The 115343-nt window shown below is 63.6% G+C and carries 102 protein-coding genes, 2 tRNA genes and 1 pseudogene (2 of these 105 cut by a window edge); 56 read left to right on the top strand and 49 right to left on the bottom strand.

Annotated features, from left to right (window positions below; genetic code table 11):
* From DGI_RS16795 to DGI_RS02695, 4 genes are all read left to right on the top strand, one after another.
* Positions 1-72: the 3' portion of a GGDEF domain-containing protein gene (locus DGI_RS16795; RefSeq protein WP_081696647.1), read on the top strand. Its footprint begins 1278 nt before the window's first position; 72 of the gene's 1350 nt are visible here — the last part of the coding sequence; its start codon lies off the left edge, out of view; it ends in the stop codon at positions 70-72.
* 351 nt (positions 73-423) lie between these two features.
* Positions 424-921 carry a hypothetical protein gene (locus DGI_RS02705; RefSeq protein WP_021759127.1) on the top strand — a complete coding sequence of 166 codons (498 nt, stop codon included), beginning with the start codon at positions 424-426 and terminating at the stop codon, positions 919-921.
* Positions 922-927: 6 nt separating this feature from the next.
* Positions 928-1602, top strand: coding sequence for a hypothetical protein (locus tag DGI_RS02700; RefSeq protein WP_021759126.1), 675 nt, complete (start codon positions 928-930; stop codon positions 1600-1602).
* Between the two features lie 198 nt (positions 1603-1800).
* Positions 1801-2811 carry a DUF6677 family protein gene (locus DGI_RS02695; RefSeq protein WP_021759125.1) on the top strand — a complete coding sequence of 337 codons (1011 nt, stop codon included), beginning with the start codon at positions 1801-1803 and terminating at the stop codon, positions 2809-2811.
* Between the two features lie 10 nt (positions 2812-2821).
* On the opposite strand, the gene DGI_RS02690 is transcribed toward DGI_RS02695, so the two are convergent.
* From DGI_RS02690 to DGI_RS02650, 9 genes are all read right to left on the bottom strand, one after another.
* Positions 2822-3217, bottom strand: a complete 396-nt coding sequence (locus tag DGI_RS02690; protein WP_021759124.1) for a secondary thiamine-phosphate synthase enzyme YjbQ — start codon at positions 3215-3217, stop codon at positions 2822-2824.
* A complete protein-coding gene (gene cobM / locus DGI_RS02685) occupies positions 3217-4005 on the bottom strand; it encodes a precorrin-4 C(11)-methyltransferase (RefSeq protein WP_021759123.1) in 789 nt (262 codons plus the stop codon). Before cobM ends, DGI_RS02690 begins: the two co-directional genes overlap by 1 nt.
* Positions 4002-5213, bottom strand: coding sequence for a bifunctional cobalt-precorrin-7 (C(5))-methyltransferase/cobalt-precorrin-6B (C(15))-methyltransferase (locus DGI_RS02680; RefSeq protein WP_021759122.1), 1212 nt, complete (start codon positions 5211-5213; stop codon positions 4002-4004). Before DGI_RS02680 ends, cobM begins: the two co-directional genes overlap by 4 nt.
* Positions 5214-6368, bottom strand: coding sequence for a cobalt-precorrin-5B (C(1))-methyltransferase CbiD (cbiD, locus tag DGI_RS02675; RefSeq protein ID WP_021759121.1), 1155 nt, complete (start codon positions 6366-6368; stop codon positions 5214-5216).
* A complete protein-coding gene (locus DGI_RS02670) occupies positions 6365-7453 on the bottom strand; it encodes an FUSC family protein (protein ID WP_021759120.1) in 1089 nt (362 codons plus the stop codon). Before DGI_RS02670 ends, cbiD begins: the two co-directional genes overlap by 4 nt.
* Before the next feature lie 32 nt (positions 7454-7485).
* Entirely contained in the window at positions 7486-8136 is a 651-nt protein-coding gene (locus DGI_RS02665) for a precorrin-8X methylmutase (RefSeq protein WP_021759119.1), read from the bottom strand.
* An 18-nt stretch (positions 8137-8154) separates the two neighbouring features.
* Positions 8155-9558, bottom strand: a complete 1404-nt coding sequence (locus DGI_RS02660; RefSeq protein WP_021759118.1) for a cobyrinate a,c-diamide synthase — start codon at positions 9556-9558, stop codon at positions 8155-8157.
* Between the two features lie 81 nt (positions 9559-9639).
* Positions 9640-9906 (bottom strand): DUF493 family protein, encoded by a 267-nt coding sequence (locus tag DGI_RS02655; protein ID WP_051286157.1) that lies wholly within the window; start codon positions 9904-9906, stop codon positions 9640-9642.
* Entirely contained in the window at positions 9903-10169 is a 267-nt protein-coding gene (locus tag DGI_RS02650) for a hypothetical protein (protein WP_027192741.1), read from the bottom strand. The genes DGI_RS02655 and DGI_RS02650 overlap by 4 nt, the downstream gene beginning before the upstream one ends.
* Before the next feature lie 66 nt (positions 10170-10235).
* Here DGI_RS02650 and DGI_RS02645 point away from each other — a divergent pair, with 66 nt between their 5' ends.
* Positions 10236-10844, top strand: coding sequence for a DUF445 domain-containing protein (locus DGI_RS02645; protein WP_021759117.1), 609 nt, complete (start codon positions 10236-10238; stop codon positions 10842-10844).
* 117 nt (positions 10845-10961) lie between these two features.
* Here DGI_RS02645 and DGI_RS02640 read toward each other — a convergent pair whose 3' ends face one another.
* Entirely contained in the window at positions 10962-12587 is a 1626-nt protein-coding gene (locus DGI_RS02640; protein WP_021759116.1) for a substrate-binding domain-containing protein, read from the bottom strand.
* Positions 12584-12988, bottom strand: a complete 405-nt coding sequence (locus DGI_RS02635) for a hypothetical protein (protein WP_021759115.1) — start codon at positions 12986-12988, stop codon at positions 12584-12586. The genes DGI_RS02640 and DGI_RS02635 overlap by 4 nt, the downstream gene beginning before the upstream one ends.
* Positions 12989-13146: 158 nt before the next feature.
* Here DGI_RS02635 and DGI_RS18655 point away from each other — a divergent pair, with 158 nt between their 5' ends.
* The 3 genes from DGI_RS18655 to DGI_RS02620 are packed head-to-tail and all read left to right on the top strand — an operon-like array spanning position 13147 to position 16777.
* Positions 13147-13623 (top strand): SH3 domain-containing protein, encoded by a 477-nt coding sequence (locus DGI_RS18655; protein ID WP_021759114.1) that lies wholly within the window; start codon positions 13147-13149, stop codon positions 13621-13623.
* Positions 13623-14600 carry a M48 family metalloprotease gene (locus DGI_RS18650; RefSeq protein WP_021759113.1) on the top strand — a complete coding sequence of 326 codons (978 nt, stop codon included), beginning with the start codon at positions 13623-13625 and terminating at the stop codon, positions 14598-14600. The genes DGI_RS18655 and DGI_RS18650 overlap by 1 nt, the downstream gene beginning before the upstream one ends.
* Entirely contained in the window at positions 14597-16777 is a 2181-nt protein-coding gene (locus DGI_RS02620; RefSeq protein WP_027192744.1) for a CHASE2 domain-containing protein, read from the top strand. The genes DGI_RS18650 and DGI_RS02620 overlap by 4 nt, the downstream gene beginning before the upstream one ends.
* A 4-nt stretch (positions 16778-16781) precedes the next feature.
* Here the strand turns inward: DGI_RS02620 and DGI_RS02615 are convergent, their stop codons facing one another.
* On the bottom strand, positions 16782-19517 hold the full coding sequence (locus DGI_RS02615; protein ID WP_021759111.1) for a hybrid sensor histidine kinase/response regulator: 2736 nt from the start codon (positions 19515-19517) through the stop codon (positions 16782-16784).
* 192 nt (positions 19518-19709) lie between these two features.
* Here DGI_RS02615 and DGI_RS02610 point away from each other — a divergent pair, with 192 nt between their 5' ends.
* Positions 19710-20972 (top strand): efflux RND transporter periplasmic adaptor subunit, encoded by a 1263-nt coding sequence (locus DGI_RS02610; protein WP_158407280.1) that lies wholly within the window; start codon positions 19710-19712, stop codon positions 20970-20972.
* A gap of 161 nt (positions 20973-21133) precedes the next feature.
* Positions 21134-24292, top strand: coding sequence for an efflux RND transporter permease subunit (locus DGI_RS02605; protein WP_021759109.1), 3159 nt, complete (start codon positions 21134-21136; stop codon positions 24290-24292).
* A gap of 137 nt (positions 24293-24429) precedes the next feature.
* Here DGI_RS02605 and DGI_RS02600 read toward each other — a convergent pair whose 3' ends face one another.
* Positions 24430-25458 carry a sigma-54 interaction domain-containing protein gene (locus DGI_RS02600; protein WP_021759108.1) on the bottom strand — a complete coding sequence of 343 codons (1029 nt, stop codon included), beginning with the start codon at positions 25456-25458 and terminating at the stop codon, positions 24430-24432.
* 422 nt (positions 25459-25880) lie between these two features.
* Between DGI_RS02600 and DGI_RS02595 the strand changes: the two genes are divergently transcribed.
* The 8 genes from DGI_RS02595 to DGI_RS02560 all read left to right on the top strand — a co-directional run bounded on the left by DGI_RS02595 (position 25881) and on the right by DGI_RS02560 (position 32279).
* Positions 25881-26780, top strand: a complete 900-nt coding sequence (locus DGI_RS02595) for a sulfite exporter TauE/SafE family protein (protein WP_235619960.1) — start codon at positions 25881-25883, stop codon at positions 26778-26780.
* A 36-nt stretch (positions 26781-26816) separates the two neighbouring features.
* Positions 26817-27230, top strand: a complete 414-nt coding sequence (locus DGI_RS02590; RefSeq protein ID WP_021759106.1) for a hypothetical protein — start codon at positions 26817-26819, stop codon at positions 27228-27230.
* A 77-nt stretch (positions 27231-27307) separates the two neighbouring features.
* Entirely contained in the window at positions 27308-28549 is a 1242-nt protein-coding gene (locus tag DGI_RS02585; RefSeq protein ID WP_021759104.1) for a sigma 54-interacting transcriptional regulator, read from the top strand.
* The gene (locus DGI_RS02580; protein WP_021759102.1) at positions 28542-28946 is read left to right on the top strand and encodes a NifB/NifX family molybdenum-iron cluster-binding protein; all 405 of its coding nucleotides are present in this window, start codon (positions 28542-28544) and stop codon (positions 28944-28946) included. Before DGI_RS02585 ends, DGI_RS02580 begins: the two co-directional genes overlap by 8 nt.
* Positions 28943-30718 (top strand): sensor histidine kinase, encoded by a 1776-nt coding sequence (locus DGI_RS02575; protein ID WP_021759101.1) that lies wholly within the window; start codon positions 28943-28945, stop codon positions 30716-30718. The genes DGI_RS02580 and DGI_RS02575 overlap by 4 nt, the downstream gene beginning before the upstream one ends.
* Entirely contained in the window at positions 30715-31107 is a 393-nt protein-coding gene (locus DGI_RS02570) for a response regulator (protein WP_021759099.1), read from the top strand. Before DGI_RS02575 ends, DGI_RS02570 begins: the two co-directional genes overlap by 4 nt.
* Positions 31085-31780 carry a hypothetical protein gene (locus DGI_RS02565; RefSeq protein WP_021759097.1) on the top strand — a complete coding sequence of 232 codons (696 nt, stop codon included), beginning with the start codon at positions 31085-31087 and terminating at the stop codon, positions 31778-31780. The genes DGI_RS02570 and DGI_RS02565 overlap by 23 nt, the downstream gene beginning before the upstream one ends.
* 22 nt (positions 31781-31802) lie before the next feature.
* Positions 31803-32279: a response regulator gene (locus DGI_RS02560; RefSeq protein WP_021759095.1), complete on the top strand. Its 477-nt coding sequence runs from the start codon at positions 31803-31805 to the stop codon at positions 32277-32279.
* A gap of 151 nt (positions 32280-32430) precedes the next feature.
* Here DGI_RS02560 and DGI_RS02555 read toward each other — a convergent pair whose 3' ends face one another.
* A complete protein-coding gene (locus DGI_RS02555) occupies positions 32431-35019 on the bottom strand; it encodes an ABC transporter permease (RefSeq protein ID WP_021759093.1) in 2589 nt (862 codons plus the stop codon).
* Positions 35016-35753 (bottom strand): ABC transporter ATP-binding protein, encoded by a 738-nt coding sequence (locus DGI_RS02550; RefSeq protein WP_021759091.1) that lies wholly within the window; start codon positions 35751-35753, stop codon positions 35016-35018. Before DGI_RS02550 ends, DGI_RS02555 begins: the two co-directional genes overlap by 4 nt.
* A gap of 85 nt (positions 35754-35838) precedes the next feature.
* Here DGI_RS02550 and DGI_RS02545 point away from each other — a divergent pair, with 85 nt between their 5' ends.
* Positions 35839-36423, top strand: a complete 585-nt coding sequence (locus DGI_RS02545) for an arylesterase (protein WP_034607780.1) — start codon at positions 35839-35841, stop codon at positions 36421-36423.
* Positions 36424-36429: 6 nt separating this feature from the next.
* Here the strand turns inward: DGI_RS02545 and DGI_RS17725 are convergent, their stop codons facing one another.
* The 4 genes from DGI_RS17725 to DGI_RS02530 form a co-directional block, all read right to left on the bottom strand.
* Positions 36430-37518, bottom strand: a complete 1089-nt coding sequence (locus DGI_RS17725; RefSeq protein WP_144284093.1) for a DUF4238 domain-containing protein — start codon at positions 37516-37518, stop codon at positions 36430-36432.
* Between the two features lie 46 nt (positions 37519-37564).
* A complete protein-coding gene (locus DGI_RS02540) occupies positions 37565-38743 on the bottom strand; it encodes a two-component system sensor histidine kinase NtrB (protein ID WP_021759087.1) in 1179 nt (392 codons plus the stop codon).
* A 22-nt stretch (positions 38744-38765) separates the two neighbouring features.
* Complete coding sequence (locus DGI_RS18645; protein ID WP_021759086.1) at positions 38766-39236, bottom strand: hypothetical protein; 471 nt, start codon at positions 39234-39236, stop codon at positions 38766-38768.
* Positions 39237-39436: 200 nt separating this feature from the next.
* Positions 39437-41641, bottom strand: a complete 2205-nt coding sequence (locus tag DGI_RS02530; protein ID WP_021759085.1) for an ATP-dependent helicase — start codon at positions 41639-41641, stop codon at positions 39437-39439.
* Between the two features lie 448 nt (positions 41642-42089).
* Between DGI_RS02530 and ehuB the strand changes: the two genes are divergently transcribed.
* Complete coding sequence (gene ehuB / locus DGI_RS18230) at positions 42090-43007, top strand: ectoine/hydroxyectoine ABC transporter substrate-binding protein EhuB (protein WP_158407278.1); 918 nt, start codon at positions 42090-42092, stop codon at positions 43005-43007.
* Complete coding sequence (locus DGI_RS16790; protein WP_021759083.1) at positions 43004-45970, top strand: PAS domain-containing hybrid sensor histidine kinase/response regulator; 2967 nt, start codon at positions 43004-43006, stop codon at positions 45968-45970. Before ehuB ends, DGI_RS16790 begins: the two co-directional genes overlap by 4 nt.
* Here the strand turns inward: DGI_RS16790 and DGI_RS02515 are convergent.
* Positions 45963-47312 (bottom strand): alkaline phosphatase family protein, encoded by a 1350-nt coding sequence (locus DGI_RS02515; RefSeq protein WP_034607775.1) that lies wholly within the window; start codon positions 47310-47312, stop codon positions 45963-45965. The genes DGI_RS16790 and DGI_RS02515 overlap by 8 nt on opposite strands.
* A 165-nt stretch (positions 47313-47477) precedes the next feature.
* Between DGI_RS02515 and DGI_RS02510 the strand changes: the two genes are divergently transcribed.
* A complete protein-coding gene (locus DGI_RS02510; RefSeq protein WP_027193207.1) occupies positions 47478-47807 on the top strand; it encodes a hypothetical protein in 330 nt (109 codons plus the stop codon).
* Between the two features lie 35 nt (positions 47808-47842).
* A tRNA-Leu gene (locus tag DGI_RS02505) sits at positions 47843-47928 on the top strand.
* A gap of 77 nt (positions 47929-48005) precedes the next feature.
* On the opposite strand, the gene DGI_RS02500 is transcribed toward DGI_RS02505, so the two are convergent.
* From DGI_RS02500 to DGI_RS02475, 6 genes are all read right to left on the bottom strand, one after another.
* Positions 48006-49763 carry an SMP-30/gluconolactonase/LRE family protein gene (locus DGI_RS02500; RefSeq protein WP_158407277.1) on the bottom strand — a complete coding sequence of 586 codons (1758 nt, stop codon included), beginning with the start codon at positions 49761-49763 and terminating at the stop codon, positions 48006-48008.
* Between the two features lie 420 nt (positions 49764-50183).
* Positions 50184-50990 (bottom strand): ethanolamine ammonia-lyase subunit EutC, encoded by an 807-nt coding sequence (gene eutC / locus DGI_RS02495; protein ID WP_021759079.1) that lies wholly within the window; start codon positions 50988-50990, stop codon positions 50184-50186.
* Between the two features lie 17 nt (positions 50991-51007).
* Positions 51008-52369, bottom strand: coding sequence for an ethanolamine ammonia-lyase subunit EutB (locus DGI_RS02490; protein ID WP_021759078.1), 1362 nt, complete (start codon positions 52367-52369; stop codon positions 51008-51010).
* Positions 52370-52499: 130 nt separating this feature from the next.
* Positions 52500-53822, bottom strand: a complete 1323-nt coding sequence (locus DGI_RS02485) for a TRAP transporter large permease (protein WP_021759077.1) — start codon at positions 53820-53822, stop codon at positions 52500-52502.
* Complete coding sequence (locus DGI_RS02480; RefSeq protein WP_021759076.1) at positions 53822-54331, bottom strand: TRAP transporter small permease subunit; 510 nt, start codon at positions 54329-54331, stop codon at positions 53822-53824. The genes DGI_RS02485 and DGI_RS02480 overlap by 1 nt, the downstream gene beginning before the upstream one ends.
* 269 nt (positions 54332-54600) lie before the next feature.
* The gene (locus tag DGI_RS02475; RefSeq protein WP_021759075.1) at positions 54601-55653 is read right to left on the bottom strand and encodes a TRAP transporter substrate-binding protein; all 1053 of its coding nucleotides are present in this window, start codon (positions 55651-55653) and stop codon (positions 54601-54603) included.
* 405 nt (positions 55654-56058) lie between these two features.
* Between DGI_RS02475 and DGI_RS02470 the strand changes: the two genes are divergently transcribed.
* From DGI_RS02470 to fliW, 11 genes are all read left to right on the top strand, one after another.
* Positions 56059-56844, top strand: coding sequence for a flagellar hook-basal body protein (locus tag DGI_RS02470; RefSeq protein WP_021759074.1), 786 nt, complete (start codon positions 56059-56061; stop codon positions 56842-56844).
* Between the two features lie 34 nt (positions 56845-56878).
* Positions 56879-57661, top strand: coding sequence for a flagellar basal-body rod protein FlgG (gene flgG, locus DGI_RS02465; RefSeq protein ID WP_021759073.1), 783 nt, complete (start codon positions 56879-56881; stop codon positions 57659-57661).
* Positions 57662-57673: 12 nt separating this feature from the next.
* On the top strand, positions 57674-58657 hold the full coding sequence (flgA, locus tag DGI_RS02460) for a flagellar basal body P-ring formation chaperone FlgA (RefSeq protein WP_021759072.1): 984 nt from the start codon (positions 57674-57676) through the stop codon (positions 58655-58657).
* A gap of 19 nt (positions 58658-58676) precedes the next feature.
* On the top strand, positions 58677-59399 hold the full coding sequence (locus tag DGI_RS02455; RefSeq protein ID WP_021759071.1) for a flagellar basal body L-ring protein FlgH: 723 nt from the start codon (positions 58677-58679) through the stop codon (positions 59397-59399).
* 58 nt (positions 59400-59457) lie between these two features.
* Entirely contained in the window at positions 59458-60564 is a 1107-nt protein-coding gene (locus tag DGI_RS02450; RefSeq protein WP_021759070.1) for a flagellar basal body P-ring protein FlgI, read from the top strand.
* Between the two features lies 1 nt (position 60565).
* Entirely contained in the window at positions 60566-62014 is a 1449-nt protein-coding gene (locus DGI_RS19170; RefSeq protein WP_021759069.1) for a peptidoglycan DD-metalloendopeptidase family protein, read from the top strand.
* Between the two features lie 37 nt (positions 62015-62051).
* Positions 62052-62588, top strand: a complete 537-nt coding sequence (gene flgN, locus DGI_RS02435; protein ID WP_021759068.1) for a flagellar export chaperone FlgN — start codon at positions 62052-62054, stop codon at positions 62586-62588.
* A gap of 39 nt (positions 62589-62627) precedes the next feature.
* A complete protein-coding gene (gene flgK, locus DGI_RS02430) occupies positions 62628-64778 on the top strand; it encodes a flagellar hook-associated protein FlgK (protein WP_021759067.1) in 2151 nt (716 codons plus the stop codon).
* Between the two features lie 12 nt (positions 64779-64790).
* A complete protein-coding gene (flgL, locus tag DGI_RS02425; RefSeq protein ID WP_021759066.1) occupies positions 64791-66332 on the top strand; it encodes a flagellar hook-associated protein FlgL in 1542 nt (513 codons plus the stop codon).
* A gap of 166 nt (positions 66333-66498) precedes the next feature.
* Positions 66499-66738: a carbon storage regulator CsrA gene (gene csrA / locus DGI_RS02420; RefSeq protein ID WP_021759065.1), complete on the top strand. Its 240-nt coding sequence runs from the start codon at positions 66499-66501 to the stop codon at positions 66736-66738.
* Positions 66714-67178 (top strand): flagellar assembly protein FliW, encoded by a 465-nt coding sequence (gene fliW / locus DGI_RS02415; protein ID WP_027193204.1) that lies wholly within the window; start codon positions 66714-66716, stop codon positions 67176-67178. Before csrA ends, fliW begins: the two co-directional genes overlap by 25 nt.
* Before the next feature lie 198 nt (positions 67179-67376).
* Here fliW and asnS read toward each other — a convergent pair whose 3' ends face one another.
* The 4 genes from asnS to DGI_RS02395 all read right to left on the bottom strand — a co-directional run bounded on the left by asnS (position 67377) and on the right by DGI_RS02395 (position 71995).
* On the bottom strand, positions 67377-68750 hold the full coding sequence (asnS, locus tag DGI_RS02410) for an asparagine--tRNA ligase (RefSeq protein WP_021759063.1): 1374 nt from the start codon (positions 68748-68750) through the stop codon (positions 67377-67379).
* A 20-nt stretch (positions 68751-68770) separates the two neighbouring features.
* On the bottom strand, positions 68771-70603 hold the full coding sequence (hflX, locus tag DGI_RS02405) for a GTPase HflX (RefSeq protein ID WP_021759062.1): 1833 nt from the start codon (positions 70601-70603) through the stop codon (positions 68771-68773).
* 52 nt (positions 70604-70655) lie between these two features.
* Positions 70656-71258 (bottom strand): phosphoribosylaminoimidazolecarboxamide formyltransferase, encoded by a 603-nt coding sequence (locus DGI_RS02400; RefSeq protein WP_021759061.1) that lies wholly within the window; start codon positions 71256-71258, stop codon positions 70656-70658.
* A 167-nt stretch (positions 71259-71425) separates the two neighbouring features.
* Positions 71426-71995, bottom strand: coding sequence for a tetratricopeptide repeat protein (locus tag DGI_RS02395; protein WP_021759060.1), 570 nt, complete (start codon positions 71993-71995; stop codon positions 71426-71428).
* Positions 71996-72398: 403 nt separating this feature from the next.
* Between DGI_RS02395 and flgB the strand changes: the two genes are divergently transcribed.
* Genes flgB through DGI_RS02360 form a run of 7 tightly spaced genes read left to right on the top strand, consistent with a single transcriptional unit; the run spans position 72399 to position 78392 of the window.
* The gene (gene flgB, locus DGI_RS02390; RefSeq protein WP_021759059.1) at positions 72399-72809 is read left to right on the top strand and encodes a flagellar basal body rod protein FlgB; all 411 of its coding nucleotides are present in this window, start codon (positions 72399-72401) and stop codon (positions 72807-72809) included.
* Positions 72810-73247, top strand: coding sequence for a flagellar basal body rod protein FlgC (gene flgC / locus DGI_RS02385; RefSeq protein ID WP_021759058.1), 438 nt, complete (start codon positions 72810-72812; stop codon positions 73245-73247).
* Between the two features lie 25 nt (positions 73248-73272).
* The gene (gene fliE / locus DGI_RS02380) at positions 73273-73614 is read left to right on the top strand and encodes a flagellar hook-basal body complex protein FliE (protein ID WP_021759057.1); all 342 of its coding nucleotides are present in this window, start codon (positions 73273-73275) and stop codon (positions 73612-73614) included.
* Between the two features lie 31 nt (positions 73615-73645).
* Positions 73646-75259: a flagellar basal-body MS-ring/collar protein FliF gene (gene fliF, locus DGI_RS02375; RefSeq protein WP_021759056.1), complete on the top strand. Its 1614-nt coding sequence runs from the start codon at positions 73646-73648 to the stop codon at positions 75257-75259.
* Between the two features lie 42 nt (positions 75260-75301).
* Positions 75302-76303: a flagellar motor switch protein FliG gene (fliG, locus tag DGI_RS02370; protein ID WP_021759055.1), complete on the top strand. Its 1002-nt coding sequence runs from the start codon at positions 75302-75304 to the stop codon at positions 76301-76303.
* Entirely contained in the window at positions 76290-77042 is a 753-nt protein-coding gene (locus tag DGI_RS02365) for a FliH/SctL family protein (RefSeq protein WP_021759054.1), read from the top strand. The genes fliG and DGI_RS02365 overlap by 14 nt, the downstream gene beginning before the upstream one ends.
* A gap of 3 nt (positions 77043-77045) precedes the next feature.
* On the top strand, positions 77046-78392 hold the full coding sequence (locus tag DGI_RS02360; protein WP_021759053.1) for a FliI/YscN family ATPase: 1347 nt from the start codon (positions 77046-77048) through the stop codon (positions 78390-78392).
* Between the two features lie 188 nt (positions 78393-78580).
* On the opposite strand, the gene DGI_RS02355 is transcribed toward DGI_RS02360, so the two are convergent.
* From DGI_RS02355 to DGI_RS18225, 5 genes are all read right to left on the bottom strand, one after another.
* A complete protein-coding gene (locus tag DGI_RS02355) occupies positions 78581-79594 on the bottom strand; it encodes a hypothetical protein (protein ID WP_021759052.1) in 1014 nt (337 codons plus the stop codon).
* 225 nt (positions 79595-79819) lie between these two features.
* Positions 79820-80353: a rhodanese-like domain-containing protein gene (locus DGI_RS02350; protein WP_021759050.1), complete on the bottom strand. Its 534-nt coding sequence runs from the start codon at positions 80351-80353 to the stop codon at positions 79820-79822.
* A gap of 123 nt (positions 80354-80476) precedes the next feature.
* Positions 80477-81037 (bottom strand): MauE/DoxX family redox-associated membrane protein, encoded by a 561-nt coding sequence (locus DGI_RS02345; RefSeq protein ID WP_235619959.1) that lies wholly within the window; start codon positions 81035-81037, stop codon positions 80477-80479.
* 54 nt (positions 81038-81091) lie between these two features.
* Positions 81092-83224, bottom strand: coding sequence for a methyl-accepting chemotaxis protein (locus DGI_RS19165; protein ID WP_021759046.1), 2133 nt, complete (start codon positions 83222-83224; stop codon positions 81092-81094).
* A gap of 376 nt (positions 83225-83600) precedes the next feature.
* Complete coding sequence (locus DGI_RS18225) at positions 83601-83789, bottom strand: hypothetical protein (RefSeq protein WP_144284090.1); 189 nt, start codon at positions 83787-83789, stop codon at positions 83601-83603.
* Positions 83790-83827: 38 nt separating this feature from the next.
* Between DGI_RS18225 and DGI_RS02335 the strand changes: the two genes are divergently transcribed.
* The 5 genes and pseudogenes from DGI_RS02335 to DGI_RS02315 all read left to right on the top strand — a co-directional run bounded on the left by DGI_RS02335 (position 83828) and on the right by DGI_RS02315 (position 86397).
* On the top strand, positions 83828-84181 hold the full coding sequence (locus tag DGI_RS02335) for a DUF3024 domain-containing protein (protein WP_021759042.1): 354 nt from the start codon (positions 83828-83830) through the stop codon (positions 84179-84181).
* A gap of 105 nt (positions 84182-84286) precedes the next feature.
* Positions 84287-84805 carry a zeta toxin family protein gene (locus tag DGI_RS17720; protein ID WP_021759040.1) on the top strand — a complete coding sequence of 173 codons (519 nt, stop codon included), beginning with the start codon at positions 84287-84289 and terminating at the stop codon, positions 84803-84805.
* A 1-nt stretch (position 84806) separates the two neighbouring features.
* Positions 84807-85001 carry a hypothetical protein gene (locus DGI_RS02330; protein ID WP_021759038.1) on the top strand — a complete coding sequence of 65 codons (195 nt, stop codon included), beginning with the start codon at positions 84807-84809 and terminating at the stop codon, positions 84999-85001.
* Between the two features lie 122 nt (positions 85002-85123).
* Positions 85124-85878, top strand: a pseudogene (locus DGI_RS17715) (IS5 family transposase).
* A 54-nt stretch (positions 85879-85932) separates the two neighbouring features.
* Positions 85933-86397: a TrbI/VirB10 family protein gene (locus DGI_RS02315; protein ID WP_081696766.1), complete on the top strand. Its 465-nt coding sequence runs from the start codon at positions 85933-85935 to the stop codon at positions 86395-86397.
* On the opposite strand, the gene DGI_RS17710 is transcribed toward DGI_RS02315, so the two are convergent.
* Positions 86351-86572 carry a hypothetical protein gene (locus tag DGI_RS17710; RefSeq protein ID WP_021759034.1) on the bottom strand — a complete coding sequence of 74 codons (222 nt, stop codon included), beginning with the start codon at positions 86570-86572 and terminating at the stop codon, positions 86351-86353. The two genes, DGI_RS02315 and DGI_RS17710, sit on opposite strands and share 47 nt — an antisense overlap.
* 80 nt (positions 86573-86652) lie before the next feature.
* Between DGI_RS17710 and DGI_RS02305 the strand changes: the two genes are divergently transcribed.
* The 8 genes from DGI_RS02305 to DGI_RS02270 all read left to right on the top strand — a co-directional run bounded on the left by DGI_RS02305 (position 86653) and on the right by DGI_RS02270 (position 96978).
* The gene (locus DGI_RS02305; RefSeq protein ID WP_021759032.1) at positions 86653-88524 is read left to right on the top strand and encodes a type IV secretory system conjugative DNA transfer family protein; all 1872 of its coding nucleotides are present in this window, start codon (positions 86653-86655) and stop codon (positions 88522-88524) included.
* The gene (gene traF / locus DGI_RS02300; protein ID WP_158407276.1) at positions 88499-89008 is read left to right on the top strand and encodes a conjugative transfer signal peptidase TraF; all 510 of its coding nucleotides are present in this window, start codon (positions 88499-88501) and stop codon (positions 89006-89008) included. The genes DGI_RS02305 and traF overlap by 26 nt, the downstream gene beginning before the upstream one ends.
* A gap of 8 nt (positions 89009-89016) precedes the next feature.
* Positions 89017-89235 (top strand): hypothetical protein, encoded by a 219-nt coding sequence (locus DGI_RS02295; RefSeq protein ID WP_021759029.1) that lies wholly within the window; start codon positions 89017-89019, stop codon positions 89233-89235.
* On the top strand, positions 89222-91348 hold the full coding sequence (locus tag DGI_RS02290; protein ID WP_021759028.1) for a zincin-like metallopeptidase domain-containing protein: 2127 nt from the start codon (positions 89222-89224) through the stop codon (positions 91346-91348). Before DGI_RS02295 ends, DGI_RS02290 begins: the two co-directional genes overlap by 14 nt.
* Before the next feature lie 27 nt (positions 91349-91375).
* Positions 91376-91696: a hypothetical protein gene (locus DGI_RS02285; RefSeq protein ID WP_021759027.1), complete on the top strand. Its 321-nt coding sequence runs from the start codon at positions 91376-91378 to the stop codon at positions 91694-91696.
* A gap of 108 nt (positions 91697-91804) precedes the next feature.
* Positions 91805-92974: a Fic family protein gene (locus DGI_RS02280; protein WP_021759026.1), complete on the top strand. Its 1170-nt coding sequence runs from the start codon at positions 91805-91807 to the stop codon at positions 92972-92974.
* Between the two features lie 178 nt (positions 92975-93152).
* Positions 93153-95126 (top strand): ATP-dependent nuclease, encoded by a 1974-nt coding sequence (locus DGI_RS02275; protein WP_021759025.1) that lies wholly within the window; start codon positions 93153-93155, stop codon positions 95124-95126.
* Positions 95127-95130: 4 nt separating this feature from the next.
* Positions 95131-96978, top strand: a complete 1848-nt coding sequence (locus DGI_RS02270; RefSeq protein ID WP_021759024.1) for a UvrD-helicase domain-containing protein — start codon at positions 95131-95133, stop codon at positions 96976-96978.
* Positions 96979-97018: 40 nt separating this feature from the next.
* Here the strand turns inward: DGI_RS02270 and DGI_RS02265 are convergent, their stop codons facing one another.
* Genes DGI_RS02265 through DGI_RS02250 form a run of 4 tightly spaced genes read right to left on the bottom strand, consistent with a single transcriptional unit; the run spans position 97019 to position 103974 of the window.
* On the bottom strand, positions 97019-98008 hold the full coding sequence (locus DGI_RS02265; protein ID WP_021759023.1) for a PD-(D/E)XK motif protein: 990 nt from the start codon (positions 98006-98008) through the stop codon (positions 97019-97021).
* Entirely contained in the window at positions 98001-100385 is a 2385-nt protein-coding gene (locus tag DGI_RS02260; RefSeq protein WP_021759022.1) for a Z1 domain-containing protein, read from the bottom strand. Before DGI_RS02260 ends, DGI_RS02265 begins: the two co-directional genes overlap by 8 nt.
* Complete coding sequence (locus DGI_RS02255; RefSeq protein WP_202961830.1) at positions 100385-102406, bottom strand: ATP-binding protein; 2022 nt, start codon at positions 102404-102406, stop codon at positions 100385-100387. The genes DGI_RS02260 and DGI_RS02255 overlap by 1 nt, the downstream gene beginning before the upstream one ends.
* Positions 102403-103974 carry a DNA cytosine methyltransferase gene (locus DGI_RS02250; protein ID WP_021759020.1) on the bottom strand — a complete coding sequence of 524 codons (1572 nt, stop codon included), beginning with the start codon at positions 103972-103974 and terminating at the stop codon, positions 102403-102405. Before DGI_RS02250 ends, DGI_RS02255 begins: the two co-directional genes overlap by 4 nt.
* Positions 103975-104457: 483 nt before the next feature.
* Between DGI_RS02250 and DGI_RS18220 the strand changes: the two genes are divergently transcribed.
* Positions 104458-105585, top strand: coding sequence for a TIR domain-containing protein (locus DGI_RS18220; protein ID WP_144284089.1), 1128 nt, complete (start codon positions 104458-104460; stop codon positions 105583-105585).
* A gap of 288 nt (positions 105586-105873) precedes the next feature.
* Here DGI_RS18220 and DGI_RS02240 read toward each other — a convergent pair whose 3' ends face one another.
* The 3 genes from DGI_RS02240 to DGI_RS02230 all read right to left on the bottom strand — a co-directional run bounded on the left by DGI_RS02240 (position 105874) and on the right by DGI_RS02230 (position 108162).
* The gene (locus DGI_RS02240) at positions 105874-106305 is read right to left on the bottom strand and encodes a very short patch repair endonuclease (protein ID WP_027192932.1); all 432 of its coding nucleotides are present in this window, start codon (positions 106303-106305) and stop codon (positions 105874-105876) included.
* A gap of 111 nt (positions 106306-106416) precedes the next feature.
* Positions 106417-107694 carry a Y-family DNA polymerase gene (locus DGI_RS02235; protein ID WP_021759017.1) on the bottom strand — a complete coding sequence of 426 codons (1278 nt, stop codon included), beginning with the start codon at positions 107692-107694 and terminating at the stop codon, positions 106417-106419.
* 3 nt (positions 107695-107697) lie between these two features.
* Positions 107698-108162, bottom strand: a complete 465-nt coding sequence (locus DGI_RS02230) for a LexA family protein (RefSeq protein ID WP_021759016.1) — start codon at positions 108160-108162, stop codon at positions 107698-107700.
* A gap of 48 nt (positions 108163-108210) precedes the next feature.
* Here DGI_RS02230 and DGI_RS02225 point away from each other — a divergent pair, with 48 nt between their 5' ends.
* A complete protein-coding gene (locus tag DGI_RS02225; protein ID WP_021759015.1) occupies positions 108211-108855 on the top strand; it encodes an SOS response-associated peptidase in 645 nt (214 codons plus the stop codon).
* 15 nt (positions 108856-108870) lie between these two features.
* Here DGI_RS02225 and traI read toward each other — a convergent pair whose 3' ends face one another.
* The 6 genes from traI to DGI_RS02195 all read right to left on the bottom strand — a co-directional run.
* Entirely contained in the window at positions 108871-110100 is a 1230-nt protein-coding gene (traI, locus tag DGI_RS17705) for a TraI/MobA(P) family conjugative relaxase (protein ID WP_021759014.1), read from the bottom strand.
* Complete coding sequence (locus DGI_RS02215; RefSeq protein ID WP_021759013.1) at positions 110100-110432, bottom strand: plasmid mobilization protein; 333 nt, start codon at positions 110430-110432, stop codon at positions 110100-110102. The genes traI and DGI_RS02215 overlap by 1 nt, the downstream gene beginning before the upstream one ends.
* 577 nt (positions 110433-111009) lie before the next feature.
* The gene (locus DGI_RS19160) at positions 111010-111471 is read right to left on the bottom strand and encodes a hypothetical protein (protein ID WP_235619913.1); all 462 of its coding nucleotides are present in this window, start codon (positions 111469-111471) and stop codon (positions 111010-111012) included.
* Positions 111472-111881: 410 nt separating this feature from the next.
* Positions 111882-111958 (bottom strand) — tRNA-Arg (locus tag DGI_RS02205).
* Between the two features lie 113 nt (positions 111959-112071).
* Positions 112072-115233, bottom strand: a complete 3162-nt coding sequence (locus DGI_RS02200; protein WP_021759011.1) for an efflux RND transporter permease subunit — start codon at positions 115231-115233, stop codon at positions 112072-112074.
* Between the two features lie 21 nt (positions 115234-115254).
* On the bottom strand, positions 115255-115343 hold the 3' portion of the coding sequence (locus DGI_RS02195; protein ID WP_081696768.1) for an efflux RND transporter periplasmic adaptor subunit. 1186 nt of this gene lie beyond the right edge of the window; only the last 89 of its 1275 coding nucleotides appear in the window; the start codon falls outside the window, past its right edge; the stop codon is at positions 115255-115257.

Below are 115343 nucleotides of genomic sequence, written 5' to 3'. Positions count from 1 at the left end.
GCTGCAGACGGCGCCATGTACGCCGTCAAGCAGGACGGCCGGGAGCCGCGCGGAACCCCGACGCCCTCATGACGACCTGTTGCGTCAGGCCTCCTGAGGGGCTGTTCCATGTGCAACCGGCTGACGCCAGACAGCGCCATGCTGCGCCGCCGGCTGCTGCAATGGCGCGTTGTTGGCATTGCAGTGCGTTGTATTGCCAATTGCGCGCACGCCTGCGCGCACGGTGGCCCGTTGCAGCCCGATGACCGGCCGTTGCACTGCGAGATGTTGCGACCCGCTGGCGCACATCACGGAACGGCTTGCCAGCCGCAGTGAATTGAAGTACACGCAGGATGAGCGATAGAATGCGCATTGCATCGGCAATGCACCGTGCCATCACCTGCAGGCCCTGCCAGGGTGCTGCAGCCTGCCGAGGAGGAGTGCATGAAGATGGGTGTTTCCCTGGCGCGCCTGGCCCTGGCCCACATGGTTGTGCTTGCCTGTCTGTTGGGCGTGGCCGCCCAGGGGCTGTGCGCAGAAAAAATCTGGGTGGACGCCGCGGGCTACGTGCTCTTCAAGAATGACCGGGGGGATGTGGTCCGCAAGGATTTTGTCCGCTACGCCGACGTTCTCTTTGACGACATGCCCAAAAAAACAGGGTACTTCTTCTGCACCCTGGACGGGCTGGAGACGCAGGTGCCCGTGCGCGACATCCTTACGGTCAAGCGCGATCCCAACACGGATTTCGGCACGGTGACCACGACGAACACGCCGAGTCATGCCGTCAAGATCCCCCAGGATCTTGCAGGCAGCCTGACGGGCATGGATCACTTCGAAATGGAGTACTTCAATGCCCTGACCGGCAAGAACGAGGTCGGGTTCATCCTGGGCACGGATGTTCTGGAAATCCATTTCACGGACACCAGCCGCGTCAGCAAGTAGCCAGCCATGCTCCCAGGTGACCGGTTCCGGAGCGTGCGCGCACTGGTGGTGATGCTGTGCTGCCTGCTGGCTGCTGCGGGCGATGCCTTGGCGCAGGACGCTCCCGGCCTGCCCGTGGAACTGCTGCTGGCTGCGGCCCTGCAGGAATCCGCCCGTGCGCCCCAGCCCTTCAACGCCACCCTGCACCTGGCCCGCGACGGCGTCGTCCGGACCATGGCGCTGCATGTGGACGGCCCCAAGGTTCGCGTGCAGCACGGCGCAACAGCGCAGGTGGAGCGGCAGGATCTGGGCCGGCTCTGGCTGTTTGATGTAAAAAAGCAGACCTTTCTGGATCTGCCCCTGAGCCGGGACACCCTGGCGTCGCCGGCGCTGCTGCGCCAGGAATGCACCATCACGCCCCAGGGCGAGGAGATGGTGGACGGCCGGCGCAGTCTCAAATACCACGTGCGCATGCCGAACCGCTTTTACGAGCCGGAGCTGCTGCGCCCCGCAGACGAAGCCCGGCAGGTGGAGATGACCGTCTGGCACTCCCCGGAACTGGGCGTGCTGCTCAGGCGCGAGGGGCCGGGCAATGCCACCATGACCCTTGCCGACATCATCCCTGGTCCACAATCCATGGAGCTGTTCCAGGTTCCCGAAGGCTACCGCCGGGCCAGCCTGCCCGCGAACTTTGCCAAATAGCGAGAGACCGTTTGGGGGGTGTCCCGACAGCGCTGTTTCGAGGCGCACTGCGCTGCGTTGCACCTTCGGCATACGTCCCCATAACAACGCAGCCTGCCTTGCAGGCGGTCCCGACGCCGAAGGCTCCGTGAGTCCCCAGCGCTTCACGTATTTTCGTAACACTACATTCGGCGACGGTGTTGCGCCGTCGGAGGTCCTGTGCGCTGTCCTGTGAGCATCCATCGTGCCGGCGTGCTGGCCGTGCTCCTGCCCGGTTGGGGCGACTGGCATGCCGGCCGGCGCGGACGGGGCACGCTGCTGGCCCTGGCCTGCATGGCGTGCCTCTCCTGGCTGGCAGTGGTGGGCGGCGTGCTGCTGCTGGATCAGCTGTTGGTGATGCCGTTGCCGGAGCCGCCGTCCCCTCGTCAGTGGACCGTGGACCCGCTGCTGCAACTGGCCGCCGCCTTCCTGGGACTGGTGTGGATCTGGCATCTGGGCATCGCCACGGCCATCCTGGCGGCCCGGGAGCGCTGCCGGGAGGAGGATGGCGCATCGACTCCAGGCGTGCAGGCTCCACAGGTGCCGCAGGCTCCATGGTTCGCCGTGCTGGTCAGCTGGTGCGCCCCGGGAACAGGGCAGATCTATGCCGGCCGCGTGCGCTTTGGGCTGGGGCTGCTGGCGGCGTACCTGCTGGGCTACCTGACGATCATCCCCGTGCTGCAGCACACCCTGGCCTCGGCGGCCGGGGCGGCCTCGGCCCTGGGTGCCTGGCACGGCGATCCGCCGCTGGTGCTGGCGTCCAAGATCCAGCATCTGGTCATGGCCCTGCGGCTGGAGGCCGTCTTCAGCCTGCCCTGGAAACTGCACGAGCTGCTCCGGGCCTTCGCCATGGCCGACGCCTGCGCCCTCCTGGCCGTGCCGGGCCTTTCCCGTTCGGCGCAGTCGGGGTGGGAGTCCGCCTCCCTGGCCCGGCTCTTCGGGCATCTGCTGCTGGGCTGGCTGTGCCCTGGGGCCGGCCAGTTCCTCCAGGGGCGCGAACGGGCCGGGTGGCGCTTCTTTGGGATGTTCTGGGGACTGCAGCTTGCCGGGGCCATCCTGTTTGCGGCGGATGCCATCTCCCTGGAGCGGCTGTCCCTGCTGCAGGACGTGGGCACGGCCCTGGCGGCGGCGGCAGGCGTGGAGGCCTGCTGGCGCATGGAGGACGGAATCAATCCTCCTCCCTCATCCTGAGTGCCGACGGCTATGCCCCCAGCCACTGCGCCCAGAGGGTGCGTTGTCGCGGGCCGTCGAACTCGCACAGGAAAATTCCCTGCCATGTGCCGAGCTGCACGCGACCGCCGGCCACAATGAGGCTGAGGGACGGGCCCACCAGGGCCGTCTTGATGTGCGCGTCCGAATTGCCTTCGGCGTGCCGGTAGTCGCCGCGGTGGGGGATGGCTGCGGCCAGATGAGTGAGGATGTCCCGCGTCACCGTGGGGTCGGCGTCTTCGTTCACGGTCAGGGCGGCGGTGGTGTGCGGGCAGAACAGCACCAGGACGCCATCCCGCCAGCCCTGGTCCGTCACCAGGGCCTGCACGCGGTCGGTGATGGAGAGCATCTGTTGCCGGGAACCGGTAGCCAGGGCGAGGGTGTGCATCAGCCGTCCTCCTGGGTGCGAAAACCGTGGGAAAAGTCGGGGGCATACAGCCTGGAGCGCGTGGCCGGGGCGTCCTCGTGTCCTGGCAGAATCAGGAACAGCGTCTGCCGTGTCAGGCCCTCGGCGCGCACACACTCGGCCATGCCGGCCACGCTGGTGCGCAGGACACGTTCTCCCTTCCAGCCCAGGCGATGCGCCATCACCACGGGCGTGTGCTCCGGCAGGCCACCGGCGCGGCAGGCCTCGGCCACGGCCTCGGGATTGTCGCCAGACAGATACACCGCCATGGCGCACCGGTGCGCGGCAAAGGCGGCCAGGGACTGCGCCTCGGGCACCGGGGTGCGGCCGGACAGGCGCGTCAGGACAAGGGATTGGGAGACTTCGGGAATGGTGACGGAAACTCCCGCCGCCGCCGCCGCGGCCGAGGCGGACGTCACCCCCGGGCACACGGCCCAGGGGATGCCGTCGGCGTCCAGCAGGCGGGATTGTTCCCGGATGGTGCCATAGAGACAGGGATCCCCGGCCTGCAGGCGCACCACATGCTGCCCGCGCTGCACGGCGTCGAGGATGGCGGCGTGGGTCTGCTCCAGGGTCATGGGAGCGGTGTCCCGGGTGTGGGCGTCTCGCCGCGCCAGGGCGACGATGGCCGGCGGCGTGAGGGAGCCGGGATACAGCAGCAGGTCCGCGTGCTGGATGAGGCGCAGGGCCTTGACCGTGAGCAGATCCGGATCCCCTGGTCCGGCGCCGACAAACCAGACGGTGGGTGCGGTGGCGGAAGCATCGCTCATGCCCGCTTGACTCCGTGCACCACAAACACCGGATTCAATGCCTCGAAGTGCAGATCCTTGCCGAGTACCTTGGCCTGGGACACCTGCACCAGCTGGATTTCCGGCCGCATGCGCAGGGCATCCAGGCGGCGGCGCAGCTCTTCCAGGGTGTTCAGCAGCACGCAATGCACGGCCAGCCTGCCACCGGGTCTGAGCCGGGCGCACACGGCGTCCAGCAGGCCGGGGTCCTCGCTCAGGCCGCCGCCGATGAACACGGCGTCCGGGTCTGGCAGCTCGCCGAAGCAGGCCGGGGCCGAGGCATGCACCGGCTCCACGATGAGCGCGCCAAAGTCCCGGGCATTGGTGCGGATGGCGGCCAGGCGGTCGCCGCGTTTCTCGATGGCATAGACCCGGCCCTGCCGCATCACCGCCGCCGCCTCGATGGCCACGGAGCCGCAGCCCGCGCCCACGTCCCAGATCACGTCCCCCGGCCGGGGGGAGAGGGCGGCCACGCCGGTGGCCCGCACGGGCTGCTTGGTGAGCACATTATCCACGCAGGCAAAGTCGTCATCGGCCGTGCCCAGGGCCAGCGGTTTTTTGGATGTGCCCACGCGCTCCAGGAGCACGAAATTGGGCTGGGGAAAGCGGGTCCCGCTGGCCTGGACCAGGGAAAGGCGGGCGATTTCCTCCTTGTCCGTCTCCAGGGCGGCCAGCACCCACATGACGAACCAGTCTGCCCCGCGATCCAGCAGGGCCTGGGCGATGCCGGCCGGGATGTGTCGCGGGTCCGTATGCACGGCCACCCAGCGGTGCTGCATGCAGGCGGTCAGCAGGGGCGAAAGGTCGTCGCGACCGTGCAGGGACACGCTGGCGATGTCCTGCCAGGGAATCTTGAGCCGGTTGGCGGCCGTCTGCAGGGTGGTCACGTTGGGCAGGCACACCAGATCTTCGCCGGAAAAGGCCTCGGCCAGGCGCGGGCCGATGCCGTAGAAAAACGGATCGCCGCTGGCCAGGACCACCACTTCCAGATGCGCCTTGAGGGCGTCGCGGATGGCGGCGAAGGCGGCGTCCAGATCCGCCGTCAGTTCGATCTTTTGGGCCGGATGGCTGGCGTGCAGGGCCAGGTGGCGCTTGCCGGCCACCAGGACCTGGGCCATGTCGATGGCGTCTTCATGCTGTTCGGACAGGGCGTCCGGGGAAAGGCCGAGGCCAACGAGGGTGATGGGCATCTAACCGTCCTGACTGGAACGCTGCAGCCGCAGCGCGTTGGTGGTGTCGAACAACAGCAGGGTCACGGGTACGGGGCGGCCCTGCGGGGTGCAGCCGGCCATGCGCTCGGCCCAGGCCAGGGCGCGGCGGGCTGTCAGATGCAGTGCCGCCTCCCCCTGGGACGGCGAACCGCCGGCGTCCCCATGGGTCAGCAATTCCACAGCATGCCGGGCCGTGCGTGCCTGGGCCAGGGCGGCGGCGGCGCGGTCCAAACCGGCTGTCTGCGCCCAGCGGACCAGCGGCGTCAGATCCAGCGCTCCGGCCCGGGCATGGGTGAAGCCGATGCCCTGGGCCAGTTTGCAGCATTTGCCGAAGTACAGGCCAAGCGTCACTCCCTGCATGCCATGGCGGGCGGCTTGCCGCAAGGCGAATGCCGCAAAATCCCCGGCCTGCACAAAGGCCGTCGCCGGCAGCGCCGGCAGCGCCAGGCGGCAGAGGTGTTCGCTCTGTCCGCCGGTGCTCAGGACCACATGCCCGCCGCCGGCATTGGCCAGCACGTCCAGTTGACGGCGGATGGTCTCCTTCCATGATCCATGACTGAACGGCTTGACCGTGCCGCGGGTGCCAAGGATGGAAATGCCGCCGACCACACCCAGACGGGGATTCAGGGTGCGTTCGGCCAGCCGGCGTCCCTCGGGCGCCTCGATGCGCACCTGCAGGCCCGGCGGCGCGGGCAGGCGCGCCAGCACCTCCTGCACTGCGGCGTGGATCTGGGCCAGGGGCGCGGGATTGATGGCTGCCCGGCCCACGGGTACGGGCAGGCCCGGCAGGGTGACGCGGCCCACGCCTTCGCCGCCGTCGAGGATCACATCGCCAGGGGGCAGGGCAGGGTCGATCCACACCACCGCCTGGATGGCGCAGCCGTGGGTGATGTCGGGATCGTCGCCGGCGTTTTTGAGCACCTCGGCGCGCACGGCCTGGCCTTCCTGCCGGATGCAGGCCAGGGGGATGGACAGACGCCCGGGATGGGCGTGGGGCGTGGGCGGACAGGAGATGGACACCACGTCCGGCCGCTCCCCCAGGCACAGGGCCAGGGCGGCGGCCTTGGCGGCGGCGGCGGCGCAGGAGCCGGTGGTCACGCCTTCGCGGCCGCCGGAGCCGGGACGCCTGCTCACCGCCTGACCTCGTGCAGGGCGGCCAGCATCTCCATCAGCTCCAGGGCTGCCTCACGCATGCTGAAGACCAGGGAAAAGAAGTGCGTGACCTCGGAGAGGGGATGCTGCCGGGCGATCTGCCGGGCGCGGATGCCCTCCATGCCGCGATCCACGGAATGCAGGGTGTTTTCCAGGGCCTCGATGAGCAACCGCATGTCCGTGCGCTTGACGCCGTGCTCGCCCAGGCAGGCGGCGGCGGCTTCTAGACCGGCTTGCATGGCCCGGGCCAGGGCGGCCAGATCCGGCCGCAGCTCCAGGTGTAGGGCTTCCTCGGCCAGCTCGCGGGCGGCGTGGTCCATGGACTGGAAATCTTCCATCAACCGGTCCAGGGAGGTGGCCAGACTGCCCAGCACCTGGCCGCCTTCGCCCAGGCCGCCGGGCTCGCGGGAGGCATCGGCCAGGGCCGGCCGCAGTTGCATCACATGGCGGATGCAGGCGTTTTTCAGGGCGACGATGGCGGATTCGTCATAGCGGTTCTCCAGACATTGCCCCACCAGCACGGCGACGAACTGCCCCGAGGCTTCCAGGGCGGCCCGGATGCCCAGCCGCAACGACGTGCGGGCGTGGAAAGGCAGCACGAATATGGACACGGCCATGGCCACCCCCACGCCCAGGGAGATTTCCAGAAAGCGATCCAGCCCAAGCAGGAAGGGTTGTTCCGTGCCCCGGCCCAGTAGGATGACGATGGACGCCGTGACCGCCGCCAGACGGAAGCTCTCGTGCAGGCCCATGAAATAGGCGCAGACAAAGATGGTCAGGAACACGCCCAGCCCCAGGGAGACGGTGCCCGTGCCCATGACCGAAAGCGTCAGGGACCCGAGCAGCGCGCCGACGAATGTTCCCTGTATCCGGGACAGCCCGGCCAGGAGCGCCCGGCCCAGGTTGGCCTGCATGACGATGATGGTCGAGATGACCGCCCAGTATCCCTGGGCCAGGGAGAGCACATCCACCAGCACCAGGGTGACGACGCTGGCCAGGGCCGTGCGCAGGGCATGGCGGGCCATGATGGGATCCAGACGCGGCAGCAGCCGCAACAGCGTGTGCATGGGTAACGTACTGTACTTTTGAAAAAAAGACGCTAATGCGACTCGGCAAACGCAAGTTCCAGCAGGGCGTTCACCGTGGCCGCTGCCAGGGCCGAGCCGCCCTTGCGGCCGGCGATGGCGATCCATGGCGCAGTCGAACGCGTCATCACCAGATCCTTGGATTCTGCGGCGTTCACAAAGCCCACGGGCATGGCCACCACCAGCCCCGGGGCCGCCTCGCCGCGGTCCATGGCCTCCTGCAGGGCCAGCAGGGCAGTGGGGGCGTTGCCCACGGCCATCACCGCGCCGGCCAGGCCGTTGAATCGTCGGCAGGCCACGGCCACGGCGGCCCGGGCCCGGGTGCCGCCAGTCTGCCGGACCACGTCCGCCACCTCCGGATCATCCATGAGGCAGTGCACGGTGTTGCCGAAGCGCCCCAGCCGCCGGACTGGCACGCCGGCGCGGCACATCTGGGTGTCGGTGATGATGGGCGCGCCCTGCCGCAGCAGGGTCACCCCGGCTTCGATGGCCTGGGGATGCATGCGGACGAGGTCGAGCATGTCGAAATCCGCGGACGTATGGATGAGCCGGCGCACCACGGCCCAGGCCGGGCCGGTCCAGGGGTGGACGCCGGCTTCCTGGTCGATGATGGCCATGGACGCGGTCTCGATGGCCGCGGGATCTGCAATGGGCAGGATGTTCATGCGATGGGGCACCACTGGTCAGGCATGGGCGCAGGCCGCCACCAGGGCGGGGGCGAGCCGGGGATTGCTGCCGAAATGGATATGGATGTAACTGCCGAGGACGTTGCCGCGTTGCCAGCCGCCGGATGTGGTGGCGGCGGCGTTTCGATCTGCCGCATGATAGATCTGTCGGGCGGCGACGTCCAGTGCCTGCGGGGCCGTCAGAAAGGAATAGTGGAACTCGTGGCCGCGACAGCGGGTGCCGGCCGGTCCCAGGAGCGTGGCCGCGGTGGTGGTCACCTCCCGGTAGCCCAGGGCTGCGAAGCGCTCCCCCATGCGGGCCGCGCCGGGGAACACGCCGGCCATGGGAAAGGCCTCCTCTCCTGTCTCCAGTCGCTCCAGCAGGTACATGAAGCCGCCGCACTCGGCATACACCGGGCGGCCGCTTTGGGCGAACGCCTGTACCGCCGCGCGCATGGCCGCGTTGGCCGCCAGGGTCCGGGCGTGCAGTTCGGGATAGCCGCCGGGGAGGTAGAGGCCATGGATTCCCTCGGGCAGGCGCTGGTCCCGCAGGGGGGAGAAGAAGACCAGCGTTGCCCCGGCCTGCTCCAGGCGGCGGAGATTTTCCGCATAGACGAAGCAGAAGGCGGCGTCCCGGGCCACGGCCAGACGGATGCCGGGAGCAGGCGGCACCTCCCGTGACAGGGCAACGCCACCGGGCCGGCGCGGCAGCCGGGCCAGCAGGTCGTCCAGATCCAGGCCCAGTTCCACCCAGTCCGCCAGCCGGTCCAGGGTGGCGGCAAAGGCGTCGGCATCGGCATCCAAATGGAGGCCCAGGTGGCGGGAGGGCAGTTCGATGGCGGCGTCCCGGCCGAGCATGCCGGCCACGGGCAGGCCCGGGCAATACGTCGCCAGGACCTCGGCCAGCAGGGTGCGATGCCTGGCGGATCCGACACGGTTCAGGACCACGCCGGCCACGTCCAGCCCCGGTTCGAACTGCACATAGCCCTGGATGAGGGCGGCGGCGGATCGCGCCATGGCCCGCACGTCCGCCACCAGGAGCACGCGCCCGTCCAGCAGGCGGGCCAGCTCGGCCGTGCTGCCGCGGGCGCTGCGGGGGGACGCGCCGTCGTGCAGGCCCATCACGCCTTCCAGCAGACACAGATCGGCATTGCCGCTGGCCATGGCCTGGGCCCGAAACAGGGCGTCCGGCGGGCACATCCAGCTGTCCAGGTTCCAGGAGGGACGGCCCGCAGCCAGGGCATGCAGGGCGGGATCGATGAAATCCGGCCCGGCCTTGAAGGGCTGCACCGTGAGGCCGCGGCGGGTCAGGGCGCGCAACAGGCCCAGGGCGACGGAGGTCTTGCCGCAGCCGGAATGCGTGCCCGCCACCACCAGCAGGGGAGGGAGGGACGCCGGGGCACCGGGAGAGTCTGGTGGCATCCCTCCCGCTCCTGACTTTTTTGACAGCATGCTGGTGTAACGCTAAGAATCGTTGCAGGGGAGATGCGCTCCCGAGACATGCTAGAGCGCGATAACGCCTTCCACCTGGGACGCCTTCTGGTAGAGCATGCAGACTTCCTCGCTGCAGCGCATTTCCATTTCCATGGTCAGGGCCAGGTATTTGCCGCCGCGGGAGGCGCGGCTGCTGTGGCGTTCCGGGGCCAGCAGGGCCAGCAACCGGGAGACCTGCTCTTGCGGGACAATGAATTTGAACATAAACAGGCAGGGCCAGCGATGCGCGGCGTCCAGCTGTGTTTTGAGGCCGGCCAGGGCGGCGTCGTCGATCATCGGCATTCGCCTCCGGCGTCCGCGCCGTTTTCCGCGGTGAAGGACCGCAACAGGACGGCGGCATCCTCGGCGCGCGCGGCCACGCCCAGCTCCACGGCCTTGCCGTGGCAGCGGAACAACGCCTCGCCCTCCACGTCCACATAGCCTGCGGAGAGCACCGTGGCGTACGGCATTTGTTCGCGCATCTCCAGGTGATCGATGCGGTCCGGGAAAATGATGGGCAGGGGACGGCCCTGGAAATCCTCGAAAAGGATGTATTTCATCTGACGCTCCTTGGTTCTGAAGCGTCCAAACTGTACGGTCTTTGCCGGCAAAGGTCCAGAAGTGGCATGAACGATCTCGCGATATATGCTTCCCCGATTTTGTGCGGGGCCATCGGCTGGGGCACCAACTGGCTTGCGGTGAAGATGCTGTTTCGGCCGCGCCAACCCGTCCGCGTGCTCGGATTCACCATCCAGGGCGTGTTCCCCAAGCGGCACAAGGCCCTGGCCGAACGGCTGGCGCACCTGGTGGAAACACAGCTCTTCTCCCACAAGGACGTGCAGGCCTACCTGCAGCAGCCGGCCTTTCAGGCCCGGATGCATGCGCTCATGGATGAGTACCTGGATTCCCTGATCAAGGACGTCCTGCCCACGCGCATCCCCATGCTGGCCATGTTTCTCAATGAGAATCTGGCTCCCAAGGTCAAGGAATTGTTGGCCGAGCAGTTCGAGCGGCTTACTCCCCGGCTCATCGAATCCCTGGCCCAGGAGCTGGAGGAGAGCATGAGCGTCAAGGAGACGGTGCGGGCCAAGATCGAGGCCTTCTCCATGGAACAGCTGGAGGGCGTGCTGGTGACGCTCATGAAGAAGGAGTTCAAGTTCATTGAAATCAGCGGCGGCGTGCTGGGCGTGCTGGTGGGTCTGGCCCAGGCCGGCCTGCTGCTGGCCACGCGGTAAAAGTTAGCGCAATGTACTTTTGAAAAGAACTGTCGGGGGAAAACCTTTCTGAAGAAAGGNAACCTTTTTCAAAAGGTTCTCCCCTCTCGCAACGTCCTTTTTCAAAAGTAAAACGCCCTAATTGCCGGCCGTGGCCAGCCGCAGCGCCGCCGTGGGGCCCAGGAGCCGGCCATCCAGCAGGCGGCCGCCGGTCTGGGTAGTCAGGGTGCCCAGGGCGGTGAACTGGTTCGGCTCGGCGTCGCCCGTGCCCGTGATCACCACATACACTGGCGGCAGGGGCGAATTGTCCCAGGCCCGGCGCTGGATTTCGGGAAGCGGCTCCTCCAGGCGGATATTGCCGCCGGTGAGCAGGATGACGGCCGGCAGCCGGGCCCCGTCTGCATCGCGCAGCAACTCCAGGGCGTTTCGGAGTGGCGGGGCCAGATCTGCGCTGGCGGTGTCTCCGGTCTGGTCCGGGGTCTCCATGGCGTTCAGGGAGTCCAGGCGCTGCTGCAGGGCGAGCAGGGATTGCGGGTCGTTGCCGTGGACGATCCAGGGGGTGGTCTCGGTGGGATGCCCGAAGGGCAGGATTATGGTGATGTCCCCGGCCGAGGGCTGCAGCATCACGCGTTCGGCGCGGATCGGGTCCAGCATGGCAGCCAGGGCATCCTTGCGCTGCTGCAGGGAGGAGGCGCGGGCATCCAGCAGGTAGACGGTGCAGGAGGGCTTGCGCAGGGTGGTCTGGTACAGGGTCAGGGCGTCCCGCAGGGTGTCGGGGGCAGGCCAGCGGATGAAGGCGAGGGAGCGGGCAAGATCCACGCCCCATTCCGACCGGAACAGGGTGGCGTCGGCCAGCTTCGGGTTCATGCCCAGCAGCGAGGTGCGCCCGCCCGCCGCGGCCAGTGCCTGCTGGGAGTCCGGCTCCAGCAGACGATTGCGCAATTCGATGAAGCGTTCGAGTTTGTGCTTGTTGTCCGGCTTTTCCACGAATCCCAGCGTGAAATCAGCCACGGCCAGCCCGTCCGCAAAGTAGACGATGTGCAACGGCTCGCCGCCCTGGGCGGTGAGGGCCTGATTGATGGCCAGGAGCTGGAGTTCGTCGTTGATGATGGCCTGGGGCGGCGACGGACTGCCAAGGAAGAGGTCCGAGAGCAGCTGGGAGCCGCCGGCGGTGCGGCTGACGCCGGCCAGGAGCTGGCGCACCTGGTCCTGCAGGGCGGGATCCTGCAGGTGCTGCGGCGTCAGCATCTCCGGTCGTCCGGCCAGGGCGAACAGCATGCCCATGTACGCCGCTGCCCCGGAACTGGATTGCGTGGCCGAGGCCATGGCGATGGTGAAGGTGCCGGCGCGTATGGCGCCCAGCAGTTCGGCCATGTGCACCTCGCGGCCCGTCCAGCCCAGGGACTCGGCCAGGCTGCGCCGCAGGCCCAGGGCCACGGGCGAATGCATGATGGAGGCGCCCTCCCGCACGCGGCGGGCGGTGTCTCCCAGGGCCAGCCAGGGGGTGTTGCCCGTCAGCACGGCGTCGCAGGGAAAGCCCGGAGACTGGAGATCGAGCAGGATGTCCACGGGCGTTTTGTACCACACCTGGATATCCAGGTGCTGGGCCTGGGCAGCCTGCATGATGACGGGCTCGATGCGCTTGACTTCGGGACAGGCGAGGATGGTCAGCGATTCCAGCGGGGCAGCCTGGTTGCTGCATCCGCCGGTCAATCCGGCCAGAAGCAGGAAGGTGAGCAGGGGCGAGAGCAGGGCGTGTCTCATGTCAACCGTCCGGGGTCCCTGGCTTTCAGGGAGCTGAGGAACAGGCCGAGACCGCCGAAGAGCAGGGCCAGGATGGTCAGCAGTTCAAAGGAGCTCATGGATTTGAGCCGGAATTCGATGGAAGCGATGACGCCCACCCCCAGCATGATCAACGAGGCCGCAGCCAGCAGCCAGCCCAGGATCTTGTCGGCATTGTAGAAAATAAGGCCGATGCCGAACAGGAACGGGATGAGGACCATGCCGCCCGTGAGGCCGTAGCCGCCCACACGCAACAGCGGCCGGCCCCAGCCGAAGCCGGTGTGCACGGAAATGGCGTCGAAAAACAAATACCCCCCGGCCACCATCATGGCCAACCCGATGAAAAAGCGGCCCACGCCGCCGCTGGTGCCTCCCGCGCCCATGGTCGTGCCTCCTGTTTTGCGCACCATGCCACAGAGCGCCAGAAAGCGGAACCGAAAGAGTGCGCGGAATTCATTGCTATTCTTTCATGATGGGCGGCAGCCACTATTCAGTAGCGGCCGGCTGGTGTATAGACGGACGCATGCAAGGAGCCGTTGTCATGAAACGCATTGTTGTCGCCTTGATCGCGATGGTTGGCGCTGCTGCTGTGGCCATGGCCGCCGCCGAAATGGCCGTGCAGGTGAAGGTGGGCCAGTTGCGGGAGAAGCCGTCCTTTCTGAGTCTGGTGCTGGCCGAAGCCCCCTACGGGCAGGCGGTGACCGTGCTCGAATCGCAGGGGGACTGGCGTCGCGTGGCCTGCGCCGCCGGCCAGGGCTGGATGCACAAGACGGCCATTGCCGCTCCGGAAAGCGCCCTGCTTGCCCGGGCCCAGCAGCAGGCCACAGGAGCCAGCACGGGCGAACTGGCCCTGGCCGGCAAGGGCTTTTCCAAGAGCGTGGAAGACAAATTTCGCGAGCAGCGCGGCAATCTGGACTATTCCTGGCTGGACAAGATGGAGGCCCTCGCCGTGGCGCCCCAGCAGCTCCAGGCCTTTGTGACGGAGGGCGACCTGTCCCTGCCCGGGAGGGACAGCTAATGCGCGTGCGAGTGCTCGCGGTGTGCGCCGCCGTGGCGGCCACCATGCTTGTGGCAGGCCTTGCACCGGCCCAGGTGCCAAGCATGGATCAGATGCTGCAACAAATGCAAAAAGACCAGGGGCTTTCGGGAAACATGGGCCTGCCGGCCGGCGATCCCGTCACCGGGGTCCCGGCGCTGCCGAATCTCAACGCCACCCGGGAGGTGATGGCCAATTACAAGGCCCTTTCTCCCGAGCAGGAATACTGGCTGGGCCGCTCCGTCGGGGCGCTCATCCTGGGCAACTACCGGCCCTATCCTGACGAGAAGGCCAATGCATATATCAACCTGCTGGGCCGGTCCCTGGCCACGGCCTCCGGCATGCCCGAGACCTTCACCGGCTATCGGTTTCTGATTCTCGATTCCGACGACATCAACGCCCTGGCCGCGCCCGGCGGCTTCATCTTTGTCACCAAGGGCCTTATCCGCTGCTGCCCGCATGAAGAAGCCCTGGCCGCGGTGCTGGCTCACGAGATCGGCCACATCGAAAAGCGCCACGGCCTGCAGGCCATCAAGCAGGCCCGCATCCAGAGCGCCCTGACCGGTCTGGCCATGCAGGGCCTCAAGGAGCAGGGCGGCCAGGAACTGGCCCAGCTGGTGTCCAACTTTGAAGGCTCCATCACCGATGTGTTCAACGCCTTGGTGGTGGCTGGCTATTCCCGTCAGGCCGAGGCCGAGGCGGATCTGGCGGCCATGGAGATCCTGCGCCGCGTGGGGTATCCGCCCTCGGGCATGGTGGATATGCTGCTGGCCATGGAAGACCGGCTGGATCCGGCCCGCAAGGATTTCTCCCGCACCCATCCGTCCCCGGTGGAGCGCTACAAGTTCATCAAGCAGAAAATCGCCTTCGAGTACCGCCCGGTGCAGTCCCTGCCGGCCCGGCAGCAGCGTTTTCAGGCGGCGCTGGGTCAGATTCTCGGCGGTTCCGTCGGCCCGTGAACGCAGTCGGGGTGCTCTCCTCGCGGTGGCGGCGCGTGATCCTGGCCGCCCTGGCCGGGGTGGCCCTGGTGGCTCTGCTGCAGCAGCAATGGTTCTATCACACCTGGGAAGACCGCACCTGGGACTGGCGGGTGCGGTTGCTGGCTGCCCCTGGCGCAGCCACGGACCAGATTCGTCTGGTGCTGCTGGATCAGGACAGCCTGGCGTGGGCCGAAGCCGTCTATGGCGTGGCCTGGCCCTGGCCCCGGGAGTTCTACGCCGCCATCGTCTCCTGGCTGCATGGGCAGGGCGCGCGCGCCGTGGCCTTTGACGTACTCTTCACCGAAAATCAGGCCCGCGACCGCCCCGAAGACGACGCCGCCCTGGTCCAGGCCGTTGCGACGGCCGGCACCGTGGTGGGCGCGCTGTTTCTGGGACGCGACAGCGGCGACGCCGTGACCTGGCCCGAGGGGGTGCGCCGGCCGCAGCTGACCATCCAGGGGCTGGCCGACATGCCCGCCGCCCTGGCGGAACGGCTGGCGTATCCCCGCGCGGCATTTCCTTTTCCGGAACTGGGCAATGCCCTGGCCATGCTGGGCACGGTGCAGGCCCAGGGCGGGGAAGACGGCGTGGTGCGGCAGGTGCCCCTCATCTCCCTGTTCGGCGGGCATGTGGTGCCTTCGCTGGGCCTTGCCCCCCTGCTGGTGGGGGCGCAACAGCGGTGGATCAGCCTGAATTTCCAGGATCGCTTTTTCGAGGTGGACGGGGTGCGCATCCCCATCGACCATTCCGCCGAAGCCTTGCTGCGGTTCCGCGGGCCGGCCGGCACGCACACGGCGTACAGCGCCGCCCAGGTGCTGCAGAGCATGGACCCCTCCACCGCCACGGACCAGACGCCCGCCATCGCCGATCCCGACGCCTTCCGCAATCGCTATGTCTTTTTTGGATTTTCTGCGCCAGGGCTGATGGATTTGCGCACGGCCCCCGTGGGCGGAGCCTATCCCGGCGTGGAATTCTGGGCCACCCTGCTGGACAACCTGCTTTCCGGCGATGCCCTGCGCAAGGCCGATCCCCTGCTGGCCTGGGCGACGGTGCTGGGCTGTTGCCTGTTGGCGGCCCTGGCGGGCAATGTGTTCGTCTCCGCCTGGAGCCAGGCCGCGGCCCTGGCCGTGGTGGCGCCGCTGCCGGTGGTCGGCAGCTTTGTGGCGTATCAGCAGGGACTGTGGCTGCCCATGGTGGGGCCCGTGGCCGGAGCACTGGGAGCCTTTACCATGAGTTCCCTGATGAATTACGCCATGGAAGGGCAGCAGAAGCGCTTCATCAAAAATGCCTTCCAGCAGTACCTGCACCCGGCGGTCATCGAGCAGTTGATCCAGCATCCGGAAAAGCTCACCCTGGGCGGGGAACGGCGCATGCTCTCCATTTTCTTTTCCGATCTGGAGGGCTTCACCACGCTGTCGGAGAATCTGGACGCCGAAACCGTCACCCGGTTTCTGAACAACTACCTTTCAGCCATGACGGATATCATTCTGGAGGAAGGCGGCACCGTGGACAAATACGAAGGCGACGCCATCATCGCCTTCTGGAACGCGCCCCTGGATCAGCCGGATCATGCCGCCCGCGCCCTGCGGGCCGCCCTGCGCTGCCAGCAGCGGCTGGAGGCCCTGCGGCCGGGGTATCAGGCCCGGCTGGGCGCTGCGCCGCGCATGCGCATCGGCGTGAACACGGGGGAGGCCATCGTGGGGAATCTTGGGTCCAGCACGCGGTTCGACTACACCATGATCTCCGATGCCGTGAACCTGGCGGCGCGTCTGGAATCATTGAATAAGCAATTCGGAACCTACACCATGTGCTCGGCGGCGTCCAAGGAGGCGTGCGGGACCGCGCTGGAGGCCGATGCCTGTTTTCGCGAACTGGGCCGCGTGCAGGTGAAGGGCAAGGCCCGGCCGGTGGTGGTGCATGAGCTGCTGGGGCAGGCCTGCGCCCAGGCCCGGGCAGGTGTGCTGACGCAGTTCCGCCAGGGCCTGGACGCCTTTTATGCCGGCACGTTGCAGGCGGCCAGCCGGATCTTCGAGGCCATTGCCGACCAGGATCCTGCCGCCGCCGCCTACGCCGAGAAATGCCGCGACCTGCTCGCCGTCACGCCGTCCCCTGCGCCAGACGACTGGACCGGGGTGTGGGTGATGACGAGTAAGTGAGCAATCAGGCGTCCTTCGCAGCGCCGGATGTCGCCTTCCCCACCACCTCCTGAATCACCCGCGTCAGGTCGGCCACGTTGTACGGTTTGAGCAGCACATGCTTGATGGCAGGCACGTTGCGGGCGGCCTCCAGGGCGGTGCCGCGGCCCGAGACCATGATTACCGGGATGTCCGGGAAGAGCTGCTCCAGGGCGCGGGCGAATTCCGCCCCGTTGATGTCCGGCATGTCATAGTCCGTCACCACCACATCATAGCCGATGCGCCCGCCCACGATGCCGGCCATGGCCTCCAGGGCCTCGGCCGCGGCCGGGAAGGCCTGCACGGTGTACCCCAGGCGGGCAAGGGCCCGGGGGATGGTGCGCAGCTGGTCCTGGTTGTCTTCCAGGAACAGGATGGACTGCGTGCCCGGTACGGCCCGGGTTTCCTCCACCGGGCCGAGCACGGCGTCTTCTTCCAGAAACGGCAAAAAGATGTCGAACACCGTGCGCACGTGGGGGGTGCTGGAGAGCGTCACCGTGCCTTTGTGGGCCGCCACAATGCCCTGCACCACGGCCAGGCCCAGGCCGGTGCCTTCGCCCTTGTCTTTGGTCGTGAAGAAGGGGTCGAATATTTTATTGAGTATTTCCGGCGGAATGCCAGGCCCGGTATCCTGCACGGCCAGCCGGAGGTAGGGGCCCGGGGCCACGCGCAGCACGTCGGCGCGGTCGTCGAAAATATCCACCAGATCCAGCGTCACGGTGATGATTCCGCCGGACTGGCGCATGGCCTGGTAGGCGTTGGAGCACAGGTTCATGACAATCTGCCGGATCTGCGCCGGGTTCACCAGACACAGGGGCAACTCGTCCGGCAAATCCTCTTCCAGACGGATGGCTGCCGGCAGACTGGCGCGGACCAGACTGACGGCGTCGCGCACCACCCGGGCCACGTCCGTGGGCTCCAGCCCCTCGCGGGTGGGACGGGTGTAGGTGAGCAACTGCCGGACCAGATCCCGCCCTTGCCGGGCAGCCTTGAGGGCCCGGGCAGAATCGTCCGCCGCTTCGGCCTCGGGGGGGATGTCCAGCATGGCCAGCTCGATGGAGTTGGTGATGGTGGTGAGTAGATTGTTGAAATCATGCGCAATGCCGCTGGCGAAGGCGCCAATGGCCTCCATTTTTTGCGATTGCAGCAACTGGCGCTCCAGGCTCACGCGGCGGGTGATGTCCTCGGCAGAGGAGAGCACGCCCACCACGGCGCCGCTTTTGTCGTGCAGGGGCACCTTGCTCACTTCCAGGGTCACGGGCACGTCGTCGCGGCGGTCCACGTTCCAGATCATCTTGTATTTCGGCTGATTAACGGCCATCACCTGCCGGTCTTCAGCCTCGCCGCGCACGGCGTAATGATCGCTGGACATGAGGTCGCGGTTGGTCAGACCCACCACGGATTCCGGATCGCCCAGGTGGAAGAATTCCACAAAGGACTTGTTTGCGCCAACATACCGGCATTCATTGTCTTTCCAGTAGACGAGCTGGGGGATGTTGTCCATGAGCAGGCGCATGAACGAGAGCTGATCCACCACCTGCTGCTCCACCCGGCGGCGCTGCACGATGGTGCGGGCCAGCAGCACCAGCACCGTGCCCATGGCGGCCATGCTGCCCATGAGGGTCCAGAAGACCTGCTTGTCCAGTTCGTAAAACGGCGAGGGCTCATTGATGAGCAGGCTGCCCTTGGGGAGCATGTTTTCCCGGATGTGCAGCTTCTTCATGACGTTGTAGTCGAAGATGAACTCGTTGGGCGTGCCGGCGAGCACGGGGATGTCCCGGGGGCGCTCGCCGTCGAAGATGCGCACCACCATTTCGGCGGCGGCATGGCCCTGTTGCCTGCCGTCCAGCAGGCGTCCGCCCAGTGCGCCATGCCCAAGAAAGAACAGCCAGCTTGTGTAAATGGGCGCGCTGGTGTTGTTGTAAATGTACTCCAGCACGTCTTCCACAGTGTGGCTGTGTCCCCCCTCGGCAATGTAAAAGGGGATGAAGAAGATCATGCATTGATCGTCCAGCTGTTTGAGCACCTGGTTGAGATCGGCAAAGGACGTGATTTCGTGGTAGGAAAAGCGCATCACATGGGAAAAGTGCGTGGCAGCCTCGCGCACCTGGGCCGTGATGGCGCGGGAGGTGAGGGAGGTGTCGCCCAGCACATGCACGATGGGGCGGTACGGATGCAGCTTTCTGGCCACTTCCAGGGTTTCCCGGGCCGGCACGTATTCGAGCACGCCGGTGATGTTCGGTTTTCCGATCAGGTCTTCGGCCTTGAAATCGTTGATGCCGGAAAAGACCACAGGCACGCCCGGGAACAGCTCGTCGCCGTGGGTGAGGATGTAATCGTAGGCGTTGTTGTCCGAGACCATGACGGCGTGGAACGTCTGGCCCTCGAATTTTTTCTTGAAGAGTTCCGTATAGATGTTTTGCGTTGTCTCCAGGGAGTACTTCTTGGCGTCCAGGTATTCCACCTGCAGGTCCACGCTGTAGGTGGCGTTCTGGAAGGCCTCCCGCGCGCCTACCAGGATGGTGTCGGACCAGCTGTAGCCGTTTTGATACGAGTTCAGATAGAGCACATGCCGCCAGAGGGGGTCGCGCTGCAGCTGCAACGGCAGCTCGGGCTCTGCCTGAACGTTCGCCACGGACAGCAGGAGCCAGAGCAGCGCCGTGGCCAGGATGGAAAATTGCCGGGCCGTTGAGAAAAACTGTTCCCCTGGGGGGGGAAACATGCTATTGATGCCACTGGAAAAAATGGCGGCGGCACGCTGGGGTGTGCAGCCTGAATGCTGGAATTCCAGGGGAATACAATGCGGCTCGCGAACACTCATGGCATGGGAATCGCAATGGTAATGCGTGGCTGGGATGGGCGTGGCCTTGTGTTGGGCATATGGTTGCTGGGGGTATTTGTCCAGTGTCTTTCCGTGGCAGGCCTCCTGGCTGTGACCGTGTTCATGGGCACAGGGGTGGCCCACGCGCAGAATGCGTCTCCTGCTGCGCCGGCGGCGGTGGAGGTGGGGGTGGTTCAGGCGGCATCGGAAACTGTGCCGCTTTTTCGTGAGTTCCCGTCGCGCATTGAGGCTGCCGAGAGCGTGGAGATCCGCGCCCGGGTGGAAGGCTTTCTGGCCACCATTGAGTTTGCGGAAGGCAGCACCGTGAAAAAGGGCGATCTGCTCTTCACCATCGACCCTTCCCAGTTCGACGAGTCCGTGCGCAACGCCCAGGCCGCGCTCAACAAGGCCAAGACCGACCTGGAAGCCGCCAAGCGTGGCGTGGAAGTGCTCAAGGCCCGGGCCGATCTGGCCAAGAGCATGGCCACCTGGATCAATGCCCAGCAGGACGCCAAACGCTACAAGACGCTGGTGGTGAACGATTTTGTCAGCAAGCAGGAATACGACCAGGCCGTAACCACGGAACGGGAGTCCGCTGCCGTGGTGGAGGCCAACAAGGCGCTGCTGACCCAGGCCGAGGTCAATCAGGATGCGGAAATCGCCCGCAACCAGGCCGCCGTGGAATCCGCGGAAGCCCAATTGGCGCAGGCCCAGCTCAATCTTTCGTATACCAAGCTGTATGCGCCGGTCTCCGGCCGCATCGGCACGGCCCAGGTGAAGCCCGGCGGGCTGGTGGGCCGCAGCGAAAGCACGCTCCTGGCCACCATCACCACCATCGATCCCATCTATGTGGTCTTTCAGATCGATGAAAAGGACTACATCCAGGTGGCCCGCCGCAACGCCGAGCGCGCAAAACAGGTCGGGCAGGAAGGCATGCCGCCGACCTTCCAGCTGACCCTGGCCGACGGCAGCCTGTACGAGCACGGCGGCACCCTGAACATGGTGGGCAGCACCGTGGACGCCTCCACCGGCGCACTGACCATCCGTGCCGCGTTCCCCAATCCGGACACGCTGCTGCGCGACGGCCAGTTCGCCCGCATCCGCGCCGAGGCCGATTCGCTGGAAAATGCCGTCACCATCCCGCAAAAGGCCGTGCAGCAACTGCAAGGCATGAACTTTGTCTACGTGGTCAAAAGCGACAGCACGGTGGAAGAGCGCAAAGTCAAAACCAGCGACCGCGTGGGGGCCAGGATGGTCATCAAGGAAGGCCTGAACGCCGGGGAGACGGTGGTGGTGGACGGCGTCCAGAAGCTCCGGCCGGGGATGAAGGTCGCTCCCAAGCCGGCGTCAAGCTAACAGGCTGTTTTTTAGTCGTTTTCAGGGGGACACCTTTCTGGCGAAAGCTCCTTGCGCCTTGCAGGGCTTTTCCCGAAAGGTTGGGGTCATGCTCTGGCATCTTGCCCGTGCGCATTCAACGCCTGCGCCCCGCGTCGGGGCGTGTGTGAAGGGGAGCCCTCATGTCTGAAGGCAGCAAGGGAAATTTGTTCATCGACAGGCCGGTGCTGGCTGGGGTCATTGCCATCATCATGGTGCTGGTGGGGGTGCTGTCCATCTTCCGCCTGCCCATCGCGCAGTTCCCGCAGATTGCCCCGCCCACGGTGAGCGTGACCGCCACCTACCCCGGGGCCACGGCCACGGTGGTGGAAGAAACCGTGGCTACGCCCATCGAGCAGCAGGTCAACGGCGCGGAAGCCATGCTGTACATGGATTCCATCAGCTCCAATGACGGTAAAATGACCCTGACCACCACCTTCGAGATTGGCCGCGATCTGGACCTGGCCAACGTGGATGTGCAGAACCGCGTCAGCCTGGCCAATTCCAAGCTGCCGTCGGACGTCATTAAAGAAGGGCTGAACATCCAGAAGAAGTCGCCGGACATGGTCATGGTCGTGAGCGTCTATTCGCCCGACGGCTCCCTGGATGATCTCTTCCTCTCCAACTACGTCACCATCAACATTCAGGATACCCTGGCCCGCATCCCCGGCGTGGGCGCCATCAATCTGGTGGGCGCGGGCGATTACGGCATGCGCATCTGGGTGGACCCGGACAAGCTGCAGCGCCTGGGCCTCTCCGCCTCCGACGTGTACAACGCCATCCAGGAGCAGAACGTCCAGGCGCCGGCCGGACAGCTGGGCATGCCGCCCGCGCCCGCCGGCACGCAGTTCCAGTTGCCCATCCGCGTCAAGGGCCGGCTGGTGACGCCGGAAGAGTTCCAGGACATCATCCTTGTGGCCCGCTCGGACGGCACCTCAGTACGCATCAAAGATGTTGCCACCGTGGAACTCGGCGCCAAGGATTACACCTCCTACGGCCATCTGAACAAAAAGCCTTCCGCCCTGCTCCTTGTGTATCAGCTGCCCAGCGCCAACGCCCTGGATGTGGCCAAACAGGTGACGGCCACGCTGGAAGAGCTGTCCTCGCGTTTTCCCGCGGGCCTGGCGTATTCCATCCCGTACGACGCCACCAAGTTTGTCACCGTCTCCATTGAGGAAGTGATCCACACCTTTGTGGAGGCGGTCATCCTGGTGTTTCTGGTGGTGTACATCTTTTTGCAGAACTGGCGGGCGACGATCATCCCGCTCATCACCGTGCCCGTGTCCATCATCGGGACGTTTGCGTTGTTCGGGCCGCTGGGCTTCTCCATCAATACCCTGACGCTGTTCGGCTTGGTGCTGGCCATCGGCATTGTGGTGGACGACGCCATCGTGGTGGTGGAAGCAGCCATGCATCACATCGAACACGGGATGACGCCCAAGGAGGCCACCCGGCAGGCCATGCGGGAGATCACCGGAGCCATCATCGGCGTGACATTTGCGCTGAACTCCGTGTTCATCCCCCTGGCGTTCATGACCGGGCTCACGGGCCAGCTCTATCAGCAGTTCGCCCTGACCCTGGCCGGCTCGGTGCTCATCTCGGCCATCAATGCGCTGTCGCTGTCGCCGGCCTTGTGCGCGCTGCTGCTCAAGCCGGGCAAGCAGGGGGGAGGCGGCGGCCCGCTGGGCTGGTTCTTCCGGCAGTTCAATGCCGTGTTCGACCGCACCACCAACGGCTACGTGAGCTTTGCCGGCCTGTTCGCCCGCAAGCTCGTGCTGATGTTCGCGCTGCTGGTAGCAACCTACGTCGCGGCCGGGCTGCTGGGCACGTCCCTGCCCACGGGGCTGGTGCCGGATGAAGACGAAGGCGTGTTCTTTGCGGAAATCACCCTGCCGCAGGGGGCCTCCCAGGAACGCGCCCAGAAAGTGGCGGATGTGGTGGAAGATCGTCTCCTGGCCCTGGATGGGGTGGGCGAGGTCATCCTGCTGGGGGCGTTCTCCATGACCACCAACATCAACTCCCCCAACGTGGTCTGCGCCATCGTGACCCTGAAGAACTGGAGCGAGCGCAAGACGCCGGAACTGCAGCTGGGGGCCATCGTGGCCAAGGCCCGGCAATCCCTCAAGGATCTGGCCGAGGCGGACACCTTCATCTTCATCAAGCCCCCCATCCCCGGGGTGGGCACCGTGGGCGGCATCCAGTTCCTGCTGCAGGATACCAGCGGCAACACTCCGGAAGATTTGGCCAAGATTTCAGGGGATTTCCTGGCTGAATGCCGCAAGGAGCCGATGTTCGCCGCTGCCTTCACGGCCTACAACGTGGATACGCCGCAGATCGAGGCCCTGGTGGATCGCGAAAAGGCCAAGGGCCTGGGCGTGCCGGTGAACGAGATCTTCCAGACGCTGCAGATCTACCTGGGCGGGCTGTATGTGAACGACTTCAACATGTTCGGCCGCAGTTACCGCGTGATGCTGCAGTCCATGCCGGATTTCCGCGTCACCCCGGAAGACATGGGCCGCTTCTACGTGAAAAGCGTGGCCGGCGAGATGATTCCCCTCGCCACTCTGGTGGATTCCAAAAGCCTCACGGGGCCGCAGTTCACCAAGCGGCACAACCTGTACCGCACGGCGGAAATCAACATCGTGCCTGCGCCAGGAGTCAGTACCGGTCAGGCCATTGCCCGCCTGAAGGAACTGGCCGCCACCGCCCTGCCCCAGGGCTATGCCTACGACTGGGGCGGCTCGGCTTATCAGGAGGTCAAGGCCTCCGGACAGACGGGCATCATCTTTGCCCTGGCCATCCTGTTCTGCTTCCTGGTGCTGGCAGCGCAGTATGAAAGCTGGTCCCTGCCCTTTGCCGTCATGCTCTCCGTGCCCCTGGCCGCCCTGGGGGCGTTCATGGGCCAGTGGATGCACGGGTTGGATCTGAACGTCTATGCACAGATAGGCCTGGTCATGCTCGTGGGCCTGGCCGCCAAGAACGCCATTCTCATTGTGGAATTCGCCTCAGACCTGCACAAACAGGGGCAAAGCGTCATGGACGCGGCCATGCACGCGGCGCGGCTGCGGTTCCGGCCCATCCTGATGACGTCCTTCGCCTTCATCCTGGGCGTGCTGCCCCTGGTGCTGGCCAGCGGGGCAGGGGCCAACTCCCGCGTGGCCCTGGGGGTCAGCGTGGCTGCGGGCATGCTCATGGCCACCATCTGCGGGGTGTTCGTGATTCCAGCCCTCTTCGTGGCCGTGACCAAGCGATCCGGCAAGAAACAGCCGGTGGATGCGCCGGAGACGAAGAGCACGCATTAAGGCACGTTGCGTTTGAAAAGAGTTCCTGGGGGAACCCCTTTCTGTAGAAAGGGGTTCCCCCNAGAGGGGAGAACCTTTTTCAAAAGGTTTCCCCTCTCGCAGTGTTCTTTTTCAAACGTCGCAGCGCCTTCGTCCCCTCACATCCCGTGCTCGCGCATTTTGTAGCGCAGGGCGCGGTCGCTGATTTGCAGCAGCCGGGCCGCCTCGGCCTTGCGGCCCTTGGTGGCGTGCAACGCCCGGCGGATGGCGCGTAATTCCGCCTCCCGTACGGCGGCGTCCAGGCTCAGGCATGCCGGCGGCGTGTGGGCCTCGCCGGTCTGCAGGCCGGGTTCCATGTCCAGGGGAAGGTCATCCGGAAGAATTTTGCCGCCCGGCGCCAGCAGCACCAGCCGTTCCACCAGATTCTTGAGTTCGCGGACATTGCCGGGCCAGTGGTAGGTGGTGAGGCGCTCCATGGTTTCCGGGGTGAAGTCCAGGTCGCGCTTGTGGTAGCGGTGGCAGAATCGTTCCAGAAAGAAGGTGGCCAGGGGCGGGATCTCCTCGCGGCGCATGCGCAGTGGCGGCAGGACAATGGGAATGACGTTGAGCCGGTAGAACAGATCCGCCCGGAAGTCGCCCTGGCGCACCATGGCCGTCAGATCCCGGTTGGTGGCGGCGATGATGCGGGCCTTGAAGGGCAACAGCTTTTCGCCGCCCAGGCGCTTGTAGCGCCGCTCCTCCAGCACGCGCAGAAAGTCCACCTGGTTTTGTGGTGGAATTTCACCTACTTCATCAAGAAATAAGGAGCCGTCTTCGGCCAGTTCAAAGCTGCCTTTCTGCAGCCGCAATGCGCCGGTGAAGGCGCCGGCTTCGTGGCCGAAGAACTTGTCGGCAAAGAGTTCGCCCTTGAGCACACCGCAATTCACCGCCACGTACGGCTTGGTGTGCCGGCCGGAATGCCCGTGGATGAGCCGGGCGAAGAGCTCCTTGCCGGTGCCAGATTCGCCCTGGATGAGCACTGGCGCATCCGAGGCGGCCACCTGACAGGCCACACGGTGGGTGGCCTGCATGGCCGGGGAGCAGATGATGAGGTCCATGCCCTCAATGAGGGTCTCGGGGACGTCTGCCAGTAAGGGATGTGGCGGAACCGGAAAAGAAATGCCGGTTTGTGTGGTGCGGGTTTCCATGTTGCTGGCCTCCAAAGGCATGTGCGATGGCGGACAAGCTCGATTCTGCCCCTGTGGTGTCTCCAGGAGGACAAGGCTTGGGAGGCGTATCGGCATCTGTGTGCCGCTCTCCGGAAATAATTTGCCGATTTGTGCGGAGCTTGTCCAGCAAAACCCGCGTCAGGCCTCGATTTCCCTCATGGCACAATGGTTGCTTGTGAGGGTTTTAACAAGCCATGCATGTGCATGGCCGGGGCTGCGGTTCCTGCAGGTCGTCCAGCCTGCAGCCGTTCCTGCGGACGCGCGCTGTCCGCAGGAACGCCGAGCCGGACCCACACCAACAACCCCAATGAGTACCCGGAGGGAACGTGGCAACCATGAGTTTGCGGGATAAAAGAAAGGGAGTGCTGCTGGCGCTCCTGTTGGCGGTGTCGGTGGCCTGCATGCTGGCTTTTCTGCCGCATGAAACCCTGGCCCAGGCCGAGGCTGGGGCGCAAAGCGCCACGCCGTGGTGGGTGTGGCCCATTGCCCTGGTGCTGTTCAGCTTTGTGCTGGGCGTGATTGCCGTGCTGGCTGGCGTAGGCGGCGGCGTGCTGTTTGTGCCCCTGGTGAGCGGCTTCTTTCCCTTCCATTTGGATTTCGTGCGCGGCACGGGCCTCATGGTGGCCTTGGCCGGGGCGCTGGCTGCCGGGCCTGGCCTCTTGCGCCGCAACCTGGCCAGCCTGCGGCTGGCTTTGCCTGTGGCGCTCATCGCGTCCAGCTGTTCCATTGTGGGTGCGTTCATGGGGCTGGCCCTGCCCACGAACGTGGTGCAGCTCTGCCTGGGCGGCACCATTTTGTTCATCGCCATTTTGCTGCTGACTTCCAAGAACGTCACCCGGCCGCACGTGGAAAAGCAGGACTGGCTGGGCGCGGCCCTGGGCATGTCTGGCGTCTATCACGACGTCGCCACGGGCGAGAATATTGAGTGGAAGACCCACCGCACCTTGCAGGGGCTGCTGCTGTTCATCGTCATTGGCGTCATGGCTGGCATGTTCGGCCTGGGCGCGGGCTGGGCCAACGTGCCGGTGCTGAACCTGCTCATGGGCGCGCCGCTCAAGATTGCCGTGGGCACCTCCAAGTTCCTGCTGTCCATCACGGACACTTCCGCCGCCTGGGTGTACCTGAACCAGGGCTGCGTGATTCCGCTCATCACCATTCCGTCCATCATCGGGTTGATGTGCGGTTCCTTTGTGGGCGTGAACCTGCTGGCCAAAGCCAAGCCCAAGTTCATCCGGTACATGGTTATCGGCGTGCTGCTGTTCGCCGGCGCCAAGGCGCTGCTGAAGGGCCTGGGCATCTAACCCCGCAAGACGCGACCACATTCAGGAGAGAACATCATGTCTGACATCAAGACGCCCCAAGAGCAGATCACCTACGCCAACATGCTGTATTACGGCAACATCGCCGGCCTGGCGCTCATGGTGCTCACGTTTGCGTTGTATGTGACCGGCATTCTGGAACCGCATGTCCCCCTGCAGAAGCTGATGCATCTGTGGTCCGGCACGGCGGGCACCTACCTGCACGAAGGCAACGTGCCCCACGGCTGGGGCTGGACCGCCCTGCTGGGCACCGGCGATTTCGTCAACTTCCTTGGCATCGCCCTCTTGGCCGGCATGACCATCGTCGCGTATATCCCGCTTGTGCCTGCCTTCCTCAAGAAGGGCGAAAAGATCATGGCGCTCATCGCCCTGGGCGAGGTGCTGGTGCTCATCTTTGCCGCTTCCGGCATCGTGGGCGGCGGGGCGCATTAAGCAGCATCGGGAACCGGCGGGGCATACTCGCCGCATACGGACGCAACCGGACACACCCCGTGGGGCAGGATGCAAAGATGACCGCACCGCATGCCACAAGCCTTCCCCCCCTGGAGGACCTGGCGCAGGCCACCTGCGCCAGGGACTTCCTGGATGCCTTCGACGGCTACCCGCATGGGGTGGTGGTGATGGATGCCTGCCGCCGCGTGCTGTACCTGAACCGGCGCATGGAAGAACTCACCGGCCGTTCCAGGGCGACGTGTCTGGGACTGCCCTGCGCCCAGGTGGTGCGCACCCGGCTGTGCATGCACGGCTGCACCCCGCCGCAGACGCCGGGCAAGCTTATTAACGTGGAAACCGATCTCCTGGCTGCCGGTCGCCGGCTGCTGCCAGTGCGGCTCACGGGCATGCCCTTGCTCCCGGATTCCGGGGCCGGGCCGTTCCGCATCGAGATTGTGGAGGAAATGGCCTCCAGTGGGGACGAATGCGCCCGTTGCGCCCGGGGCTTTCGCAGTCCCGGCGGCAGCGCCCGAATTCTGGGCCGCTCGGCGCAGATTGAAAAACTGCTGGAGGTGCTGCCGGCCCTGGCCCGCAGCGATGCGCCGCTCTTCTTTTGCGGGGAGACGGGCGTGGGCAAGGACGTCTTCGCCGAGGTGGCGCACGCCCTCTCGCTCAGGTCCAGGGAGCCGTTTGTCCGCGTCAACGTCAGCCCCATGCCGGACACGCTGCTGGATGTGGAGCTGTTTGGCGCGGCCGAAGGCGGCCTGCCCTGGGTGGAGCATGAATTGCCGGGCGCGTTCCGGAAGGCCGGCGGCGGCACCGTGTATCTGGCGGAACTGGGCGACCTGCCCCTGCCGCATCAGGCGCGGTTGCTGCACATGCTGGAGCAGGGCACGGTGACGCCCGTGGGCGGCAAGGCGCCGGTTTCGGTCAGTTGCCGGCTGCTGGCTGCCACCAATGCCGATCCTGAACTCCTCATCCGCCAGGGAAGGCTGCGGGTGGATCTGGCCAAGCGGCTGGATACCTTCCGCATCGTCATCCCGCCCCTGCGTGAGCGCGAAGGGGATGTCCTGTACCTCGCCCAACGCTTCCTGGAGCATAGCGCCGCCTCCCTGCGCCGCAAGATCGACGGCTTTTCCCGCGATGCGCAGACGGCGTTGACGCAATACGTCTTCCCGGGCAACATCCGGGAGTTGAAAAACATCGTGGAATACGCCGTCATGGTCTGTCAGGGCGGGCAGATCCTGGCCGAACACCTGCCGCCGCATCTGGCCCTGGCCGCCACGGCGGGCAGGTCCACGGAGCAAGGCCATGGCTAGCCGCCGCATGCTGATTCCCCTGGCCGGGCGGGACGTTGCCCCGCGATTCGATGCCGCCCTGGCCGTGCTGCTGGTGGATGTGCCGGAGGTTGCCGATGCGTCCGCACCCGGCGGGGAATGCGTCACGGAAACCATTGTCCTGCCGCGCGCCTCGGCCGACGAGCTGTGCGAGTTCATCCTCGCCCACGGCGTGGCGGTGGTGGTGGTCAACGGCATTCCTGAGGACCATTACCACTACTTGCGATGGAAGCGGGTGGATGTCATTGATGACATCATGGGACCTGCGGACGAGGCCGTGCGGCGGTATGTGGCCGGCACCCTGCAGGCCGGGGCCATGCTGTATCCCGCCGCCATGGGGGCGGCGAGGCCCACTGGAACGCAAGGAGGCGGAGCATGAGCCACACGGACCCTTCTGCCAGCGTGTCCACGCAGACTGCATCCGGTCCGCACAGCGCCCCGGCCCAGGCTGCGGCCCGGCATCGGGCTGATCTGCACGACGGGGTGTCCCCCACGCGCTACCGCATGCTGCGCCGCAAGATCGTGGCGCTGCTGCTGGGCGTGGCCGTGGCGCCGCTGTGCGTGCTGACGGTCATCAATTATCAGATTTATCAGACCATCGTGGCCAAGGAGTTTGAGGCCCCCTTGCGGGCGCTGGTGAGCAAGACCAAGAATTCCTTTGAATTGTTCTTTGCCGAGCGCACTTCGGCCGTCAGCTTCATCGCCTCGGCGTATCCGGTGGAAAAACTCAGCGACGACAAAGCCCTGGCGGACATCTTCGAGGTCATGCGCCAGAAGTTCAGCGGCTTTGTGGACATGGGCTTCATCGATGAGCACGGCCGGCAGGTAAGCTATGTGGGGCCGTACGATCTCAAGGGCAAGGAATATGCCGATCAGCCCTGGTTCCGCGAGGCCGCCCTGCATGGCAGCTACATCACGGATGTCTTCACCGGCTTGCGCAGGTTTCCGCATATTGTCATCGTGGTCCGGCAGCTGGGCAACGACGGCAAGTGGTGGACCTTGCGCGCCACCGTGGACACCAGGCAGTACGAACGCCTCATTGCCGCCATGGGCATCTCCCCGGACAGCGACGGGTTTTTGCTGAACAAGCACGGCATTCTGCAGACGGATTCCACCTACTACGGCGCGCTGCTGCAGCCCATTCCCTTCCCCATGCCGCGCACCAGCTACGAGACCCAGGTGGTGGAGTTCAAAGCCCCGGACGGCCGGGCCGCCCTTATGGCCTACGTCTACATTCCGGACAGCGAATACGTGCTCATGGCCATCAAGCCCAAGGGCGCGGCTTTTTCCACCAAGGGGCTGTTCCGGGCGGATCTGGCCATCCTGCTGGTGGCCAGCGTGCTGCTCATCCTGCTGGTGGCCTACAAGCTCACCGGGGATCTGGTGGATCGCCTCAAGCAGAGCGACGAACGCCGTGAACTGGCCTTCCGCCATGTGGAGCATTCCCAGAAGCTGTCGTCCATCGGCCGGCTGGCTGCCGGGGTGGCTCACGAGATCAACAACCCCCTGGCCATCATCAACGAAAAGGCCGGCCTGATGAAGGATCTGCTGGCCCTGGAGGCGGAGTTCCCCAAAAAGGACCGCTTCATCAAGCAGATCGACGCCATCGCCGCCGCCGTGGCCCGCTGCCGCAACATCACCCACCGCATGCTCGGCTTTGCCCGGCAGATGGACGTGAACATCGAGTCCATCCACGTGAATGAGGTGCTCAAGGAAACGGCCTCCTTCCTGGAACGTGAAGGCGCCTACCGCAACATTGAGCTCTCCCTCGATCTGGCCGAAGGCCTGCCGACCATCGAGTCCGACCGTGGCCAGTTGCAGCAGGTGTTCCTGAACATGCTCAACAATGCCTTCGCCGCCGTAAGTGATGGCGGAGTCATTGCTGTGGCCACCTGGCGGCAGGACGACGAGACCGTGGGCATCTCCATCAAGGACAACGGCTGCGGCATGAGCGAGGACGTGCAGCGTCACGTGTTCGAGCCGTTCTTCACCACCAAAAAGGGCACCGGCACCGGGCTTGGCCTGAGCATCAGCTATGGCATCATCAAGCGCCTGGGCGGCGATATCGCCCTCGCGTCCAAGCCCAACCTTGGCACCACCTTCACCATTTTGCTTCCAGTGGCGCACGGCCAGGGAGGGGAGAGATCATGACTCTCGACCGAGACAAATGGCGGATTTTGCTGGTGGACGACGAGGTGGAGTTCGTCTCCACCCTGGCGGAGCGCCTGAGCCTTCGCGACATTGAACCCGAGGTGGTGCACGATGGGCAGGAGGCTCTGGCCCGAATCCATGCCCGCACGCCGCATGTGGTGATTCTGGACATGTTCATGCCCGGCATGAAGGGGCTGGACGTGCTCAGAACCCTGCGCTTCAGCCATCCACAGGTGCAGGTGGTCCTGCTCACGGGCCACGGCGCCACGCGGGATGCCATGGAGGGCATGCGGCTCGGGGCGTTCGATTACATGGTTAAGCCTATCAATATCGACGACCTGCTTAAGAAAATTACCGAGGCCATGGATGCCGCAGGATTTACCGAATAGCACCGCGGGCGACGACGCCTGCCGGGAACTGCGCCTGATGACCGGCGTGTGCGCCACAGCCATGCACGACATGCTCAACGTGCTGGCTGCAGTGCAGGAAAACGCGGGCCTTTTGGCAGATTTGCTGCGCCTGGACAAAAAGCTGGACGCCAACACCAAGGCCCGCTTTGCCGGCATTGCCACGACCATCCAGGACCAGGTGGCCCTGGGCAGCGCCCTGGCCGAAGCCGTCAAGCGTTACGGTGCCTTGCTGGAGGCCCAGGAGTCCGGCGCATCCTGCCTGCCCATGCTCCGTCAGCTCATGCAGCTGGCGCGGCGCAGGGCCAGGGCGCGGCGATTGGTGTTTGAAATGGATGAACGCAAAGCCCCCGAGCGCGCCGGGGTCTCTGCTCGTGAACTGGCCTTCGCCTGCCTGGAAGGCATGGAGGCCTGCCTTGCAGCCGCACCCGCCGGGGCCACCGTCCTCGTGCGGCCGTACCACAGTGCAGGGGCGCTGGCGGTGGAATGGTCCTGGAAGCATGCTCCGGAGGGAGCCTTGCCCTTGCACGCTGTGGACGCGGCGTTCAGGGACCGGCTGCCCGGCTTCCAGGTGACGTGTCAGGATCGGGGCGGGCAGCGTGTCTGCTGCGTCTCGGTCCCCACCTGCGACGCTTCCTGCCATTGTACCATGTGAACAACTCCAAGGAGAGAGAACGATGCCTGCCAAGAAAATCAAGCTGCTGCTCGTGGATGATGAAGAAAGCTTTGTGAACACCCTTGCCGAGCGGCTCCGCTTGCGGGAGTTCAATCCCCAGGTGGCCCTCTCTGGCGAGGATGGCCTGGCCATGATCGCAAAGAGCGTGCCCGATGTCATGGTGCTGGACCTGCGCATGCCCGGCATCGATGGCATGGAAGTGCTGCGCCAGGTGCGCAAGGCCAATCCCAAGGTCCAGGTCATCATCCTCACCGGCCACGGCACGGAAAAGGACAAGGAAGAAGCCACCCGCATCGGCTGCTTTGAATACATGAAGAAGCCTGTGGACATCGACGCCTTGATCTTCTCCATCACCAATGCCTATCAGAAAAAGCTCGAAGGCATGATGGTGGCCGCGGCCTTTGCCGAAGCCGGCGACTTCGACAGCGCCGACGAATCCATGATCGACGACGGTCTCAAGGACCGCACCGGCAAGTAACAGCCGTTTTTGAAATGCGTTTCGGGGGAAAACTGTTCTTCAGAACGGGGTTCCCCCGAAACTCCCTCTCACAACGTCCTAAAAAGCCTTTGGAAAGGGTTTCCCCGAGAACTCCATTCAAAGATGACGTGCCCAGTCAGCAGGGCATGCGTCATTCATTGCGCAAAAACTCCCACGCACTGCGGGAAAGCACGCTGCGCACGGCCCACAGCCCCAGCACCACGGTGGCGGCCACGCCGGCCGCCAGGCTGGCGGCCAGGGGCACAGGCAGCAGCACATACTCCGTGCGCAGGATGGCGTCCGTAAAGGCCCAGGCCAGGGCCGCCCCCAGGCCGGCGGCCACCACGGCCGACGCTGCGCCCAGGAGCAGGAATTCCCACAGCAGCACCCGCAGCACATCCAGCCGCGTGGCGCCCAGCACCTTGAACACCACGGCCTCATAGCGCCGGCGGGTCAGGTTGGCGCGCAGGCTCTCGGCCAGCACGAGAATCCCTGCGGCCACCGTCACCAGCCCGGCAGCCCGTACGGCCAGCCCGATGGTTTCGGCGATGCGTTGCACGTCGGCCAGCACTTCCTTGACCCCCACGGCCACCACGCTGGGCATGGCGTCGGCGACGGCCTCGAAAAGCTGCCCTTCGGCCTCGGCCTCGGCATACGCCGTGGCGATGTACGCATGCGGTGCGCCGGCCAGGGCGTTGGGCGTGAAGACGATGGCGTGATTCAGGGCCAGGGAGGACCAGTCGATGCTGCGCAGCACGGCGATGGTTCCCGTCACCTCGCGGCCCAGCACGCTCACGGTCAGCGTATCCCCCACGCCGACGCCGAAGCCGCGGGCGATGTTTGCCTCCAGGCAGATCAGCGGCGGGCCGTCATAGTCCGGCGGCCACCATTGCCCGGCGGTGATGCGCGATCCCTTGGGCGGCGTGGCGGCAAAGGTCAGCCCCCGGTCGCCCCGGACAGCCCATTGGGCATTCTCGCCGATGTTCCGCTGGCTCACGGGCACGCCGTCGATATTGACGATGCGGCCGCGCAGGGATGGCTCGTCCTCCAGGCGGGTCACGCCGGGCACGGCGGCGGCCAGGGCGCGGAACTGTTCGATCTGCGTATGCTGGATGTCGATGAAGAAATAGGACGGCGCCCGGCTGGGGAACTGCGTGGCGATGGCGTGCTGCAGGTTGCCGTCCACCAGGGAAATGGCCGCCAGGATGGTCAGGCCCAGCCCCAGGGAAAAGACTACCGCCGGCGTGGCCGCGCCGGGCCGGTGCAGGTTGGCCAGGGCCATGCGCAGCCGCGGGCTGGATGGATGCGGCAGCCGGGCCGCGGCATGCATGAGCAGCCAGGCGAAGAGGCGGAAGACGATCATGGTGGCCAGCACGCCGCCGTAGAAGCCGAGGATGACCCGGGTGGCGCCGCCGTGATGCGCCCCCAGCACCGTCAGGGCCACCAGCAGCGCGGCGCAGGCCAGGCTGCCCAGCCGGGCCGGCCAGGAAGGACGGCGGGGGGCGGCGTCCGCATAGCCGCGGAAGAGCCGGGCCGGGGAGATGCTCCCGGCGGCGGAAAGCGGCCACAGGCCAAAGGCCAGGCTGGTCAGCAAGCCATAGGCCATGGCCGTGCACAGGGAGAGCGGCTGCACGGACAAGGTCACTTCAATGCCCAGGGCGTCGGACAACGCCGGAATGACCGCCGCCGCCGCGCCCACGCCCAGCCCGCTGCCCAGCCCGCTGCCCAGCAGGGCCAGGGCGGTAATCTGCAGCAAATACGTGGTCGTGACCAGCCGCCGCGAGGCTCCCAGGCATTTGAGGGTGGCGATGGTGGTGTCCTTGCGGGCCAGATACCCCTGCACGCCGTTGGCCACCCCGATGCCGCCCACCAGCAGGGAGGCCAGGCCCACCAGGGTGAGGTAGTTGGCGAAGTTGTCGAAGAAGCGGGAGAGGCCCGGACTGGCGTCGTCCAGGGTGCGCAGCCGCCAGCCCGGTTCGGCGAAGTCTCGTTGCAGGCCCTCGCGCACGGGGCTGCGGCGGGCAGGATCGTCCAGCCGGACCAGGGTGGTGTGCGTGACGACGCTGCCGGGCTGGACAAGGCCCGTGGCGGGCAGATCCTGCGCTGCCAGCATGACCCGCGGTCCCAGCCCCAGGAACCCGGCCGGGCGGTCCGGCTCCTTGCGGATGACGCCGCCGATGCGCAGCACGCTGCGGCCCAGGCGCACGGTATCGCCCACCTGGAGCTTGAGCCGCTGGAGCACGCTGCGTTCCACGGCCATGCCGGGCACGCCGTCTTTGACCATGCCGGGCACGCCGGCTGTGGCCGCCAGGGCGTCGGCCAGGCTGCCGCCGCCTTCCATCTCCACCTCGCCCACCAGCGGATAGCTCGGCTCCACGGCCTTGAGTTCCACCAGCAGGGAACGTCGGCCGCCCGCCGGCTGCCCGGGCTGGCCCGTCTCGGGCCGCAGCATGGTGCGCATGGCGACGAAGGTGGTGACTTCGCCTTCCTGCCGCAGAAATTCGGTGGCATTGGCTGCGATGGGCAGGTGCGTCTGGGAGATCCCCAGGTCGCCGCCGAAGAGAATGCGGGCGTCGCGTTGCAGGGTGGCGTCCACCGAGGCGGAGACCACGCCCACCGTGGCCACCGCGCCCACGCCCAGGGCCAGGCAGGCCAGAAACACGCCAAAGCCGGCCAGCCCGGAGCGCAGTTCCCGTCGGGCCAGGCGCACGGCCAGGAGGAGTTGCTGCAGGGCGGTCATGGCTGGGGGGCTCCATCTGGCTGCGGGGTCAGCAGTCGGCCGTCGTGCATCTGGAGGATGCGGCCGCAGCGCCGGGCCAGGGCCATATCGTGGGTGATGAGCAGCAGGGTGGCGCCATACTCGCGCTGCAGGGAAAAGAGCAGTTCCATGACGCGTTCGCCGGTGGCGGCGTCCAGATTGCCGGTGGGCTCGTCCGCCAGCAGCAGCCGGGGCCGGGGCGTGAAGGCCCGGGCAATGGCCACGCGTTGTTGTTCCCCGCCGGAGAGCTGGGCGGGATAGTTCCGCAGTCGTGCGCCCAGGCCCACGGCGTCCAGGGCGGCCGCGGCCTTGATGCCGGCCTGGGCGTCCCCGGCCAGTTCCAGGGGCAGGGCGGCGTTTTCCAGGGCGGTCATGGTCGGCACGAGGTGGAATCCCTGGAAGACGATGCCCACGCGGCCGCGCCGGAAGCGGGCCAGGCCGTCTTCGTCCAGCGTGGAGAGATCCTGCCCGTCCACCACGATGCGGCCCGAGGTGGGGCGCTCCAGCCCGGCCAGGACCATGAGCATGGTGGTCTTGCCCGAGCCCGACGGCCCGGTGACGGCCACGGTTTCGCCGTGGTACAGATCCATGGAGAGATCGCGCAACACGTTGACCGCGCCGCTGCCCCCCTGTACGGTGAGGGAGACGGCCCGCATGGCCGCCAGGGACGTTGCTGCCGTCGGATCTGCGGATCCGCCGAGGGAGTCTGCAAGCATGTGGTCTAATCCTTGGAAATGCTTCGGGGTGCTGCTTCTGGCACTCTACCTTCTTTTGCCCACAGTGCAACCCGCGATGGCCGACATGAACGATTTTACACCCCCCGTGGCCCGGCCCCTGCGGCTGCTGGCCTTTGGCGACAGCCTGACTGCCGGCTGGGGCCTGCCGCCAGAGGCGGCCTTTCCCGTGGTGCTGGAACGGCAGCTGCGTGCTGCCGGCTGGGACGTGGCCGTGGTCAATGCCGGCGTCTCCGGAGACACCACCACCGGCGGCCTGAACCGGCTGCCCTGGCTGCTGGAGGAGCGTTGGGACGCCGCCATCCTGGAACTGGGCGCCAACGACATGCTGCGCGGCGAGGATCCGGCCATCGTGGAGGCCAATCTTGCGTCCATGCTGGAGCTTTTCCGCCAGAAGGGCGTGCCCGTGCTCCTGGCCGGCATGCTCTCCCTGGCCAACTTCGGCGAGGACTACACGCGCGAGTTCAACGGCATCTACCCGCGCCTGGCCGAGGAGTTCGACGCCGTGGCGTACCCCTTCTTCCTGGAGGGCGTGGCCGGGGATCCGGCCCTCAACCTGCCTGACGGCCTGCATCCCAACCAGCAGGGCATTGAGCAGATTGCGGAACGCATCCTCCCCAAGGTGGTGGAGCTGCTGAAGCGGGTGAAGTAGGGCGGGCTAGCGGCGTTTTTTTTGTGTTTTCATTATGCTGATGATGGAACTTGTACTGAAAGGCGATGTGGCGACAGCTTTGTTAAAGGAAGACGTGATGTGTACTGTTCTTTTGGAGTTTATGTGAGTTCGTAGCGCTTCATTTTCTGGGGTGACAGATGCTGCAATGAAAAAATTGCTAGATAGTGAAGCTGACATGGCATTGATTTCTTCTGGAGAAAAATTTGGTGGCAACGTTTCTTTTGTCCCGAGGAGAAGAGATTTTGAGCTAATTGGCAGCAATATTACGCTTGGTTGCGAGCACAATACGGCCAGGGTATGGTTGCCGTGCTGCTCAATTGCGACAGGGCCTATATCGCCAAGTATTAATGTATCAGCGGTGTAGTTTCGAATTGTCCAGAACATATTGCGGTATTGTTGTGTGCGGCCAAGTGTGTCTGGATCTGTTGTTAGAGCGTCAATATGCGCGGATTTGGTTGAATTGTTGATTTCAGTTGGCATGCTTTGGAAAATAGGTTGAAATTGTTTATGTATATGCTGGGCCATGGTGGACGCTAACTGGTGAGCCGTGGGGATCTTTTTTTTACTTGTGACTTTTGATTTTTGTAGTATACTGAGCAGCCGTTTTATTTCCCTCATCTTTTCAGATTCTGCCAAGTAGAGGTTGGTGATTTCTGTAATGCTTTGCATATTGTTAAGATGCTTGTCGGCTTCTGTGGCCACATTTTGCTGCATATCGCGGAAAGTATTTCTGGTGTTTTCCGTTCTCATTACAAGGTGAGAGATAAAGCTAGAAATCCACTGAATGTCATCAGTGGCAATAGATGCTGTTTTTCTGGCGTTATCTAGTTGCGTTGCCCAAGTGTTCTCAAGCCTGGTGATGTGTTCGTCAGCAGATTTTTCTTCTGTATCATAAAAAAATTCATCGTGGCCAATGCTGCGTATACTTCTGGCATGTCTGAAGGAGTATTTGTCATCCTTAAAGAAGGCGTGGGTCAACTCCCCCTTCTTCTGTGCATTGTTCGTCAAAAAACCGCGCATGAGGAAGCAGGGAAGATAGTGTTGATTTTTGCAACGCTGCATTTTCGTTTTCATGGTGGCGATATTTATACCGCACGTGTAGAGATTATGCAATGTTGCTTTAACCCATTCGTACCAGCACCACCCGCGCCCTGGCTCCCGGCTGCGCGTCCAGGTTTTCCAGCGTCACCGTGCCGTTATGCTCGCGGATGATGCGCTGGACCTTGCACAGGCCCATGCCCACGCCCACGGGCTTGGTGGTGAAGAACGGATCGAACAGATACGGCAGGTTCTCGGCGGCGATGCCTGGGCCGGTATCTTCGATCTCCACCACATGCCCATCGAGAACCGAGCCCAGCCGCAGCCGGACCCTCGGCGCAGCGCCCTGGGCGTCCTGGGCGTCCTGGGCGTCCTGGGCGTCCTGGGCACCCTGGGCACCCTGGGCCGCAGCTTCGGCGGCGTTGTGCAGCAGTTCCAGGACCGCCTGGGTCAGCAGGGCGGAATCCCCCGCGGCAGGGCAGGCGTGTTCGGGCAGCTCGACCATCCATTCCACCGGCGCCGGGCACTCCCCGCGCGCCAGCTCCAGCGCTGCCCGGCAGCACTGGCCCAGCTCCACGGGCTGCATGTCCCGGACCTGCAGGGCGGTGAAGTCGCTGACGGCCTGGACGATGGCATGCAGCCGCACGCCGCCGTCCAGAATGGCCTGCAACTGCTCGTGCTGGCTGGATTCCGGCGCTGCCTTGCGCAGGAGCAGGCGGGAGAACCCGGCGATGGTCATCACCGGGTTGCGGATCTGATGCGCCACGGCCATGGAAAAGTGCTCCAGACTGCGGGCGCGCTCCTGTTCCAGGGCGTGGTGCTCCTTCAGCATGCGGCGTTCGCGGGCGTGCATCTCGAAAATATGGGTCACGTCGGTCAGGGCCAGGAGGATGCCGAAGAGCTTGCCGTATTCCACAATATGCGAGGTGGTGGCGGAAAGATGACGGATCTGGCCGTCCGGGCGGGTCCAGTCGGCATGGGCGGGGGGCTGCTGCGCCGGCTCATCCGCTCCATGCATGGCCATGTCCCGTGCGGCGTCGCGCGAGGCATGCAGGGCCGCAGCCAGGGGCGCGCTGCCAGACTGGGCGGCAAACAGCGCATCCCAATGGGCCCCGAGGATGTGGCGCTCCTCCAGCCCGAGCAGGCGCTGGGCCGTGGCGTTGGCCACGTAGGCCACGCCGTCGATGTTGAAGATGATCACTCCGTCGGGAAAGCCGTTGATGAGGTTCTGAAAATAGGACGACTGAATGAGGGGCAACACGGCGAAACTCCTTGGGCGCGGCTCAACGCGAGGGCAGGGCGACGGGAGGCGACGCCGCAGGTGCAATGGGGGCCGCCGGGGGAGTGGTGGTGGTGGTCGTGCGCTCCGGCGCTCCTTCCGGTCCCTCCTGCCTGGGCACGGCCCGGATGCGTCGCACGTGCTGCAGGGGGATGAACTCCAGCGCATCGTTCACCCGGCACACCAGGGTGTCCTGGTCCCGGTCAATATGATAGCTGGTGCATGTGAACGTCAGGTGACCGCCGTCCAGAAACTGCACGGTCACGTCGTGCCAGGCGCTGGCCTGGGCCAAACCGGCCGTGGCCGCGCGCAGCTCTTCCTGGATGGTGCGCTCCCAGGCGGCGAGCACGGTTTCGCGGTTGACCGGGGTGTCGTGGGCCCGGCACAGGCCGAGCTTGTAGCGATCCGCCGCCGGGGGCGGGCCGCAGATCCAGCCGGCAACGACGGGGGTGCGGCAGATGTAGCAGGGGACCATGCGCATTCCTCCTGCCGGCATGGTACACCGGCCGGGCAGCGGCGTCATCCGCCAACCACGGGCCGCCCGCGCCGGGCCGGAGCATGCTGATTTTGAGAAAATGTTTTTTGCGAGAGGGGAAACCTTNAAAGGGGGTTCGGGGGAAGAACCTTTCTTTAGAAAGGTTTTCCCCCGAGGGTCCCTCTCAAGGGAAATTTTTCCTATTCCTCCCGCTCCAGGTATTCCGCCAGGATCACCTTGAGGCCGAAGCTGGGGAAGTTCACGCGGTATTTGTCCGGGGGCAGATGCTGCACCAGTTTGCCGCGGCCGAAGACCTTGTGCCGGCACCAGCCCAGATCCCCCGGTGCGGGCTGGGCCGCCTGGGAGACCGGCGGCGGCGCCTTGGGCACGGCCGCAGACGGTTGCCAGGGTGGCGAGGCCTGGGCCTTGGCCGGGGCCGCTGGCGTCGATCCCGGTTCCCGGGCCATGCCGCCCCATTTGGAGAGCATGCCGTTGTAGCCCTCGCGCCATTCCTCGAACACGTGCACGCCCATTTCCCGCAGGAACGGGCTGGCGGTGGCCGGTTCGGAGATGTTCTGCCCGCGCTTGTAAATGGACGTGGGCACATACAGGGACAACTCGTCCCGGGCCCGGGTGCAGGCCACGTACAGCAGCCGGCGTTCCTCCTCGAAGTCCTCGGCCTTGAGCAGGGCTTGGCGGGAGGGGAAGCGGTCTTCCACCAGATCGATGATGTGCACCGCCCGCCATTCCAGGCCCTTGGCCGAATGGATGGTGGAGAGGCAGACCGCGGGCCCGCCTTCGGCCTCGGGCTGCTCGGGGTTCTCCAGGTGCAGATCGGCCAGGAACTGTCCGGCGTCCTCGTAGCCCGCGGCAATCTGCACCAGCTCTTCCAGGCCGGTGCGGCGGCGGGGATGGTCGTCAGGGTGCAGGCGTTCCAGAATCGGCTGGTAGAATTCGAGAATCTGTTCCAGCAGCGGCACCGGCCTGGGCGGGGCGGCGCGCAGGCGGTCCAGCAGGGCCAGCATGTCCGCGGCCTGGGGGTGCTTTTTGGTGAGTTTGGCCACGGTCTTGGCGTCCCCGGCCATCAGGGCGTTGAACAGGCTGGCGGCCGTCTTGGGGCCGATGCCCTCCACCTGCGCCAGGATGCGATGCATGGAAGGCATGTCTGCGGGATTCACGGCCACGCGCAGGTAGGCCATGGCGTCCTTGATGTGCGCGGCTTCGGTGTACTTGAGGCCGCCGTACTTCCGAAAGCGCACGCCGGCGCGGTTGAGCGCCACTTCCAGGTGATAGGAGTGGTAGCCGGCGCGGAAGAGCACGGCCACCTGCTCCGGCCCGTAGGCAGCGCATTGGCGGATGATCTCCTCGCAGACGATCTGGGCCTGGGTGCGGTCCGAAAGCGGGCGCACCAGCCGCGGCACGGGACCGTCGGTGCGGTCGCTGAACAACTGCTTGCGGAACTGGGCCTGGGCCTGGGACAGGATGGCGTTGGTCAGATCCAGGATGGGCTGGGTGGAACGGTAGTTCTGCTCCAGCTTGATGAGCCGCGTGCCGTGGTGGCGATCTGGAAAGGTGAGGATGTTCGAGATGTTTGCTCCGCGGAAGGCATAGATGGACTGGGCGTCGTCCCCCACGGCCATCACGTTGCCGCCCATGGATCCTGGCTCTCCCGTGCCGACCAGGAGCGTCACCAGCCGATCCTGCACCAGGTTCGTGTCCTGATACTCATCCACCATCACATGGCTGAAGCGCTCCCGGCAGCGGGCCAGGGTCTCGGGATCGTGGCGAAAGAGGGATTCCAGGCCAAAGAGCAGGTCGTCATAATCCAGGAGCCCCTTTTCACGGCGGAAAACGGCATAGGCGTCGCACAACTGCTGCATGGCCCCTGCATAGGGGATGAGGTGGAAGCTCTCCTGCTTGACCACTTCGTCCAGGGGCAGTTCCTTGTTCCGGGCCTTGGAATAGTGGTCCAGGATGGTGCCGGTTTTGGGGAAGGAGCGGTCGCCCTTGCCCAGGCCGGCGGTGGATTTGATCTCCCGCATCACGGTTTCGGCGTCGCTGCGGTCCATGAGGGTGCAGCGGTCCGGAAAGCCTGGCGGCGGCGTGCGGCGCAGCACACTGTAGGCAAAGGCGTGAAAGGTGCCGCCCTGCACACCGTGCAGTGCCGCGGGGCCATGACCCATGAGCTGGCCGGCGCGGTGGAGCATCTCCTGGGCGGCCTTGCGGGTGAAGGTGAGCAGCAGGATGCGCTGCGGCGGGACGCCTTGCTGGGTCATGTACGCCAGACGATAGACGATGGTGCGCGTTTTGCCGCTGCCTGCGCCGGCCAGCACCAGCACCGGGCCGTCCACGGTGCGCACGGCCTCCCACTGGGCGGGATTGAGATGGGATTGGTAATCGATCAAGGGGAATACAGCCTTTCTTGTGGGGATGGCCGGGGGCAGCCGGGCGCAAGGCCCGCCCCGGGTCTTCTGGATGCCAGCTGCGGAGCATGGGGTCAAGAATTCTGCTGATAAAACTGTGGTATATAGTCCCGCAAGTATTTTTCTTGATCTTTGGTGGATATTGCGGCACAACTGGAATAAGCCCTGCCCCCCGTTACATGGCGCATCCTGTAGACGCATGGCTGGACCACGTGTGCACGTGCGCTGCAGGGTAGCGGAATTGTTCAACAGGGTAGACTCCATGCCGTACAGCGGCCGCACCGTGTGCGAGGAGGGCAAGATGGCGGGAACAGGGAGTCAGGCAGCGTCGTGGAATGGGCGCGCTGGTTGCGGCGAAGGCGGCGCACGGGCGAACCCGTTGCCCGCCTCCCGTCGCGCAGCGCCGCAGCGCCGTGGGGAGATTTTTGTCTTGGATACGTTCAGACGAGCCGCGCAGCCCTCAATCTTTCCCTGGCGCAGTCTGACCGGCTGGGCCGGGCTTATGCTGTGCGCCGTGGCCGCCGTGGGGGCGGCCGTGTGGCTGCTCTCGGGGCGGCCGTGGGATCGCTCCCTGGCCCGTCTGGTGGATGCCGGCGTCATCCGTATCGGGTACGCCAACGAAGCCCCCTATGCCTTCCTGCGTCCTGATGGCGAGGTCAGCGGGCATGGCCCGGAATTGGCCCGGCGCATTGTGGAACACCTGGGCATCGAACGGGTGGAATGGCGGGTGACGGACTTCAGCGCGCTCATTGCCGAGCTGGAAGACGGGCACATCGACGTCATTGCTGCCGGGATGTTCATCACCCAGGAACGCGCCCGCCGCGTGCAGTTCTCGGAACCCATTTTCCGTGTGGAACAGGCCCTGCTGGTGGCCAAAGGCAATCCCAAGGGGCTGCACTCCTATGCGGATGCCCTGACCCGGCCGGATGTGAAACTCGCCGTCCTCTCCGGGGCGGTGGAGGCCGAGCTGCTCCAACGGCTTGGTGTGCCGGATGCCCAGCGCGTGCTGCTGCCGGATGTCGCCACTGGCCGCGCGGCCGTGGAAACCGGCCTGGCGGACGGGCTGGCCCTCACGTCGCCCACCATCGAATGGATGGTTCGCCACGACTATACCGGCAAAACAGCGCGCGCTGCCCCCTTTAGGCAAACGATCCTTGGGCAAGAGAGCGGCCACGGCTACGGCGCCTTTGCCTTTCGCAAGGAAGATCGCGCCCTGTTGGAAGCCTGGAACGCGGCGCAGGGCGAGTTGTTGTATGGCCGGGATTTTCAGATGCTCATTGAGGAATTCGGCTTCACTCGCAATGAATTGCCCGGCCCGGTGCGCACCAGGGAGATTCTGTCCCGATGACCGCCGGCCCAGGCACATGGCTGGCCTGGCTGCATGACAGGCTGCTGCACCACAAGCTGGAAGTCTGGGGCACTGTGGTGTTGTGCGCGCTGGTCTGCGTCTCCATCGCCTGGCTGCACATGCTGCACTTGAACTCCCTGGCCCGGGCCACGCAGGGGTTGCAATCCATACGCCTGGCGCGGATGGAGCTGGCGCGCGGCATGCTGGCCGTGGCCCTGGCAGACAGCGCAGACTCGCCGTTTCAGCTGGAGCAGGGGATGGCCCAGTTGCGGCAAGCCGTCCAGGCGTTGGAACGCTCAAGTATCAATGCTCCCCAATCTTCTGCCACCTTGCGTTTCAGTTTGGCCCAGTTGCAGGGTAGCCTGGCAGCCTTGCAGGATCCGTCCGTGCCCCAAAGGGAGAAGCAAACCGGTCTGAATATCGCCTATCATGCCCTGGATCGCCAGGCCGAGGCCTTGGATGTTCAGGGGCGAGAGGACATCGCCGCCCTGGCCTTGTCGCTCAACAGGGAATTCCGGACAGCCCTGGGCATTTCGGGGGGGCTGCTGGTGGGAGTGGTGGGATTGGCCATTCTGGCCGGCCGTGCCCGGCGGCATGCCGAATCCGCCCGGCGGGACATGGCCCGGCGGCATGAGATCACCCTGCGCAGCATTGGCGATGGCGTCATTGTGGCTGACGCCGATGGCCGCGTGGAGCTGCTCAATCCCATGGCGGAAACACTCACCGGCTGGACCGATGCCGAAGCCCGCGGCAGGCCCCTCGCCGACGTGGCCAACATCGTCCCCGAGACCAATGGACAGACGGTTGCGACCATCCGGGACATGCTGGCGCGCGGCCGGTCGGTGTCGGTCTTGGCGCCAATGTTGCTGGCGTCCAGGGACGGCACGCGCAGGCCGGTCATCCATTCCGTGGCGCCCATCAGGGACGGGCGAGGCCGTCCCGTGGGATCCGTGCTCGTGCTGCGGGACCGGACCGAGGAGCGGCAGTTCCAGCAGGCCCTGGCCGAAAGCGAACAGCACTATCGCACCCTGGCCAACAGTGGCACGGCCCTCATCTGGGCTTCGGACACGGAAAAGCTCTGCACCTATTTCAACGACCCCTGGCTACGCTTCACCGGCCGCACCCTGGAAGAGGAGCTGGGCTATGGCTGGGTCGAAGGCGTGCACCCCGAAGATCTGGACCGCTGCATCGCCATCTACGCGGAGGCGTTCGATCACCGCGAGCCCTTCAGTATGGAATATCGCCTCATGCATGCCAGTGGCGAATATCGCTGGATTGTGGACAGCGGCGGTCCCCGGTACGATACCCAGGGCGAGTTCCTGGGATATCTCGGCTTCTGCCTGGACATTTCCGAGCGTCGGGAGGCCGAGGCCGCCCTGCGGGAGAGCGAGGAACGCTTTCGCACTCTGGCCGACAGCGCTCCAGAGGGTATCTTCATCCAGATTGACGGACGGTTTGCGTACGTCAACGAAGTCGCCACCCGGCTGTTCGGCGCCAGGGAGCAGGAAGAGCTGCTGGGCGGGCATGTGCCCGAGCTGTTCCATCCCAATTGCCGGGAGCAGGTCTGCGACCGCATCCGTACGTTGAATCAGGGGCAGAAACAGGTGCCGCCGGCCGAGGAAGTCATCCTGCGCCTGGACGGCAGCTCCCTGGACGTGGAGGTCGCGGCGGTGCCATTCTCCCTGGCCGGCCGCAATGGGGCGCTGGTATTCTTCCATGAGGTCGGCAGCCTCAAGCGCGCCGCCGAGGCCATGCGCCAGGCCAAGGAGGCGGCAGAGTCCGCCAGCCTGGCCAAGTCCGAATTCCTGGCCAACATGAGCCACGAAATCCGTACCCCCCTCAACGGTGTGCTGGGCATGCTGCAGCTCATGGGCACCACCTCGCTCACGGCAGAGCAGCAAGAGTACGTGACCACGGCCCTGCAGTCCTCCCGACGGTTGACGCGGCTCCTGGCCGACATCCTGGATCTTTCGCGCATCGAATCCGGCAAGTTGAGCCTGCAGCCTGCGGCCTTTGAAGTCTCCGGGCTGGAGGACGCGGTGCGGGAACTGTTTGCCCTGGCGGCCAGTGAAAAGGGCGTGGCCCTGGAATGCCACATGGCCCCGGACCTGCCGGCCGTGGTGGTGGGCGACGAGGCCCGGTTGCGGCAGATTCTGTTCAATCTCGTGGGCAATGCCGTCAAGTTTACCCAGACCGGCAGCGTGCAGTTGGACATGCGCCCCCTGCCGGGCAGGACGGACGACACCCTGCGGGTGCTCTTCTGCATCCGCGATACGGGCATTGGCATGGCGGAAAGCCTGCTCAAGACCATTTTCGAGCCCTTTTCCCAGGCCGAGGCCGCCTACACCCGACGGTTTCAAGGTGCAGGGCTGGGCCTGTCCATCGTGCGCAAGCTGGTGACATTGATGGAGGGCGAGCTGTGCATTGATTCCGATGACGGCCGCGGCACCACGGCGTATCTGGTATTGCCCTTTGCCAGGCTGCCTCTCCGGGATTTCCAGACAGGGGCCGCCACTGTGCGGACGCAGGCCCAGGAAGACGCCTATAACGGCCCGCCGCGCGTGTTGTTTGTGGAGGACGACGAAGTCAATTCCCTGGCTGGCGTCAAGCTCCTGGAAAAGCTGGGTTACACGCCCACCGCGGCCATGAACGGTCAGGAAGCCCTGGAACTGCTGGCCGCGCACCGTTTTGATGTCGTGCTCATGGACGTGCAGATGCCGGTGTTGGACGGCATGGCAACCACCAGGGCGATCCGCACGGCATCGCGGTTCCGGATGCAGTCCCGGATTCCCATCATCGCCATGACCGCCTATGCCATGACCGGGGACAAGGACCGCTTCCTTGCCGCGGGCATGGACGACTACATCGCCAAGCCCATGGATGTGGACACCCTGCTGCGCGCACTGGAACGGGCGTTGTCCCGGTCGGGCGCATCCGCCGCGATGCCATCGGCCATCATGTGAGCAGCCCGCCGGCTTGGCCGCTTTCCAGCAGCAGCCGGCCCACCTCCCGCATGCGGCGGGGAGGCGTCTGCCCCAGGGAATCGTAAAAGATGGCCCCTCGTGCGGTGTGCATACCGTGACGGCCGTACAGGCCGAAGAGCTCCCGACGGTCCCATTTGGCCTTGAGGTCCACGCCGGGCCGGCTCAGGCACACAAGGTCGGGCCGGTCGGGGGAGTGGTCGCCGGGGTAGAGGTCTCGTCCCAGAAACACGTCCTCCATGACCGGCTGGCCGTTCCAGCGCAGGGCCAGCAGCCCGGTGCGGATGCGCTCCAGCAGGGCCGGTTCCTGGGTCGGAGTCACGCTGCCCCTGGCATAGATATCACGCCGGTGCAGGTGGATGCGGCCGGGATCCAGGGCAAAGGCCGCGGCGCCGTGGCGGATGGTGCCTGCGTCCAGGCCGTTGCCCGACGAGGCCGCCGGGCGCTCCTCCTGCAGCAACAGACCCTGGCTGCGCAGCCAGGCGTTGACATCAAACTCCGTGTGCAGGGGGGCGAAGCCGTGGTCGGCCATCACCAGTATGCGCGTCTCCCCCGGCAGGGCCTTGGCCATGCGGAAGAACAATCCCACGGCGGCATCCCATTCCTCCAGAAACGCCAGGCAGGCCGGGTGCCAGGGGTGGTCCGCCTCCAGCACGGCCGGCAGCAGGAAATGGAAGAGGCGGTCCGTTTCCGTGAACACGCAGCACAGGCAATGGAAATCTCCGGGCGCGAGGAACCGCTGCAGCAGCAGCCGCCGGCCGCGCAGGGTCTCGCGCAGCTGGGCCAGAAGATAGGCGGGATCCGCCGCCCCGCGCAGGGTGTCGGCCTCGATGCGGTAGCCGGCGCGACGGAGTTCCCCGACCAGGGCCGGCGGATGCACGGCGTCTTCCAGGCTGGGGGCGATGAACCCGGCAATGAGCGTGCTTGGCGTGTCCGGCATGCCGGAACGAGGCCGCACAGGCCACAACCCCGGCAGGTTCAGCACCCGGCAGACGCGGCCGTGCCGGGTCAGTTGGTCGAAGATCGTGGGCAGGCGCACCTGGCGCGAGTCGCCGATGGTGATGGCGTAGGTGGCGGGATTGATGCGGGTGAAACCGTATACGCCATGGACCTCCGGCCCCTCGCCCGTGGCCAGGGATGTCCAGTTGACCGGGGAGAGCTCCGGCAGCTCGGCATCCACGGTGGTGGTGCGCGGATCCTGGCACAGGGCGGCCAGGTGCGGCGTTCTGCCAAAGGCGGCGATGGCGCGGGCAATGTCCAGGGAAAGACCGTCCAGCCCCAGGAGCGCCACACGGGCGCAGGGGCGCGGTGCAACAACAGGCATGGCATGCATGGCGGCTGTGTAGCAGTCTTGGCCGGGGTTGACAAATTGGCCATCGATTTGACGCAGCCTGCCTGCCTGTGTACAACCAGCGCGGTGCAACGGGCGGGTCGCCCGGTCGGAGAAGCAGATATGTCAACGCATAATTGTCATGTATTCGGAACGCTTGTGTATAGCCAGTCCATTTCCTACCACGAGTTGCAGGAAGTGGAGCAGGCGCTCATGGCGCAGATTCAGGATGTGCTGGCGCAATACGACGCCGTGCACCTGGATTTCTGGGGCTATGGCGATTTGCTGCGGCTGGAATGCGGGCTGGAGCAGTTCGATCCCGAAGCCCTGGCGGACTGTTGCCGGGAACTGGCCGCGTTCCTGCCGGACGGCGTCTCGGCCCGCGTGCTGGGCATCGACAAGAACCTGAAGCAGGTGGCGGTGTTCGGGCTGTGGCCCGGCGTGGTCCGCCAGGAGGCGGTGGATTTGCGCGAACTGTTGGGACGCTGAGGCTGCACCGCCGGCGCTCCGCGCGACGATGCTGTGCCCGGGTGGCGAAATGGTAGACGCAAGGGACTTAAAATCCCTGGGCCGCAAGGCTATGCGGGTTCAAGTCCCGCCCCGGGTACCACGTGATTTCAGATAGGTTGATTTTTCGCCATGAAAAAACCCCGCCGGAGCGGGGTGTTTCATGTGTGTCGGGTGCCCTTATTGCAAAAGCAGCAGGTGCAGCGACGGGAGGAAGGCGCTCACACCAGATGTCTCGTCATATTTGAAGACGGAAATGCGATCATTGCCAGTATCCGCCACGTAGACCGAACCGTCCGTCCCCACGGCGAGGTTGGTTGGGGAAGCGAATTGCCCAGCCCCCACGCCCTCGCTGCCCCATTTGTCCAGGAACTCACCGGACGCGGAAAACTGCTGGATGCGGTGATTCTCGGTGTCTGCCACGTACACTGAGCCATCCGCACCCACGGCGATGCCGGAGGGCCTGTTGAACTGCCCGTCGCCGCTGCCCCAGTTGCCCCATTTGGCCAGGAACACGCCGGACGAGGAGAACTTCTGGACGCTAAAATGGCCACGATCCACCACATAGACCGCACCGTCCGGCCCCATGGCGATGCCGGAGGGGGAGGAGAACTGCCCGGTGCTGTAGCCCTCACTGCCCCACTTGGCCAGGAACGCACCGGACGCGGAAAACTGCTGGATGCGGTGGTTGCCAGAATCCACCACGTAGACCGAGCCGTCCGGCCCTATGGCGATGCCGGAGGGGGAGGAGAACTGCCCGTCGCCAACGCCCGCGCTGCCCCATCTGGTCAGGAACGCACCGGACGCCGAGAACTTTTGGATGCGGTGGTTGCCAGAATCCACCACGTAGATCGAGCCGTCCGGCCCCACGGCGAGGCCATCGGGGGTGTAGAACTGCACGGCGCCGGAGCCGATGCTGCCCCATTTGGCCAGGAACACCCCGGATGCGGAGAACTTCTGGATGCGGTGATTGCTGGAATCCGCTACGTAGACAGAGCCATCCGCACCCACAGCGAGGCCATAGGGGGCGGACAACTGTCCGGCGACGCTGCCATCGCTGCCCCACTTGGCCAGGAACACCCCGGACGAGGCGAATTTCTGGATGCGGTCATTGCCAGAATCCGTCACGTAGATCGAGCCGTCTGGACCCACAGCGAGGCCATAGGGGGAGGAGAATTGTCCGTCGCCGTTGCCATTGTTGCCCCATTTGGCCCGAAAGACACCAGATGGGGAGAACTTCTGAATGCGATGGTTGCCCTGGTCCGCCACGTAGACCGAGCCGTCCGCACCCACGGCGATGCCAGCGACGTAGGAGAGTTGCCCGTCCCCCCAACCATTGCTGCCCCACTTGGCCTGGAGCTCCCCGGACGAGGAGAACTTCTGGACACAGTTGTTGATTTTGTCCGTCACGTAGACCGAACCCTCCGGCCCCACCGCGATGCCAGCGGGGGAGGAGAATTGTGCGTCGCCGCTGCCCTCGTCGCCCCACTTGGTCTGGAACACCCCCGACGAGGAGAATTTCTGGATGCGGTGGTTGCCCAAGTCCGCCACGTAGACCGAGCCGTTCGGACTCACGGCGATGCCGGAGGGGGCGGAGAGTTGTCCGTCTTCGCTGCCCTCACCGCCCCACTTGTCCTGGAACACGCCGGACGAGGAGAACTTCTGGATGCGGTTGTTGGCTGTGTCTGCCACGTAGACTGAGCCGTCTGCATCCACGGCGATGCCAGAGGGGAGGTCGAACTGCCCGTCGTCGCTGCCTTGACTGCCCCACTTGGCCTGGAGCACACCGGATGCGGAGAACTTCTGGATGCGGTGATTCCACGTGTCTGCCACGTAGACCGAGCCGTCCGCCCCCACGGCGATGCCCCAGGGGGCGGAGAACTGCCCGTCGTTACCCCAGTGCCCGACAAAGGCAGGGATTTGTTGCGACAAGGCCATGCCAGGCAGCAGACAGGCCAGCGTACAGCACAAGAATACCACAACGCGACAATGCCTTGACACCGTGTATCGCATGGCCCGCCTCGGATAATAACAGGATGGAGTTATTGTCCTCCGACGAGTGCCAGGGTAGTAATATGCTTGTCAATGCTATTTCAGCATGGCCAGCGTTTCCTGGCCATCGCCAGATTGGCGGAATTCGCCACGGCTGATAATGATATCGGGTACCAAGCTTTTTTAAGATGGATGTATAACGACTTCCGGTGGTTTGATTGCGCGCCGACGCGAAAAACCCCGCCGCCCGGAAGGTGGGCAGCGGGGCAGTGAAGCGGCAGCGTATGGTGTGGATCAGAACAGCTTGACCAGGGCGGCCACCAGGGCGGCCTGGGCAATGAGCATGCCCCAGCTGGCGCAATGACGCTATTCCGGCAATTGCAGCTCCCGCCCGAAGGGCAGGTGGCCGGCGGGCATGCGGTCCTTGAGGCCCACGCCGCTGCCGTGCATGCGGAAGGCTTCTTCCACCAGATAGCAGAGTTTGCGCACGCCCTCGATGAGGGGCAGGCCGCCGCGGCGGACGTTGGAAATGCAGTTGCGGGCTTCGTCCGTGGTGCCGGGGCGCGGATTCCAGGTGAGGTAGACGCCCATGGAGTCCGGCGAACTCAGGCCGGGCCGCTCGCCGATGAGGATCACCGACAGCCTGGCCTGAAGCAGCGCGCCGATGTCGTCGGCCACGGCCACGCGGCCATGCCGTACCACGCAGACCGGCCCCACCGTCAGCCCCGAGGGCGCCAGGGCGGTCAGGAAGGCCCGGGCGAAGGGCACGGCGTTTTCGTGGATGGCCAGGGACGAGAGCCCGTCGGCGATGACCAGACACAGGTCGAAGCCGGCCGGCTGCGCCTGCAGCAGCGTTGCGGAGTCGGGACGCAGGGTCCGGCCCTTGTCCGGGCGGGTCAGGTATTCGTTGCGGTCGGCGACGGCCGAATCCAGTTCCAGACAGGGGATGCCGGCCCCGGCCAGCCGGGCGGCGATCTCCTCGCGGCGGAAGGGCGCCAGCACGGCATCCCGGGCCCGGGCATGGTCCAGCCGGAAGCGCAGGCTCTCGGCCAGGGGCAGGCTGGATCCGCAACGGCCCAGGGCGATGCGGGCGTCGGTGAACTGCCGGAGGCCGGCCCAGGGGTCTGCCGTAACGGGCGCGACGGCAGGAGCAGGGTGCTTGGTGTCGTCCATGATCTGTCTCCCCTGTGTCAGCGGATGCCGTCGGACAAGGCCAGCAGCCGGTTGCCGGCGGCCACGGGCAGCAGCCGGCCGTCGGGATCGAGCACGCCCACGGTTTCCAGCCAGGCGGCGAACTCCGGCGCAGGCGTCCGGCCCAGGAGCCGGCGCAGGTAGGCGGCATCGTGAAAGGAGGTGGACTGGTAATTGAGCATGATGTCGTCGGCGCCGGGAATGCCCATGACGAATGTGCAGCCGGCCGTGCCCAGGAGGGTCAGCAGGGCGTCCATGTCGTCCTGGTCGGCCTCGGCGTGGTTGGTGTAGCAGACATCCACGCCCATGGGCAGGCCCAGGAGCTTGCCGCAGCAGTGGTCCTCCAGGCCGGCGCGCAGAATCTGCTTGCCGTTGTACAGATATTCCGGCCCGATGAAGCCCACCACGGTGTTCACCAGCAGCGGTTCAAAGCGCCGGGCCACGGCATAGGCCCGGACTTCCAGGGTCTGCTGATCCACCCCATGATGCGCCCCGGCAGACAGGGCGCTGCCCTGGCCGGTTTCGAAGTACATGACGTTGTTGCCCACCGTGCCGCGCTGCAGGGATCGCGTGGCTTCCAGGGCCTCCTGCAGCAGGGCCAGGCTGATGCCGAAACTGGCATTGGCCTGCTGCGTGCCGGCGATGGACTGGAAGCAGAGATCCACGGGCGCGCCGCGGGCGATGGCCTCCATGGTGGTGGTGACGTGGGTGAGCACGCAGGTCTGGGCCGGGATGGCAAACCGGGTGATGAGCCCGTCCAGCAGCTCGGAGATGCGGATGATGTTGTCCAGACTGTCCGTGGCGGGGTTGATGCCGATCACGGCATCGCCGCAGCCATAGCACAGCCCGTCCAGGGTGGAGGCGGCGATGCCTTTGAGGTCGTCCGTGGGGTGATTGGGCTGCAGGCGCACGGAAAAGGTGCCGGACAGGCCGATGGTATTGCGAAAACGCGTCACCACCCGGCACTTGGAGGCCACCAGGATGAGATCCTGCAGCCGCATGAGCTTGCTCACGGCGGCCACCATTTCCGGGGTCAGGCCCGGGGCCAGGGCGACCAGGGTGGGCGCGTCGGCGGCCTCTGTCAGCAGCCAGTCACGCAGCTGGCCCACGGTGAAAGATCGCACCGGGGCGAAGGCGTCTGCGTCGTGGGTGTCGATGATCAGCCGGGTGACCTCGTCCGCTTCATACGGGACAACGCATTCGTTGAGAAATCGCGTCAGCGGCACGTCGGCCAGGGCCATCTGGGCCCGGACGCGTTCTTCCTCGGTCTGCGCGGCCACGCCGGCCAGCACGTCCCCGGATCGCAGGGGCGTGGCCTTGGCCAGCAGTTCCTTCAGGGAAGTTCGGGAGGATGCTGTCATGGGGCGGCGGTGGTGGTATGGCCGGGAGGGCGCGCCTCCCGGCCGATTACTGGGCATGCTAGAGCAAGGTATCTTTGAAAGGAGTTCTCNTTTCCCCTCTCGCAATATCCTTTTTCAAGAGTAAAATGCTCTATTTGGCGTAGAACAGGTCGGGCAGGAAGGTGGCGATTTCGGGGAACGCCATGATCAGCCCCAGCCCGGTGGCCATGACAATGACGAATGGCACGATGGAGGCGTAGATGTCCACCAGGGTGATTTGTGGCGGGGCCATGGCTTTCATCAGGAACAGGTTGTAGCCGAAGGGCGGGGTCATGTAGGCGATCTGGCAGGTGATGGTGTACAGCACGCCGTACCAGACCGGGTTGAAGCCCAGCTGGATGATGAGCGGGATGTACAGCGGCGCCACGATGACCAGCATGGCCGTGTCGTCCAGGAACATGCCCATGATGATGTAGGAGATCTGCATCATGATCAGCACGCCCCAGGGCGAAAGCCCCCACTGCTCCAGGAAGACGGACTTGATGGCGTTCACCGCGCCCAGGCCGTCGAACACCGCGCCGAAGCTCAGGGCCGCCATGATGATCCACATGAACATGCAGCTCACGCCCAGGGTGCTGTACAAGGAACTCATCATCACCTTGCGGCTCAGCCGGCGCTTGGCTCCGGCGGCAATCATGGCGGCGGCCGCGCCTACGGCGGAGCTTTCCACCAGGTTGGTCACGCCCATCATGAACAGGCCCGTCACCGAAAAGATGATGAACAGCGGCATCACGCCTGCACCCAGCAGCTTGAGCTTCTCCTTGCGGGGCATCTGGCGATCTTCGGCACTCAAGGCCGGGCCCATCTGCGGCTGCAGCTTGCAGCGAATGATGATGTACAGGGCGAACAGGGTGGCCAGCAGCAGGCCGGGGAACACGCCAGCCAGCCACAGTTGGCCCACGGGCTGTCGGGCGATCATCCCGTAGAGCACCAGCACGATGCTGGGGGGAATCATGATCCCCAACGAGCTGCCGGCCTGGATGACGCCGGAGACCATCCGTTTGTCGTAGCCGCGTTTGAGCATTTCCGGCAGGGCGATGCTGCTGCCAATGGCCATGCCGGCCACGGAGAGCCCGTTCATGGCCGAGATGGCCACCATGAGGATGATGGTCCCCAGGGCCAGGCCGCCGGGAATGGGTCCCATGAACACGTGGAACATCTTGTACAGGTCGCTGGCGATGCCGGATTCCGAGAGGATGTACCCCATGAAGATGAACAGCGGCAGGGTGAGCAGCGGGTACCAGTTCAGCAGCACAATGGCGGCGTTGAAGGGCATTTCCGCCCCGCCATCGCCCCATAGCAGCATGGAGGCCGCCGCGGCCACGCAGCCCACGGCCCCGAAGAAGCGCTGCCCCGTGAGCAGCAGCATCACGAGGGAGGAGAACATCATCAGCGCAATCATTTCATAACTCATCACAACTCCTCACCGCGCGCTTTGGCCAGATCCTTGAAAAAGGTGGCGATGGCCTGCAGGAGCATCAGGATGATGCCGATGCACATGACGATTTTGACAGGAGCCAGGGGCGGCGCCCAGGCCGTGCGGCTGTGCTGGCCGTATTCCAGGGAATACGCCGTGCTGGAGATGCCGCCGTACAGCAGGACAATCAGATAGAAGATCATGCAGAAGATGGTGAAGCGGTCCACCTTGGCCTTGGTTTTGGTGAACCAGCGGCCGTACAGCACGTCCATGCGCACATGCGCCCGCAAGAGCATGGAAAAGCCGCCGCCGAGCATGTAATAGGCCGCCATGGTGTATTGGGCGGATTCCATGGTCCAGATGTGCGGGGCGTTGAAAAAGGTCCGGGAAATGGATTCGCACAGCAGGATCCCCATCATGAGGAAGATCAGCAGCATGGCGAACTTGCCCACGATGGTGTTCAGCGCGTCCACAAACCGTACATAGGCTCGAATTGGCCGGAGCAAGGCAGTTCCTCCTCGAAAAAGCAATCCATGCGGCCGTGCACCTGGCAGGGCCGCCTGAAGCAACGTCGCGTCAGCACAAATGACTGTTGAAAAGACCATTGCGATGGGGAAACCAGTTGAAAAAGGTGCTCCCCTTCTCTCGCGTTCCCCTTTCAACACTTTGAGAGTGATCTTGAATCACCATAAAAGTCTTTGGAAAGGGGGCTTGGGGGAAGAACCTTTCTATAGAAAGGTTTTCCCCCACGGACTCTTTTTAAAGATATCGTGCCCTAGTAGCGGTACGGCTTGCCCGCCCGGCGCATGACATCGACATACTGCTTGAGGATGCCCACCACCTTGGCGTTGCGGGGGCTCTTGGCCGCAATTTCATCCCAGAACTTGAAGGCTTCGTCTTCCACGGTCTGCCATTCGGCGTCGGGAATGGACGTCAGTTCCAGCTTGCCGCCGGCGGTGCGGTAGTGAGCCTCGCCCCACCAGTACCAGTGCAGGCGGTAGTAGTTGGAGCTGTCCATGCTGAGCTGGAAGAGCGTCTTGAGATGCTCGGGCAGGGCTTCCCATTTTTCGGAATTGGCGAAATAGGAGCCGGCCCAGGCGCCGGAAATGTTGTTGGTCAGGTAGTACTTGGTCACATCGGCCCAGCCCACGGTGTAGCATTCGGTAATGCCGGACCAGGCAATGCCGTCCAGCTCGCCCGTCTGCAGGGCCACCTGCACATCTTCCCAGGGCAGGGTCACGGGCACCACGCCAAAGCGCTGCAGGAAGCGGCCGCCAGTGGGGAAGGTAAACACCCGCTTGCCGGACAAATCCTTCATGCTGCGGATGGGCTCGCGGGTGGCGAAGTTGCAGGGGTCCCAGGCGCCGGCGCCAAGCCAGGTCACGCCCTGGACTTCCTTGTACGCCTCTTCCCAGATTTCCTTGAGCCCGTAGTGGTTGAACAGGGTGGGCACATCCAGGGAATAGCGCGAGGCAAAGGGGAAATAGGCCGCAAACACGGCCACATCCACGGGCGCGCCGATGGAATCGTCATCACTTTGTACGGCATCAATGGTGCCACGCTGCATGGCGCGGAACAGTTCGCTGGTGGGCACGAGCTGGTCGGAGTTGTACAGCTCGATGATCATCTCGCCCTTGGCCGCCTTGTTGAACGCATCGATCTGCGGCTTGATGACGTGTTCGGCCAGGGCCGGGCCGGCGTATGTCTGCAGCCGCCACTTGATGGCGGTTTTGGATTGGCAGTGGACATACGGCGCGTTGACCACGGTGGCAGCTGCGGCAGCCGTGGCGCCGACGCCGGCTTTCTTGAGAAAATCACGTCTTTCCATCGTCCCACTCCTTTGCGAGTTGCGCGCTTCAGCGCGTCCATGAAGAAACCGCATGCCGCTGCACAACCCAGACTATACGAAAACAGGCATGTTCAATGGCCTCATCTGGTTGCGCAGAGTCAAGGCAGGCCACAGTCAGAAAGCAATCCCCATGCCGTAACATAATAGCGTGATAATCAAGGTAGTTGTCATAATAGCGCATTGTCAGGGGCAAAAATTAATTTACAATTTTAGCAAATATCCAGCGCTGCAATCTGGTTGATTGGCTAGAATTTGCCAATCTTGTTCACTTGGTTTGCGCGCGTCTGGCAAGGTCTGTTCAGGGATGCAGGAGGGCAGGGGAGGGGCGCTGGCACGGCCCGTGCAAGAATCCCTGCGTCCCGCTGACTAAAAGGAGACGCAACCATGCGCAACGACATGATTTCCGGATTGTTTGGCGCCATGACGTGCGAGTACCGCATGAATATCATCGCCAACAATTTGGCGAATGCCCACACCACCGGCTTCAAGCAGGAGAAGCTCGCCTTTGAGGACGTCTTTGTCTCGTACGCGCACGACGAGATTCGCCAGCCCGTGCTCAGCGTACGGGAAAAGGAACTCTTCCCCGAGGCGGTGAACCTGGCGCAGGTGCGCCTGGCCGGCACGAAGACGGACTTCTCCCAGGGCTCCTTCAAGAACAGCGAAAACCCCTTGGACGTGGCCATTTCCGGCCCGGGATTCTTCAAGCTGCAGACTGACGACGGCCTGCTCTACACCAGAAACGGCAATTTTCACCTCACTGCTGACGGCACGTTGGTAAATGCCGATGGCTTTGAGGTGCAGGGCGACGGCGGCGCCATCGTGCTGCCACCCAATACCCGCGTGGACATCAACGAAAGCGGGCAGATCTTCGCCGACGGCGCGTTGACGGCCCAGCTGGATGTGGTGGAGGTCCAGGACCCGGATGTGGCCCTGGAGAAGTACGGCCAGAATCTGTACCGCCCGCGGGAGGAAGGCGCCGTGGTGGAACAGGAGGCGCAGCAATCCACCGTCAATCAGGGCTTTCTTGAGGCAGCCAACATCAACATCATCGAGGAGATGGTCAACATGATCGAGACCCAGCGGGCCTTCGAGGCCTATTCAAAGGTCATGTCCAACTCCAACGATACCTGCTTGAAGAGCATTGCCAAGGTGGGCAAGTCCACCTCCTAAAAAATAACGCGCTTTTCCGAGGAGGAAACACGCCATGATGCGTTCCCTTTGGACGTCCGCCACGGGCATGATCGCCCAGCAGCTCAATATCGACGTCATCTCCAACAACCTGGCCAACGTGAATACCACCGGCTTCAAGAAAAGCCGCGCCGAGTTCGAGGACCTGCTGTATCAGGACCAGAAAATCGCCGGCACGGAAACAGAAGGCGGTCGCCGCATTCCCACGGGCATCCAGGTAGGCATGGGCGTGCGCCCCACCACGGTGCACAAGTTCTTCTCCCAGGGCGATTACCAGAACACCGAAAACCCCCTGGACATGGCCATCGAAGGCGACGGCTTTTTCCTGGTGGATGCCAACGGCGAGGAAGCCTACACCCGCGCCGGCGCGTTCAAGCTGGATAACGAAGGCACCATTGTCACTGCCAACGGCTACACCCTGCAGCCGGAATTCACCGTGCCGGCAGAGACGGTGAACGTGGTGATCACCCAGGACGGCGCCATCACCGCCCTGGACAAGAACGGCGACGAACTCGCCGCCGCAAACATCCCCCTGTACACCTTCGTCAACCCGGCCGGGCTCAAGGCCACGGGGCGCAACCTCTTTGTGCCCACGGAAGCCTCCGGCGACGCCGTGGAAGGCACGCCCGGGGAAAACAACGTGGGCACCATTTCCCAGGGATTCCTGGAAATGAGCAACGTGGAAATCGTGGATGAAATGGTCAACATGATCGTGGGCCAGCGCGCTTACGAAATCAACTCCAAGGCCATTCAGACCTCAGATTCCATGCTGCAGACCGCCACCAACCTCAAGCGGTAACGAGGAGGCGCCATGCGTTCGTCCATCTGCATCTTCATCCTCATGCTGGTCCTGGGCCTGTGCGCCGTGGGAGCGTCCCAGCCCGTGGGCGGGGACACCTGGCGCGTCGTCATCAAGGATGCCGCCGTGGTGGAGGGCGAAGTCGTCACCCTGGGCGACATCGGCAAGCCCATCGGGTTGGTGGATCAGGAGATCTGGCGGCAACTGGCCGTCACGCCGCTGTTCCAGTCGCCGTCGGAACGGGGCAAGCCCATGTTCGTGCAGCCGGATGCCATCCGTCAGGCGGTGGCCAAAAATCTTGGGGCGGCGGCCTCCATGGTGCTGGTGAACAAGCGCCTGGTGCTGCAGCGCGGCGGGCACGTGCTGGATCAGGAGACCCTCAAGGACGTGGTGGTCAGAACCTTGACGGACTTCTGCGCCGCCATGAACACGGATGTGGAATTTCGTGAGCTCAAGGGACCGGAGTTCATCTTTGTGGAAGACTCCTCCCACCGTCTGGACATCCAGCCCAGCCAGGCCACCTGCCAGCCAGGGCGCATCGGCTTTCGCATTCAGGAAATGACCCTGGATGGCCGCGTGGCCAAGGGCTACACGGGCAGCGTGTTTCTGGATGTGTGGCAGGAGATGGTGGTGGCGGCCCGGCCCCTTTCCAAGGGCGAGCCCATCACTGCGGATATGCTGACTGCAGCCCGCAAGAACGCCTCCTACGCCAAGACTGAACTGTGGGATGCCAATCTGCAGGCCGGCCCCTGGCGGTTGGCCCGCAGCGTGGGCCAGGGCCAGCCCCTGACCCGGGGGGATGTGGAACCGTTGCCGGCCGTGGCCAAGGGCGCTGCCGTGGAAATGCTCTTCCAGGGCCGCTACGTCACCCTGCGGGTGCCGGCCCTGGCCATGGGCGATGGCGCCGTGGGCGATCGCATTCTCGTCAAGAACACGCAAAGCAACCGCGACGTCTTCGCCACCGTTCGGGACGCCCGTACGGTCACCGTCCAATAAGCACTACAAGGAGGACGCCATGCATCGTCGCCTCGTTTCCCTGACGCTCATGGGTCTTTTGGCCTCGGGCTGCGTCACGTCCAAGAATCAGGTGGAAACCATGCCCACCCTCACGCCGCCGCCGGCCGAGGACATGGAACCCCAGGCTGCCGGCAATCCCGGCTCGCTGTTCAATCCCGGGGACGCCCAGTACCTCTTCTCCGACAACCGCGCCCGCCGTATCGGCGATATTGTGCTGGTGCACATCACGGAAAGCTCCACCTCCAAGCTGGAGGCCAATACGGACACCTCCAAGGAGAGCACCAAGGAGCTGGGTGTGGAAAACGCCTTTGGGGCCACCAGCGTGGGCATCGGCAAGCTGCTGGGCTTCGATCCCTTGAAACTCAGCGGTTCCACCGGCACCACGCCGCTGGTGAAGTACGGCGATTCCAGTGACTTCAAGGGCGAAGGCTCCACCGAGCGCACGGCAGACGTGAGCGCCACCGTGGCCGCCCGGGTGACAAAGATCCTTCCTGGCGGGCTCATGCAGGTGGAAGGCGCACGGGAAGTGCGCATCAACGACGAAACGCAGATCATGGTGGTGCGCGGGCTGGTGCGGCCGCGGGACATCTCCTCGGACAACTCCGTGCTCTCCACCCACCTGGCTGATGCGCGCATCGAATACTACGGCAAGGGCGTGCTCGCGGACAAGCAAAAGGCTGGATGGCTCACCCGTTTGCTGGACAACGCTTGGCCATTCTAAGTTTTTTTCAGGATGGCATGGTGTCTGCTCATCCGTATTCCAAGCAAGGAGCGCCGTCATGAAATTGTCTCGCCAGTTCGTGGTGCTTACCGCCACCTTTCTGCTGCTGATCCTGGCTGTCCCCCCGGCAGGCGCGGTGCGCCTCAAGGACATCGCCACGTTTGGCGGCGTGCGCCACAACGATCTGGTGGGCTACGGTCTGGTGGTGGGGCTTTCGGGCACGGGTGACACCAACAAGAGCGAATTCACCATCCAGTCCCTGGTCAACATGCTGGAACAGCTGGGCGTGGCTGTGGACAAGAAGAGCCTCAAGCCCAAGAACGTGGCGGCGGTGATGGTCACCGCCAAGATGCCCGTCTCGGCCAAGCCCGGCACGACCCTGGACGTTACCGTCTCGTCGCTGGGGGACTCCTCCAGTCTGTTGGGCGGCGTGCTCCTGATGACGCCCATGAAAGGCGTGGACGGCAAGGTCTACGGTCTGGCCCAGGGGTCCCTGGCCCTGGGCGGCTACAGCGTGGAAGGCGCGGCCGCCAGCGCCACCAAGAACGTGGTCACCGTGGGCCGCATCCCCAACGGGGCCATGGTGGAACGCGCCATCCCCTTCGAATACAACCAGCAGGAAGAGCTCTCCATCCACATGAACGTGGCGGATTTTTCCACCACCATGCATGCGGTGGAGCGCATCAATCAGACCATGGGCGGCGAATTCGCCCATCCCAAGGACATCACCACCATCCAGCTCACCCTGCCGCCCTCGGCCCAGGGCAATCTGGTGCCCCTGATGGCCTCCCTGGAAAACATTGAAATTTCTCCGGATTCCAAGGCAAAGGTGGTGGTGGACGAAAAGACCGGCACCGTGGTGCTGGGCCGCAACGTGCGGCTGTCCCGGGTGGCCGTGGCGCATGGCAACCTGCAGATCGTGGTGCAGGAAAACGCCAACGTCTCCCAGCCGGGTCCCTTCAGCGGCGGGCAAACAGTGGTCACGCCCGAGACGAACATCGGCGTCACCGAAGAAAACCGTCGGCTGGTCATGCTGGAAGGCGCCACCCTGCAGGAAATCGTGGACGGGCTCAACGCCATCGGCGCCACCCCGCGCGACCTGATTTCCATCCTGCGCACCCTCAAGAGTGCCGGAGCGCTGCATGCGGAACTGGAGGTGATTTGACATGACCACCACGCCCACCGCGGCCATCATGGACGCCTCCCTTTCCTCCCTGGATCAGGCCGATCTGCTGACACGCAGACGGCAGGTGGATCAGATCCGCCACGAAATCGCCGGCGGCGACGAGGCCGCGGCCCGACGCAAGGACGCCAAGCTCAAGGAGGCGTGCCAGGGGTTCGAGTCCATCTTTCTGAACAAGATCTGGACCCAGATGCGCCAGAGCCTGCCCAAGGAAGGCTACCTCCACAGCAAGGAGGAGGATTTCTATCAGCAGATGTTCGACAAGGAGCTGATGGACAAGATGGCCAGCAATGGCGGCCTGGGCCTGGGGGACATGCTCTACAAACACCTCAAGGAATCCTCGGAGCGAGTCTCCAAGGCCACCTCGCCCTCCAAGCCCACGAACCCCTTGCCCCTGGCGGTTGCAGATACGTTGCGGCTGGCCAGCCAGGTGCGGGGGACGCGGGATGGATGGAGCGCGGAAGGGGCGGCCCAGACTCGCGACGCCCAGCCCCAGGCCGAAAGCGATCCCGGTCTGGCCATGGTGGCCTATGCGCCTTATGGGCAGGCCGACGCCCAGGGCGGCCCGCTGGACGAAGGCTTCGATGTGCAGCCGGGAGCGCTGCTGCGGCCGGAACTCAGGCCCATTCCTGCCCCCGCCATCGACCTGCAAAAGCCCGCGCCGTTGCAGAACGTGCTGTTCGACCCGAACATGCCCGTGGACGGTCGCGAGCTTACCTCGCTGGATATGCAGGCCATGCAGGCCGGGGGGCAAACCCTGGGTGAACGCCTGGCCAGTGCGCCCATCGCCCAGGCCGGGAACATGCCGCCTGCGTCCGGGCTGGAATCGTCCGGGGCGGAACAGTTGATGCCAGCCGCTTCCAACGCAGCCCAGAGCCGGGCCGCCGAGGCCTACACCCGGGCGGATCGCACCGCCCAGATCCCGCAGGACGCCCAGAATCCGCAGGCTTCGCAAACCTCGCAAGCCGCCCGTCCCGCTCGCACTGCCCGCGAAGGACGCCGCTCCAACATGCCGCTCATCACGGATCCCGTGCAGGGTGAAGTCACCTCCACCTTTGGCTGGCGCGACGATCCGTTCACCGGCAAGCGGGCCTGGCACTCCGGGGTGGACATCAAGGCCGCGGAAGGCGCGCCAGTGGGCGCATGCTGGGATGGGACGGTCGTTTTTGCCGGCAGCGGCGGGCAATACGGCAACACCGTGGTGCTGGAACACGCCGGGGGCTGGAGAACTTTTTACGGGCATGCCAGGGACTTGGCAGTGAAGCCGGGCCAGGTGGTCAAGGCTGGCCAGCAAATTGCAACGGTGGGGCAGTCTGGCCGCACCACGGGACCGCACCTGCATTTTGAAATCCGGCAAGGTGGCTTGGCCTGGGACCCCCAGCAGGTCAAGGAACACCTGCTGGCCGGGACAGACAAGGCCAACAGAAGCTGAAAACACGAGCAGATAAATTATACACGCAGGAGTCGCCATGCATCGCGCCCTCATCGAACGTCTTCTTCGCCAGTGGAAAGCGCTGCTGGTCCTGGATCATTTGCAGCAGGAAGAGTTTTCCCTGCTCGCGGAGCGTCAGCCGCAGGCTGTGGCCACCATCGAGTTTTCCATTCACGAACTGATGCGCCAGATTGTGGACGAGCGGCACGCCGTGCGAGCCATGCTGCAGGGCCGTCGGCTCAGGGCCTTGATGGCCGACCTGCCGCCGGAACTGGGCGCCAGGACCCTGCTGTCGGATTTCGATCACATCCAGGGCCTGCCGGTCTTTGCGCCGGAAGTGGCGCTGGTGGAGGTGTACGAAACACTTCTGAAACTGGTGGACGATGCCGAGCAGCACTGCGCCAGACAGGCGGAGAAAAACACCGCCCTGGCCCTTGGATTGTACGATCAGAGCAAGAGCCTCCTGGATTTCATGCACAAGGAAATCCAGCCCGAAAACGGCGAGGTGTATTCGCGCAAGGGAGCCATGCGCAAATCCCGGGGCGCTGCTGCCCTGGTGCAGGGTCGTCTGTAACACGCCGTCGCGCCGTGCCGAGCGCAGAAGGGAGGCAGTATGCCAGGTGTCAGTTCCATTCTCGATATGGGCAAGTGGGCGCTCTTTGGGGCCCAGGCCGCCATTGAGACCACCGGGTCCAATATTTCCAACGTCAACACCGTCGGGTACAGCCGGCGCTCGGTGGTGTTCCAAGAAAACATCTCCCTGAACAACATCCCGGGCCAGCTCGGCACGGGCGTGGTGGCCAAGGAGGTGGTCCGCAATTACGATGAATTCGTGGAATCCCAGTACCTGGACAAGCACTCCCGCGAGCTCTACTACCAGACCCTGTACGACAACCTCAGCTCCGTGGACGGGCTGTTCAACGAATCCAACACGGACGGCCTTGCCGCTTCCCTGAACAAGTTCTTTGCGGACTGGAACGATCTGGCCCTGCGCCCCGAAGATTACGCCACCCGCGAACAACTGCTGGGCGATACCCAGGGGCTCATCAGCCTGTTTCAGAACATGGACGGCGACCTGCAACAGCTCCAGCAGCTTGCGGACGAGCAGGCCCTCCAGCAGGTGGACATCGCCAACACCCTGCTCGATACCATTGCCGACCTGAACAGCCAGATCAACAACTACGATATCCCCGGCTCCAACAACGCCAACGCCCTGTACGATCAGCGCGACCAGGCCCTGCGCCAGCTCTCCGAGCTGATGGATATCAAGATCGTCAACCGCGGCCTGGGCACCACCGGCCTTGGCGGGGATATTGTCGTCACCACCACAGCCGGGCATACGCTGGTCCAGGGCGGCGAAGCCTACCGCATCGCCTATGAAGGCCCGCAGGCGTCCAAGGCGCTCACCACGCAGTCCACGTTCGACGGCATGGTCAATTTCTCCGGGTCTGATGATTTCGAATACACCATCGAGGTGGTCAAGGCCGGCGCAGTCACCAACGCCACGGACGGCAGCGCCGCGCAGTTCCGCGTCTCCCTGGATGGCGGCAGCACCTGGCTGACCGACGCAAACGGCCAGGAACTGCGGTTTGATGCCCGGCCGGAATCCGGCAAGGTGCAGGTGCGCGACCTCGAAATCTGGTTTGATGACGCCACTCAGCCCATGGCCGTGGGCGACAAGTTTTCCGTCATGCCCCGCAACGGCCTGTACTGGTACGAGAACACCGCCAGCAAGATGAACATCACGCCCGTGCTGCGCGGCGACGGCACCGTGGACAGTTCCCGGCTCACCACCGGTTCTCTCTCGGCGCTCATGAACTTCTCCGGCCCCACCGTGGGCGGCTACCGCGACAAGCTGGACGCCGTGGCCAAGAGCCTCATCTGGAACGTCAACCGTCAGCACAGCCAGGGTGCCGGCCTGGTGGCGGTGACGGAAATGCTGGGCACCTATTCCGTGAATTCCACCAGCCTGGCCCTGGGCTCCAACTCCTCGGGGCTGGCCTTTGCGGAATACATGAACAAGACGCCCGGCAACGTCAGCGTGTACGTGTACGACATCGCCAACGGGGAACTGGTGTCCAACGCCGCGCCCACCTCCTTCGGCCCGCTGGACTTCGATTCTGCCACCCCGGGCGTGCAGAATTTCGATCCCAGCATCCATTCGATGGAGGACGTCCGCGACGCCGTCAACAACACCTACGGCGACTATTTGACAGCGGACATCGTCAACAACCAGCTGCGCATTCGCGCCCAGAGCGGCTATTCCTTCGCCCTGGGGTCGGATACCGTGGGACTCACCGCCGCCCTTGGCCTGAACACGTACTTCACGGGCGAGGGGGTGTCGGATCTGGCCATCAACCCCGCCGTGCTCGCCAGCGCGGATCGCGTCAACGCCGGGCACATCAACGGCGCCGGGGAAGTCAACTTCGGGGACAACTCCGTCGCGCAGGCCATCGCCAAACTGCAGACGCAGAATGTGACCATCATCAGCTCCTTCGGGACCAGCTCCAACCAGACCCTGGGCGACTATTACGCCACCCTGGTCTCCGCTGCCGGTACGGATACCGCCGGAGCCCAGTTCGGCTGGAGCTACAGCAAATCCCTGGCAGACTCATTGGATGAACGGCAGCAGTCCGTGGCCGGCGTGAACCTGGATGAAGAAATGGCAGCCTTGGTGAAGTACCAAAGCTCCTACCAGGCCGCGGCAAAACTCATTACCACGGCGGACGAGATGTTGCAGATCGTCCTCGGGCTCAAGCAGTAAGGAGGGGCGGTCATGGCATATGTGCGCGTATCCCAGCAGTCGCTGTTCAGGCATCACATCAGCAACATGAACTCGTCGCTTTCGACGTTGATGGAACTCAATATCCAGACGGCGAGCCAGAAGCGCATCAACAAGCCCTCGGACGACCCCGCCGGCACCTCCCAGGTGCTGGCGTATCGCAATCAGTTGAGCCAGATCGATCAGTATCAGGAAAATATCGACACCGCCCGGGGCTGGCTCGGTCTGCAGGACAATGCCTTGACGCAGGTGAACACCGTGCTCACCCGCATCAAGGAACTGGCGGAACAGGCCGCCAGCGGCACCTACGATGCCAGCAACCGGGAACAGATCGGCTTCGAAGTGCGCGAGCAGTTCGAGCAGCTCATCCAGCTGTCCAACACCGAGTACGAAGGCAAGCACCTCTTCGCCGGCCAGAAAACCGGGACAAACGCCTTTGTGCAGGGGCTGGCGGTTACGTCCAACGATGCCGCGCTCCCCACCTCGTCCTTCAATATCACCGGGGCCTCCGACGCCACGCAGGTGGTGCAGTTCCTGAGCGACGGCACCGTGGGCACGGACAGCCTGGAGTACCGCTATTCCAACGACGGCGGCCAGAACTGGACCACCGCCACCCTGGCCGCCGGGGATACCACCCTGGTGATGAACGGGGTGCGCGTGACCATGCAGGCCGGCAGCGTGGTGAGCGCCGTGGACCCGGACGTGCAGGACACCTCGGAAGACAACGGCACCTGGCTCTGGGTGCGGCCTGCGGCCGTCTATCAGGGCGACGATCAGGACGCCGTTGCCGTGGACAACTACGGCGGCAACAATACCGTGGCGGGCAGGGCGCAGGGCCTCTTTTCCCAGGATGTCATGGTCCGCATCGACAATACCGCCACCACCACGCTGGATGGACCCATCGAGTATTCTTACAGCACGGACAACGGCAACACCTGGACCACAGGCAATACCTTCGTCAACAATACGCCCGGTTCGCCCGCCTCGCTGGTGGTGCCCGGCGGCTATCTGGAACTCTCCGACAATGGCGGCAACACCCTGGAGCCCGGCGAACAGTTCGTCATCCGGCCCCGGCAGGCGGAGATGTCGTTCCAGATTTCGGCCAGCGAATCCATTACCGTCAATGCCATCGGCAAGGACATCTTCGGCGGCATCTACTACGAGCCGTATTCCAACTCGCCCACGGCAGCCTACGACGGGGACCAGCGCAACATGTTCGAGGTGGTGGGGCGGCTGGTGGGGTTCATCGAATCGAACAACGAGGCGGGCATTTCCCAGTCGCTGGAGGAATTGCGCGGGGCCAGCGAGCACGTGCTGACCCAGGCGGCCCGGGTGGGCGGCCGGGAAAACCGGCTGGAAGTCTCGGCCAACGTGCTTACCTCCCTCAAGCTCAACAAGGAATCCCGGCTGAGCACCGTGGAAGACGCCGACGTGGCCGACCTGCTGACCAAGGTGGCCCAGCAGCAGCTGGTGTACGAGGCCGTGCTCAAGACGTCCTCGCAAATCATGCAGATGAGCCTGATGAACTACATCTAAGGCGACATCCCGGCATTGCGTGCGGGCGAACACAGATTTCGCCGCTGCAGCACTGGACGCATCAGGCCGGATATGCGAGGAACATCCAACCCGGTGCATCTCGCCCGGGCGTGCAGCATGCGCGTTCAACCAGCCGGCATTGTCCGGCGCAACGGCAGGCGAGGCCATGCTCATTTTGACGCGGCGGCCAGGCGAAGCGCTCTACCTGGGAGACGACATTCGCATCACGGTCCTGGGCGTTCAGGGCAAGCAGATCAAGCTTGGCCTGGAGGTCCCCAAGGACATGACCGTGTATCGCGAGGAGATCTATCTTCGCGTGCAAGAACAGAATCAACTGGCCCTGGCCTCCAAAGACGAGGACCTGCTGGCGGCGACGCAATTATGGCAAGGCACCAAGAAAAAGTGATCCAGACCCGCCTGGGCGAGCGGACCATCGAGATGGACAAGATCCTCACCTTCCCCCGCGGGTTGGTGGGATTGGAGACAAGCCGCGATTTCGTGCTGCTGCAGATGCGGGACGAATCGCCCTTTCTCATTCTGCAAAGTCTGGAAGACCCCAGAGTCGGCCTGCTGGTGGCGGACCCGTACAGCTTTCTGGGCGAGTACGACGTCAAGCTGGGCGAGGCGGAACAAAAGCTGCTGCAGCTGGACGACGTGGAGCAGATGGTGGTCCTCGTCACCGTGACCATTCCCCCCGGCGCGCCGGAAAAGACAGCCCTCAACCTCTCCGGCCCCATCCTGGTGAACCAGGGCGCCCGCCTGGGCCTGCAAGTCCCCCAGCCAGACAGCCGGTACCCGGCCAAGATCTATCTGCACGAGCAGCAGCTGGCGGAATCCGCCGAATAGCACCGCGTCCCATGGTTTAAAATTTCTCGGGGGAAGACCGTTCGCAAGAAAGGTTTTCCCCCGAGAGTTCTTTTCAAACGCAACGTGCGCCAGAGCATTTTGTCTTTGAGAAGAGTTCCCCCAGACCCCCTCCCCAAAGACTTTTTTTGGTATANAGGTTTCCCCTCTCGCAAAGTCCCTTTTCAAAATTAAAATGCCTTAAAACTCCAGGCTTCCCGGTGTTCTGGGGTAGGCGATGACATCCCGGATGTTCGGGATGCCCGTGGCGAACATCAGCAGGCGCTCGAAGCCCAGGCCGAAGCCGGCGTGGGGGGCGCTGCCGTATTGGCGCAACTCCAGGTACCACCAGTAGGGGGCCGGATCCAGCCCCTGGGCCTGCATGCGGGCCTGGAGCACCTCCAGCCGTTCCTCGCGCTGGCTGCCGCCGATGAGCTCGCCCACGGTGGGCACCAGCAGATCCATGGCCGCCACGGTTTCCTGATCGTCATTCACCCGCATGTAAAACGGTTTGATGCTGGCGGGATAGTTGCACAGGAACACGGGCTTGCCGAATTTCTTCTCGGCCAGATATCGTTCGTGCTCGGTCTGCAGATCCGTGCCAAAGGCGACGGGGTACTGGAAGGACTCGCCGGCGTCGCAGGCGGCCTGCAGCAGGCGCACGGCCTCGCGGTATTCCAGGCGCTCGAAGGGCGCGTCGGCCACCTGGGTCAGCCGGGCCAGGCACTCCTTGTCCACCCACTGGTTGAAGAGGGCCAGATCCGCGGCGCAGTGGTCCAGCAGATGCCGGGCCACGGCCTTCACGAAGGCTTCGGCCAGATCCATGTTCGCCGTGAGGTCGAAGAAGGCCATCTCCGGCTCGATCATCCAGAACTCCGCCGCATGCCGCGCGGTGTTGGAGTTCTCGGCCCGGAAGGTGGGACCGAACGTGTACACCTTGCCCAGGGAGAGCGCCAACGGTTCGGCCTCCAACTGCCCGGACACGGTGAGGAAGGCGTCGCGCCCGAAGAAGTCCGCCGCGGCGTCCTCCTTGCTGCCGCGCGGCAGGGCGGTGACGCGGAACAGCTCGCCCGCGCCCTCGCAGTCCGATCCCGTCAGGATGGGCGTGTGCACATAGGTGAAGCCCTGATTGCGGAAGAAGTCGTGCACGGCGAAGCTGGCCTCGGACCGGATGCGGAACAGCGCGCCGAACTTGTTGGTGCGTGGCCGCAAGTGGGCGATGCTGCGCAGAAACTCATCGGAATGGCGCTTCTTCTGCAGCGGGTAGTCCTCCGGCGCAGGGCCGATCAACTCCAGGGACACGGCCTTGAGCTCCCACTGCTGGCCCTTGGCCGGGGAGGGGATCAGCTCCCCCTGCACGGCCACGGCCGCGCCGGTGAGAATCTCCTTGAGCCGGTCGCCGCCGGGCACGGTCTCGTCCACCACGCATTGCAGGTTGGCCAGACAGGAGCCGTCGTTGAGTTCCAGGAAGGAAAAGCCTTTGGCATCGCGCCGGGTGCGCACCCAGCCGCGGACCAGGACGGACGGCAGGGGGGACAGGCTGGCAAGCAGGGTCTTGATGGATGGGGTATGCATGAGCGTCTCGGATGAGGTGATCAGTCTTTTGGAAACAAGGACTCGTCGTCGGCCATGTCTTCTGTCGCGGCCTCGTCGCCTGCCGTCGCCACGGGTTCGGGCGGCAGACGCACATCACGTTCCCAGTCGATGCGGCGGACGATCTCCTGACTCAGCGCCTCCAGGCCCTGGCCGGCCCTGGCGGCAATGGGCACGGCGTCCGGAAAGCGGAAGCGCAGGGCGGCCTGGGATTCTTCGTCCAGCAGGTCCCACTTGTTGAGGATCAGCAGCCGCGGCACGTCCTGCAACTGCATTTCGCGCAGGATGTCTTCCACGGCCTGATTGTGGAGATCGAGTTCCGGATGCGAGGCGTCGGCCACATGTAGCAGCAGGTCGGCGCTTTCCAGCTCCTCCAGGGTGGCCCGGAAGGCCTCCTTGAGCTCCTCGGGCAGGTGGCGGATGAAGCCGACGGTATCGGTCAGGATGAGTTCGCGTTCCTCGGGCACCCGCAGGCGGCGGGTGGTGGGATCCAGGGTGGCGAAGAGCTTGTTTTCCGCCAGCACGCTGGCCTGGGTCAGCACGTTGAGCAGGGTGGACTTGCCGGCGTTGGTGTAGCCCACCAGGGCGGCCACGGGCACGCCGGCCCGGGCCCGACGGCGGCGGGCCGCGGCGCGGTGGCGGCGCAGCTCTTCCAGCTGCTTCTTGAGGCGGGTTTCGCGCTCGCGGATCTTGCGGCGGTCCATCTCCAGCTTCTGTTCGCCAGGACCGCGGCCGCCGATGCCCCCGGTAAGGCGGGAAAGCGCCTTGTTCTTGCCCACCAGCCGGGGCAGGGTGTAGCGCAGCTGGGCCAGCTCCACCTGCAGCTTGCCGGCGCGGCTGGTGGCGTGCTGGGCAAAAATATCCAGGATGAGCATGGTGCGGTCCAGCACCTTGCGCTCGGTGGCGTCGGCCAGGTTGGAAAGCTGCGAGGGCGAGAGATCCCCGGCAAAGAGCACCAGCCCGGCCCCGGCCTGCAGGGCCTGGGTTTCCAGCTCGGCCAGTTTTTCCTTGCTGAGGATGGTGGCGCTGTTCAGGCTGTGCACGCGCTGAATCATGCGCCCGGCCGGCACCACGCCGGCGGTCTCGGCCAGGGCTTCCAGCTCGTCCAGCTCGCGTTCCTGGGCAGACTTGGGCGCGGTGGAGATGCTCACCAGCACGGCGCGCGCCGCCTCGCCCGTGCCTGCTCCCGGTGTCGGCGAGGTGACCTGACGTCGGGATTCCGACGGCGCAGGCGCCAATCTGGCCCACTCGTCTTCCAGGGCCTGGGCCAGCTCGGCAAAATCCACCTCCACATGATCCCAGGGCACCACGTCATGGACCTGATAGGCCGGCTGTTCGGCCCGGGGCTCGTCGTCCTCCTCGCGGGGGGCAGGGGTCGCGGGCAGCAGGTTGGCGTATTGCAACCGTCGGGGCTCGCCCTGATCGTCCACGGTGAGCACGGCCAGGGAGTCCAGCCGCAGGAAGAGCATGTCCATCAGGTCTTCGCGGGAGAGCAGGTCCGGCGTCAGGTGCGTGTGCAGGAGCCTGAGGCCGCGCAAGCGGCCTGCGCCCAGGCGGGCGCGGGGCAGTTCCGGAATGTAGATGGACCCAGGTTCGCCCACGATGACCATCTGCGGCCGGCCCTGGCGGTCGATGAGCAGGCCGAGCTGCCGGCCCACGCCGCGGGAGAGGATGGCCAGCTCGCGGGCCTGTTCCGTGGTGTAGCCGCTCTGGTTGGGATAGCGGCGGGTGTACAGCCGGGAGAGGGCCTTTTGCTGACTGGGCTTCAGGCCCTGGAGATTGCCTTGCAACTTGGAGGCGATGGTGGACGCTCCTGATGGAATGTGATGCGCCAATGCAGAAGATCGCCCGAGGAAACACCGTTCCCCGGGCGACGTGCGAAAACGGCTAGCCGACGCTGGGGCTGGCGAAGTAGTCGGCAATCATGGCATCGTAGGCGGACGTGGCCTGGAACGTCTTGGAGGCCAGCTTCCGACGCAGGGACAAGCCGACTTGCCCGTCATTGGCCTTGAGTTCCGTCATGATGGCGGGATAATCCGCCGGGTCCGGCGCCACGAGCATGGAATGGAAGTTCTTGGCTGCGGCGCGCAGCAGGGTGGGGCCGCCGATGTCCACCTGCTCCACGGCGTCCTTGAGGGCCTGGCCCTCGCGCACCGCCTTGGCAAAGTTGTACAAGTTCACGCAGATGCAGTCGAAGGGCAAAATGTGCAGCTCGCCCAGGGTCTTCAGATGCTCGGGGTTGTCCTTGTCCGCCAGCACCCCGGCATGGATGTGCGGATGCAAGGTTTTCACGCGACCGCCCAGGATTTCTGGGAATCCTGTCACCTGGCTCACGGGCGCCACGGGCAGGCCGGCCTCGGACAGGGTTTTCCACGTGCCGCCAGTGGAAACCAGCTCCACGCCAGCGGAATGCAGGAAGGACGCGAACTCCACAAGCCCGGTCTTGTCGGACACGCTCAACAACGCGCGTTTGATCGGCAACAGCTCCATGACCTCTCCTCACGCAAGGGTATTTCCCTGGCAACTGCCACACTTCCGGCCCGCAGGCAAGGCGGCAGTGGGCGGCGCAGCGCATTCCCTGTCCGGCGCGCCAGCTACCGGACAGGGAATGTGCGCATGGGGAGGGGAGAGATCATATGCGGACTGGCGTTTGCAATTCAGGACGCCAGGGCAAGGTGCTCGTACAGCTCGCGGGCGGCCGTGTTGCCGGGATCGCGGGTCATGAGGGTTTCCAGATGCCGGCCGGCGTCCGCATGACGGCCCAGGCTGGTCAGGCAGCCGGCCAGGGCAAAGCGGATGTCGTCCTTGAGCGGATTGACAGCCAGGAAATTTTCCAGGTGCGGCGTCACTTCGGCCAGACGGTCCAGCACGTACCCGGTCTGAATGAGGCCGAACACAGCCACCATGTTTTCCGGATTCAAGGTCAGGGACGTGTGGAAGCGGGCAAAGGCTTCGCCATACTGCCCATGCTCCATGGCGATGAGTCCGATGCCGGCCTCGGCCTTGTCGCTGGGGCCGATGGAGGCCGCTTTCTGATAGTGGGTCATGGCCACGGCCAGGTTGCCCCGCTGCACGGCGATGGTGGCCAGGCCCATGTACGGGTCCGGATGGATGCCGTTGGAGCTGGCAGCCTTGCAGTAGTACTCTTCCGCTTTGTCCAGGTCGCCCATGAACAGATAGCACTCGCCCAATTCTTTGTTGATTTCGTATTCGAGATGATCGCTCATGACTCCCCTCCGGCGGGGTGGTTGGGTTCCCACTGGCTTCGTGTGTCCCCGCGTTGTGTTGCAGTCCTCATGGCGAGAGACGCTTGCTGAAAACCGGGGCAGGGGGGCAGGAACTGCCTGCCCGTGCCGACGCTGGTTTTTAAGCAACAGCCGTGCCAAGGACAGCCGCCGTAGCGCCCACCTTGTGTTGACTGTCGGCGCACCCGCCCGCCCTGCCTCCAGGCGACGGCTTTTTGGACATTCCACTGCGGGATTGTGGCGCGCCTGACGTAATAAGTAAAATAAAATTAGACTGTTAGAGTATTGTCTTCGGCGTGGAACACCCTTTGCAGAAAACCGGGCGTTACGTTTTGATCACGGCCCGGCAATGCAGCGGGCACTGTAGTACTTAAGGAGTGGTGCAATGCGGACCTTGTTTCCTGACCATGCCGAACTGGTAGGCAAAGTAATGGACATGCGCATGGAACGTCAGAATGTCGTCATGGCGAATCTGGCAAACATGCGTACCCCTGGCTACAAGGCCATGCGATTGGAGTTCGAGGAAGATTTGCAGGCAGCTCTCAATCTCGACGCAAGGGGAAAGCTCTCCAGAACCAGTGGCGAGCATTTGGCCCGCAAATTCGACCCCAACACATTCCAGGATACATACAATAAAGAGTTCCAACCGCACGTGGTGCACGGCCGGGACCGGGTGGATCTGGACAAGGAAATGGCCGTCATGAGCAAGAACAACATGATGTACAACGCGCTTGCCACCGTGCTCAAGAAGCATTTTGAAGGCATGAAGACCGCGATTCAGGAAGGGAGCAAGTAAATGGACTTCATGACTGCATTCGATATCGGTGCGTCCGCGCTCTCTGCAGAGCGCACCCACATGAACATCATCTCCATGAACCTAGCCAACGCCAAGACCACGCGCACGGCCGAGGGCGGGCCCTACCAGCGCCGCAGCGTCACCCTGGCAGCCACGCCGGTGCAGTCGCCCTTTTCCAAGGCCATGAAAAACGCCCTGGATCGCGAGCTGCAAGGCGTGCGGGTGATGGACGTCGCCCGGGACAACCGGCCCTTCAAGCGCGTGTACGAGCCCGGCCATCCCGATGCCGACAAGGAAGGGTACGTCAACTATCCGGACATCAACGTGGTGGAGGAAATGGCCAATCTGATGACCGTTTCCAGGTCCTACGAGGCCAATACCGCCTCCATTGAGACCGCCAAGAGCATGTTCCAGAAAGCCCTGTTGCTGGGGCAATAACAGTTTTTTTTGAAGGAGCATTTCCATGGCCATCAACAAACTCGCCCTCGATGCCTACCAGAGCGCCCTGACCGAAGGTCTCAAGCTGCGCCAGGAAGCGACCAAGCCCAACTTCGCCGGGCCCGACGACAGATCGACCGCCAACGGCCGGACCTTTTCGGAAACCGTGAGCAAGGCCCTCGGCGACGTGAATCAGATGCAGACCGAAAAGAACACCATGATCGAAGCCTTTGCCGCCGGCGAAAACGAAAACGTGCATGAACTGATGATTTCCTTGCAGAAAGCTGGCCTGGCCATGAGCATGACCACGGCCGTGCGCGGCAAGGTGCTGGAAGCGTACCGCGAACTCTCGAAGATCACTTTCTAACCAGGCGGCCGGTGCCTGAGCAGGAGCGACCATGGCCAACATGATCACCACCACCATCGAACGGTTCAAAGGATTCTGGGCCAGGACCAACGTGACCCAGCGGGTCTTTCTGGCCGGGCTGACTGTGGCGGTGGTCGCCGCCTTTATGTTCATGCTGGTCATGCTCAACCAGCCCAACATGAAGGTGCTCTACACCCAGCTGGCCCCGGAAGACGCCAACCGCATTGTGGAAATCCTCAAGGCGGAAAAGGTGAAGTACTCCCTGGTGGACAACGGCGCCACCGTGATGGTGCCCGAGGCCCTGGTGTACGACCTGCGGCTGCGCATCGCCGGGGAAGGCGCCATGGTGGGCCAGGGGGTGGGCTTTGAGATTTTTGATGAACTCAAGATGGGCCAGACGGACTTCGTGCAGAAGATCAACTACCAGCGCGCCCTGCAGGGCGAACTGGCCCGCACCATCATGGAGTTCCCGGAAATCGAAAAAGCCCGGGTCCATTTGGTCATCCCCAAAAAGAGCCTGTTCATCGAGGAAGAAGCCAGGCCCTCAGCCTCCATCGTACTGCAGGTGCGCGACGGCAAGAAGCTGGACCAGAAGCAGGTGCAGTCCGTGGTCAATCTGGTGGCCATGGCTGTGGAAGGTTTGGACAAGGATAAGATCACCGTCACGGACACCCGCGGGCAGTCCCTGTTTGCCCCCAGCCAGGACGGCACCCTGGAAGGCCTGACCACCACGCAGCTTTCCTACAAGCAGACCATGGAGCGCAGCTACGAGCGCCGCATCGAAGAGATGCTGGCCCCGGTGGTGGGTACCGGCAAGGTCATCGCCAAGGTCAATGCGGATCTGGATTTCTCCCAGCGCACCATCCGCAAGGAGTCGTGGGATCCGGAAAAGGCCGTCATCCGCAGCGAGCAGCGCAGCGAAGAAAGCACCCAGGGCCGTGCCAACACGGAATCCGGCGTGCCCGAGGCCAATTTCCGCGGCGACGGCATCACCGGCGCCCTCTCCACCCAGGAATCCAACCGGGAAACCCGGACTACCAACTACGAAATCAACAAGGAAGAGCAGAGCATCGTGGCGCCCGTGGGCGAGCTGAGCCGGCTCACCGTGGCTGTTATCGTGGACGGGATGTACGAAAAGGGGGAAGGCGCGGAAACATACACCTTTGTGCCACGTTCAGAGGAAGAGATGGCGCGCTTCCAAGAGCTGGTCAAGGGTGCCGTGGGCTACGAATCCTCCCGTGGCGACACCGTGCAGGTGAACAATATTTCCTTTGGCGGTCCGGAAATCGAGGAAAAGCCGTCCTTCACCAAGATGGCCCTTGATTTGCTCTTGCGCAACATGAAGACAATCCTTAGCTTCGTGGCACTGGTGATCTTCGTGATGGTGGTGGTGCGGCCGGTCATTCTGGCCCTCATCCGCCCCAGCGTCACCGGCGAAGCCGTGGAGGGTCTGGAAGGCCTGCCCGAAGGCGAGCAGCGCCTGGCCCTGATGGAAGGCGACTCGGAAGAGCTGGAGGCCATGGACGCCATGCGCAAGATCGAGGACATCAAAGCCCATGCCATGCAGCTCACCGAGCAGCACATGGAACAGGCCGTGAACATTTTGCGCAACTGGATCAAGGACAACGAGCCGGCCCGCATCTAGCGGGCCCGGCCCCTTGCGCACCAGCCAAAGGAAGCTGCCACGATGGCCGAACGTCTCAAAGGCTCCACCAAAACCGCCATCCTCCTGCTCGCCATGGGCGACAAGTTCACCACCGAGATCTTCAAGCGGATGGACCGCCACGAGATCTCCTCAGTCTCCAGGGCCATGGTGGATCTTGCCACCGTGCCCAAGGAGCAGGTGGACGAGGTGGTGCGGGAATACCACCGGGCGCTCATCACCGGACAGGAGATGATCACCGGCGGGGAAGACGCCGTCAAGCGCATGCTCACCAAGGCCCTGGATCCGGATACCGCCAAGTACATCATGGACCATCTCAATCTGGACCACGGCCCCGCGCCCTTCCGGGAGCTGGAGAACGTCTCCCCGCGCATCCTGGCCCAGATCCTGCGCAACGAACACCCGCAGACGCTGGCCCTCATCCTGGGGCATCTGTCCTCGGATCAGGCGGCCCAGCTCATCTCCAACCTGCCGGCAGGCGTGCGGCCGGAAATCCTCATGCGGCTGGCCAGGCTGGAGGCCGTGCCCGAAGAAATGCTGGTGGAGGTGGACAAGGTGCTCCAGGCGCAGCTCATTGCCATGGGTGGCAAGGAAGGCAAGAAGGTGGGCGGCGTGCAGGCCGTGGCGGAAATCCTCAACGCCGTGGACCGCGCCACCGAGGAAGAGGTGCTCTCCGAAATCGAAGAGGAAAGCTCCCAGATGGCCGAGGAAATCCGCAACCTCATGTTCGTGTTCGAGGACATCAAGAGCCTGGACGACCGCCACATCCGCGAGCTGCTCAAGGAAATCTCCAACGAGGACCTCACCCTGGCCCTCAAGGGCGCCTCGGACGACCTGCAGCAGAAGTTCTTCGGCAACCTCTCCGAGCGTGCCTCCGCCATGATCAAGGAAGACCTGGAAATCATGGGGCCGGTCCGCCTCTCCGATGTGGAAGGCTCACAGCAGAATATCGTCAAGACGGTGCGCCGCCTTGAAGTGGAAAACCGCATCCAGATCAGCAGGGGGTCGGGAGATGTCTTTATCTAGCGCAGAACCCTTGCGGTACGGCAAGGTCATCCTGTCCAGCGGGCGCACCCTCGCAGGGGGGCTCTCCCTGGAAGAGCAGGGCGGACGCCGGGCCGGGCTCACGGACAAGGAAGAGACGGATTACATGGCCGCCGTCAAGACGCGGGCCCAGGAAATGGCCGTGCAGATCATCCGCGATGCCCAGGCCGAGGCGCTGACCCTCAAGCAGCAGGCGCATGAGGAAGGCTACCAGGCCGGTCTGGCCCAGGCCGAGGAGGAGCTGGGGCAGGCCCATGCCGCCATGGCCGATTCCCTGGCCCAGGCCCTGGCCGCCGTGCGCCAGGGATGCCGGGAAATTTTCGCCGCCAGCCGGGAGGATCTGGCCCTGCTGCTGCGCGCCAGCCTGGAAAAAGTGCTGGCCCAGGAACTGGAGACGCGGCGCGCCATTTTCCTGACCGCCTACCTGGAGGAAGCCCTGGAACGCCTGGACGGATTGACAGCCCTGACCGTGGCCGTGCATCCCGACGACGAACCCCTCATGGCCCACATCCTGGAGCTGGCCCGGCCCCGGTATCCCGATCTCGTCAGTTGGCGCGTGCGCACGGATGCCGCCCTGGGCCAGGGCAGCATTGTGCTGGAAAGCGGGCAGGGCATGGTCCACAACACCGTGGACGGCCGCCTGCAGGCCGTGCTCCAGGTGCTGGACGGCCTGGCGCTGCCCCCCACGGAGCGCGAGACGCTCCTTGATCAGGAGGGGTAGCCCATGGATCCCGCCGCCTGCCTTGCCGAACTCGCCGAGCTGGACCCCTGCCTGAGCTATGGCAAGGTGACCAAAGTGGTGGGGATGATTGTGGAAGGCCGCGGCGTCAAGGCCCCCCTGGGCGCGGTGTGCCACCTCATTCCCGAGAGCCACCGCGGCCGCAACGCCCCGGCCTGCCGGTCCGGGCACATTGCCGCCGAGGTGGTGGGCTTTCGAGACGGTGCGCTGCTCTTCATGCCCTATGGTGACATGCGCGGCATCCAGCCCGGCTCCCTCATCCAGAATTCTTCCATGCCCCCGCATTTTCCCGTGGGCGACTCCCTGCTGGGCCGGGCGGTGGACGCCTTCGGCGTGCCCCTGGACGCCCCCCAGGGGGCCTGCGTGCCCATGCATACCGGGCAGCACCGCCCGCTGTTCGCCTCCCCGCCCAATCCCCTGGCCCGGCCGCGCATTCTGACCCCCCTGGACGTGGGCGTGCGCGCCATCAACAGCCTGCTCACCCTGGGCAAGGGCCAGCGTGTGGGCATCATGGCCGGGTCTGGCGTGGGCAAGTCCACCCTCATGGGCATGATGGCCCGCTACACCAAGGCGGATGTGAACGTCATCGGCCTCATCGGCGAACGCGGCCGCGAGGTGGTGGAGTTCATGGAAAAGGACCTCGGCCCCGAGGGGCTGGCCCGGTCCTGTCTGGTGGTGGCCACCTCGGACCAAAGCCCCCTGGTGCGTCTGCGCGCCGCCTATGCCGCCACGGCCCTGGCCGAACACTTCCGGGATCAGGGCAAGGACGTGCTGCTGATGATGGATTCCGTGACCCGCTTTGCCATGGCCGCCCGGGAAGTCGGGCTGGCCGTGGGCGAACCGCCCACCACCAAGGGCTACACCCCCTCGGTGTTCGCCCAGCTTCCCAAGCTGCTGGAGCGGGCCGGGACCAACGAAAAAGGCACCATTACCGGTATTTATACCGTGCTGGTGGACGGCGACGACTTCAACGAACCCATTGCCGACGCCGTGCGTTCCATCCTGGACGGCCACCTCGTGCTTACCCGCGAACTGGCGGACCAGGGCCACTACCCGTGTATTGACATCCTCAAGTCCATTTCCCGTCTGAAAAATGACATCATCTCCGCGGAGATGTGCAGCGCCGGCCAGACGGTGCTGCGGCACATGGCCACCTACAAACGTGTGGAAGACATGGTCAACATCGGCGCCTACACCCCCGGAGCCAATGCGGACATCGACAAGGCCCTGCAGATGATCGGCCCCATCCGGCAGTTCCTGCAGCAGCCCGTGGCCGAGCAGAGCCCCCTGGAGCAGAGCTTCGCGGCCCTGGGCAAGCTGGCGGCGCAGTAGGGTACCGTATCCTTGAAAAAGGACGTTGCGAGAGGGGAAACCNAAGGTTCTCCCCTCTCGCGCGCTCCCCTTCCAAAACATGTATAGTACTTTGCAATTATAATAAAAGTCTTTGGAAAGGGGGTTCGGGGGAAAACCTTTCTTTAGAAAGGTTTTCCCCCGAGAACTCCGTTCAAAGATACCTTGTCCTAGCCGTCCTCGCGCAGCAGATGCTGGGCCAGGCGCATGGTCATGCCCAGGATCGCCTGGTGCGACAATTCCCGGCCGCGGTGGTGGCAGTCGCCCGCGGCAGTGCAGCCGATGCCCAGGGGATCCAGCACCACGGCGTCCTGCGGCAGCCCGCGCACCCCGCAGGCCAGACGCAGCAGGGCCAGCAAGGTTCGATGCGACCGCGACGCAGGATCCAGCAGCAGTTCCACCCGGGCCAGACGCTCCGAGCGGCCCTGGATGACTTCCTCCCGACTCACCACCACGCCACGCACCGCGCGCCCTTCGACCTCCTGCCGCTCCTTGCGCACCATGACGGTGCGGCCGGTCACATGGGTGGCCGTGGCCGGGGCCTGCCAGTCCAGGGTGCCGAACACGGCAGCCAGGGCCTCGCGCAGGGCGGCCGTGCGGTTGGCGTCCATGGTCTGCCCGGTCCGCAGGCGCTGGGCCGCCAGCGCGCCTCCGCCCAGCAGGGCCAGCACCGCCAGGGCGCCGGGCATGGTCACGGCATCATGCGCCAGATCCCGCGCCGCCGGAAAGGCGACCACGGCTGCGGTCAAGGTCAATCCCAACGACAGGATACCGAACACCGCCAGCACGGCCTTGCCCGAGATGGTGCGCCACACGGCGGCGTCTGGCGGCGGGGCGGGCAGGGCCGGCTCGGGCTCCAGCGGATCGGCCAGCAGCACGGCCTCCACCTCGGCGGCGGTCATGGCGCTGCGGCGCAGGTGGGACTGCAGGGGATTCGGACGCAGCACATACTGGACAAACAGCGCGGCCTGCCGCTCCACGGCATCGACGAAGAACAGGAATGTCAGGGCATGGACCAGCAGCGCGCCCAGGAGGAACTGCAGCCAGGAGGCGGCAAAGGTGGGATCTTCCCGATGCACCAGCAGGGCGGCCAGGGAGAAGAGCATGCCGCTGCCCAGAAACACGCCCAGACACTGCACCCGCGGCGGCAGTTCCGCCAGCGATCGCCCGCAACACGCATTCATGGCCGCACCCTCCGTGTTGGACAAGACGTAACACCGTCAGGACCTTGGCGCAATCCATGGGCAACAAAAAACGGCCGACGCCGCAGGGGGACGCCGGCCGAAAAAAGCGAGAAGTGGGAGCTAAAGCATTTTAATTTTGAAAAAGGACTTTGCGAGAGGGGAAACCTTTTTGCAAANTCTACAGAAAGGGGTTCCCCCAGGAACTCTTCTCAAAGATAAAATGCTCTACTTGCCCGTTTCGATGGGGTATCCGGCTTCCTGCCAGCCCACGATGCCGCCGGGATGGCGGGAGACGTTGGTATAGCCCAGCTTCACGGCCCACATGGCGCCGTTGTGGCTGCGGGTGCACTTGACGAAGCCGCAGTAGAACACGATGGGCCGGTTCAGATCCGGGCCGAGCAGGGCCTTGAACTGCTCCACAGTCTTGCCGTCGGTCTTGGCGGCGTCCCACTCGGTCAATTCCTCGATGGGAAACAGGAACTGCGCAGCGCCGGGCACGTGGTTCTTCACATAGGAATCTTCCAGGGGCATGGTGTCCACCACCAGCAGGTCTTTCACGGTGCCGAGCTTGCCGTGCAACTCTTCAGTGGTCACCAGGGCATAGCCGCCGCGGTCGGTTTCCCGCACCAGGTTCACGGCCTTGGTTTCGAGATCCAGTTCCTTCTTCACCAGATCGGCATGGGCAGGAACGACCAGACACAGCATGAACAGAGCGGCGACAGCCAGACGGGAGAAATGGGCGCGGCAGGCCAGGCGCATGAGGGCACTCCTTGATGGATGGTGAACGATTTCACCAGTCCTAGCCGGGAGTTGCGGGCGCAGGCAAATCGTTTGATGCAAGGATTACGGCGCGAAGTAATAGATAGTATCGATGCAACCGATTTATGCATGGCGGGACGCCGCCGGCCGCAGCCAGCGCCACCCGTAGCAATACGCACAGCCGGCCAGCATCCAGAGGTCCCGGATCAGGGCGGCCTTGAGGCTCTCGGGCGAGGCTTCGTCGCCGGTGCCGAAGCAGCCGCAATCGATGGATAATCCGCCCAGAATCCCCCACCACAGCACGGCAATGAAAAATACCAGCATGGCAGTCACCGCCGTGAGGCTGCCGCGCACGTTGGCGATGAGCCCCAGGCCGGCCAGCACCTCCAGCACGGGCAGGGAGTAGGCCACGTAATCGATGTATTCTTCGGCCAGGAGATCGTATTCCCAGATGGTATAGGCGAAGGCCTCAAGGTCGGCGAGCTTGTTTGCGCCCGCAAGAATGAACAAGCCGCCGATGGCGCAGCGGATGATGCGGTACAGCCAGATGGCGCCGAAAATCCGACGCCCTGCCGCGGCCACGGGGTGGAGTGCTGCCGTGTTCATGGCGCTCTTGTTGACGGAATTGCCCCAGACGTCAAGTGCGGGCGGCACGTACGGATGGCAAATGCGGACGGAAGGCATGAAGACGCAGTGCGGCAACGCACCGCACTGCGTCGATCAGGAAGGGCAGGACGATCAGGCATCGGTGCGCTGCATCTCGCCGATGAGTTCCCGGAGCACCGCAGCCTGACGGGTCAGCTGGGACACGGCCTGGGCAGCCTGACGCATGGCCTGGGAGGTTTCCGTGGAGATGGTGTTCACCTGTTCGATGGAGCGGTTGATTTCCTCGCTGGCCGAGGACTGCTCCTCGGAGGCCGTGGCGATGGACCGCACCTGATCCGAGGCGGCATCCACCAGCTGGACGATGCGGGCCAGGGATTCGCCGGAATTGTTGGCCAGGGTGGTGGCTTCCTCGATGCCGCGGGCGGCGCGATCCACATTGTCCATGTTGGCGCGGGTGCCCTGCTGGATGCCGGTGATGGCTGCGCCCACCTCTTTGGTGGCCTGCATGGTCTTTTCGGCCAGCTTGCGCACCTCGTCGGCCACCACGGCAAAGCCGCGTCCTGCATCGCCCGCGCGCGCGGCTTCGATGGCCGCGTTCAGGGCCAGGAGGTTGGTCTGATCGGCAATGTCGGAAATGACGTTCATGATCTGCCCGATGCTCTCCGCCCGGGCGCCCAGGTCGCCCATGTCCCGCTTGAGGGCCAGGGCCTTGGTTTCCACATCCTTGATGCTCTGCACCACGCGGCCGACCACCTGCTCGCCGTCCAGGGCCTTGCCCTTGGCATGATCGGAGGTCTCGGCGGCCTGGGAGGCGTTGCGGGCCACCTCCAGCACGGTGGCGTTCATTTCCTCCATGGCGGTGGCGGTTTCGGCCACGCGCCGGGCCTGCTCCTCCGCGCCTCGGCTGGACTGCTCCACCTGGGCGGACAGATCTTCCGACGCCGTGGTCAGCACCTCGGCCACCTGCTGCAACTGGACGGCCACGCGCATCATGCGCTGCATGGCCTGATCCGTACGCTGACGGGCCTGCTCGGCCTCGGTCGTGGCCACCTGGGCCTTGGCGGCCTGCTCCGCGGCGGCGGCGGACTGGGTATTGGCTTCGGCAATTTTCTCCCGAAGGCTGCCCACCATGGTGTTCAGACTCACGGCCAGCTCGCCGATTTCGTCTTTCTGGTCGATGTCCAGGGTGCGGTTGTACTCGCCGCGGGAGACCAGCCCGGCAAACTCCACCCCGCGCCGCACCGGCCCCACGATGGCTTTGGTGATGAGCACGGCGATGATGGCGGCCAGGACCACCGCGCCCACCAGGCCGAACTGCATGATACGGCCAGACTGGGCAAGCAGGGTGTCGGTTTCCTCGGCCAGATGGGCCACGTTGTCCATGCCGGCCTGGGCGATGGTCTGGGCGTGCTCCAGCAGTTCCTGCCCGGTGGCGGTCCGCGACTCCGCCAGGGTATGCAGGCTGTTGGTCGCCTCGATGAGCTTGTTCATCATGGCGGCATACTGGGCCACGCCGGCCTCGATGCCCTGCAGGGCCTTGAGCCGATCAGGCTCGTGGGTGGTGCTGGCCAGAGCCGTCAGCAGGATGGTGACCTTGGGGAAGATGGCATTGGCCTGCTGGAACAGGGCAATGTCGTTGGTGACGTCGCCGGTGAGGGTTTTGATGCGGATCTCGGCGATGTATTCGGCAATCTCGGCGATGGTCTGGAGCTTTTCCCGCCGGTCGGACAGCTGCTCCCGTGGGGCGTCCTGCTCAATGTCCTTCGCCAGGGCCGCGCCCTGGCCCTGCTCATATTCATTGATGAAGCCCATCACTTCGCCGGCCACCTTGACCCGCTGCTTGCGCACGGCCAGCTGCGCATCCACGGCAGCCTTGGTCTCCTTGACCATGCGTTCGTAGTCGGCAAGCAGGGTCGTGGTTTCTTCCATCTCCGCGCGCAATTTTTCCAGGCTGGGATACGCCCGGACCAGGGCGGCTGCCTCGCTCAAGGCCGTGCGCGCCTGTGCAAGGCTCCCCTGCGCCTGGGATAAATAGGCATTGTCGCCGCTCTGGGTATAGCCGCGCATGTCGAACATGGTCTGCAGCAGGTGCCGTTCAAGCCGGTTGGCGATGGCCACTTCCGGCACGTATTCGTGCCGCATGCGGTCGGAGTAATGCTGGGCTTCGCCCATATATATGATGGATACAATGCCCAGCAGACAGGCAATTGCCAGTATTAGCGCAAACCCTATACCGATTTTATACGCCAAGCGCAGGTTCTTCATGGCTGCTTCTCCCCGGGTGTGGTGGCCAGCACCCTGACTTCTCATGGGATGGACGATGGTGAATGCAACGGTGCCCGTCGTACAGGGCATTGCAGGGCAGGTCAATGCCGCCCCAAAAGCGGAGTTTGGGGTGGGCGGGGAGGTTTTGGATATTTGACGGGATCGCTTGACGAAAGACAAATAAATAGGCTAGTCGTGCTACGAAATTATTTTTAATAATATAATAAGGCTGTGTCATCAATAAAAGGTGTGTACATTGCATACTATCAGAGGGTTTTTGTGATCACACACCTGCGCATGCCGTCGTCCGCCATGTGGACGTGGGCACCCTGGTCTCTTCCGGGCCGTCCAATTGCGGCCCGCTGAATCCCCACGCCTATTCTCCCAACCAGATGTACGGCCAGGAGCTGGTGTACGACGCCCTGCTGGAATACGGCGAAGGCGGCGTCATCAAGCCCCGGCCGCCCTTGCCGCGGGAGATGGCGCACAATCGTGACCCCGCCGACAGGAGCGCGGCGTGCGGCAGAGGCTTGACACGACGGGGAAGGACGATCAACACATGCATGGACAGCGATATCTTGAAAAGCGTAAATGAGCGTTGCTATGCCACGCAGCGAATTCGAAAAAGTTCGCCTGGAGAAGCTTCTCCAGCAGTTTTGTGAGACGCAGGGACCACCGGCCCATATTCGTGACCAACTCAGATGGGGATTCAGGGTGGACCAGGCAAAGCAGACCATAGAACTTTTTGAAGTCCGCCCTCATTTTATGTACAATGACTTGGAAATCGAACACGGAGTAGCAAAAGCGCGGTATGTCAAAAGCAGCAAGACGTGGAAGGTGTACTGGATGCGAAGTGATTTGAAGTGGCACCAGTATGATATTGTTTCTGAGGTCAGGACTGTTGAAGAGTTTTTGACTGTAGTCAAGGCAGATGAGTGCTGTTGCTTCTTTGGGTAGTGTGTTTTGGGGGAGGAAGGCTGGTCACGGGAGAGTCGAGAGGGCGATGTGGCGGCAACGATTTAATTTTCTTGTTTTTTTTACATGGTTATATAGAAAATATCCATGAAAGATAAGCAAATTGTCATTGTAGCAGGTCCCAATGGGGCTGGCAAAACTACTTTCGTGGAAGTATTTTTGCCTAGTCTTTTCACAGTTCCTCTTTTTGTCAATGCGGATATGATTGCCAGTGGACTGGCGCCATTTTCTCCTGAAAGTGAAGCAATCCAAGCTGGTAAACTGATGCTGAAGCAGATCGATAAATACGTCTCAGAGGGTCTGAGCTTCTCTTTCGAGACGACCTTGGCAGGAAGAAGTTACGCAAAAAAGATTCCAGGGTGGCGGAGTCTTGGATATTCTGTCTGTCTCATTTTCCTTTCATTGCGAGATGCAAAAGCTGCTCAGGAACGAGTTGCCTACAGAGTCTCTCAAGGAGGGCACAACATCCCTCCTGAGGTGATTAAACGAAGATTTTATAACGGACTTAGCAATTTCAAGGCACTGTATCAAGGCATCGTCGACAGTTGGTTTTTATATGACAACATGGGCAAAACTCCTCGACTGATAGATTCTGGAGGCAAGTAGCATGGCAGTCAAAAGCAGAGAAGAGATGCAGGAATTGATTGAAAAAGCCCTGAAGCGATCTGCATTAAAGGCGCGTGAAGTCGCTTTTCAGACGAACACGCCTCTTGTCGTTGAAGTCGATGGTGAGTTGAAACATATTATGGTGACCGAACAGGATATTCAAGAATACCGTAAATCCATTGAGAATGCTCTTTAACGCCAAAAACGCAGGCTCCTGCGCATCCAGTTCAGCCCATCTCCCTGAGCCAAAACCATCTAGTAATCCCGGACAAAGGTTTTTTTCCTAGACACCGAAAGCTGTTATGGCACAATCGCCGCATGAGCCGCCACAACATTCCCGACGCGCTTTGGCAACGTCTCGAACCCCTGGTCTGCCTGCCCCGCAAAGACCCGCGGGGCAGGCCCGCAAAAGATGCCCGCCTCATGTTCAATGGCGTCTTGTGGATCCTGCGCACCGGTGCCCCATGGCGCGATCTGCCCGCCGAATTCGGCCCCTGGTAAACCGTATACAAACGATTCAACGCCTGGGCCAAGCTCTCGATTTGGCAGGATATCCTTGCCCTGCTCGCCCAGGATGCAGACCTCGAATCCGTTCTGTTCGATGGCTCCTACGTCCGTGCGCATCAACATGCCGCCGGGGGAAAGGGGGGCGCGAAGTCCAGGCCATCGGCCGCAGTCGCGGTGGCCTGACGACCAAAATCCATGCCGCTGTGGACGCCTTGGGCAACCCGGTACGCCTGCTTCTCACCGGCGGTCACACGCACGATAGCGTCCCGGCAGCTGAACTGCTCCAGGGCCTGAATGCAACCAACTACTTTGGCGATAAAGCCTACGATTGCAATTCGTTAATCGATTTTATCGAGCAGCGTGGGGCGGTCGCGGTCATTCCGTCCAAACGCAACCGGCGCGAGCCGCGTCCCTACGACCCCCATATGTACAAAGAGTGACATCTTGTTGAGTGTTTCTTCTGTAAACTCAAAGAGTTTCGAAGAATTGCCACACGCTACGAGAAACTCAAAGTTACCTTCCTGGCCATGGTCGCCATCGCCTCATGCCTCATCTGGCTGCGATGATTTGGAAACAGGCCCTAGGGGCAGAACGTCTTCGACACGGCCAGCGGCCGTCATCTGCTCATTCCCCAGGGCGCGAAGCTCTACGGTGTGTATGACTCGCGCGTCGTCTACGGCCAGGCGCGGGTATTGGTCGCCTGGAATCGGATCATCTTTCCCGACGGCTCAGCCATGACGCTGGGAGCCATGCCCGGCGCGGACACGGCCGGCTACGCCGGGTTCACTGATCAGGTGGAAACGCACTTCTGGCGGACCTTCGGCACGGCCGCCCTCATGTCTCTGGTGTCCGGGGCCTCGGCCTACGCCCTGGATGAGTTTGGCGCGAACGGCGACTCGGACAACCCCTCCATGCAGGACCAGATGGCCTCGGCCCTGGCCAGCCAGCTCGGCCAGACCACCGCGAAACTCCTGGAGAAAAACCTCAGCGTCAAGCCGACGTTAGCCATCAGGCCCGGCTACCGCTTCAACATCGTGGTCACGAAGGATCTGGTGTTTGAGGAGCCTTATGCGCCGTGGCAGTAGCCTTGAATTCCAGGTAGTCGGCTACGGAATCGGCCATGGCCTGCCGCAGCTCCTGCAGGGTCTGGCCCTGGAAGGTCACGACGTCCTGGGGCAAGACGAGTTCGCCATGGAAAATGTCGGCCTCAGGATCGAATTCGTAGCGGCCTTCGAAACCGTCGCAGTGCATGCGTTCCATAAGATTGCTCCCTGGCCGGCAGGGTACCGCGTTCACGGCCTGCGTCAAGGCCCGAGGCGGCAGAGTGTGGGGCCTCGACCATGACCTCCTACGGCCTCGGCGGCTCCCGCCCCATTCCGCGCAAGAATCCCTGGGGCTGGCTGGTCTTTGCGATCCTGCTGGCCCTGGCGTCCCTGGGCCTGGCCACGCAACGCGTGGCGGCGCATTATGGCGAGCATCCTGCCCTGGGCACGCCACTGTTTCGTTCCGGCGGCATGGCCTGGCATGCGCCCTGGCAGGTCATCGTCTGGCAGCAGACCCTGCCCGATGCCGATGGCTTCATCGATCAGTCCATCACCCTGGCCCAGGCCTGCTTCCTGTTTCCCCTGCTGGGAGCCGTGGCCCTGAGCAAGCGGCGCTCCCTGAGCAAGGGCCGGCCGGATCTGCACGGCTCGGCCCGCTGGGCCACGGAAGACGAGATCCGGGGGATGGGACTGATGGACGGTCGCGGCGTCTATGTCGGCGGCTGGGTGCAGCGCCGGGGGCGCGCCGAAACGCAACTGTACCTGCGCCACAATGGCCCTGAACACGTCCTGTGCTTCGCGCCCACGCGCTCGGGCAAGGGCGTGGGGCTGATCATCCCCACGCTGCTCTCGTGGCCGGATTCGGCGGTCATTTTCGACATCAAGGGCGAAAACTGGGCGCTCACGGCAGGGTTTCGTCGGGAATTGGGACAAAACGTCCTGCGCTTCGACCCCTCCGACGCCTCCGGAGCCTCGGCGCGCTTCAATCCCCTGGAAGAAATCCGCCTGGAGACGCATCAGGCCATTCCGGACGCCCAGAACCTGGCCCAGATGCTCATGGATCCCCAAGGCAAGGGCCTGGAGGACTACTGGTCCAAGGCGGCCTTCGCCTTTCTGGGCGGGGCCATCCTGCATTGTCTGGTCATGACCCGGAAAAACCATGGCCGTACCGGCACCCTGCACGGCCTGGCCCATCTTCTGGCCGATCCCGAGCGACCCATCCGCGAGGTGGTGGAGGGCATGCTGGCCCTGGACCATGCCGCGGCCGTGCACGGCGATCCAGGCCGGGAGATCGATCTCTTCGTCAAGGCCGCCGCTCGCGAGCTCCTCAACAAGGCCGACAAGGAATTCTCCGGCGTGGTCTCCACCGCCCTGGCCACCCTGGCCTTGTACCGCGATCCCGTGGTGGCCCGGAACACCAGCCGCTGCGACTTCCGTATTCGGGACCTCATGCACCACGAGCGCCCCGTGAGTCTCTATCTGGTGATCAGTCCCGCGGACATCGACCGCCTGCGGCCCCTCGTGCGCATCGTGGTCACATTGCTCCTCAACAGGAGCACGGCCACGCTGGAGACGCCGCCCCATCGCCTGCTGCTCATGCTGGACGAGTTCACGGCCCTGGGCCGCCTGGACGCCGTAGAACGGGCCATCGCCTTCATGGCCGGCTACCGCGTCAAGGGCTACTTCATCGTCCAGGATATCACGCAACTCAACGCCATTTATGGAAAAGACAACGCCATCATGGCCAACTGCCACCTGCGCGCGGCCTACGCGCCTAACACCATCGAAACCGCCCGCCTGCTCTCGGAAATGACTGGCAAGACCACGGTGGTGGAGGAACGGACCTCCCTGTCCGGCGCGCGTTCCGGCGGCCTGAAGACGGCCTCGGTGAGCGTCTCCGAGACTGCCCGTCCGCTCTTGACCGAAGACGAGTGCATGCGCCTGCCCGCGGCCCGCAAGGACGCTGCCGGCCAGGTCGTCGCGCCCGGCGACATGCTCCTGTTCACGGCCGGACGTCCGCCCATCTACGGCCGACAGATCCTGTACTTCCTGGACCCGGTCTTTGCCGAGCGAGCGACGATCCCGGCCCCGGCGACGTCGGATTCCCTCATCAAGACGCCTCCTGCAGCAAGGCATGATGATCATGCGGACTATTGTTCTCGCCTGTAGCGTCCTGACCGCGGCGCTGCTGGTCGGGTGGCTGGCCGACGTGCGCTGGAATGGGACGCCCTCCATGCCCCGAGGTCTTTACCGTTTGACAAGCGAGGTCCCGCAGCGCGGCGATGTGGTGGCCTGCTGCCTGGAAGGCGAAACTGCCGCCCTGGCTCTGGCCCGCGGCTACCTGCGTCCTGGCGGTTGCCCCTCAGGCGCACAGCCACTGCTCAAACGCCTGGCTGGCCTGCCGGGCGATTTCGTCCAGGTCGACCAGGAGGGCATTCACATCAATGGAGTTCTCCAGCCGGATTCCCGCTCTCGCCAGGCTGACCGCCAAGGCCGGGAGCTGCCGCAGCAAGCCCTGCACTCCGGCATCATCCCGCAGGGTCAGGCCCTGACCCTCTCAAACCACCATTCCGGCGGCTTCGATGGCCGCTACCTCGGCCTTGTGCCCCTCGACTCCCTGCGCACCGTCGAACCCCTCTGGACCATTCCCTAGGAGGAAGCATGCAGCATCGTGAAGAAAAACAGGAAAGAGATCGCCTTCTCGCCGCGGCCCGCATGGTGGACCGCCAGGCCTCGGCCGACCCGGCCATGGGCGTGCCCGTGGATCCCGACGTCGCCGATTGCATGGGCGCGTTCGTCGAAGACGCAGTGGCTCTGGAGGACTTGGATGATAGTGATGAGGTCATGAGCGAGGAAGGTGGGGACCATGGCGAAAGCTGACAAGCCGCCCTTCCACGAGACCTTCGCCGCCCAGATCATCGAGGACCTGCAGAAGGGCACCGCGCCCTGGGTCCGGCCCTGGCAGGCCGGCACGCTGCACGCGCCCTTCAATCCCGTCTCGGGCACGATTTACAAGGGCATCAACCGGGTCATGCTCTCCCGCCGTGGCTTCGAGGACCCACGTTGGATGACCCTCAATCAGGCCAATACCCTGGACTGCCGCGTGCACAAGGGCGAGAAAAGCCAGGCCATCGTCTTTTGGCAGTTCTCCAAGGAAGAAAGGGTGTTGGATGGCGACGGCAAGCCGGTGCTCGGCGACAACGGCGCACCCCTGACGCAGGAAGTCGAGCTGGCGCGACCCATCATCCGGTTCTCCTCGGTCTTCCACGCCAGCCAGCTGGACGGCGACGTGCCGCCCTTCGACCCCAAGACCGTGGCCCATGCCTGGGATCCGCACCAGAAGGCCGAGGCAATCCTGGCCAATTCCGGCGCGCAAATCCTGCACAATCAGCGCAACCGGGCCTTTTACAGCCCCCTGAAGGACCGCATCGAACTGCCACCCCGAGAGCAGTTCCCCGCCGCAGACGGCTACTACGCCACCGCTTTGCACGAGCTTGGCCACTGGACGGGCCATCCCTCGCGCCTGGACCGGGAATACGGCCCCTTCGGCTCCCAGACCTACGCCCGCGAGGAGCTGCGCGCGGAAATCGCCTCCTGGATGCTCGGTCAGGACCTGGGCATCGGCCACGATCCCGGCCAGCACCTGTCCTACGTCGATTCCTGGGTCTCGATCCTCAAGGAGGACTCCTTCGAAATCGTCCGCGCCTGTCGGGATGCGGAGAAAATCAAGCACTTCGTCATGGAACTGGAGCAGCAGAAGCACATCGAGACACGCCAGCAGGACCGGCCCGCGCCGGATGTCTCATTGGAGTCCAACATCCCAGAGAAGTCCAAACAGGCGGAGCTCGCAGTGGAAAAGACCTTCCTGGCGGTGCCCTATCGTCAGAAGAACCAGGCCAAGGCCCTGGGCGCGAAGTGGGATCCTGCGGCCAAGCTCTGGTTTGCCCCGGCTGGCGTTGATCTCGCGCCCCTGAAGCCTTGGCTGCCGGAGCAAGTCCCGGCGGTAGAGCCGACCTTGTCGCCGCATGCGGAATTCGGCCAGGCCCTGCGGGAGGCCGGCCTGGATCTTGGCGGGCGCGATCCGATCATGGACGGCCAGATCCATCGCGTTCCGCTCTTCAACGGCCCGTCTCATAAACCGGACGGGGCCTATCAGGGCCACCTGGACGGCGTCCCGGCCGGCTTCATCCAGAACCACAAGACCGGCGAGAAACAGATTTGGAAGGCCACGGGCCATGTCCTGACGCCCGAGCAAAAGGCAGCTCTCCAGACCGAGGCCGCCCAGCGCCGCGAGGCCCGGCAGGTCGCCTTGCAGGAACAGCACGCCAGGGCCGCGACCCGTGCGCGCGAGACCTTCGACCGCGCTGCCCCGGCCTCGCCGGAACAGGCCTATCTGGAGGCCAAGGGCATCCCGCCCCTGGGCACGCGCATGGACGAGCAGGGCCGTCTCCTCGTCCCCGGCTGCGACATCGACGGCACTATCCAAACCATCCAGACCATCGGCCCCGAAGGAAAGCGCTTCGAGCCCGGCAGCCGCAAACAGGGCGCGTTCTTCCTCATTGACCCCGACGGGATGCTGAGCAAGGACCCGAGTTCCCCCATCTGCATCGCCGAGGGGTTTGCCACGGCCGCCAGCATCCACCAATCTACCGGTCTGCCCACAGTCGCCGCTTTCGACGCCGGCAACCTCACCCCCGTGGCTCAGGCTCTGCGCGACAGGCACCCCACCGCACCCATCCTGCTCATGGCCGACAATGACCACGCTCTGTCGTCAAACGTGGGCCTCGAAAAAGCCACCCGCGCCGCCAAGGCCGTGGGTGGTAAGGTCATCGCGCCGGAATCCTCGGCGCAGGAAAAGGCCAGGGGGCTGACGGACTGGAACGACCTGCACCAAGCGAGGGGACTGGAGGCCGTGAGGAGGGATCTGCAGCAAGGGATTGCAAAGGCAAAGGCTCCGCGGGCGAAGACGCAAGAGAATGGCGTGAAACTGTAACTTCATGTCAGTTGCAAGGAGTGAACGATGCGGCAATTCATACCGATCATGCTGGTGCTTTGCCTCATTTTCATGAGCGGATGCAGTGAAGACAACCTGACTGCAAGAAAAGGTTCAGAATTCATCGGCTCGTGGCGCAGCAAGGTCTACTCGATTGAAATCAAGCGCAATGGCGACTCCTTCATTCTCGTCATGCTTCGCGGCAAGGAGCAGCCCAAGGAATTCCCCGCCACCCTCAGCGGAGACGTCCTTCACGTCTCCAACGGTGTCGGTACAGTCCAGTTCTCGCACGTGAAGGCCGACGACTCGTTGCTGACCAATGGGAAGAGATTGACCCGGCAGAAATAATGTTGCTCGGCACGGGGAGCCTTGCCTAAAACAAGCCAGCACGCTATTTTAGATACCGCAGTCTTCCTGAAACAGTCTTGATCCTTATTTTACCCTCGCGCCGCCTTTATGAAACGCAACCTCCAGGGCCACTACGAGACGACCACCACCGCCGGCGAGAAGGTCCAGGCCTTTGTACCCGCGCCCTTGCCGCCGCGGCCGCCCATCGACTGGGCTCCGCAGCTGCGCGACAAGTTCGACCAGGCGCTATTGGCGCTGGGCCGGCTGGATAGCGTCTCCACGTTGCTGCCCGACACCTCCCTCTTTCTGTATATGTATGTCCGCAAGGAGGCGGTGCTCTCGTCCATGATTGAGGGCACGCAGTCGTCGCTCTCGGACCTGCTGCTCTTCGAGCTGGATCAGGAGCCGGGCGTCCCTCTCGACGACGTCCGCGAGGTCAGCAACTACGTCGCCGCGCTTGATCATGGCTTGCGCCGCCTGGCCGAGGGTTTCCCGCTCTCCCTGCGACTGCTCAAGGAAATTCACGGGGTGTTGCTTGCCAAAGGGCGCGGGGCGGCGCAGTCTCCGGGCGAATTCCGGCGCAGCCAGAACTGGATTGGTGGCACGCGGCCTGGCAACGCCGCCTTCGTGCCTCCACCAGCCGAGCGCGTCCTGGAGTGCATGGGCCAGCTTGAACTCTTCCTGCATGACCAGCCCGAGCCGACGCCGGTGCTGCTCAAGGCCGCCTTGGCGCATGTCCAGTTCGAGACCATCCACCCGTTCCTCGATGGCAACGGTCGCCTCGGCCGCCTGCTCATTACCTTGCTCCTCTGCGAGCAGCAGGTATTGCAGCTGCCAATGCTGTACCTCAGTCTCTATTTCAAGACGCACCGGCAGTACTACTACGAGCTGCTCAATGGCGTGCGCCTGACCGGAGACTGGGAGGCGTGGCTGGACTTTTTCGCCGAGGCGGTCATCGTCACGTCCTCGCAGGCGGTGGAGACAGCCCGGCAGATCAACGGTCTCGCCACTGCGGACCGCCTGGAGATCGCCACCCTCGGTCGTGCCGCACCTTCCGCCCTTCAGGTGCACCAGACGCTGTTGGCGCACCCCATCGCCACGGCTGGCTGGCTGGTGGCGCAGACCGGCCTCACCGCAGCCACGGTCAACAAATCCCTTGCCCACCTGCAAAGCCTCGGCATCGTGCGCGAACTCACGGCGCAGAGGCGGAACAGGGTGTTCAGCTATGGAAAGTATGTGGAGATTATGGGGCGGGGGACGGAGCTGCCTGGGAAGTAAGACCAAACGAGACATACGCCGGACTGGAGTATACCGATGAAACTCATAGAGAATGAAGGGGAATTCCTCCCTGAGGCCTGTTGGAATTTGTCAATCTTTACTTTATTCTCTAAGCATAGAGGGAAATGCTGGCTGGCTTGGTTGTTCGGTGCCATCATTTCATTGCGGTGAGAAACTGATGAAGCTTGAAAAAATTCGCATATGTAACTTCCGGTGCTTCGGGCCAAAGCCGAAAGCCATACATTTTGAGGATGGTGTTACCGCGTTTGTCGGCGGCAACGGTTCTGGAAAAACCGCGTGCTTTTTGGCTCTTTCCAGGCTGTTTGGGGTGACACAAGCCCAACGAACCGTGCAGCGGCGCGATTTTCATATCGGCAAAAATTGCACAGAATTGGAGTCTGATGCAACTCTGTCCATTGAGGCGATCTTTGGTTTTCCGGAACTTGAAGAAGGCAACCCCGATGAACGAGCTGATGCTGTTCCGGAATATTTCCAACAAATGGTGGCTTCAGCCCCTGGCGAGCCGCTCAAGTTGCGAATGCAACTCCGCGCAACCTGGATTGATGACGGCACCTATGATGGTAATGTTGATACAGACGTGCGATGGATAACGACCCTCAGCGACGAGTATAAGTGGGAAGATTGCCCCAGAGTTCAGGCTTTCGATCGGGGAGCCATCCAGCTTATATATGTTCCAGCGACACGTGATGCATCAAGTCAGGTAGCGAATTTGTTGAAGGGCCGTCTTTGGCAGGCAGCCCGCTGGTCCGAGAAGTTCCGGAAACAGAGTTCGTGGTATGCTGAAAAGATACAATGGTTATTTGAAAAAGAAAAGCCATTGCGGTTCATAATACACCACCTCACGGAACGGTGGCGACAACTCCACGAGGCTGACACCGACACCACGCCAGGCCTCAGACTTGTAGACAGCAAACTTGAGGAGCTGGTGCGAAAGGTCGAGTTCATTTTTATGCCAGACGAGGAAGGGCGCGAGCGCAAAATGGCTGATCTAAGCGACGGCCAGCGGTCGCTGTTCCACATTGCCTTGACTGCCGCCGCACTGGAAGCTGAAAAGGAGGCCTGTAGCCAGCTTGCTGATGAATGCGCCTTTGAGCACGACAAACTGCACCGGACTCAGTTGACGCTTCTGGCCATCGAGGAGCCTGAGAACAACCTTTCTCCGTTTTTCCTTTCCCGCATTGTTGCACAGAGCAGAGAGATCGGCTCAATGCCAAACGCCCAGGTCATGCTTTCGAGTCACTCGCCAGCGATCATGAGTCGCATCGAGCCTGAAGAGGTTCGCTACTTCCGTCTCAATCGCCATAAACGGCAGGCTGTCGTGCGCAAGCTAAGTCTCCCGAAAGATAATCAGGAGGCAAGCAAGTATGTCAGACTCGCAGTCAAAGCCTACCCGGAGCTCTATTTTGCACGATTCGTGGTGCTGGGCGAGGGAGATTCGGAGAGACTTGTGATTCCCAAAATTGCCGAGGCCATGGGGGTACCACTTGATCCATCATTCGTTCCAATAGTTCCGCTCGGTGGTCGTTTTGTCGATCATTTCTGGAAACTGCTTTCGAAGCTAGGCATACCATACGCAACGCTTCTTGATCTGGACCTTGGGCGTCAGCATGGCGGCGCAAAAACGGTGCAACGCATCGTAGCTGCCCTGCAAGAAAATGGGGTTGATTTGTCGAAAAATGATCATGTGCTCTTTGGGTCGGCAGACCCTGACGCCCTAGGCACATTGCATGATCAAGAGCTGCTAGACAACGGCCATGACTGGATCAAGGCGCTCGCCGAGGAGAACGTTTTTTTCTCCCATCCCCTTGACCTCGATTTTGCGATGCTCTCCGCCTTTCCAGAAGCCTACCGGGTTCCAAACCCTGGTGGGGGAGGGCCGCGCATGGGCGAAAAGGCGGTAGCTAATAAGATAAAGATGTCACTGAAGGAGAATGGCAACCCGGACCTCTATGACGATAGCTACGATGAAAAATTCTCCTGGTACCCGTATCTGTTCCTAAGCAGAAGCAAGCCTGAGACCCACATTGCAGCCCTTACCCGAATTTCCCCCAAGGAGCTTGCACGCAATGCGCCTCAGGAACTCAAACGATTGATTGCCACTATCCGTCAGGCGCTCAGCCTTCCGGAATAATCCCATGAGCCTCGTTTATCCTGCTGACTGGAGGCCTCAGGGCGTAGAAGACCTTGAGCCGGGAGCCTGGGAGGCCCTTAGGGAGACCTCTCGGTGCGTTCTGGTTACCGCAGGAGCGGGAGCCGGCAAGACGGAATTCCTGGCCCAGAAAGCGGCCTACCTCTTGCAAACTGGAATTTGCCCCTCCCCAAAGCGGATTCTGGCGATCAGTTTCAAGCGCGATGCCGCTCGAAACCTTACAATGCGTTTGGAGAAGCGTTGTACTCCCGAGCAGGCGAGGCGTTTCCATTCATTTACGTTCGACGCGTTTGCAAAGGGGCTGCTTGATCGCTTCAGGGCAGCCATTCCGGGAGAATTCCAGCCTCCTTCTGACTATCGCATCGTAATGCCGGGTCAGAAAGATTATCAGGAAGCAATAAAGGAACACAATATCCCGTATGTCAATGCACAGCAGCTTGAGTCACTGGTCATTACAACAGATTTGCCACTCGAAGGTGATGACCTCAATGTGCGAGCGGTACGCTCGTACTGGCAGTCGCAATACCAGCGCGAGGTCCTACTTTCATTTCCTATGATCAAGCGGCTTGTGTTGTTGCTCTTGAAGGAGAACGTATTTATTCGACGTGCCTTGCAGATAACCTACCCAGTTATTTTTCTCGATGAATTTCAGGACATCACCGGGCCACAGTATGAGTTGCTCCGAGCAGCATTTCATGGAGCAAGCCCGAACATGACAGCTGTTGGAGATGACAAGCAACGCATTATGGGATGGGCAGGAGCCATGCCCGATGCCTTTCAGAGGTTTTCGACGGACCATGATGCATGCCGTATCCAATTGCTCTGCAACTGGCGTTCTCATAAAGAGCTTGTCCGCATTCAGCATGTGATTGCAAGGCAAATTGATCAGAATGTCGTAACTCCTGTTGCGCGAGCCAAGCGTACGGTGGGGGGCGAAATCGCCGCCATCTGGCAATTTGACACGGAGGCTCAAGAGGCCGAGATGCTGGCATCATGGCTTGCCCGGGAAGTAGAGAATAACGTCGTGGAACCGCACAAAACAGCAGTTCTTGTTCGAATGCGCGCCAAGGAGATCGAAGCAAAGCTCTCTCTGGCATTTATTCAGAAAGGCCTCCGACTGAGAAACCTCGCGCGGGATATCGGTGGTATTTCCATACAGGACGTGTTGAGCGAGGAGCTCACACAAATTTTGCTTCCAATTTTGCGCCTGGGAAGCACCACTCGCAGCCCCGAAAATTGGGAGGCCACCGTACGAAACCTTCAGTTCTTGGAGGCAATAGGCTCAGAAGACGATAAGGCATTGCAGAAACTGCATCGGCGCTTGGACGCCATGGTTCGCACTTTGCGGGCAACCATGCAAAATTGCCAGCCAACGGATGTCATCGCCGAGGCCGTGGCGCTTACTGTTCTTGGTTCTATTCGACCTGAATCAATTCGGAATGCCTTCCCGCAATACAATCGCCAACAGGACTTTGATCGAGTATGGGGCGGAATTATTACATTGCTTAAGGAATGTGCGTCAGTTGGCACGGACTGGCCGACATTGCTCGACGAATTCGAAGGTCTTGGCCAGGTTGTGCTGATGACAATTCATAAGAGCAAAGGGCTGGAATTCCATACGATGATTTTCTACGGTCTCGACAATCAAACATGGTGGAGTCTAAGACAAAACCGCAAGGAGGAGCTGAGTTCATTTTTTGTCGCGTTCACGAGAGCTCGACAGAGAGCCTTTTTCACGTTCTGTTCGGGACGTGGCCAACCGGTGGATTGGATTGAGCGACTGCTGCAACCAGTCGGTCTGCTTCGCATTAGGGGACAAGAGTTGATTCCTTAAGGCAGACTGCAACTTCATGAATACCCGCGAGGTAAGCTTGCTAATCCTGGCAGCATCCGCCTCGCACAACCTCGATCGCATCATCAACCCCAAGAAACGGCAGATTGGTCAAATCGATGGTATAGCGGATTGCCACCACGCCCTCGGGAGGGACGAACCCGGCTGGCAGGCGGGGGAACAGGTCGTTGACCTCGTAGATGTGCGACCCGCGGAGGTGGAAGTGCAGCAGCTGGCCCGAGCGCCGCAGCTCCTCGTTCCAGCCGAGCCGGATCATCCTGGCCATGAACTCGTCGGACGCGGCGGGATCTCCGCGGACTAGGTCGATGATCTCGTCCATCTTCGAGGCAACCGACTCTGTCCCCGCGGCGGATTCCTCGAGGAGGATCGAGACGAGGATGAGCCTCCTGCCCTCGGGGACATCGAGCTGGTCGACCCGTGAGATCTCATGCACATGCCGGTCCTTGCGCGTGGTCTTCACCTCCAGGTGCACCGCGGGGCCGACGAAATCGTGCCGCTCAGAATCCGGGCCGCTCCAGCTGTGGATCGACTCCGGGCCGAGCGCCGGGATCATGATCTCCTTGAGGGTCAGCAGCTCGCCGAACAGGCCGACCTGGACCGCCTTGCTCATCTCGGGGATGGTGGGCTTCCAGGCCGACTGCCAGGCACGGATGATGGAGTTGACCGCCTTCCATCGCGAGCGGTTCTGGTCGAGCACGGCGGTCAGCACCTCGCCGACCAGGGGGGAGAAGAGACGCTCGTGGGCGGCAGCGGCCACGAGATCCAAGCAGTGGCGCTGGCCCTCGACGAGACGGTGGCGGCCCCGAAGCCCCTGCAGGTCCTGCGGCATGTCTCCGGGAGGGCCGCCGTCGACCGGGATCAGCAGGTGAAGATCGGAACGGCGGTCGATGCCGTAGAGAATCTCGCGGCCATCGGGCATGGTTCCGGCAGGTGCCGTGGCCAGGGCATCGTCATGCGCCGGCCTCTCGGCACGCAGCCCGGCCCAGATGGATGGGGTCGGGGCGTCAGACATCCGCAACCCCCGCGTTGACCACCCATTCCGTCCCCGCATCCGTGGTGAACGGCAGGCTCAGGGCCAGACCGATGACGGCGGGAACCCTGTCCGCGACTCCCAGCGGCACGGGATCGAGGGGGTAAACGATCATCAGGCCCCTGGTGACGGGACGGGCTCTGCGCATGGCTTCCGCGTCAAGGGAGCCGCCGGGCCGGCGATAGGCCGACGGCCCCTCAGGAAGGTCAACCCCCTCATGCCTCGGATCAAGCAGGGTGCCGATCGAGTGCGAACTGATGCGACGGCGCTCGACCAGCCCCAGCTCCAGCGAACCCAGGGTCACGGTCCTGCGATCCATGGGGCTGGCCACGAAGACGGTCCAGTCGGCAAGTTCCCTGTTGGCTGCCCGCGAAAGGATCCAGCGCGCCAGGTCGGCCGGGCGGAAGGCCACGGCCTCGTCGTGCACCTGGTAGCCCGACAGGTAGCCGGCGATGATCCCGGGTGAGACATCGTGGGCCATCCACCCGCCATGGGCGGCTATCGAAGGGGCAACCCGACCGAGGAGTGCGTCGGTGATCTCAACGTTGTGCTGCAGCCGGGAGGGCTCATCCAGCGGAAAAAGAACGGTCTGGGGGTGATCACCCGACCAGGAGTCCCACATGCTGGTGGCCATGGCTGACTTGTTCCTGGCCGTCAGGAGAAGGTCGCTGTGGGCGCGGATGCGGATGGCCATCTGGTCAGGCCGGCGGCCGGCAAGCTCCAGGGCCTGGATGGAATCGCGCATGGACTGCTCGACCAGGGCCAGCTCGCCGAACCACCTCGCGATGCCATCGGTGGTCCAGATGCGGATCAGGTCCTCGTATCCGAGCCTGAAGCCGTACCATCTCGCCATCTGCAGCAGGGTGTCGCACATAGAGGCCGTTCGCAGGAAGTAGCTGACAGTCAGCCCCTCCAGCGTCAGGCCCCGCGAGAGCCTGTTGCCGCCGACGGCAATCAGATGGCGGCCGGGATTCTCCTCGTAGTCGAGCTCCTCCCCGGTGTCGCTGTTGAGAACCGATACCGCCAGCCTCCCGAGGACGGCAATGGCGTCATTGATGATGACGTCATCGTCATCCGGCGGTTCGATCCCGGGCCGCTGTCTGACCCAGGCCTCCCGCATGGTCCCATGAAGGCTCTGGCCCTGTTCCAGGGCCGATCGCCAGAGGTCGATCTGCTCGGTGATCAGATCGGCGACCCGCGCCTGGTCGTCCTTCCGCATGGAAACATGGACCAGCATGGTATGAGCCGGGAGCGTCCGCCCGTCCTGCCGGCAGCGAAGCTCGCGGATGGCACCGGCGAGGCAGAAGGCAAGGAGGGCATCGGTCAGGCTGGCCGGCAGGGTCGCCTCCTCCCCGGTCACCACGATCTCCGACCGCGACCGGCGTCTTCGCCGCGGGGCTCCCTTCAGCATCCTGACGTCGGATTCCGGTATGATCCGCAGCACGTCCCGTTCCTGGGCCGACACGCCGAAGAGCTCCTCCGTGCCCGTGTAGCCGGCGGGACGCGGAAGCTGGATCACGAAGTCCCTGGGGAAGAGGTCGATGCCGAACTCCCGGTCGCTTGCCGAGGGGTTGACGAGGATGTTCGCGAAGGGGGTTGCCGTGTACGCGACATAGGCGGCCATGGGTGCCCGGCCGAGAATGGACCGGATCAGCGCGTTCGTCCGCGAGGGGGCGCTGTCGTCGTCCTCCGCCTCGTCATCGTCCCACAGTCCGGGATCCCGGTTGCCGCCGGTATTGATCGAGGCCTGGTCCGCCTCGTCGTCGATGACCAGGACGGGCATGGTTTCCAGGAACCGCCCCGCATCCTGCAGCCAGGCGTCGATCTTCATGAGGACCCTGATGTGCTTCTTGGCGACGATCAGAAAGGGGGCCGTACCCTGCAGGATGCGAACGTCCTGGTTCTGGAAATCGGATACCGGCGTGGTCAGGGCGATCCACTCGCGACCGATTTCAGCCGGGCCGACCCCGCCGTCCTGGTGACCGGTGAGCTCGCGTTCCAGGCGATTCTGCGTCTGGTTGCGGAGGGAGTCGTGGATGCCGGACAGGACAATGACGATCCGGTAGCCGGCATCGGCGGCGCGTGCTGCCAGCGCGGTGTAGTTCGCGGTCTTCCCGCTCTGGACATAGCCAACGACCAGCCCGCGGGCCTGGAACGGGTGCTCGCGCCAGGGATCGGGCAGTTTCCCGAGGATTCGCAACGATTCCGCGGCGACCGAATCGACCTGTTCGGGACGCCAGTTCGGCTTGGTCCGGAGCATCCGCTCGTGCCTGGACCAGTGATACCATTCCCCGGCCCCGATCCGGTCGGTCCAACGACGGCTCGAAGGCACGGTTCCGGTGATTCTGACCGTGCGCATCAGGCCGTGTTCCCTTTCGAGAGCAGACCCTGCACGCCGGCCTTGTCCAGCCGTCTCAGAAAGCCGGCCAGGCGGGCGAGGGCCTCCTCGTTGGCGCTCACGGAATCGAAAAGGGCCTGCAGGTCGGTCTCGCTCTCGCTGACCTGAATCTCTTCCTGGCCGGTCATGCTTCTCGATATCTTCCAGGAAAAGTCCGCATTGCGCACCTTGCGCACCGGCATCACCGGCTCGGGTCGGGGTTGGTTTCCGCCGGCAACCACGACGGTCGGCGACATTGTGCCGCCAGGATTCGCGTTGCCAGGATTTGCAGGCTGAGGCCCAGCAGGCTTTCCGTTCCCTTTCGGTGTCTTGGGGCGGCCATTTTTGACGGGACTGTCGTCAAGGTATTTCCGGCGGCTGGCCTTGCGGGCATCGTCGGCAAGCCTTTTGATGTGCTCCTGAACCTGCTGGGGGAGCACCACCTTCTGCTTGCTGATGTTCACGGAAAACTGGTCATCCAGGGCGCTGCCGAAGTCGACGACAACCCGCGCGAGTTTCGTCTTCTCGTCGTTCGTTGTCCACATCTCGTGCCACCCGCCCCACTGGATGAGCCGGTCGTTGCGGTAGAGATAGAGGCCCTGGGATTCGTTGCGCCGGCCGAACATGCCCAGCCGGTCGAGATCCCTCCTGGCTGCCTCGGCATCGACCTCGTGAAGCTCCTTGACCTCCTGTTCGGAAGGCAGGAGGAATGCCTGCACGTCGACGTAAGCGTCCTCGGTGGCGGTGGGAACCCTGATCGGCTTCCTGTCGTAGGCCGTGGCCAGACTGTGGCCGACGGGATCGTTCGGGGCCACGGCGTTGCCGTTGATCCGGATCGTCACGGCCTTCCGGCCCCTGGCATGCCCATTCAGGAAGCGGTGGAATACCAGGCCGAGGTGACGGCTCAGGTCGCGAATCTCGGCAGTATACGGCTCAACCCCGCGGCTTGCGGAGGTGTGCCGCGGGGGACGCATGTCCCGCCAGAAGACGCAGGTCCCATGGTCTCCCAGCGAAATCACCCGGGCGATCCACGACTCCAGATCGGCCCTGCTCGCCTCCCAGTTGTCCATCGTCTCGGCATCCCAGGAAAGGTGATGGGGAGCCTCGCCCTGCTGTCTGGTCACGACGGTGAAGCTCTCGGCCTGCGACCAGGATGCTCCCTTGAGCCCGTATCCGTACTTCCCGAGATCCCGTTCCTCGTACTCGGTGATGCTGCCGATTCGCATGGCCTCGGCAAGCTGTTGCCGGTCCATCCCCCGGCCGTTGTCGGTGATCGCCATCCATCGTCCGTGGCCCTGGTCCGGCTCGCGGAAGACAATGTCTATCTCCGTTGCATCGGCGCTGATCGAGTTGTCCACGATGTCGGCCACGGCGCTTGGCAGCGAATGGCCTACCGAGGCCAGGATCCTGACCAGTCGTCTGGGGTTGGGGGGAAGATGCACCGGCCCCGAATCGGCTGTCCTGCCCGCCGCTGCCGGCGTTGCCAGTACCGATACCGGCGCACCGAATAGCTCCGGCTTGGAGGCGCAGAGCAGGTCCAGGGTGTACCCGCCCTCGCTGCCGTAGAGGGCTATCATCGATTGCGCAGTCAGCTGGCTGCTTTCCGCGTGCGAGGTGATGGCCAGCGTCACCTCGTGATCGGCTGGGTAGACGGCCCAGGCTCCCGTTGCCGGTTTCGTCCCCGCATCCACCACCATGGCGAACAGGCATCCCGGATCGACGAAATCATAGAGGCTGTCTTGGGGGCAGTTTCCCTCCAGCCGCCAGTTCTTCTCCTGGCGCTTGATGCGATGCGACTTCAGCTCGACGCCGTGATCCGTCTCGTATTTCAGGTCGAGCTCGATGGCGTCGTCATCCCTGGCCGCGGGGAAGACGCGATCCACCACGTCGCCGTCGAAGTTGATGGCGCGTTGCTTTGATCCTTCCTTGTTCAGGCGTCGATACGAATGGAACATCCCCAGCTCGTTGTGCCTGAGAAGTCTCAGGATGACGAAGCGCATCATTTTCTCCCTGCCGTTGTCCGGACAAGCGCGGGGTCGAGCCCCAGCAGCCCGACGCGGATGTCCTCGATGGCCTGGCAGCCGATCGATTCCCGCATGGCCATGGCGATGGCGTATGCCAGAAGTGGCGGTACGGCGTTCCCGATCTGGCGCAACGCGGGGTTCATGGAGCCTTTGAAGACGAATCCGTCCGGAAATGACTGCAGCCTCGCGGCCTCGCGGACGGAGATGGTTCTGGCCTGCTCGCTATCGAAGTGGATGTGGCTGTAGGAATCCTTGCCCAGGTGGGCCATCAGGGTCCTGACCGGCCGGTCCCGGCAGAGCTTCCACCACTTGTTCGGGAACTTCCTCGGATCATAGGGCAGCGTCCAGTCGCGGTGGAACGCCTTCCCCTCGGCCGTTCTTCTGTCTGTCGGAAGGCGGTTTTTCAGGCGTTCCAGCTCGAGTGCCCTCCGCTTTTCCTCGATGTAGTGCCACACCTCGGGATACTGCCAGCCTTCCTCCATCACCCTGAAGATCTTGTAGTCCCGTGGAAGATACCGGATGACGTGGCCGGTGGTGCGGTCTTCCGTCCCGAATCCCGGCCAGTGGCGCATCAGGCGCGACCAGGCGCTGCCGGGAGCCGCTGTCGTGTACGGACACGGCTCCTCCGGATCCTTGCGCCCCCGTTTCAGGATACCTGCCTCCAGGTCCCGCAGGGCGAAAATCGGCGGCAGGTCAGCCAGCGCCTCCCAGGCGCTCGTCGCTGCCGGAAAGCCTGCGCCGGCAGCGGGGTCGTCAATCCAGAGGTGGCTGTGTCCCTCGGTGGCTGCGAGATGCTTCCTGGCCGTCGCCCTGGTGCCCTCATACCCCGGCGGAAGGACCGCATGGTGGGTGGGAGCCGGGAAGACGGGCTGGATCCCGAGCGATTCATGGATGCCGATCAGGAACATGCGCTCCCTGGTCTGCGGCACGCCGTACCATGCCGCGTTGAGAAGGGTATACGCGACCAGATACCCCTCGGCACGCAGGCTTCCCGCGACCATCTCGGCCACGTTCGTGCCGCCATGGTTGAGAATGTCGGGCACGTTCTCCATCAGCAGTGCCACGGGCCTCGTCTGGCGCACGTAGTGCATGTAGCGCTGCCACAGGTTCACCCTGCCATCCACAAGGAAGGCGTTCTCAGCGTCAACGAGCTGCAGGCGTCGTGCCTCGTGCCTGAGCTTGGCCCGGCCTACGTGGGCGAAGGCCTGGCAGGGAGGACCGCCGACCAGCACGTCGACCTGGTCCTCGACCTTGCCGGAAACCCCGAGGTCGGCGAGGATCGATGCCGGATCCTCCTCCGTGATGTCCCGTGCCAGATGGTGCCGGCCGGGGTTGGCACCAGCGCTGGCGGCCGCGAAGTTCGCCCCGTGGCTCGCGGCGGCCCACCTGTCGAACTCCACCGATGCCACCGGTGTGAAGCCGGCCGTGAGAAACCCCAGCGAGATCCCGCCGCACCCCGCGAACAGGTCCATGAACCTGGGTGAACCGCCATCCAGCAGACGTCGGGTCTTCTTTTCGATGATGCGGGATGAAGATTTGCCTGACATTTGCCTGCCCTGGACAATGAAAAAGCGGAGACGGTGATACCTGTCTGAATTGACCTGCCGAACCCTGAAGCGAAGTCCGTGATATTGAGTCATGCCAAATGGATGCCGCAACAAGAGGGTGCCTGGCGGTGGGACCACCCTCCGGCCGGCCGGTCAGATATACTTCCATCGGTCGCTGGACGTCAAAGGGTGAGTGGGATGGTGGCGGTGGCAGGTATGAGTCGGACACTCTGATTGCAGCATCATCCTTCCTTGCGCGAAGAGCGAATTTTTTCTAAAATTATAATCACTTTCTGCGCAGGGTGCCCAACAGGAATCCAGCAACCTTAATGGCCTAATGATTGGCAATCACATGATCGACAAATCTGAATTGGACATTTTTATAGCTGGCAAAGCGACACGGATGGAGCCTGGAATAGGTATTTAATTGAAGAGTCTATAAAAAACGCGGTCCGAGAATGGGGTGACGAAGGGGGGTATGCTTTGAAACTGGTTCAGGACGCTCGGGAAGAGCCTGGCTCACCAGATCTCAAAGAAAAAATTCTTCAAAATATATCCAGCTGTCAGTTTTTTGTTTGCGATGTAACTCTGGTCAATCCAGACTCAAGCGGAAGGAAGATGCCTAATCCTAACGTCATGTTTGAACTTGGGTATGCAGTCAAGCGACTTGGATGGGAGCGAATTATACTGGTTTACAATACATGCAATGGTAGAATTGAGGACCTTCCTTTCGATATACGCTCACACAGGCCTCAATGCTATAAAATCATCGGCGATAGGAACAATCATATTGAATCAATATTGACAGGCACAAGAATCAATAAGGCCTCGCAAATAATAACTTTAATTGTTTCGTATTTGAAGCAAACAGCATCGAAGCTACCCCGCGATGCCTGTAAATGCAGAACAGAGGCCCTTCCTAGGGGTACATGCTCTTGCAACCAGTCGAATTCTAAACTAATTTCTGAAAAAAATAAAAAAACCAATTCCGAAATGAAAAAGGATGCGATTAGGAAAATATCAAAAAGTATTATTTCAACTGTCAAGCTGATAGTTGAAAGGCCAGATTTCAAGTGCATACCCCCTGACTACGTTGACGATCCAGATAAGAAGATCAAAAAAGACAGAGATGTGAACTCAATGAAAAAGTTGCTGGCTGAGGTCGACGCTGATACATTCCAACATTTTTATAATGAATCGCTTCGTGGGCTTATTGTTGACGACATTTTTCATTATTGGGAAGGCTTCAAAGCCGTCTACGAGTCACCGGCCTTCTATTTATACGACGAAAACCTGAAGAAAGCTGTGGATGCCTTGTACGAACATTGGCAGGCGTCGCTTTCATACGGGGATTGTTTTAATACTGCTCAAGGCGGGTATTGTCCATTTACTTCAGCTATACAAGTCAGTGCATGCTTCAATCAAATCCAGCAAGCATTCTTGTGTTTTTCAAAGCTATGCCAGATAATCAACAACGACTATTCTGAAATTAACATTGCCGAGACCAGTCGACTTGCTGCAGCAAATTACAAGAAATTTGCTAATAAATGCAATCAAGCGCTGGCTTCCGACAGCGATTCACTTGATTTGCTAAATTTCATGCAAAAATAGAAGAATGGCATTAACTGTTCACTGGTGGAGGCCGCCATCCCGTGCCCTTCTTTCCTGCCTATGCAGGCCGAAGGGCACGGCATCCGCATGAAAATGATTCCGCGGATAGTCTACGACTTCAGGAGCCAAGCCGAGGAACGAGTCTTTGATACGCTCGGAAAGTGCCGCATGCCTGGGATCGACACGGCGTTCCATTCCCTGAACGTCTCTTTGAGCATGGCCGTCTTTTTTGGCTTGTTGAGTGAGAGATACCTCCGACCTCGCTGAACATACCAAGGGTCCGTATGCTCATGGTCGTGGCGCTTTACCGTTTTTGTCCGACAATGATGCTTTCTCCAAGAGTCTGTAAACCCGCTTGGCGCAGCGGGCCGGGGATTTCTGGAGCTGGTGCTCCCATATCCGCAACACGCGCCAGCCCATTTTTTTCAACGCCCTTTGGTTTCTGGAGTCGCGCCGCCTCGTCTCGGCGATCTTCGCCTCCCACTTCTCGGAGAGCTTGTCCCGCCATTCGTTGAACTTCCAGCCATGCCAGAAGTCGCCATCCACGAAGACCGCGACCATGGCCTCCCGGAAGACGAAGTCCGGCCGGCCAGGCAGGTCGCGGGCATGCTCCTCCCAGGCCAGCCCCAGCTCCGCGAGCGCTGCGGCAAGGGTCTTCTCCGGCCCGGTGCCCTTCCCCCTGATGCGCGACATCACGGCGCTGCGGGTGGCAGGTGACAGGAAATCCCCGCGATGGCGACGGGGCCTGGAAGAGTTGGCGTTCCCGGTCATTCGAACATCCCGTATTAAGGTGGTGAGGACTGCTGGGCGCGATTTCGGATGAGGCACCTCCTACCCCACCACCGGCAACTCCCCCCAGCACGTCGTGTACCGGGGCGACTTGGACGCTTGGCGCATCCGCCACGGCCGGTCCAGGCCGGCGGCGGCGTAGCTGAGGGTGCCGCGGCCCCATTTGGCGTTGGCCCGGTCCAGCACGGTCATGAGGGCCATGCGTCGGGCATCCTCTTCCTCGGGAGGATCCAAGAGCGAGAGCTGGCGTGGGGTCTCAGGCTCGAGCTGCGTGGCCATGACGCCGGCTTTCTTGTAGACATAGCCGGGGCGGTAGAGCCGCTCCAGCAGGCCCAGGGCCGCGGCGATGAGCTCCGGCGTGTGCGCGGTGGGCCGCGGCAGGGCCACCTGCATGGCGTTGCTGTACTGGGGCACGTCCTTGTGCGGGTTGGTCAGGATGTAGACCTGGAGCCGGCCGGCCCGGCTCTGCTGGGCGCGCAGTTTCTCGGCCACGCGGCTGACGTAGGCCGCCACGGCCTCGCGCAGTTCGAACAGGGTGGTGACCGATTTGCCAAAGGACCGCGAGGCGCAGATGGCCTTTTTGTCCGGGGCGACGTCCTCCAGCTCGATGCACGGCCGGCCCCGCAGCTCCAGCAGCGTGTGCAGGCCGGTCACGGTCATGCGCTTGCGGACCCAGTCCGCCGGGGCGTCGCGCAGGTGCCGGGCGGTGTGGATGCCGAAACTCTTCAGCATCCTTGTATGCTTGCGCCCCACGCCCCAGATGTCCGCCACCTCCACCCGGTCCAGCAGGGACTCCACCTCGGCCGGCGTCATGGCCGTGAGGTCCAGCACGCCCTCGTATTGCGGATGCTTCTTGGCGAACCGATTGGCGATCTTGGCCAGGGTCTTGGTGGGAGCCAGCCCGATGGAGACCGGAATGCCCGTCCACTGCCTGACCGTGGCCCGCATCTGCCGGCCCAGGGCCGTCAGCTCGCCCGGCCGTGGATTCTCAAAGGCCAGGAAGGTTTCGTCGATGGAATAGACCTCCATGGACGGGCAGAACTGCGCCAGGGTCTGCATCACACGGCGGCTCATGTCCCCGTACAAGGCATAATTGGACGAAAAGACGCGCACGCCATGCTTGCGGAAGAATTGCTCGCGCAGAAAGGCCGGCTCGCCCATGGCAATGCCCAGGGCCTTGGCCTCGTTGGAACGGGCGATGACGCAGCCGTCGTTGTTGGACAGCACCACCACGGGCACATGCTGTAGCGTGGGATTGAACACACGCTCGCAAGAGACGTAGAAGTTGTTGCAGTTGACCATGCAGAAGACGTGCGACATGGTCTACACCTTATGAATGACGTAGGCGACCACGCCCCAGACTTCGAAGCTGGAGTCCGGCTCCACGCGGATGGGCACGTAGTCCGGATTTTCGGGCAGGAGATAGAGCGCGTCGGGCGTTTTCTTGATGCGTTTCACGGTCAGTTCGCCATCAAGGGCGGCGATGACGATGCGCCCGCTGACCGGCTCCAGGGCGCGGTCCACGACGAGGAGGTCGCCGTCGTGCACGCCGGCATCGCGCATGGAATCGCCATGCACGCGAACGAAGAAGGTCGCCGCGGGGTGGGCGATGCAGTGCTCGTTGAGGTCCAGGCTCTGGTCGATGTAGTCGTCGGCCGGCGAGGGGAAGCCCGCGGCCACGGTGGCCAGGTACAGCGGCAGCTCCAGCCGGGTCTCGGTGCGAACGCCGAGAATCTCGAGTGCCGGCCGCTGCGGGCGCGGAAGGGGGAGGATGCGTCGTGCAGTCATGGTCAAACCAGTGTATCGTGCCCGCAGACGGCTCGCAAGGAGGTCGGCATGTGCGGACGATTCGGCTTTGTCATCCCCAAGGCCCAGGCAGTAGAGTATTTTCAGCTGGTTGACGCAGACTACGAGCCCCGGCGCAACCTCGCGCCCACCATGGACATTCCCGGCATTGTGCAGACTGACGCCGGCCGCGTGTTGCGGCGCTTCCACTGGGGGCTGGTCCCTTTTTGGGCCAAGGATCGCAAGATGGCCGCGAAGATGATCAACGCGCGCAGCGAGACCGTGGCAGGGAAGCCGGCTTTTCGCGCGGCGTTCAAAAAGCGCCGCTGCCTGATCCCGGCGACGTGCTTTTATGAATGGCAGAAGCTGGACGCCAGACGCAAGCAGCCGTTCGCGCTGATGATGGCCGACGGCGCGCCCTTTGCCATGGCCGGGCTGTGGGAGGTCTGGGACGATCCTGATTCCGGAACGCCGCTGCACTCAGCCACCATCCTGACCACCGAGGCCAACGCCCTGGTCGCGCCTATCCACGACCGCATGCCGGTGATCCTGCCGCCGGACTCGTGGGCGCAGTGGCTGGACCCGGCCGCAGACGCAGCGGCGCTCGCACCTCTGCTGGCCCCCTTCCCGGCCGAGGGCATGCGGCAGGAGGCGGTGGGTATGGGGGTGAACAAGGCGGGGAATGAGGAATTTTGAGCGGTGGGCCTGGGTTCAGCGCTCGAGGCCCTGACTTTGCTCCCGCGCCTGCTGCTGTTGCTGATTTTGTGCAATCTTCCGGAACGCTGCCCAAGTCAGGAAGTGCTTCTCCCGGCGAAATTGATCGCGCTGCTCGATTGCCCGGTCGTAAAGGGTCCGTTTGACTTGGCGCTCGTTCTGCCTCGCCCGGTGCAGCAAGGTGGCGCGGTCACGTCGGGAGGCGGGCATCTGCTCAATCTCCTGGCGGGTCTTCTGCCAGTAGGTCGTGATGGCTGCGACCTCGGTCCGGGCCTGATCACGGATACTCAGCAGCTCGGCCTTGCGGGCGTCCATGGCGGTCTGCCAAGCTTTGAAGAGTTCCCCGTTACCGGCATCACGGTGGCGGACATTGGGGCGTGGCTGGTAGTATTCCAGAGACGGGATCGCTGCGACCTCTGGTCCAGGAGGCTGGTATGGCCCAAAGCGGGCTTCCAACCTGGACTTTGAGAGATTACGGTCCACAGCACTCGCCTTGCAGGCCTGTTTGCCGTGGCGGCTCATGATGGCGAGGCCGTTGCCATGCAGGACGATGGCCAGGCCGTGGGCGGCCAGGGTGACATGCACATCCCGCCATGACGTGGCGTCCTGCATGGCGCGCAGCAGCGCCTCGCGCTTGGACTTGGCGTAACTCTCGAAGGACTCCAGGCCGGAATGGGCTTCCATGGTGGCGGGCTTGTCGCCCAGGCGCTCGGCTTCTGGCGTCTGGCTCTGGCCGCGGCCGTTGTCCACGGCAAGGTCGAAGCGCCGCTCCAGCTCCCGGCAGACGCGGTCACGGGTGTGAAAGTCCCGAAACGGCTCGTGCCTAGTCAGCTTCTCGGGGTGAATCATGTTGTAGGCGATGTGCAGGTGGATGTTGCCGGTGTTCTGGTGCACGCCGCAGTGGCGTTGGTGCTCGGCAAAGCCCAGGGACGCGGCGAAGGACTGCTCGATTTCCTTGAACATTTCCGGCGTCAGCTTGTCGTCGTCTTCCGGCCGGAAGCTGACGATGAGGTGATAGCTCTTTTCCTTTTTCGACCGCAGGTTGAGATCCTGCGTGTCCATGGCCTCCTGGATGCCCCATTCGTAGTCGTCGCCGGCCCAGCAGCCCTCGGTCCAGCAGAACAGGACCTTGTCCTGGTCCGGGTGGGGGCCGACACCGGCAATGTAGTTGGCCAGGCGGCGGTAGTTGTCATTGGCTGGCTTGCAGGTGATGCGGCGGCTGATCATCAGGCGATCCTGCCCACGGCGGCGCACAACTCGCGCTGCCGGGCCTCGATTTCCCGCAGCAGGCGGCGGACCTGGTACGTCAGCTCCGGGGCCGCGCGGCGCTCGTCGCAGAGCCAAAGCTTGAAGAGCCCGCCCAATCGGCCAAGATCGGCGTTGATCCGGGCCAGCTCGCGGCGGGCTTGCTGATGGTCGCGGGCGGGCAGGGGCTGGCCCAGACAGACCCGGCGGGCAAAGGCCGAGATGCTCAGCCCGTGACGGTCGGCCTGGTCAATGACCTGCCGGTACTCCTCGGGGGTGACGTAGACCTTCATGATGGGCTTTTTCGAGGGCATCCATTCTTTCCTTGCTGGCGTATCCGCGTTGAGCCCGAAGGGCGAATAAGCAAATTCGTATCGTGAAGGCGGCCACCAAAGGTGGGCCTACTTCACCTGTCCTGCCTTCAGCGTCTGGTCGATCTTATTCCACGCAGTTCGGTTCGCTGCAAGGAGCTGTCACGGATTTGAAATAGTTTGAATATGATTGAACAGATCGCCATTTGTGAAAGTTTTTGCGGGCTACTGCTTCCAATACGTAAGGCATACGAAGCAAGATGAATCGAATATGGCAGGCACATGGACGAACAGCGTCCCGCCGTTGCCCTCACAAAAGCCGATTCTTTCCTTCTCGAAGCTCGAAACGGAAGAGGACGGCGTTGTCGCGGTCTTGGTTTCTTGTCTCTTGGGTTAATGCCCGACACCTGCGACCCAACCTAGCGACAGCTATTTTTCTCCAGAGGCGCAGGACCAGGCCGGGCGGGGTGGCAAGTCGCCCTTGGGAGGAACCAGGGGCAACGGAATGCAGTGGAATAGCGTCTTGGAAGGAAGAAATCTGGATGCTGGCCGGACGATGGACACAGTTCGGGAATCTACGCTACGCGTCCAGGCCGGGCTGATAGTCGGGGGGCAGACCGAAGGCGGTGTTGGTCCGTCGCTGGGCCTCGCGGAGGTCGTAGCCGGCCTTGACCTGCCGGCCCCATTCCTGGCTCCAGGCGATGCGCTGCGCCTGGGTGAGCACGCTTGGACGTTTGGCAGGCGGCCGGAAACCCGATGCGGCGCGGCGCATGAAGTCGGCCAGCTTGCGATTGGCCTGCCTGGCCTTGCGGCTCAGGCGCTGCGAGGCCCGCTCGCGCTCGCGGCGGAGCATCGGCCCCAGGCCCAGCCATTCGAAGAGGGCCTCGTGAACGACGCGGATGGCTCGGCATCCGAAATACTTGCCTTCCTCGTTCTGGCCACGGGGCTGGGTGACTTCCATGAACCCGGCGTCCTTGAGCTGAGCGATGGCCCGCTCGATGCGCCGCTGGCCTAGGCCGGAGTCGCGGACGAGCATTTTCATGTCGATGTCGATGAAGCCCTCGGCCAACGTCGGTGTGCCGCAGCAGAGGGACGCTAAGTCGAGGTGGGAGAGGAGCGTCTCCAGGACGACGATCACCGCCTCGCGACGCTCGCTGCGAGTTTGCCTGCCCGGGCGTGTCTGCAAGGGAGGGCACCTGCGAGGCCGGTCATACCAGGCCCGTGCCCGCTCGGCGGCCAGGGGGAGGATGCGCGGCAGCCCGCCCTTGCCCGTGCGAATGGGCTGAGCCGGCTGTAGCTTCGGCGCACGCGGATCGTGGCCGCAGCGGTTGCCCGTCAAGGCCGGTCCCGGAAAATTATCGAGGATTCATCATATCCGGGACCATTCCGGGACCAGCTGGTCCCGGAAACGGCAAAGGGACCTATGAGTATCTCATAAGTCCCTGAATTTTCTGGTGCCCCCGACAGGAATCGAACCTGTGGCACCAGGATTAGGAATCCTGTGCTCTATCCGACTGAGCTACGGGGGCATGGATTGAATTGGTAAGTATAGCCCGCAATGGCGTGGAGCGTCAAGGGATGCAAGGACGGCAAGACGCCCTGGCCGGTCTGGCTGGGGCGTCTTGCTGTTGTGGCGGTTGGATCAGGCCGGGCCGTCGGCGGGTTGTGTCTCCATGGAGGACGGGGATTCGCCGCGATGCGACTGGACAGCCCGCGACCGTCGGTACACCAGCAGGAAGAATACGGGCACGAAGTAGCAGCCCAGCACCGTGGCCGCGAGCATGCCGCCGATGACGCCCGTGCCGATGGCCCGCTGGCTGCCGGAGCCCGCGCCCGTGGCCAGGGCCAGGGGCAGCACCCCAAGGATGAAGGCGAAGGAGGTCATCAGGATGGGCCGGAGTCGCAGGCGGGCTGCCTCCAGCACGGCCTTGGTGATGTCCCAGCCTTCTTCCACCAGATCCTTGGCGAATTCCACGATGAGGATGGCGTTTTTGGCCGAGAGGCCGATGGTGGTGAGCAGGCCCACCTGGAAGTACACGTCGTTGGACAGGCCGCGGCCCATGGTGGCCAGCACCGAGCCGATGATGCCCAGGGGCACCACGAGCATCACCGCCGTGGGCACGGTCCAGCTTTCGTACAGCGCGGCCAGGCAGAGGAAGACCACCAGGACGGAAATGGCGTACAGCGCCGGCGCCTGGGAGCCGCTCATGCGTTCCTGGTAGGACAGGCCGGTCCATTCCAGGCCGAACCCGGCCGGGAGTTTGGCCACCATGTCTTCCATGACGCGCATGGCGTCGCCGGAGCTTTTGCCCGGGGCGGCGGAGCCCATGATTTCCACGGCCGGCACGCCGTTGTAGCGCTCCAGGCGGGGGGAGCCGTAGGTCCAGCGGCCCGCGGAGAAGGTCTGGAAGGGCACCATCTCGCCCAGGCCGTTGCGAACGAACCAGCGCTCGATGTCCTGGGGCATCATGCGATAGGGCGCATCTCCCTGCACATAGACCTTTTTCACGCGGCCGCGGTCGATGAAGTCGTTCACATAGGCGCCGCCCAGGGCGATGGACATGGTGTTGGTGATGTCACCCATGGACAGGGACAGCGCACCGGCCTTGGCCAGGTCGATGTCGATCTGATACTGGGGCGTGTCGTCCTGCCCGTTGGGCCGTACGGCCACCACCTCGGGGTTTTGCGCGGCCATGCCCAGGATCTGATTGCGGGCCTGCATCAGGGCGGCGTGGCCCAGGCCGGCGCGGTCTTGCAGATACAGGTCAAAGCCGGTGGCGTCGCCCAGTTCCAGCACCGCCGGCGGGGTGAAGGCGAAGATCTGTGCGGATTTGATCCGCATGAATGCCCCCATGGCCCGCATGGCCACGTCCTGGGCGCTCATGCCTTCGCCCTTGCGCTCGGCCCAATCCTTGAGCTGCACAAAGGCGATGCCCGTGTTCTGCCCCTTGCCGGCAAAACTGAATCCGGCCACGGTGAAGATGGATTTCACCACCGCGGCTTCGTCTTCCAGAAAGTGCTGTTCCACTTGGGCAAGCACGTCCAGGGTGCGTTCCTGGGGCGCGCCCACGGGCAACTGGATGAGGGCGAAGATGATGCCCTGGTCCTCATCCGGCAAAAAGGATGTGGGCAGCCGCAGGAACAGCACGGCCAGGGCGGCGACAATGGCCACATAGACGAGCATCACGCGTTTTTTGCGCTTGAGCAGCCCATGCACGCCGCGCTGGTAGCCGGCGTTGCCGCGGTCGAACATGCGGTTGAACCAGCCGAAGAACCCGCGCTGGGGCGTGCTGTGCAGCGTGTGGTGCGGCTTGAGCATGGTGGCGCACAAGGCCGGCGTGAGCACCACGGCCACCACCACGGACAGCAGCATGGCCGAGACGATGGTCAGGGAGAACTGCCGGTAAATAACGCCCGTGGACCCGTCGATGAACGCCATGGGGATGAACACCGCCGAGAGCACCAGGGCAATGCCCACCAGCGCGCCGGTAATCTGATCCATGGACTTGCGGGTGGCTTCCCGGGGCGACAGGCCCTCCTGGGTCATGATGCGTTCCACGTTTTCCACCACCACGATGGCGTCATCCACCAAAAGGCCGATGGCCAGTACCACGCCGAACATGGTCAGCGTGTTGATGGAATACCCAAAGGCCGCCAGGGCCCCGAAGGTGCCCAGCAGCACCACGGGCACGGCGATGGTGGGAATGAGCGTGGCCCGGAAGTTCTGCAGAAACAGGTACATGATGAGGAAGACCAGGAAGATGGCCTCAAACAGCGTCTTGACCACTTCCTCCAGGCTGGCACTCACGAAGGGCGTGGTGTCGTACGGGAACACACAGCGCACGCCCTGCGGGAAGTTCACGGCGAGCTGGTCCAGGGTCTCGCGTACGCGCTCCACCGTATCCAGGGCGTTGGCGCCGGTGGCCAGCTTGACGGACAAGCCAGCGGCAGGCTTGCCGTTGAAGCGCGAGATCGTGTCGTAGCTCTCGCTGCCCAGCTGCACCCGGGCCACGTCGGCAATGCGCACGGCGGAGCCGTCCTCGTTCACGCGCAGCAGCACCTGCTCGAATTCGTGGGCATTGGTGAACTGGGTCTGGGAGAGGATGGTGTAGCTCATCTGCTGACCAGACACGGCCGGCGCGCCGCCAATCTGCCCGGCGCTGGTCTGGGTGTTCTGGGCCTCGATGGCGGCCAGTACATCCGTCGGATTCAGCTTGTATTTGTTGAGCTTGTCCGGATCGAGCCAGATGCGCATGGCGTACTGCGCGCCGAAGATGTTGGCCTCGCCCACGCCGTCCACACGGCTGATGGCGTCCAGCAGGTTGGAGGAGGCGTAGTCGCTCAAGTCTGCGCCGGTCATGGAGCCGTCGTCGCTCATCAGGCCGATGACCATGAGGAAGCTGGACGAGCTCTTGTTCACGGCAATGCCCTGGCGCTGCACTTCCTGCGGCAGTAGCGGCGTGGCCAGGGCCAGCTTGTTCTGCACCTGCACCTGGGCGATATCCGGATCGGTGGAGGAGTCGAAGGTCAGTTCGATCTCCGCCTGTCCCGTGGATTCGCTGGTGGAGGACATGTATTTGAGGTTGTCGATGCCCTTCATCTTCTGTTCGATGATCTGGGTCACCGTGTTTTCGATGGTCTGGGACGAGGCGCCAGGGTACGTGGCCGTGATGGTGATGGCCGTGGGCGCGATGTTCGGATATTGCGAGATGGGCAGGCGCAGGATGGACAACGCGCCGGCCAGCATGATGATGATGGCGATGACCCAGGCGAAGACCGGGCGATCGATGAAAAACTTGGCCATGATGCTGATGCTCCCCGGGCCCTACTGGGCGGCGGTTGTGGTGGGGGCGGCGGAGGTGGCGAGGGCGGTGACGCCGTCGGTGCCGGCTGCGGCGGTTTTGGCGAGGATCT

The sequence above is a fragment of the Megalodesulfovibrio gigas DSM 1382 = ATCC 19364 genome (genome assembly GCF_000468495.1).
Classification (GTDB): domain Bacteria; phylum Desulfobacterota; class Desulfovibrionia; order Desulfovibrionales; family Desulfovibrionaceae; genus Megalodesulfovibrio; species Megalodesulfovibrio gigas.
The sequence above is the reverse complement of the archived record's forward strand: the minus strand, read 5'-3'. Positions and strand labels throughout refer to the sequence as shown.

Bases quoted from the DNA above. Each gene is read 5' to 3' on its own strand.
- DGI_RS17710 (WP_021759034.1), bottom strand. From the start codon at position 86,572: ATGGAACGCATGCACTGCGACGGTTTCGAAGGCCGCTACGAATTCGAT.
- eutC (WP_021759079.1), bottom strand. From the start codon at position 50,990: ATGGACGACACCAAGCACCCTGCTCCTGCCGTCGCGCCCGTTACGGCA.
- DGI_RS02645 (WP_021759117.1), top strand. From the start codon at position 10,236: ATGAACGATCTCGCGATATATGCTTCCCCGATTTTGTGCGGGGCCATC.
- DGI_RS02545 (WP_034607780.1), top strand. From the start codon at position 35,839: ATGAACGATTTTACACCCCCCGTGGCCCGGCCCCTGCGGCTGCTGGCC.
- DGI_RS02395 (WP_021759060.1), bottom strand. From the start codon at position 71,995: ATGAGCGATCATCTCGAATACGAAATCAACAAAGAATTGGGCGAGTGC.
- DGI_RS18650 (WP_021759113.1), top strand. From the start codon at position 13,623: ATGCGCGTGCGAGTGCTCGCGGTGTGCGCCGCCGTGGCGGCCACCATG.
- flgG (WP_021759073.1), top strand. From the start codon at position 56,879: ATGATGCGTTCCCTTTGGACGTCCGCCACGGGCATGATCGCCCAGCAG.
- DGI_RS02225 (WP_021759015.1), top strand. From the start codon at position 108,211: ATGTGCGGACGATTCGGCTTTGTCATCCCCAAGGCCCAGGCAGTAGAG.
- DGI_RS19165 (WP_021759046.1), bottom strand. From the start codon at position 83,224: ATGAAGAACCTGCGCTTGGCGTATAAAATCGGTATAGGGTTTGCGCTA.
- DGI_RS02355 (WP_021759052.1), bottom strand. From the start codon at position 79,594: ATGAATGCGTGTTGCGGGCGATCGCTGGCGGAACTGCCGCCGCGGGTG.
- DGI_RS02700 (WP_021759126.1), top strand. From the start codon at position 928: ATGCTCCCAGGTGACCGGTTCCGGAGCGTGCGCGCACTGGTGGTGATG.
- DGI_RS02295 (WP_021759029.1), top strand. From the start codon at position 89,017: ATGCAGCATCGTGAAGAAAAACAGGAAAGAGATCGCCTTCTCGCCGCG.
- DGI_RS02650 (WP_027192741.1), bottom strand. From the start codon at position 10,169: ATGAAATACATCCTTTTCGAGGATTTCCAGGGCCGTCCCCTGCCCATC.
- DGI_RS02575 (WP_021759101.1), top strand. From the start codon at position 28,943: ATGAGCCACACGGACCCTTCTGCCAGCGTGTCCACGCAGACTGCATCC.
- DGI_RS02285 (WP_021759027.1), top strand. From the start codon at position 91,376: ATGCGGCAATTCATACCGATCATGCTGGTGCTTTGCCTCATTTTCATG.
- DGI_RS02570 (WP_021759099.1), top strand. From the start codon at position 30,715: ATGACTCTCGACCGAGACAAATGGCGGATTTTGCTGGTGGACGACGAG.
- DGI_RS02635 (WP_021759115.1), bottom strand. From the start codon at position 12,988: ATGGGCGCGGGAGGCACCAGCGGCGGCGTGGGCCGCTTTTTCATCGGG.
- asnS (WP_021759063.1), bottom strand. From the start codon at position 68,750: ATGCATACCCCATCCATCAAGACCCTGCTTGCCAGCCTGTCCCCCCTG.
- DGI_RS02500 (WP_158407277.1), bottom strand. From the start codon at position 49,763: ATGGCCTTGTCGCAACAAATCCCTGCCTTTGTCGGGCACTGGGGTAAC.
- DGI_RS02595 (WP_235619960.1), top strand. From the start codon at position 25,881: ATGCTGGCTTTTCTGCCGCATGAAACCCTGGCCCAGGCCGAGGCTGGG.
- DGI_RS02605 (WP_021759109.1), top strand. From the start codon at position 21,134: ATGTCTGAAGGCAGCAAGGGAAATTTGTTCATCGACAGGCCGGTGCTG.
- DGI_RS02655 (WP_051286157.1), bottom strand. From the start codon at position 9,906: ATGATCGACGACGCCGCCCTGGCCGGCCTCAAAACACAGCTGGACGCC.
- DGI_RS02680 (WP_021759122.1), bottom strand. From the start codon at position 5,213: ATGCCCATCACCCTCGTTGGCCTCGGCCTTTCCCCGGACGCCCTGTCC.
- DGI_RS19160 (WP_235619913.1), bottom strand. From the start codon at position 111,471: ATGAAAATGCTCGTCCGCGACTCCGGCCTAGGCCAGCGGCGCATCGAG.
- flgK (WP_021759067.1), top strand. From the start codon at position 62,628: ATGCCAGGTGTCAGTTCCATTCTCGATATGGGCAAGTGGGCGCTCTTT.
- cobM (WP_021759123.1), bottom strand. From the start codon at position 4,005: ATGAGCGATGCTTCCGCCACCGCACCCACCGTCTGGTTTGTCGGCGCC.
- DGI_RS02305 (WP_021759032.1), top strand. From the start codon at position 86,653: ATGACCTCCTACGGCCTCGGCGGCTCCCGCCCCATTCCGCGCAAGAAT.
- DGI_RS02490 (WP_021759078.1), bottom strand. From the start codon at position 52,369: ATGACAGCATCCTCCCGAACTTCCCTGAAGGAACTGCTGGCCAAGGCC.
- DGI_RS02615 (WP_021759111.1), bottom strand. From the start codon at position 19,517: ATGTTTCCCCCCCCAGGGGAACAGTTTTTCTCAACGGCCCGGCAATTT.
- DGI_RS02330 (WP_021759038.1), top strand. From the start codon at position 84,807: ATGGCAGTCAAAAGCAGAGAAGAGATGCAGGAATTGATTGAAAAAGCC.
- DGI_RS02215 (WP_021759013.1), bottom strand. From the start codon at position 110,432: ATGCCCTCGAAAAAGCCCATCATGAAGGTCTACGTCACCCCCGAGGAG.
- csrA (WP_021759065.1), top strand. From the start codon at position 66,499: ATGCTCATTTTGACGCGGCGGCCAGGCGAAGCGCTCTACCTGGGAGAC.
- DGI_RS02600 (WP_021759108.1), bottom strand. From the start codon at position 25,458: ATGGAAACCCGCACCACACAAACCGGCATTTCTTTTCCGGTTCCGCCA.
- fliW (WP_027193204.1), top strand. From the start codon at position 66,714: ATGGCAAGGCACCAAGAAAAAGTGATCCAGACCCGCCTGGGCGAGCGG.
- DGI_RS02670 (WP_021759120.1), bottom strand. From the start codon at position 7,453: ATGCACACGCTGTTGCGGCTGCTGCCGCGTCTGGATCCCATCATGGCC.
- flgC (WP_021759058.1), top strand. From the start codon at position 72,810: ATGGACTTCATGACTGCATTCGATATCGGTGCGTCCGCGCTCTCTGCA.
- DGI_RS02275 (WP_021759025.1), top strand. From the start codon at position 93,153: ATGAAGCTTGAAAAAATTCGCATATGTAACTTCCGGTGCTTCGGGCCA.
- DGI_RS02455 (WP_021759071.1), top strand. From the start codon at position 58,677: ATGCATCGTCGCCTCGTTTCCCTGACGCTCATGGGTCTTTTGGCCTCG.
- DGI_RS02265 (WP_021759023.1), bottom strand. From the start codon at position 98,008: ATGTCTGACGCCCCGACCCCATCCATCTGGGCCGGGCTGCGTGCCGAG.
- fliE (WP_021759057.1), top strand. From the start codon at position 73,273: ATGGCCATCAACAAACTCGCCCTCGATGCCTACCAGAGCGCCCTGACC.
- DGI_RS02280 (WP_021759026.1), top strand. From the start codon at position 91,805: ATGAAACGCAACCTCCAGGGCCACTACGAGACGACCACCACCGCCGGC.
- DGI_RS18655 (WP_021759114.1), top strand. From the start codon at position 13,147: ATGAAACGCATTGTTGTCGCCTTGATCGCGATGGTTGGCGCTGCTGCT.
- DGI_RS02585 (WP_021759104.1), top strand. From the start codon at position 27,308: ATGACCGCACCGCATGCCACAAGCCTTCCCCCCCTGGAGGACCTGGCG.
- DGI_RS02660 (WP_021759118.1), bottom strand. From the start codon at position 9,558: ATGCCACCAGACTCTCCCGGTGCCCCGGCGTCCCTCCCTCCCCTGCTG.
- DGI_RS02515 (WP_034607775.1), bottom strand. From the start codon at position 47,312: ATGCCTGTTGTTGCACCGCGCCCCTGCGCCCGTGTGGCGCTCCTGGGG.
- flgL (WP_021759066.1), top strand. From the start codon at position 64,791: ATGGCATATGTGCGCGTATCCCAGCAGTCGCTGTTCAGGCATCACATC.
- DGI_RS02345 (WP_235619959.1), bottom strand. From the start codon at position 81,037: ATGCCTTCCGTCCGCATTTGCCATCCGTACGTGCCGCCCGCACTTGAC.
- DGI_RS02400 (WP_021759061.1), bottom strand. From the start codon at position 71,258: ATGGAGCTGTTGCCGATCAAACGCGCGTTGTTGAGCGTGTCCGACAAG.
- fliF (WP_021759056.1), top strand. From the start codon at position 73,646: ATGGCCAACATGATCACCACCACCATCGAACGGTTCAAAGGATTCTGG.
- DGI_RS02200 (WP_021759011.1), bottom strand. From the start codon at position 115,233: ATGGCCAAGTTTTTCATCGATCGCCCGGTCTTCGCCTGGGTCATCGCC.
- DGI_RS02365 (WP_021759054.1), top strand. From the start codon at position 76,290: ATGTCTTTATCTAGCGCAGAACCCTTGCGGTACGGCAAGGTCATCCTG.
- DGI_RS02260 (WP_021759022.1), bottom strand. From the start codon at position 100,385: ATGCGCACGGTCAGAATCACCGGAACCGTGCCTTCGAGCCGTCGTTGG.
- DGI_RS02485 (WP_021759077.1), bottom strand. From the start codon at position 53,822: ATGAGTTATGAAATGATTGCGCTGATGATGTTCTCCTCCCTCGTGATG.
- DGI_RS19170 (WP_021759069.1), top strand. From the start codon at position 60,566: ATGACCACCACGCCCACCGCGGCCATCATGGACGCCTCCCTTTCCTCC.
- DGI_RS02450 (WP_021759070.1), top strand. From the start codon at position 59,458: ATGAAATTGTCTCGCCAGTTCGTGGTGCTTACCGCCACCTTTCTGCTG.
- DGI_RS02475 (WP_021759075.1), bottom strand. From the start codon at position 55,653: ATGGAAAGACGTGATTTTCTCAAGAAAGCCGGCGTCGGCGCCACGGCT.
- DGI_RS02560 (WP_021759095.1), top strand. From the start codon at position 31,803: ATGCCTGCCAAGAAAATCAAGCTGCTGCTCGTGGATGATGAAGAAAGC.
- traI (WP_021759014.1), bottom strand. From the start codon at position 110,100: ATGATCAGCCGCCGCATCACCTGCAAGCCAGCCAATGACAACTACCGC.
- DGI_RS02470 (WP_021759074.1), top strand. From the start codon at position 56,059: ATGCGCAACGACATGATTTCCGGATTGTTTGGCGCCATGACGTGCGAG.
- DGI_RS02565 (WP_021759097.1), top strand. From the start codon at position 31,085: ATGCCGCAGGATTTACCGAATAGCACCGCGGGCGACGACGCCTGCCGG.
- DGI_RS02665 (WP_021759119.1), bottom strand. From the start codon at position 8,136: ATGAACATCCTGCCCATTGCAGATCCCGCGGCCATCGAGACCGCGTCC.
- flgB (WP_021759059.1), top strand. From the start codon at position 72,399: ATGCGGACCTTGTTTCCTGACCATGCCGAACTGGTAGGCAAAGTAATG.
- DGI_RS18225 (WP_144284090.1), bottom strand. From the start codon at position 83,789: ATGCATGTGTTGATCGTCCTTCCCCGTCGTGTCAAGCCTCTGCCGCAC.
- DGI_RS02290 (WP_021759028.1), top strand. From the start codon at position 89,222: ATGGCGAAAGCTGACAAGCCGCCCTTCCACGAGACCTTCGCCGCCCAG.
- flgN (WP_021759068.1), top strand. From the start codon at position 62,052: ATGCATCGCGCCCTCATCGAACGTCTTCTTCGCCAGTGGAAAGCGCTG.
- DGI_RS02350 (WP_021759050.1), bottom strand. From the start codon at position 80,353: ATGCGCCTGGCCTGCCGCGCCCATTTCTCCCGTCTGGCTGTCGCCGCT.
- DGI_RS02255 (WP_202961830.1), bottom strand. From the start codon at position 102,406: ATGATGCGCTTCGTCATCCTGAGACTTCTCAGGCACAACGAGCTGGGG.
- DGI_RS02360 (WP_021759053.1), top strand. From the start codon at position 77,046: ATGGATCCCGCCGCCTGCCTTGCCGAACTCGCCGAGCTGGACCCCTGC.
- DGI_RS02580 (WP_021759102.1), top strand. From the start codon at position 28,542: ATGGCTAGCCGCCGCATGCTGATTCCCCTGGCCGGGCGGGACGTTGCC.
- DGI_RS02335 (WP_021759042.1), top strand. From the start codon at position 83,828: ATGCCACGCAGCGAATTCGAAAAAGTTCGCCTGGAGAAGCTTCTCCAG.
- DGI_RS16790 (WP_021759083.1), top strand. From the start codon at position 43,004: ATGACCGCCGGCCCAGGCACATGGCTGGCCTGGCTGCATGACAGGCTG.
- traF (WP_158407276.1), top strand. From the start codon at position 88,499: ATGCGGACTATTGTTCTCGCCTGTAGCGTCCTGACCGCGGCGCTGCTG.
- DGI_RS02250 (WP_021759020.1), bottom strand. From the start codon at position 103,974: ATGTCAGGCAAATCTTCATCCCGCATCATCGAAAAGAAGACCCGACGT.
- DGI_RS18645 (WP_021759086.1), bottom strand. From the start codon at position 39,236: ATGGTCCCCTGCTACATCTGCCGCACCCCCGTCGTTGCCGGCTGGATC.
- DGI_RS17725 (WP_144284093.1), bottom strand. From the start codon at position 37,518: ATGAAAACGAAAATGCAGCGTTGCAAAAATCAACACTATCTTCCCTGC.
- flgA (WP_021759072.1), top strand. From the start codon at position 57,674: ATGCGTTCGTCCATCTGCATCTTCATCCTCATGCTGGTCCTGGGCCTG.
- DGI_RS02550 (WP_021759091.1), bottom strand. From the start codon at position 35,753: ATGCTTGCAGACTCCCTCGGCGGATCCGCAGATCCGACGGCAGCAACG.
- DGI_RS02555 (WP_021759093.1), bottom strand. From the start codon at position 35,019: ATGACCGCCCTGCAGCAACTCCTCCTGGCCGTGCGCCTGGCCCGACGG.
- fliG (WP_021759055.1), top strand. From the start codon at position 75,302: ATGGCCGAACGTCTCAAAGGCTCCACCAAAACCGCCATCCTCCTGCTC.
- DGI_RS02270 (WP_021759024.1), top strand. From the start codon at position 95,131: ATGAGCCTCGTTTATCCTGCTGACTGGAGGCCTCAGGGCGTAGAAGAC.
- DGI_RS17720 (WP_021759040.1), top strand. From the start codon at position 84,287: ATGAAAGATAAGCAAATTGTCATTGTAGCAGGTCCCAATGGGGCTGGC.
- DGI_RS02640 (WP_021759116.1), bottom strand. From the start codon at position 12,587: ATGAGACACGCCCTGCTCTCGCCCCTGCTCACCTTCCTGCTTCTGGCC.
- DGI_RS02590 (WP_021759106.1), top strand. From the start codon at position 26,817: ATGTCTGACATCAAGACGCCCCAAGAGCAGATCACCTACGCCAACATG.
- DGI_RS02690 (WP_021759124.1), bottom strand. From the start codon at position 3,217: ATGCACACCCTCGCCCTGGCTACCGGTTCCCGGCAACAGATGCTCTCC.
- DGI_RS02230 (WP_021759016.1), bottom strand. From the start codon at position 108,162: ATGACTGCACGACGCATCCTCCCCCTTCCGCGCCCGCAGCGGCCGGCA.
- DGI_RS02235 (WP_021759017.1), bottom strand. From the start codon at position 107,694: ATGTCGCACGTCTTCTGCATGGTCAACTGCAACAACTTCTACGTCTCT.
- DGI_RS02705 (WP_021759127.1), top strand. From the start codon at position 424: ATGAAGATGGGTGTTTCCCTGGCGCGCCTGGCCCTGGCCCACATGGTT.